The following is a 111,556-nucleotide window of genomic DNA, read 5'->3' on the forward strand; positions in this document are numbered from 1 at the left end:
TCCGCCGGAGGGCGGGCCGGAGCCGGACGGTCCGGGAACCGCGCCGGGCGCGGAGGCGTTCTCCCGGCGACAGGAGTCGGGAAGAGGCCGATGCGGCGGGCGCGGATGTCGCTACCATCGGCCAGCATCGGCGGGCGTCGCCCGACCCCCCAGGCCAGGGAGCGAAACGTGCTGATCACCCACGACACCCGGTGCGCCCTCGACACCGTGGTCGATCTGGTGAACACCGCGCCGGAGGACGGCGCGGCGGCGGAGGGACTGCCCGATGTCCCTGCGCTCGCGGATTTCGTACGAAAGCACGAGATGAGCGACGTCGGCGTGCTGTCGGAGTTCGACCTCTCGGCGGTGCGCAGGGTCCGGGGGCGGTTCGCGGCGATCTTCGCGGCTCCGGACCCCCGCTCCGCCGCCGGGCTGATCAACGAGCTGGTGGCCGCGGCCGGCACCACCCCGCAGCTGACGGACCACGACGGCTACGACTGGCATGTGCACTACTTCGCGCCCGGCGCCTCCGTGGCCGACCATCTCGCCGCCGACTGCGGCATGGCGCTCGCCTTCTTCGTGGTGGCCGGGGAGCAGGAGCGGCTGCGGCGCTGTGAGGCGCCGGACTGCCGGCGTGCCTTCGTGGACCTGTCCCGCAACCGCTCGCGCCGCTACTGCGACAGCCGCACCTGCGGAAACCGGCTGCACGTGGCCGCCTACCGGGCCCGGCGCAAGGAAGCGACCGGCTGACGGCAGCGACAGCGCGGCGCCGGGATTCGCGCGCGCACGAGACGCCTGAACACACCCTGGGCGACGTCGGTCCCGGCGGGTGGCGCCGGGACGGACGTGTACGGCTCACAGCAACAGCAGGTCGTGCAGCGCAGCCATGAGGAGCAGACACCCGATCACCGCAAGGAAGATCATCAGCGGTGGCTGGGATAGGGCGAAGAGGCACCCGCGCGGCTCGTCCTTCGGCGGCGCGGCCTCGCTCTCTGTCGTGTCCAGCATCTCGCGGCAGATCATGGCGCAGGAGGAGGCCTGTACGCGATCACCATGCCATCGATATGCGAGAGTTGCCGGATTCCGCGCCGTCTCGTCCGTCTTGCTTCGGGTTGTGAACGGATCCGGACGCGCTCATGACGCACTGTGTCGTTTCGGTCCGGGGCCGATGTGGCCGCGGACGTGCCGTTATGCCGCCGCACCCGCTATGCGGCTGTCATATGCCGTGCTTCTTGAGGATGGCCTCGATGTCGCTGAAGTCCTCGGTGGCGCCGCCGGCACGCGGGGCGGTGGCGGATCCGGTCGCCGGGCGGGTCCCCGGGCCCAGGGAGGGCGCGGAGGCCGTCGGGGCCACGGCCGCTCCGGTCTCACCGCTCCGGGCCGCTCTGCGCCCGGCCCGGGTGCCGCCGCGCCGGCGCTCGACGGCGCGGGTGCTCGCGAAGAGCAGCCAGGCCGCGCCCAGCACGCCGAAGCCCGCCCAGGCGACGGGACTGAAGGCGGTGTCGGAGACCCAGCCGACGACGCCCGTCATCACCAGGCCGACCGGCACCAGCGAGTAGGCCGCGATGCGGGCCGCCGACAGGAAACGCTTGCGGTAGGCCGTCACCACCGCGATGCCCAGGCCCGCCGCGGACACGGCGGAGCAGACGGTCTCGGCAATCATCCGGTCCTCCTGGCGGCTCGGTCGGGTGGAAGTGGGACACACGAACGCGAAGAAGCGGCATGCGGCGATGGCGCGCTTCGTCCCTTCCATCCTGCCCCGCCCCGTGCCCGCGAAGCCATGCCCCCGGCGGACATCAGGGACATCTCCGGGTCGCCTCCTCCTGGAGTGCCGTACGGTCCCGACGATCCCGTCGAGGCCGTACGGTCCCGATTGGGTCGGCGGGCCCCGGCCTGGAAGACTGGGCGGCATGAGCGACTCCTCCCCCGCACCCGCCGACGTCCCCGTGCTCGATGTCTGGTGCGAGCTGCAGTGCCCCGACTGCCGTACCGCGCTGGACGACGTCCGCGCCCTGCGCGCCCGCTACGGCGACCGGCTGGAGCTGCGGCTGCGGCACTTCCCGCTGGAGAAGCACAAGCACTCCTTCGCCGCCGCCCAGGCCGCCGAGGAGGCCCTGGCACAGGGCCGGGGCTGGCCGTACGTGGAGGCCGTACTGGGGCGGGTCGAGGAGCTGGACCGTCAGGGAGAACCCTTCCTGGTCGAGGTGGCCCGTGAACTCGGGCTGGACGCCGAGGAGTTCGACACGGCCCTGATCGACGGCCGGCACATCCTGATCGTGGACGCCGACCAGGCCGAGGGCAAGGCGATCGGTGTGACCGGCACCCCCACGTATGTCATCGGCGGCGAACGCCTCGACGGCGGCAAGAGCCAGGAGGGCCTGCGCGAGCGCGTCGAGGAGATCGCCGACCGGCTCCTCGCCGAGCGGGACGCCTGACCGCGACAGCAGGGACAGCAGCGGACTTGGAGCGCTACAGCAGGGGCTTGAACAGGGAGCTGGCCGTCGTCTTGTACCCGAGCGACTCGTACAGCCGCTCCGCCGGGGTGTTGCCCGCGTGCACGTTGAGGCCGAGGAGCGCCCGTCCGGCGTCGGCCGCCTGGCGCTCCGCCAGCAGCATGAGCGTACGACCGTGCCCCTTGCCGCGCTGCTCCCCATCGGTCTCGACGTCGAACACGTACGCCTTGTCGTCCTGGAGGGCCACCCACAGAACGCCCACCCGGACCCCTTCGTGCTCCAGGACGCTGAAGAGCATGCCGTCCGTCGCCAGACCGTGCGGCAGCAGCCTCTCATGGTCACGGCGGGACTTGGCGTAGGCCGCGGCCTCGGGGACACCGTGCTGGATCCACATGCGCGCGTACTCCTCGCTCTCGTACGCGTACCACGCGTCGAACTCGTCGGTGGTCATGGGCCGCGCACGATTGCCCGGTGGCAGCTCGGGCGGGGTGGTGCCGAGGCGCTTCTCCATGCCGCGGTTGCGCACGGTGTAGCCGAGGGTGCCGAACAGCCGCAGGGCGATGTCCGCCGAGGCGGGGACGACGGCCTCGATCTGGGTGCAGCCCCAGCCGCGTGCCACCTCCTCGGCGGCGAGCGCGGCCACCGTGGCCCGGCCGCGCCGCCGGTCGGGCTCGGCGATCCACAGCTCGCTGATGCGCGCCACCGAGTCGCCGAGGGAGGAGGACGTGCCGAGGTGGATCTCGCCGACGGGACGGCTGTTCACGCAGACCTGATAGCGGCGGGACCGCGTGCCGTCCGGATGTTGCTGAAGCGGCTCGACCGGCCGCAGGGTCGTGGTCATCACAGGTGTTCTACCCGCGACCGGCCGCCGAGTCAGCCCGTTTTCCCGGGCCTGCGGCAGAAGCCACGGGCCCGGCTCAGGGGTCCAGGTCCTCGCCGGCGTGCTCGTCGAAGATCCGCATCGCCTTGGCGGTCACCGGGCCCGGTGCACCGGGCAGTTCGCGGTCGTCGACGCGGTGCACGGCCTGGATGTCCCGCAGGGTGGAGGTCAGGAAGATCTCGTCGGCCCGCTCCAGGACGTCCAGCGGCAGATCGGTCTCCTTGGCGCCGGTCCACTCGACCGCCAGGGCACGGGTGATGCCGGGCAGACAGCCGGAGGCGACCGGCGGGGTGTGGATCTCGCCGTCCAGGACGACGAAGACGTTGGACCCGGTGCCCTCGCAGAGCTGCCCGACCGTGTTGCCGAACAGCGCCTCGGAGGCGCCGTGTTGGTGGGCGCGGGCCAGGGCGACGACGTTCTCCGCGTACGAGGTGGTCTTCAGGCCGGTCAGGGCGCCGCGTTCGTTGCGCGTCCAGGGGACGGTGATCACGGCGGTGGTGTCCGGACGGCGGGTGGTCGCGCCGAGGGCGACCACGAGGGTCGGGCCGTGCTCGCCGCGGTCGGAGCCGAGCGGGCCGTGGCCGCCGGTATAGGTGATCCGCAGCCGGCCGAGCGGCATCGGGTTGGCCTCCAGGACGGCCGCGCAGGCCTCGCGGATCTCCTCGTGATCGGGGTCGGGCAAGCCGAGGCCCCGGGCCGAGCGGGTCAGCCGGTCCAGGTGCCGGGTGAGCGCGAACACCCTGCCGTCGACCGCCTTCACCGTCTCGAAGATGCCGTCGCCGACGGTCAGCCCGTGGTCGAAGACGGAGACGCGGGCGGACTCCAGGTCCCGCAGCCCGCCGTCCAGCCAGATCCTCATGTGCACACCCCTCCACTCGCCTCGTACGTCCCCGACGCTACCGCGAGCAGCCGGGACGCCTTCAGCTCGGTCTCCCGCCACTCCCCCTCGGGGTCGGATCCCCAGGTGATGCCGGCGCCGGTGCCGAAGCGCAGGACCCCTTCGGCGCGGTCGAGCCAGAAGGTGCGGATGCCGACGGCCAGCTCGCCCGCGCCCCGGTCGGCGTCGACCCAGCCGATGCCGCCGCAGTACGGCCCGCGCGGGGCGGCCTCCAGGGCCTCGATGATCCTGAGGGCGCTCGATTTCGGCGCGCCGGTCACCGAGCCGGGCGGGAAGGCGGCGGCGAGGAGGTCGGGCCAGCCCGACCCGTCGCGCAGTTCGCCGCGGACCGTGGAGACCAGGTGGACCAGGCCGGGGTGCTTCTCCACGGCGCACAGGTCGGGGACGGTCACACTGCCGGTCGCGCACACGCGCCCGATGTCGTTGCGTACCAGGTCCACGATCATCACGTTCTCGGCGTAGTCCTTCTCCAGGAGGTCCGCCTCCGTGCGCCCGGTGCCCTTGATGGGCCCGCTCTCGACGACTCGCCCCTCCCGGCGCAGGAAGAGCTCGGGCGAGGCGGTGGCGATCTCCACGCCGTGCTCCGGCAGCCGGATCGTCCCCGCGTACGGCGCGGGGTTGCCGCGGGCCAGCAGGGCGGTCAGGGCGTCCACGTCGGCGTCGGGGGCCACGGGCGCGCTGAGCACCCGGCAGAGGTTGGCCTGGTAGACCTCGCCGGCGGCTATGTGCTCGCGGATGCGGCGGACGGCCGCCGTGTAGGCGCCGTGGTCCAGGGAGGAGGTCCACTCCCCTGCCGCCGGACCCCGCCAGCCGCCCGGCACCGGCGCGGGCACCGGCTCCGTGCGTACGTCCGCGAAGCGGGCGCAGGTCAGGCGGCCTTCGAAGTCCGCGCAGACGGCCCAGAAGCCGTCCGAGTCCAGGGCGGCCGGATCGCTGGTGACGTCCAGCAGACCGGTGGCGACGCGGTCGCCGAAGCGGGCCAGAGCAGGGAGCCGGGAAGGGTGGTGAGGCACGCGATCGAGTCTAGGTCGGGTGTCCGACGGGTGGCTCCGGGATGTCCCCGAGGCGGCCCTGACCATGTCGTCCATCGGGCGCACCGCAGCACGCTGCGCAAACGCGTTTTTGTACTGGCCCGGGAATCCGCTAGAGTTCAACACGTCGCCGGGACGCGGAAGCGGACCGAAACGACAGGCGGACGTAGCTCAGTTGGTAGAGCGCAACCTTGCCAAGGTTGAGGTCGCGAGTTCGAGCCTCGTCGTCCGCTCGAAGGAAGAAGGGGTCATCCCGATCCCCTACACTCCTGGTGGAGTGGCCGAGAGGCGAGGCAACGGCCTGCAAAGCCGTCTACACGGGTTCAAATCCCGTCTCCACCTCCAAGGACGATTAGCTCAGCGGGAGAGCGCTTCCCTGACACGGAAGAGGTCACTGGTTCAATCCCAGTATCGTCCACTGGATCTCCTCGGAGATCTTGCGGATCTTCTCGAAGATCCTCCCCGCGCGATTAGCTCAGCGGGAGAGCGCTTCCCTGACACGGAAGAGGTCACTGGTTCAATCCCAGTATCGCGCACTGACTGTGACTGCCACGTCACAGCCCGCGGACGATTAGCTCAGCGGGAGAGCGCTTCCCTGACACGGAAGAGGTCACTGGTTCAATCCCAGTATCGTCCACATACCGGAAAGCCCCGGCCGTCTCGTACGGCCGGGGCTTCTTCGACAGGCCCATGAACGGCGCAATGCCGGCGCAGCTCCCCAGCTGCGCCGGCATTTTGTGCCGTCCGCCGCACCCCCGTCCCCACGGGGTTTCCTGGATGGATGTCCCCGCCCGGACCGCTCTTCCGGGCCTGGGGTCGCCGCTCAGCGCCCCAGCATCACACCCACGGACGACGCCTGTGTGGCCACTGTGTCCCAACCGTGGAAGACGATCAGGAGCAGGGCCGCCAGAGGAAGGGCCATGAGCGTCGCCACCAAGGGGTGGCGGCGACCCGTGCGGCGGGGGGCGAACGTGGTGCGTCGCGGTGCCGTGTGGGCCATGGTCCCTCTCCTGACCGATTCGGTTGTCCTCGGAGCGGCGGGTGTCTGACCTCGGGGGACGAGTGCTGCACCCGCCGCTTGTCCTCAAATCTAGGCGCGCGGCCCGCAGCGGTCGTCATGCCTTCGTACCGATTGCCGGGCCTCCCGGAGGATGAGCCTTGACCTGGGACGTACTCCCCTGGGTGGAGACGCCGGTGCGGGTCTCGGGGTCTTCCCGGAGGGGGCGTCCGCCGTATCCGTCATTTCCGGAGCGCCGGGGGCGGAAGACGTGACTTCGATCACTCCGGCGGCGGGCCCGAGGGCTGTCGTGTCCCCCTCACGGTCGTTCCGGTGACCGGTCCTCCGGCCCACCCGCGGTGGCCGTCGGGCGGGTGTGCGGACCTGCGCCACCTGGCCTCATCAGGCGTCAACGTCCGCTCCCCGGCCACTGGTTGATGGCTCAGTGTGCTCAAGGGCACGGCACAGCGAGGGTTGCTGACCGTGTTTCACATCGGGTGGGCGGTCCGCGCAATCCGTTCGGGGCGGAGGGCGCGGCCTCTGCGCGCCGACGGCCGTGGAAACGTAAGCTGTGCCACGTCACAGGGACCGGGCAGCGGGGATGAACATGGCGATGATGCGCCTGAGGCGCGAGGACCCGCGCGTCGTCGGCTCTTTCAGGCTTCACCGACGGCTCGGCGCGGGCGGAATGGGCGTGGTCTACCTCGGCTCCGACAAGAAGGGGCAGCGGGTCGCGCTGAAGGTGATCCGGCCCGATCTGGCGGAGGACCAGGAGTTCCGGTCGCGGTTCGCCCGTGAGGTCTCGGCGGCCCGGCGGATCAGGGGCGGCTGTACGGCCCGGCTGGTCGCCGCGGATCTGGAGGCCGAGCGCCCCTGGTTCGCCACCCAGTACGTACCCGGCCCGTCCCTGCACGACAAGGTCGCCGACGAGGGCCCGCTCGGCGCGGCCGACGCCGCGGCGATCGGTGCGGCCCTGTCCGAGGGCCTGGTCGCGGTGCACGAGGCCGGGGTCGTCCACCGGGACCTGAAGCCCTCCAACATCCTGCTGTCCCCCAAGGGACCGCGGATCATCGACTTCGGCATCGCCTGGGCCACCGGTGCCTCCACCCTCACCCACGTCGGTACGGCGGTCGGCTCCCCCGGCTTCCTCGCGCCCGAGCAGGTGCGCGGCGCGGCCGTCACGCCCGCCACGGACGTCTTCTCCCTCGGCGCGACCCTCGCCTACGCCTCCACCGGCGACTCACCCTTCGGGCACGGCAGTTCCGAGGTGATGCTGTACCGGGTGGTGCACGAGGAACCGCAGCTGCACGGCGTACCGGACGCGCTCGCCCCGCTGGTGCGGGCCTGTCTGGCGAAGGACCCCGACGAGCGGCCCAGCACCCTGCAGCTGTCGCTGCGGCTGAAGGAGATCGCCGCCCGTGAGGCGCAGGGCCTGGACGGCGTCGTACGGCCGCCCGCGCCGCGGGCCGCGGAGGCGGACCGGCCCACGGGACGGCTCGTCGACACCTACCCCGAGCAGCAGCGCACCCAGCGGCGTACCGCTCCGGGCACCCCGCTGCCGCGGGGTGGTGTCCCCTCCCGGGGCGGTGGCGCGCCGGTGCGGGGCGGGGTCCCCTCGCGGGGCGGCAGCGGTGCGCGCGGTACGGGTGCCGGCGCGCGGCCGGGTGCGGCCCGGCCGACGCCGGCTCCGCGCGGCGGCGGCCCGCGCTCGGGCAGTGGGAACCGGCCCGCTCCGCGCGGCGGTTCCGGGCGGCCGGCGCAGCGTACGGCGGGTACGGGGCGGCGGCCGGCCAATCCGCGGCTGCTGCGGCAGCGGCTGTTCGTGTTCGTGGTGGTGACGCTGCTCGTGGCGCTCGGCATCGCGCTGGCCCAGGGCTGCCAGGGCCCGGCGCGCGGACTCGGCGGCGACGGCGGCGTACACCGGCAGGCTCAGACGCTGCACCAGTCGCCGCGCGCCGGGGGCCCGGCGGAGGATCTGTACATGGCGACGCCGGAGCGCGGCTCCGTCGGGTGAGCGGCGCGCGGAGCGGCCGTCAGGATGCCGGGCGGCCGGTGGCGACCGCGTAGAACGCCACCGCCGCGGCCGCGCCCACGTTGAGCGAGTCGACGCCGTGGGACATCGGGATGCGGACCCATTCGTCGGCGGCGACCAGGGCTTGGGTGGAGAGCCCGTCGCCCTCGGCGCCGAGCATCAGGGCGACCCGGTCCATCGTGTGCGGGGCGGCCTCGTCGAGGGTGCGGGCCTTGTCGTCCGGGGTGAGCGCGAGGAGCGTGAAGCCGGCCTCGCGGACCGACTCCAGCCCCTTCGGCCAGGTCTCCAGCCGGGCGTACGGCACCGAGAACACGGCGCCCATGGAGACCTTGACGCTCCGCCGGTACAGCGGGTCGGCACAGTCGGGCGACAGCAGCACCGCGTCCATGCCGAGAGCCGCGGCCGATCTGAAGATCGCGCCGATGTTCGTGTGATCGTTCACCGACTCCATGATCACGACCCGGCGTGCGGAGCGCAGCAGTTCGCCGGCCGTGGGCAGCGGCTTGCGCTGCATGGAGGCGAGGGCGCCGCGGTGCACGTGGTAGCCGGTGACCTGTTCGGCGAGCTCGGGGCGCACGGCGTAGACCGGGGCCGGAAGTTCGTCGATGACGTCGCGCATGACGTCGATCCACTTGGCCGAGAGCAGCATGGAGCGCATCTCGTAGCCCGCTTCCTTGGCCCTGCGGATGACCTTCTCGCCCTCGGCGATGAACAGGCCCTCGGCGGGCTCGCGCTTGCGCCGCAGTTCGACATCGGTCAGACCCGTGTAGTCGGCGAGACGCGGGTCGTCGGGATCCTCGACGGTGATGAGATCGGCCACAGGGTGATACTGCCTTGTCCTGGGTGTGCTGCCAACGGCTGGGAAGGGGTGCGTTACCCCGGGTTACGCGTGATCAAGCCGAGAATGGTCACGCGACGGGCGCCGGGCCGACCTGGACGACCGCGCCGATCACGATGACCGCCGGGGGCTTCACGTCCTCGGTGCGCACGGTCTCGGCGACCGTGGCGAGGGTGGCGTCGACCCGGCGCTGCGCGGCCGTCGTACCTTCCTGGACCAGGGCGACGGGGGTGTCCGGCGACTTGCCGTGCGCGACGAGCGTCTCGGCGATCTTCCCGATCTTGTCGACGCCCATCAGGATCACGAGGGTGCCGGTGAGCTTCGCCAGCGACGGCCAGTCGACCAGGGAGCGCTCGTCGTCGGGAGCCACATGGCCGCTGACGACCGTGAACTCATGGGCGACGCCCCGGTGAGTGACCGGGATGCCGGCCGCGCCGGGCACCGAGATCGAGCTGGAGATGCCGGGGACGACCGTGCACGCGATGCCGGCCTCGGCGAGCGCCTGGACCTCCTCCATGCCCCGCCCGAAGACATACGGGTCGCCACCCTTGAGCCGGACGACCGACTTGCCCTGCTTGGCGTGCTCGATCAGCGCGTTGTTGATGGCCTCCTGGGCCATGTACCGGCCGTACGGGATCTTCGCCGCGTCGATCACCTCGACGTGCGGCGGGAGTTCGGCGAGCAGGTCGCGCGGGCCGAGCCGGTCGGCGATGACGACGTCCGCCTCGGCGAGGAGCCGGCGGCCGCGGACCGTGATCAGGTCGGGGTCGCCGGGGCCGCCGCCGACCAGGGCGACGCCGGGGGTGCGGGTGCGGTGGTGGGGTGCCACCAGGGTGCCGTCGCGCAGGCCTTCCACCACCGCGTCGCGGATGGCCGCGGTGTGGCGGGGGTCGCGGCCGCGCGCGTCCGTGGTGAGGACGGCGACGGTGACGCCCTCGCTGTGCCCGGTCGCCGGGGTCCAGGCGGTGGCCTGGTCGGCGTCGTCGGAGCGGACGCACCAGACGCGGTGGCGCTCCGCTTCGGCGGAGGCGGCGGTGTTGGTCTCGGGGTCGCTGGTGGCGATGAGGGCGTACCAGGCCTCGGCGAGGTCGCCCTCCTGGTAGGGCCGCCTGGCCCAGGTGATCTCCCCCGCGTCCGCCATGGCCTCGACGGAGGGGGTCGCTGCCGGGGACACGAGAACGATGTCCGCGCCGGCCGCGAGGAGGGCGGGGAGGCGGCGCTGGGCCACCTGGCCGCCGCCGAGGACGACCACGCGGCGGCCGGAGAGGCGGAGGCCTACGGGGTAGGCGGGGTGTTCGGCCATGAGGGCGTCCTCCGGTCGCTGTGCGGTGGCGCTGACGTGCGGATTTTACGTTGGCGGGGCTGAGGGCGGGACAGGTGTCCGGTGGCTGGGCACGGAGCCACGGACGTGTGCAACGGGGCTCGGCACCACAGTGCCGAGCCCCGTACGCAGACCACTACTTCTCAGTGACCCCCGCCGAGTCGAACGTCGCCACCTCGTGCATCGCCCGTGCCGTGCTCTGCACCAGCGGCAGGGCCAGCAGGGCGCCCGTGCCCTCGCCGAGGCGGAGGTCGAGGTCGACCAGGGGGCGCAGGCCGAGCTTGTTGAGGGCGGCCACGTGGCCCGGTTCGGCGCTGCGGTGGCCCGCGATGCAGGCCGCCAGGACCTCGGGGGCGATGGCGCGGGCGACCAGGGCCGCGGCGCCGGCGCTGACGCCGTCCAGGATCACCGGCGTACGCAGGGAGGCGCCGCCGAGGAGGAGTCCGACCATGGCCGCGTGCTCGAAGCCGCCGATGGCCGCGAGGACGCCGAGCGGGTCGGCCGGGTCCGGCTGGTGGAATTCCAGGGCGCGGCGGACGACCTCGGTCTTGCGGGCCAGGGTCTCGTCGTTGATGCCGGTGCCCCGGCCCGTCACCTCCGCCGGGTCGGCACCCGTGTAGACGGAGATCAGGGCGGCGGAGGCCGTGGTGTTCGCGATGCCCATCTCGCCGGTGAGCAGCGCCTTGTTGCCGGCGGCCACCAGATCGCGGGCGGTCTCGATGCCCACCTCGATGGCCTGCTTGGCCTCCTCGCGGGTCATCGCGGGGCCCGTGGTCATGTCCGACGTACCGGCCCGGACCTTGCGGGGCAGCAGGCCCGGCGTGGCGGGCAGGTCGGCGGCGACACCGACGTCCACGACGCACACCTCGGCGCCGACCTGGGCGGCGAAGGCGTTGCAGACGGCTCCCCCGCCGAGGAAGTTGGCCACCATCTGGGCGGTGACCTCCTGCGGCCAGGGGGTGACGCCCTGGGCGTGCACGCCGTGGTCGCCCGCGAAGATGGCGACGGCGGCGGGCTCCGGGATCGGCGGCGGGCACTGCCGGGACAGCCCGGACAGCTGCGCGGAGATGATCTCCAGCATGCCGAGCGCGCCGGCCGGCTTGGTCATCCGCTTCTGGCGCTCCCAGGCCTCACCGAGGGCCTTGGCGTCGAGCGGACGGATCTGTGCGACGGTCTCGGCAAGCAGGTCGTGGGGTTCCTCTCCGGGCAGGGCGCGGCGGCCGTACGTCTCCTCGTGCACCACCCAGGACAGCGGGCGTCGCTTGGACCAGCCGGCCTGCATCAGCTCGGGCTCGTCCGGGAACTCGTCGACGTACCCGACACACAGGTACGCGACGACCTCCAGGTGCTCGGGCAGGCCGAGCGCGCGGACCATCTCCCGCTCGTCGAAGAAGCTGACCCAGCCGACGCCGAGGCCTTCGGCGCGGGCGGCGAGCCAGAGGTTCTCCACCGCGAGCGCCGAGGAGTAGGGCGCCATCTGCGGCTGGGTGTAGCGGCCGAGGGTGTGGCGGCCGCCGCGGGTGGGATCGGCGGTGACGACGATGTTGACCGGGGTGTCGAGGATGGCCTCGATCTTCAGTTCCTTGAACTGCTTGGCCCGGCCCTTCGGCAGCGACTTGGCGTACGCCTCGCGCTGCTGCATCGCCAGTTCGTGCATCGTCCGCCGGGTTTCGGCGGAGCGGATGACGACGAAGTCCCAGGGCTGCGAGTGGCCCACGGAGGGCGCCGTGTGGGCCGCCTCCAGGACGCGCAGCAGCACCTCGTGCGGGATGGGGTCGCTGCGGAAGCCGTTACGGATGTCGCGGCGCTCGCGCATGACCTTCAGGACGGCCTCGCGCTCGGCGTCGGCGTAGGCGGGCGCGGCCGGGCCGGTGGACTGTCGGGCTTCCGCCACAGCGGCCGTGCTCCCCTCGTCCTGCTCTTCCTGGTCGGCGGCCCTGGTCTGCAGGTCCTCCGCGTGCTGTACGACGTCGGCGGCCTGCTCGCCCTCACGCGGCGCGGGCACCGCGGCCACCGGCGCTTGCGTCTCCTCCACGGGGAGGACCAGCGGCTGCGGCGGGGTCGGCGCCAGATGCGGGGCGGTGGGCACCTGCCCCTCGACGGGCACGAACTGCCCGAGCGGCTGCTCCGGCTGGGGCTCCAGCGGCACATGGGAGGGCAGCGGCTCGCCCTGCCCGGCCTCGGCGGCGGCCTGCTGCTCAGCGGCATCGCCGGCAGGGACGGCCGGCGGCGGGGTGGCGTCGGTGGGCTGCGTCTGCGGGCCCGCGGGGGCGCCTTCGGGGGCGGCGGTCGGCTCCGGCTGAGTCTGCGGCACGGCGGCGGCCTGGGCCTCCGGGGTGCCCGGCAAGGCTTCGGCGATGGGCGCGACGGGCTCAGCCAGCTGGGGGCCCTGGGCAAGATGAAGGTGCGGCTCAGGGGTGGCGACGGTCTCGACGACAGCCGGGGCGGGGACGGCCTCCTGCGCCGGGGCGACGGCGGGGGCCTCGGCCTCGGCCACCTCCGGCGCGGGGGCCGGGGCAACGGCCTCGGGCAGCGCCGGCGCCTCGGGCAGGGCGGCCGGCTCGGGAGCCGGTACGGCTTCTGCGGCGGGTGCGGGCTGAGCTGCGGCCGGCTGAGCCTCCACGACGGCGGCCTCCACGACGCCGGACTGCGCGTCCACAACGGCGGCCTGCGGCTCCGCGGTCGCGGGGGTGGGCGGGGCGGGCTGCTGTCCCGGGGCGGCGGGCTCCGCGAGAACCGCGACGGCCTCCGGAGCAGCCTCCGCGGCGAGGGCCTCGGGAGCGGTCTGGGCAGCGTCCGGCGCCTGCGGTGCGGGAGCGGCGGCCACGGTCCGCTCGGCGTCGTCCACCGTGACGGCGCCCTCGGCGACCGGGGCAGCCTGGTCCGCGTCGGCGGCGACCGGCACGGTCTGCGGCTGCGGCTGCGGCACGCTCTCGCCCTGGCCCGGGTCGGCCGCCTCGGACGGCTGGGCGGACTCGGACGGCTCGGCGACGGCGAGGTCCGCGCCCAGGACGGTCTCCGGAGCCTGAGGCGGCGCGGCCTCGCCCGGCAGCACAGCGGCCTGCGCTTCCTCGACGGCGACGGCAGCCGGTTCGGCGGGGCTCGCCTGGGCCTGCTGACCGGGGGCCGCCGCGTCCGCCTCCTCCACGACGACCGGCGCGCCCTCAGCGACGGCAGGCGTGTCCTCGGACACGGCCGGCCCGGCCTCCGCTTCCGTCACCGCCGGGGTCTCGGCCACGGGCGCCCCGTCACCGGCGGCACCGCCGACGGCGACCGCACCCGCGAGCGGCTGCTCGACGGGCTGCTCTGCGACCGCACCCTCGACAGGCTGCTCGGTGGGCGCGCCCTGGCCGTCCCCGGCAGCGGGCTGAGGGACGCCCGCCGCGTCGTCCGCGCCTTCCACGCCCTGCTCGGCGGCGAACGGCGCAGCCGCGACGCCCTCGGGACCCGCCCCTGTAGCCGCGTACACCCCGTCGTGGCCGTGCACGGGCTGTACACCGTCGTGGCCGTGCACCACCTGGGCGGCGGTGCCCGGTGCCGGTACGGCCGCCTGGTGCGCGAGCCGGGCGACGGCGGCCTGGGCCGCGCCGGACGGGTCGGCCTGGGCGGTGACCTGCGCGGGGACCAGGGCCTCCGCGGGCGCCGGGGCGTCCGCAGGGACCGCGATGCCCGCCGCGGCCGCGGCCGGGTCAACCGTTTCGGCAGCCTGTGCCTGTGCATCCGCCTCGGCCACCGCGACGGCCGGGGCCGGCGTGGGCGCCGTACCCCAGGGGGCCGCGTTCTGCGGAGCCATGTCGTGCAGCGGCTGGGCGTCGAGGTACTCGGGGCCGGCCGGCGCCGGAGCGGGCTGGCGCACCGGTGCGCCGGCCGGGCCGCGGTCGGCGAGGGAGCGGACCGGGCTGGCGGAGGCGTCCGGGATCGGCGGGCCGAGGTGCAGCGGGCGGCGCGGCGGCTGCGGCGCGGCCGAAGCGTCCTGCGGGGCGGAGAGGATGGGGGACGGCGGCACGGACGCCGGGGCCGGGTTCGGCAGGCGGACGCCGCTGAGGTCGACGGAGCCGCTGTCACGGCCGGCCGTCTCGTGCGGGCCCGGCTCGTGGACGGCCTCGACGACCGGTTCCGGGGCGGGCGGCGGTACTTCGTTGCCCCATGCGCCCTGGGCGCCCGGCAGCAGCAGGTCTTCGTCCTCGGCGGGTGCCTCGGAGAGGTAGGTGTACGCACCGTGCGCGGCAACGCCCGGCTGCTCCACCATGCCTGCGCTCTCCGGCTGCCCCTCGCCCGGGACCTGGCCGGTGTCGGTCATGCGTACCCCTCGCCCATCGGTTAGTGCTCTCCTACGACCAGCTCACCCGGAACGGCGCACCGACCGCCCCCGCAGTGAAGAACGAGCGTCCGTGCCCAGCGGCACGAACGACCCGCCTGAAAAGGCGACAAAGCCATTCAGTGGCATTGTCCCGGCCGTTGCGCCATCGCGACAGCATGATCCGCGACAGCCCGCTGTGGACTGCGCCACGTTGCGCGTCCTCCGGTTCCGCAGTACCACACCCACCCCAAAACGGGCGCGCTTTCCGGACATTGGCGAACGAACTTCCGGGCCGCCCGGTGCGGTACAACGATCGGCCAGCCTACCGCGCGCAGTACGACAACAGGATCACGGGTTGCGATCCCGGAGGCCCACCCGTCTCCCGACCACCACCCCTCAACGAGGCGCTTCGCGCCGCAGCAGTTCTCCTGTGAGCAGGAACGCGACACTCCGCTCGGTCTCCGTCCAGGCGCGGGTGTCGAGGGCGACGGACTGGAGCAGGGCGCACTCGACCCGGTAGCCGTGTTCGGTCAGATCCCGGCCGACGCGTTCGGCCGCGTCGCGGGTCGCGGCGTGCGTGACGATGCGCTGGGGGCGCCGGTCGGCGACCGCCGAGACGACGGCCGCGCCTCCCCCGCCGACCCGTACGACGTCCGGTTCCGGCAGGTTCTCCAGCACGTGCGGGGCGCTGCCGTGCACCACCTGGAGCTGGACGCCGAACCGGCGTGCGGCCGCCTCGGTGCGGGCGCAGGCCCCGGGGTCGCGGTCGACGGCGATGACGGCGGCTCCGGCGCGCGCGGCCTCGGCGGCGAACGCGCCGGAGCCGCAGCCGATGTCCCAGACGAGGTCCCCGACCCGGGGCCCCAGCCGGGCGAGTTGGGCGGCCCGCAGCAGCTCCGTCTCCCCCTCGCCGAGCCTGCCGCCGGGTCCGCCGCCGTAGGACTCGTCGGGCTGTACCCAGCCGCGGGGACCGGCTCCGGGATCGCGGCCGGCGATCCAGCCGCCGCTCTCCCCCGCGCCGGCCGGGCCGACGGGTCCCCCGATGACGATGACGACGTTGGGGTCGCGCCAGGTGTGGTCGGCCGCCTTGTCGGAGGTGACGACGCTGACCTGTTCGCGTTCGGTGCCGAGTTCCTCGCAGATGACGAAGGTGCGGTGGACGCCGTCGAGCAGCAGGCCGAGTTCGGCGGGTCCGGCGCCGGGCGAGGTGAGGACGGCGACCTTGGTGTGGGCGCGGCAGACGTTCACGGCGCGGCGCAGGGTGCGCCGGTGGGCGACGACCACCTGGGCGTCGTCCCAGGGCATGCCGGCACGGGCGAAGGCGGCGGCGACGGAGGAGACGGCGGGGACGACCTCGACCTCCAGGCCGTACTCGGGGGCGCGCAGGGTGCGGACGACGCCGAAGAAGCCTGGGTCGCCGTCGGCGAACACGACGGCGGTGCCGCGGTGGGCGGCGATACGGCGGGCGGCGAGCGCGACGCTGCCGAGACGGACGCGTTCGGCACCGGACGGGACCTCGGGCAGGGCCAGATGGTGGGCCGCGCCCGCCACGAGCGTGGCGGCGCCGAGGGCGGCGCGTGCCGCGGCGGTCAGCGGCGAGCCGTCCCAGCCGATCACCGTGACCCGGTCGGCCATCGTCGTCTCTCTCCAGGTCTGCGCAGGTAGTCAGGGGGAAGGGGCCCTTGGGCGGGCTCCGTGAGCGTACCCGGTGAGGCGCGGAGGATCAGTTCCAGTCCGAGTACGACGTGAAACCACCCGTGTCGGCCAGCTGCTCGCTGACCCCCGCCAGGTCCTCCGGCAGCAGGCTCCACACGATGACGTCGGTGCGGACGTCCGTCCACGTGCCGTCGTCGGTCCTGCTGCGCGCTATCCAGGCGCCCCGCAGGACGCCCTCGCTGATACAGCCGATCTTCTGGGCGACCTGCTGGGAGGCGGCGTTGTCGGCGGCGGTGCGCAGCTCCAGGCGTTCGAACTTCTGGTCGTGGAACAGCCATTGCGCGGTGGCCAGGGCGGCCTCGGAGGCATAGCCTTCGCCGCGCGCCCAGGGGGCGATGACGTAGGCGATCTCCGTCGAGCGCACCCGCCAGTCGGTGTTGCGCAGATGGACGGTGCCGACCAGGCGCTGGGTGAGGAACTCGTCGACGGCGAACACGATGCCGCGGCCCGCTTCGCGCTCGGCGGGGGCCTGTGCGGTGATCCAGGCCCGGGCGTCGGCCTCGGTGTATGGCTGGGGGACGGAGGTCCAGGCGGTGACCAGCTCGTCGTTCATCATCTCGGCGAAGGCCTCGATGTCCGACTCCTCGAAGGGGCGCAGTACCAACCGCTCCGTGCTGAGGGAGACGTTGGGAAAGGTGCCACTCATGCGCCGCTCCGTAACTTCGGAAAAACCTTCAGGTCCTGCTGAACTGCCCAGCATGCAGCATGAAACCACTGAACCGCACGACGGGGTCCACACCCGGTGAGGGAGTGGACCCCGTGCGTCGCGAAACGCCGTATACGTGCCGTCAGCCCTTGCGTGAGCCCTTCCGCCGGCTCAGAAGGACGGGATGACGGAGCCCTGGTACTTGTCCTCGATGAACTTCTTCACCTCGGGCGAGACGAGCAGCTTGGCGAGCTTCTCGACCCGCGGGTCCTTCTCGTTGCCCTTCTTCACGGCGAGGAAGTTGCCGTAGGGGTTGTTCTTCGCGGACTCCAGGACGAGGGCGTCCTTGGCGGGCTTCAGGCCGGCGGGGATGGCGTAGTTGCCGTTGACGACGGCGGCGTCCACGTCGTCCAGGGAGCGCGGGGTCTGGGCCGCCTCGACCTCCTTGAACTGGAGGTGCTTGGGGTTGTCGGCGATGTCCTGGGGGGTGGCCTCGTTGCCGACGCCGGACTTGAGGGTGATGAGCCCGTTGTCGGCGAGCAGCTTGAGGGCTCGGCCCTCGTTGACGGCGTCGTTCGGGACGGCGATGGTCGCACCGCTCTTCAGGGCGTCGGCCTTCTTGACCTTGTGGGAGTAGAGGCCGAGCGGCTCCAGGTGCACCGTGACGACGGGCACGATGTGGGTGCCGCGCTTCTTGTTGAAGTCGTCCAGGTACGGCTGGTTCTGGAAGTAGTTGGCGTCCACCGAGCCGTCCTCGGTCGCCGTGTTCGGCGTGATGTAGTCCGTGAACTCCTTGACCTGCAGATCGAGGCCCGCCTTCTTCGCCAGGTTGTCCTTGACGAAGTTGAGGATCTCGGCGTGCGGGGTCGGGCTCGCGGCGACGACCAGCGGGCCGCTGTAGTCGTGGGAGGAGCTGGAGGAGCTGCCGGAGCCGCAGGCGGACAGCCCGAAGGTGAGGGCTCCGGCGGCGAGGACGGCGGTGGTGAGCTTGGCGGTGTTACGCACGAAAAGTGCCTTTCCTTATGGGTGGTGCGACCCCGTGTACTGGGTGAACGGGGGGACTGAGGGGGTGTCAGGCGACCTTGCCGACGTCTGCGGCGGCCGGCTCCTTGGCCTTGAGCAGGCGGAGCTTGGGTGCCGGGCCGGAGCGGGCGCCGCGGCTGTGCAGGGAGCGGGCCGCGAGGTCGCCGGCGAACTGGATGAGGGAGATGGCGACGGCGAGGATCGCGACGGTGATCCACATCATCTGGGTCTCGAAGCGCTGGTAGCCGTAGCGGACGGCGAGGTCGCCGAGGCCGCCGCCGCCGACCGTGCCGGCCATGGCGGAGTAGCCGATGAGGGCGATGACCGTGGTGGTGGTGCTGGCGATCAGCGAGGGCAGGGCCTCGGGGACGAGGACCTTGCGGACGATGGTCCAGGTGTTGCCGCCCATGGACTGCACGGCCTCGACGAGACCGTTGTCCACTTCGCGGACGGCCGTCTCGACGAGCCGGGCGAAGAACGGGATGCCGCCGATGGCGAGCGGCACGATCGCGGCGGTCGTACCGATCGTCGTCCCGGTGACCCAGCGTGTGAAGGTCATCAGCGCGACCATCAGGATGATGAACGGCATGGAGCGGCCGACGTTCACGATCTGGCCGATCACCTTGTTCAGGACGACGTTCTGCACCAGGCCGCCCCGGTCCGTGAGGACGAGGAGGATGCCGAGCGGAAGGCCGACGGCGACGGCGATCAGGGTGGACCAGACCACCATCGTGAGCGTGTCGGTACAGGCCTGCGACAGCAGCGGCTGCATCTCGGACCAGGTCACTTGGCACCATCCTTCACCAGCAGGGGCGCCTCGCCCTCGTGGCCGACGACATCGATCTGGAGGCCCTGTTCGCGCAGGAAGCCGATCGGCACCACGTTGTCCTCGTAGCGGCCGGGCAGTTCGATGCGCATCCGGCCGATCTGGAGGCCGCCGACGGTGTCGATGGCGGCGCCGAGGATCGAGATGTCGATGTTGTAGGTGCGGGCGAGCTGCGAGATGACCGGCTGGGTGGCGGCCTCGCCGTGGAAGGTGACGTCGAGGACGGTCCGGTCGGCGCCGGTGCGCTCGCCGCTCACCGGGAACAGCGCGGCGGCAAGCGTGGAGCCCGGGGTGGCCAGCAGTTCGCTGACGGCGCCGTGCTCCACGATCCGGCCCCGCTCCATGAGGGCGGCGGAGTCGCAGATCGACTTCACGACGTCCATCTCGTGGGTGATGAGCAGAACGGTCAGGCCCAGCTGCCGGTTCAGGTCGCGCAGCAGCTGGAGGATGGAGCGGGTGGTCTCCGGATCGAGGGCGCTGGTGGCCTCGTCGGAGAGCAGCACCTTGGGGTCGCCGGCCAGGGCGCGGGCGATGCCGACGCGCTGCTTCTGGCCGCCGGAGAGCTGGGCGGGGTAGGCCTTGGCCTTGTCGGCGAGGCCGACCAGGTCGAGCAGTTCGAGCGCCTTGCGGGAGCGCTCCTTGCCGGACCTGCCGAGGATTTCGAGCGGCAGCTCGATGTTGTCCTGCACGGTGCGCGAGGACAGCAGGTTGAAGTGCTGGAAGACCATGCCGATGCGGCTGCGCGCCCGGCGCAGTTCCTTGCCGGCGCGCGGGCCGCGGCCGGCCAGGGCGGTGAGGTCCTGTCCGGCGACGGTCACGGTGCCGGAGGTGGGGCGCTCCAGCAGGTTGACGCAGCGGATGAGGGAGGACTTGCCGGCGCCGGACTGGCCGATGACGCCGTAGACCTCGCCTTCGCGGACGTGGAGATCGACGCCGTCGAGGGCGGTGACCTCACGGCCGCGGGAGCGGTAGACCTTGGTCAGGCCCGAGGTGGTGATCACAGGATTTCCGTCACTGTCGAGTGCGCGGGCGTGGGTGTGCCCGGGCACGGGTGCATGCGGTTCAGGCATGGAGAGAAGGTGCGCGCCTCCGTACGGACTGCGGCGCACGGAAGACATGCCACGGCTCTCGCTTCGGGGCGCGAGGCTCAGCTGATGCGGGGGCCCTCTAGAAGGCGCACATTCGACACATCAGGCGACACATACAACGAGCACCGGGCGTCATGGTCGCCTCGGTCGCAAGGGTGCGGCAGCTCGTCGTGGTCATGCGAGCAGTAAATCAGACGTACGGTCCTGACCGGTCGCCGCTGTCCGGATAGTGGACAGCGGCGGACAGCCCGGGAGACGGCCTCAGTCGCGGACGGAGATCTCCACGCCCGCGTCGGTGACCAGTACCGACAAGGCCGACAGGTCCCTCACCACCAGGTCGGCGTCCAGCTCCTCGGCCCGGTGGGTTGTGGCCAACGCCACGGTGGTCATCCCGGCGGCGCGGCCCGCCCGGAGTCCGGCCGGGGCGTCCTCGAAGACGACACAGCGGGCCGGGTCGACGCCGAGCAGCCGGGCGGCGAGGAGATAGGGCTCGGGGTCGGGCTTGCCGCGCGTGATGTCGTCGGCGCAGACCAGCGTCTTGGGCAGGATGCCGACCGCGTCGAGGCGGGCCTCGGCCAGCCGCCGGGTGGCGGAGGTGACGACGGCCCAGCACTCCGCCGGCAGACCCGCCAGGAATTCGCTCGTGCCGGGCAGGAGCCGTACGCCCCCGTTCGGCACGTCCTCGACCTCCAGTTGCTCGACCCGGGCGACCGCCTCCGGTACGACGGCGGCGGGCAGCAGGTCGGCGACGATCTCGACGGCGGGCCGCCCGTGCAGCGCCACGCGCCCGAACTCCTCGGCCGTGATCCCGTACTCCGCGGCCCATCGGGCCCAGCAGCGCTCGACGGAGGCGAGGGAGGAGACGAGGGTGCCGTCGTTGTCGAAGAGGAGGGCCTGTGCGTGGATCGTCATGCCCAGAACCCTACGGTGTGGTCTAGACCCTATGGCGTACGGCGGGGTCGGCGGCCGGGGCCCGTTTCGGGCGTAATAAGGTCTCCGCATGCTCAATGCCCTGACGCTGGTGACCGGGATCGCCGCGCTGCTGCTCGCCGCGTGGTGCGGCTGGGCCGCGTACCGGGACCAGCCGACCAAGGACTGGCACTTCATCGGCATGGCCGTGGTGTCGCTCCTGGCCGTGATCCAGCTGGTGATCGGGATCGTGCAGCTGGCGCGGGGCGAGAAGCCGGCTCAGGGTACGACGATCTTCGTGGCGTATCTGCTGGGGGCGTTCGCGTGTGTTCCAGCGGCGGGGATGATGTCGCTGGCCGAGCGGACCCGCTGGGGTTCGGTGACCGCGGCCGCCGGCGGTGTGGTGCTGGCCGTGCTGGAGGTGCGGCTCTATGACATCTGGGGAGGCTGACGTGACGGCGGCGGAGGAGAAGCCGGCCCGGCTGATCAGCGGGCCGGGCATGCTGCTCGTCTGGTTCTACGGCGTGATGGTGGTCGGCGCGGTGTCGCGCTCGGCGTTCCAGATCGCGACGGAGTTCGACCGGGCGCCGCTCGCGTACACGCTGTCGGCCGTGGCCGGCGTCGTGTACGGGTTCATCACGTACACGCTGATCCGGGGCGGGGAGACGGCCCGGCGGGCAGCGCAGGTCTGCTGTGCGGCCGAGCTGGTCGGTGTCCTGACCGTCGGTACGTGGACTCTGGTGGGCTCTTCCGCGTTTCCCGATGCGACCGTGTGGTCGGACTACGGGATGGGCTACATCTTCATCCCGGTTCTGCTACCGCTTTCCGCCATGTACTGGCTGCGGAAGGCGCCTGCTCACAGGGGTGCCTGAGGAGCGCGGGCGGCCGCGGGTGGTTTGTGGTCACTCGCGCCGTTCCCCGCGCCCCTTCGGGGCGCACTGCCCTCACGCTGTTTGCGCGTACGTCCCCGCCTGCTTCTCCAGGATGATCAGCTCCACCCCGTCCGCACCCTTGGAGCGGCCCACCGTCTCGTAGCCGGAGCGGCGGTAGAGGCGGAGGTTGCCCTCGCTGCGGTGGCCGGTGGACAGGCGGAACTTGGTGGCGCCCCGCTCCTCCACCAGCGCCGCTTCGGCCGCGCGCAGCAGCCGCGCGCCGATGCCGTGGCCCTGGAGGCGCGGGTGGACGCAGAGCTTGCCGATGGCGGCGGCGCCGTCCTCGGTGACCTTGCCGCGTACGGAGCCGACGACCTCTTCCCCGAGCCGGGCGACGAAGACACAGTCGGAGGCGACTTCCTGGCGCACGGAGTCCAGGGTTTGGACCAGCGGGTCGATGCGGTAATTGCCGTACAGCGCCGCCTCGCCCTGGAAGCACAGGTACTGGAGCCTGAAGATCTGCTCCGCGTCCTGCTCGGTCGCCACCGAGATGGTCACGCTCATGCCCATGTGCGCACGCCTCCCGCTCACCTGATCACCTGTCGTTCTCACTCCTATCCCCGCGCTTCGCGCGCCGCAACCTCCGGTGTGAGCAAACGCCTTAGACATCCCAGACATCTGGAGCGTTCCGGGCCAAGACTGCCCTGTGAGATACCCAACTCCCCCGCGATCTCCCGGTATGTGAGGTCTTTCGGGGAGAGCAGGGCCTCGATGAGCCGGGGGCAGCGGCCGGGCAGCCGGCGCACGGCCTCACGCAGGGCGTGATGGCGGGCGGCGGTGAGGACGAGCTGCTCGGGGCCGGGCCGGGTGTCGTCGGCGAGCTCGCTGCCGTACGGGCGTTCGAGGCGGGTGGTGCGGCGGCTGCGGCGGGCCTCGGCGCGGACGGCCTTGCGCAGCCAGCCCTCGGGGTCGAGCGGCGGTCCGTCGCGCTCCAGCCGCTCCAGCAGCCGGAGCCAGACGGCCTGCTCCAGGTCGCCCGGCTCGCTCCCGGCGGCATATGCCTCGGCCGAGGCCTCCGCGGTGAGCAGCGGATGCAGGGCGGCTACCAAGTCGTGCGTCATATGCGGAACGACGCGCCGCCCCGGACGCAGGTTTCCGGGGCGGCGCAGAGTCAGCACGAACGAGGTGCGACCGGGCGAACGGTTGACGACGGCTCAGCCGGCCAGGAAGTCGGCGCGGGCGAGGACACCGGTGTCGGCGTTGTCCGTGAAGACGCCGTCGATGCCGGTCGCGAAGTACGTCTTGAACGCGCCGAAGGGGTCGCCGTAGCCGTCGGCCGCGGTGCCCTTGCGGTGGTCGGCCGGCAGGAAGGGGTTCTCGTTGCGCATGGTGTACGGGGTGAGGATCAGGCCCACCTTGTGCGCGTCGGCGACCAGGGTGGTCGGCTTGGTGAGGTTGCCGTTCGCGTCCTTCGGGATGATCAGGTCCAGCGTCGGGCCGATGCCCTGCGCATAGCCGGCGATCTCCCGGAGGCCCTTGGGCGTGATCAGGTCGGCGACCGTGCGCGGGTCGCCCGCCTCGACGAAGTCGTAGGGGCGGCTGTCCGCCGAGGAGAGCAGCACGACGAGCGGGTTGTCGACCAGCTGGTTGAGCTTCTGGATGCTGCTGGGCTCGAAGGACTGCAGGATGACCGGTGCGTTACGGCCGTCCTTGCCGTACTTGGCGAGCAGCTTCGCCACCCGCTCCTCCAGGCCGAGGCCGAGTTTGCGGAAGTAGGTGGGGTGCTTGGTCTCGGGGTAGATCCAGACCTGCTTGCCGCGCTTGCGGGTCTGCTCGTCCTGCCACTTCAGGACCTCTTCGAACGTGGGGATCTCCCAGCGTCCGTTGTAGAGGGTGTTGTGCGGCCGGTTGGCCGGGATGCGCTCGACGGCACGCAGCGTCTTCAGCTCGGCGAGCGTGAAGTCCTCGGTGAACCAGCCGGTGGTCGGCACGCCGTCGAGCACCTTGGTGGTCTTGCGGCCGGCGAACTCGGGATGGGAGGCGACGTCCGTGGTGCCGCCGATCTCCGGCTCGTGCCGGCAGACGAGGTGGCCGTCCTTGGTGGGCACCAGGTCACCGGCCTCGACCACGTCGGCGCCCAGGTCCAGGGCCAGGTTGTACGAGCCGAAGGTGTGCTCGGGACGGTAGCCGCTGGCACCCCGGTGGCCGATGATCGCCGGCTTCGGCAGGCTCTTCAGCCCCCGCTCCGCGGGCTTGGCCGTCCGGGCCTGTGCCGCGCCGGCCGTACCCGGCAGCCCGAGGACCGCTCCACCGGCGCCGAACACCGCCGCGCCGAGGAGCGCCCGCCGTCCGGCACCCTGTCCCGTGCCCTGATTCCGCTCGTTCGCCTGGTCGCTGACCATCAGCGTCTCCTGCCGTCCACGTTCGCGTCTTTGAAGTCGGGGCGATCGTAGGGTCGTGCACATGACCGAAGGGAGACCTGAGCCGGAACACCGGGGTGACGCCATGTGTCCTGTGCGGTGTCCGGCCGAGGGCGGGACCTGCGGGTAAACCCGTGTCAACAGTTCGTAAGACCTGGGTGAACCGGACGTACCCGATGTGCGTTCGGCCGGGGACCGCGAGTAATGTCCTCACCTGCACAGACTCATAACGCCCCTCGACATCGGAGGACCCGTTGTCCCGCTTCGCGCTCATCAAGGCAGTGCTCGGACCGATCATGCGCCTGATGTTCCGCCCACAGGTGGAGGGCGTGGAGAACATTCCCGGGGACGGGCCGGTGATCCTGGCGGGCAATCACCTCACGTTCATCGACTCGATCGTGCTGCCGGTGGTCACCAAGCGGCAGGTGCACTTCATCGGCAAGGACGAGTACGTCACGGGCAAGTCCCTCAAGGGCCGGCTGATGGCGTGGTTCTTCACCGGCGTCGGCATGATCCCGGTGGACCGCGACGGCGGCCACGGCGGCGTCGCCGCACTGATGACCGGGCGCCGGGTGCTGGAGGAGGGCAAGATCTTCGGGATCTACCCCGAGGGCACCCGCTCGCCCGACGGCCGGCTGTACCGGGGGCGCACCGGTATCGCGCGGCTGACGCTGATGACCGGTGCGCCGGTGGTTCCCTTCGCCATGATCGGCACGGACAAGTTGCAGCCGGGGGGTTCCGGGATTCCGCGGCCGGGCAAGGTGACGGTTCGTTTCGGTGAGGCGATGGAGTTCTCGCGGTACGACGGGATGGACCGGGACCGGTACGTGCTGCGGGCGGTGACCGACTCGGTGATGGCCGAGGTCATGCGGTTGGGCGGGCAGGAGTACGTGGACATGTACGCCACGAAGGCCAAGGCGGCCTAGCGCCGTCGGCAGTTCGGCCGGTTTTCGGGCGCGGGTCTGTGGTCGCTTTTCGCGCCCGTGCGGCGGAGCCGCATATCGGATACAGCCCCGCGCCCCTGGGCATCTCACCTCACCCGGCGCTTTCCAGGTTCTGTCCCTTCAGCAAGAACCATGCCGTTGCCGCCGTCCCCAGCAGGACCGCCGCTCCTGCGCCCGAGGCCAGGTGGAGGCCGTGGACGAAGGATTCCCGGGCCGCTTCCAGCACCTGGTCGGCTGTGTGCGGAGGCATTTTCGTCGCTGCCTCCACCGCCGCGCCCAATGACTCGTGGGCCTGGGGCGGGGTGCCCGCCGGGCCGGTGAAGTCGCGGTAGACGCCCGTCACGATCGAGCCCAGCAGGGCGATGCCCAGGGCCGCGCCCAGTTCGTACGCCGTCTCGGAGACCGCCGAGGCGGCGCCCGCCTGTTCCTTGGGCACGCTGGAGAGGATCACGTCGGCCGTCACCGTGAAGGAGAAGCCGGCGCCGATGCCCACGACCAGCAGTGCGGCGCCGAGGACCGGGTAACCCGTCGACGTGCCCAGGGTGGTGAGCACGGCCAGGGCGAGGCCCACCGCGGCGAGGCCGCCGGAGACCACGGCCCGGACCGAGAAGCGGCGGGCGGCGCCGCCCGCGATCAGGCCGGCCACCACCGCGCCGACGGCGGCGGGCAGTTCGGCGAGGCCCGCCTCGAACGGACGCCTGCCCTGGACGAGTTGCAGGTACTGGGAGAGGAAGAACACCAGGCCGGACATGCCGAGCACGGTCAGCAGGTCGGCGAGGACCGCCCCGCTGAAGCCGCGGTGCCGGAACAGCCGCATGTCCAGCAGCGGGGCCGGCATGGTGAGCTGGCGGTGGACGAAACCGTAGAGCGCGGCCGCGCCCAGCAGGCCCGCGGCGAGCGGGGGCCAGGTGACGCCGTGCGTGGCCAGCTCCTTGACCGCGTACACCACGCCGATCATGCCGACCAGCGACAGCAGGACGCTGGCCAGGTCCCAGGGGCCGGGGTTCGGATTCCGGGACTCGGGCAGCGTGCGGATGCCGACGAGGACCAGGACCGCCATCACCGGCAGGTTGATGAGGAAGACCGAGCCCCACCAGAAGTGTTCGAGCAGGAAGCCGCCCGCGATGGGGCCGACGGCCGTCCCCGCGGAGGCGGTCGCACCCCAGATGCCCACGGCGAGGCTGCGCTCGCGCGGGTCGTGGAAGAGGTTGCGGATCAGGGCGAGAGTGGCGGGCATCAGGGTCGCGCCCGCGACACCGAGCAGCGCCCGCGCGAGGATCATCAGCTCCGGGGTGGTGGCATAGGCGTTGAGCACCGATATCGCGCCGAACGCCGTGGCTCCGCCGAGCAGGATCCGCTTGCGGCCGATACGGTCGCCGAGGCTGCCCATGGAGACGAGCAGACCGGCGATGACGAAGGAGTAGACGTCGCCGATCCACAGGAGCTGGGTACCGGAGGGGTTGAGGTCTTCGCTGATGTAGGGGGTCGCCAGGCCGAGGACGGTGGCGTCGACGGCCACCAGCAGCACGGCCAGGACGAGGACGCAGAGCGCGAGCCAGCGGCCCGGTCGCTGCTCCGCCTCCGCCGCGCGGGCCGGCTGCAGGGTGCTGGTCATGGTTCCTCTCTTCGTACGGCGCCGCCGAGCAGCAGCTCGGCGACCATGGTCGGGAAGTCCCGGGCGGCCACGCGGCCGTCCAGGGTGGCCCAGGCGCACGAGGCGATCAGGCCGTACAGCGCCTCGGTGAGCCAGACCGGGGTGAGGTCGATGCGGAATTCGCCCGCTTGCTGTCCACGCAGGAACACCGCGCCCATCCGGGCGTCCAGGCTCTGCCAGCCGTCGTTCTGGCGGTCGCCCTCCCACAGCTGACTCTCGCCGTAGAGGAAGGCGAGCAGCCCGGCGGCGGGCTGGATCTCACGCACCAGCCGTCGTACGGCCTCGCTCGCGGGCCCTTCGTCCAGCCGGGCGCGGTCCACAGCCGCCTCGCACTCCGCGATGCCGAGCGCCTCCAGCGCCCGGACGAGCGCGTCGCGCCCGGCGAAGTGCCGGTGGAGCGTGGCCCGGCTGATCCCGGCGGCCTTGGCGACCTCGTCCATGGTCGCGGTGGATTTACGGGTCAGCAGGGCGGCTGCGCTGCGCAGCACGTGGTCACGATCCAGGGCCATGAGACAAGAATAGACCATGTGAGACAATCTTGTCTCACTCTGGGCGTACGTGACTCACGGCTGCCGGTCGTCTCAGGCGCGCGTCAGTGCCAGGGCAGCTCCCCGCGCCGCTCCCAGTAGGCGCGCGGGTCCTCGGCGAGTGTGGCGAGGCGGGTCAGCTGGTCCACGTCGAGGTCGACGGCGGGGGCGTGCAGATTGGAGAGGAGCTGCGGGACGGTCGCGGCGCCGGAGAGGACCACACCCACCCAGGGCTGGCGCAGGATCCAGGCGAGGGCCACGGCGTCACAGCCGAGGGAGGTCTCCTCGGCGACGGCCGTCAGCATCTCCGGCGCATGCGGCGCGGCGAGCCGGCCGTTGGCCATGCCCTCCTTGACGATCACGGTGAGCCCGGCGTCGTGCGCCTCGGCGAGGGCGGGTGCGGCTGAGGTCTCCAGCGCGTTGTACGTCGACTGGACGGTACGGAAGAGGCGCTCGCCGTCGGCGGTGATCTCCAGGGCAGCCCGGATCGTGTCGGCCTGGGCCGGGCCGCTGGTGGAGAAGCCGATGGTCAGTCCCTGGGCGGCGGCCTCGGCGAGCCGTGCGTGCAGGTCCTTGTCGGTGAGGGCCGGGCTGTCCGGGGTCACCGAGTGGATCTGGTAGAGGTCGAGCCGGTCGCCGAGCAGCGCGTCGGTCTCGGCGCGCTGGCGGTCGTACGTCGCCAGGCTGTGGTCCTTGACCTCGTGCGTCTCGGCCTGTGCCGACCAGCCGGCGGTGTAGGCGTAGCCCCACTTGCTGCCGACGACCACGTCGCCGGCATCGGGGTGGGCGTTCAGCCAGTCGGCGAGGAACTCCTCGGAGCGGCCGTAGGAGCGGGCCACGTCGAAGTAGCGGACGCCCTGGGCGTAGGCGGCGTCGAGGAGTTCGAAGGTACGGGCGCGCAGGGCCTCGACACTGCGGTTCTCTCCGAGGTCTTCTTCACGGCCGAGGTTGATGTAGCCGGGGCGGCCGACGGCGGCGAGACCGAGGCCGATGTGGCAGGTCGGCGTCGTGGCGTGCGCGAGACGGGCGAAGGGCATCGCGGGCTCCGTTCGGTCGGCTGACTGCGACCAACGTAACCCGCGATGCCCTCACGTCACTTCTTTGCGTCCGCCCACTGATGCTGCGCCGCCACGTCCGCCTTGACCTCGGCCAGCTGGACCGCGACCGCGCTCGGCGCCGTACCGCCGCGCCCGTTGCGGGACGCGAGGGCGCCCGGGACGTTGAGGACGGACCGCACCTCGGGCGTGAGATGCGCCGAGATCTTCGCGAACTGCTCGTCCGTCAGGTCGTCCAGTTCCTTGCCCTCGGCCTCGGCGACCTTGACGCACTCCCCCGCGACCTCGTGCGCCACGCGGAACGGCACACCCTGCTTGACCAGCCACTCGGCGATGTCGGTGGCGAGGGAGAAGCCGGCCGGGGCCAGTTCCTCCATGCGCGCGCGGTTGACCGTGAGGGTGGCGATCATGCCGGTGAAGGCGGGCAGCAGCACCTCCAGCTGGTCGCAGGAGTCGAAGACCGGCTCCTTGTCCTCCTGGAGGTCACGGTTGTACGCGAGCGGCAGGGCCTTGAGGGTCGCCATCAGGCCGGTCAGGTTGCCGATCAGGCGGCCGCTCTTGCCGCGCGCCAGCTCCGCGATGTCCGGGTTCTTCTTCTGCGGCATGATCGACGAGCCCGTGGAGAACGCGTCGTGCAGGGTCACGAAGGAGAACTCCTTCGTGTTCCAGATGATGATCTCCTCGGCGATCCGGGAGAGGTTCACGCCGATCATCGCGGTGATGAAGGCGAACTCGGCGACGAAGTCACGGGAGGCCGTGCCGTCGATGGAGTTGCCGACGCTGCCGTGCTCGAAGCCGAGGTCCTGCGCGACCGCCTCCGGGTCGAGGCCGAGGGAGGAGCCGGCCAGGGCGCCGGACCCGTACGGCGACACCGCCGTGCGCTCGTCCCACTGGCGCAGCCGCTCCGCGTCCCGGGAGAGGGACTGCACGTGGGCGAGGACATGGTGGGCGAAGAGGACCGGCTGGGCGTGCTGGAGGTGGGTGCGGCCGGGCATCGCGACGTCCGAGTGGGCCTCGGCGAGGCCGATCAGGGCGTCCTGGAGGTCGGCGATGAGGCCGCCGATCGTCCGGGCGTGATCCCTTAGGTACATCCGGAAGAGGGTCGCCACCTGGTCGTTCCTCGACCGGCCGGCGCGCAGCTTGCCGCCGAGGTCCGGGCCGAGGCGCTCCAGCAGGCCGCGCTCCAGGGCGGTGTGCACGTCCTCGTCGGCGATGGTGCCGACGAACGCGCCGGAGGCCACGTCGGCCTCCAGCTGGTCCAGCCCGGCGATCATGCGCCGCAGCTCGTCCTCGGTGAGGAGGCCGGCCTTGTGCAGCACGCGCGCGTGGGCACGCGAACCGGCGATGTCGTAGGGCGCGAGCCGCCAGTCGAAGTGGACGGACGCGGACAGCTTCGCCAGGGCCTCGGCGGGACCGTCGGCGAAACGGCCGCCCCAGAGCCGTACGTCACCGCTGTTGCTGCTCACTTGCGCTGCTCCTAGAGAGGGTGGGTCGGTGGTGCGAGGTCTGCGTCAGGTTATGCCCGCAGATCACGCCGGGCGGCGATCTTCGAGGACAGGCTGTGGATGTCGATGAAGCCCTTGGCCGCGGCCTGGTCGAAGGTGTCGCCGGTGTCGTAGGTGGCGAGGTTGAAGTCGTACAGGGACGACTGCGAGCGCCGGCCGGTGACGACCGCGCGGCCGGCGTGCAGGGTCATCCGGATGTCGCCGTTGACGTGCTGGTCGGCCTCGGCGATGAAGCCGTCCAGCGCGCGCTTGAGCGGGGAGAACCACTGGCCGTCGTAGACCAGTTCGCCCCAGCGCTGCTCCACCTGCCGCTTGTAGCGGGCGAGTTCGCGCTCGACGGTGACGTTCTCCAGCTCCTGGTGGGCGGTGATCAGGGCGATCGCGCCCGGCGCCTCGTACACCTCGCGGGACTTGATGCCGACGAGGCGGTCCTCGACCATGTCGATCCGGCCGATGCCCTGGGCGCCGGCTCGTTCGTTGAGCTGCTGGATCGCCTGCAGCACGGTGACCGGCTCGCCGTCGATCGCGACCGGCATGCCCGCCTCGAAGGTGATGATCACCTCGTCGGCCTCGCGGGGCTGCGCCGGGTCGGCGGTGTACTCGTAGATGTCCTCGATCGGGGCGTTCCAGATGTCCTCAAGGAAGCCCGTCTCCACCGCGCGCCCGAAGACGTTCTGGTCGATGGAGTACGGGGACTTCTTGGTGGTGGCGATCGGGAGCTGCTTGGCCTCGCAGAAGGCGATCGCCTTGTCCCGGGTCATCGCGTAGTCGCGGACCGGGGCGATGCACTTCAGGTCGGGGGCGAGGGCGACGATGCCGGCCTCGAAGCGGACCTGGTCGTTGCCCTTGCCGGTGCAGCCGTGGGCGACGGTCGTGGCGCCGTGCTTGTGCGCGGCGGCGACCAGGTGCTTGACGATCACCGGCCGGGAGAGGGCGGAGACCAGCGGGTAGCGGTCCATGTAGAGGGCGTTGGCCTTGATCGCCGGAAGGCAGTACTCGTCGGCGAACTCGTCCTTGGCGTCGGCCACTTCGGCCTCGACGGCCCCACAGGCGAGGGCACGCTTGCGGATGACGTCCAGGTCCTCGCCGCCCTGGCCGACGTCCACCGCTACGGCGATGACCTCGGCGCCCGTCTCCTCGGCGATCCAGCCGATGGCGACGGAGGTGTCCAGACCGCCCGAATAGGCGAGTACGACGCGCTCGGTCATGGTTTCTCCTCACACTGCAATCCCGATGTGCATGAGTATGCAGAGGTCTGCATGATTCGTCAATTCTCGGGAGTCTTGAACAACGGCAATCGCTTTCCCGTACTCCTCGCTGAACGCAGGCGCCGCGTCTCACCGCTGAACCCACTCCTGACCCAAGTGAGGCATCCGCATGTCCAGGGCTCTTCCGAAGTACAACAAGCGTCGTGTGGCCTTCATCGGCGGCGCTGCCGCCGTGGTGCTGTCCGGCGCCGTGATCGCCAGTTCCGCCCTCGCCAACACGCCCGACAAGAGCGACGGCACGACGAACGCCCGCACACTGGCGGCGAGCCCCGGCACGATCACCTGCCCGGACGTCGCCTCCAAGCTGCCGGCCGTACCGGCGTCCGCGCAGGCCGAGGTCACCCGCAACCTCACCCTGCTCCAGACCCAGATCCAGGAAGCCAACACCCGCCTGCAGAACACCGTCGGCCAGGGCGGACCCAACTTCGTCAACAACGCCATCCTCGGCCCCCTCAAGGACAAGCGGATCTCCACCATCGACCGCATCGCCATCGCCATCGGCCGCAAGGGCACCAAGCCCACCGGCCTCGACTCCCTGGCCGCCTGCACCCTGAACGCGAGCGGCACGAAGGCCGGGGGCACGAACGCGGGAGGCGCGAACGCCGGGGGAGCGAACGCGGGCAACGCCAACGCGGGCGGCGCGAAGGCCGGTGGCGGCACCGCGTCGAACGGCACGGCGGGACAGCAGTCGGGCGGGGCGGCGGCGAGCGGGAACACCGGGGTCGGGACGATCAGCTGCCCGGACGTCGCCTCCAAGCTCCCGGCCGTACCGGCGTCCGCGCAGGCCGAGGTCACCCGCAACCTCACCCTGCTCCAGACCCAGATCCAGGAAGCCAACACCCGCCTGCAGAACACCGTCGGCCAGGGCGGACCCAACTTCGTCAACAACGCCATCCTCGGCCCCCTCAAGGACAAGCGGATCTCCACCATCGACCGCATCGCCATCGCCATCGGCCGCAAGGGCACCAAGCCCACCGGCCTCGACTCCCTGGCCGCCTGCACCCTCACGAAGTGAGGTAGCAGGCAGCTCGGGCCGCCCCGACGAGCGCCGGCCGGGGCGGCCCCGGTGTCCGTCCGCCGGACTCCCGACAATTCCTTAGACAAGCGAAGGAGTTACGTCGATAATCGATTGACATGGGAAAGACGTATGAACGCATCGACGGCAGACTCCGCACGTTCATCGAGGAGCAGCCCCTGTTCTTCACCGCGACCGCCCCGCTCTCCGGCGACGGCACGGTCAACCTCTCCCCCAAGGGTCTGAAGGGTTCCTTCGCCGTCCTCGACGAACTGACCGTGGCCTACCTGGACTTCGCCGGGTCCAACGCCGAGACCATCGCGCATCTGCGGGAGAACGGGCGGATCACCCTGATGTGGTGCGCCTTCCAGGGCCCGCCGAACATCGTGCGGGTCCACGGCCGGGGCGAGCCGGTCTTCCGTGACGACCCGCGCTTCAAGGAGCTGCTCGCGCACTTCCCGGGCATCGACCCGACCCCGCACGGACTGCGCTCGATCATCGTCGTCCACGCGGAGCTGGTCCGGGACACCTGCGGGTACGCCGTCCCCTTCATGGCCTACGAGGACGACCGTGACCTGCACGCCAAGCGCTTCGCCCGCGAGGACGACGCCTCGCTGAGCACGTACTTCGAGAAGAAGGAGCACGTGGCGACGAGCCTGGACGGACTACCCGGGCTGCCGTTGCCGCTGCCCCCGTCTACCGTCTGAGGCATGCGCCCCGGTGTCGCCCTCGCCCTCGTCTCCGCGTCCTCGCTCACCCTGCTCGGCTCCGCGCCGGGCCCCGGGGCCGTACCGCTGCCCGCGCGGATGGCGGACACGGGCGGCGGCCGCCAGCTGATCACCGCTCAGGCGCCCCGCCCGGACTCGACGTCGGGGACGGTCACCTGGTGGGACCTGCGGGACGGACAGTGGGTGCAGGCGGGTTCGGCACGGGCGCGGTTCGGGGCGAACGGCCTGGTGGAGGGGGCCACACGCACGCAGGGGACGAACACGACACCGACCGGTCTCTACGGCCTTCCCTTCGGCTTCGGGATCAAGCCGGCGCCGGGCGGGACACGCGTCGCGTACCGGGCGGTGAAGGACGGTTCCTGGTGGTGCCAGGACAACGACTCCACGTCGTACAACCGGTGGGTCGAGCCCTTGCCGGGCGACTGCCGGGCGTCCGAGTCCGAGCACCTGGCCTCTTACGCGGACCAGTATGCGTACGGGCTGGTCATCGGGTTCAACTACGAGCAGCCTGTGCGCGGGCGCGGCGCCGGCATCTTTCTGCACGTCAACGGGCGTGCGGCTACGGCTGGTTGTGTGTCGGTTCCGGAGGAGGCCATGGTGCGGATTCTTCGGTGGGCCGAGCCCGAGAAGGCTCCGCATGTCGCCATTGGGACCGCTGACGGAGTTACAGCGCTTTCCCGGTACTGAGCTGCTGTGCGCCCAGGCGGCGGATCCGCATATCGATACAGCCTCGCGCCCCTCAGCTCGGCAGACTGACCCGGAACGTCGTAGACCCCGGCCGGCTCTCCAGCCCCACACTTCCCCCGTGCGCCTCGACCACCGCCGCCACGATCGACAGCCCCAGTCCCGCTCCACCGCCGGAGGCATCCGCGCGGCGGCGGTGGTCGGCCCTGGTGAAGCGTTCGAAGACGCCCGGCTGGACCTCCTCGGGGACGCCGGGGCCGTCGTCGTGGACCGAGAGGACGGCCGAGTCCGGGGCGGTTTCCAGGGTCACCGTCACCTTGGTGCCAACAGGTGTGTGCAAACGCGCGTTGGCCAACAGGTTGGCCAGCACCTGATGGAGGCGATGGGCGTCGCCGGGGACCGTGACCGGGTCCTCGGGGAGGTCCATGGACCAACGGTGGTCCGGGCCGGCGGCCCGCGCGTCCGTGACCGTGTCCAGGACCAGATGCGTGAGGTCCACGGGCTGCCGCTCCAGCGGGCGGCCCGCGTCCAGGCGGGCCAGCAGGAGCAGGTCGTCCACCATCTCGCCCATACGGGAGGACTCGGCCTTGATGCGCTCCAGGGCGCGGGTGACCTCGGGCGGCACCGGGCCGGGGTGCAGGAGGGCCAGTTCGGCGTGGCCGCGGACCGAGGCGACCGGGGTGCGCAGCTCATGGCTGGCGTCGGCGGCGAAGCGGCGCAGCCGCTCCTCGCCGGCGTGCCGCTTGGTCAGGGCGTCCTCGACGTGCCGGAGCATGCGGTTGAACGCCGCCGCCACTTGGCCGACCTCGCTGCGCGGGTCACTGGCCGGGGCGCGCGGCGGCAGCGCCACCTCGCCGCTGGCCAGGGGCAGCTCGCTGACCCGGGTGGCGGTCGCGGCGACCCGGCTCAGCGGGCGCAGCGACCAGCGGACCCACAATGCGCCGGCCACGCCGGCGGCGGTCAGGGCCAGGCCGAAGACGACCACCGCGACCAGTTCGAGCCGTTTCACGGCGGCCCGTACCGGCTCCGTGGGCAGGCCGGTCACCAGCACGTCGCCGTCCTTGCCGCGCCACGCCATCAGGCGGTAGTCGTGCAGGTGGTGCGACAGGCACATGGTGTGGCCCCGGCCGTCCACCGGCAGCCTGGCCAGGGTCGCCCGGTCGGCGGCGCTCAGGGTGACGTCGAGGCCCTGCCGGTCGCTGGCGGGCACCACCGCCACACTGGTGACCTTGCCGTTCAGCAGGCGGGCGCCGAACGTTCCGGCGGCCTGGCGGCGGGTGTCGCCGTGCTCGTCGCCGTCCCGGTCGGAGGGCTTGTACGTGCCGTGCTCCAGGCTCTGCGGGAAGGCCGGCCCGGCCTGCTGCAACTGCTGGTCGAGCCGACTGGTAAGGAAGCCGTTCAGCTCGACGACGGCAGCCACGCCGACCGCGGCGCAGCTGATCGCGAGGAGCACGACGAGTCCGGCGATGAGCCGGGCACGCAGGGTGCGGGGCCGGGGCACCCGGGTCAGGCGGGCGCGCGGGCCGAAGCGGCTCACTTGGTCACCGGTTTCAGCACGTAGCCCGCCCCGCGCACCGTGTGGATCATGGGTTCGCGGCCCGCGTCGACCTTCTTGCGCAGGTAGGAGATGTAGAGCTCGACCACATGGGCCCGGCCACCGAAGTCGTAGGACCAGACCCGGTCGAGGATCTGCGCCTTGCTGAGCACGCGGCGCGGATTGCGCATGAGGAAGCGAAGGAGTTCGAACTCGGTCGGCGACAGCTCGACCAGCTCGCCCGCCCGGGTCACCTCGCGGGCCTCCTCGTCCATCACCAGATCACCGACGACCAGCCGCGGCCCGTCCTCCAGCTGGCGGGCCATGCCCGCGCGGCGCAGCAGGCCGCGCAGCCGGGCGACGACCTCCTCCAGGCTGAAGGGCTTGGTGACGTAGTCGTCACCGCCCGCGGTGATGCCGGCGATCCGGTCCTCCACGGCGTCCCGTGCCGTGAGGAAGAGCACACAGACGTCGGGCTTCACCGCGTGCAGCCGGCGCAGCACGTCGAAGCCGTCGGTGTCGGGGAGCATCACATCGAGCACGACAGCGTCCGGCAGCAGCTCGCGCGCGGTGCTGAGGGCCGAGGCGCCGTCGCCGGCCGCACGCACCTCCCAGCCCTCGTAGCGCAGGGCGCCGGTGAGCACCTCCGCGAGGTCGGGGTCGTCGTCGACGACGAGGACGCGCAGCGAGGTGCCGTCGGGGCGGGTGAGGGCCGGGCGGCCGGAGCGGGTGGTGTTCATCGCGCTTACCAGCATCACCCCTGTCTGCGGGTGCGCGGTGCCGTCCGCCCTCTGAGTTTTCTGTGAGTGCGCTCACCGTTCGCCGTCCCTCCCCTCCCTTCTGCTCCCTTCTGCTCCCTCGCGCACCCGTCCCGCTGAACACCGGATGAGAAACCCCTCTGAGTCCGCTGTGGAAACCCCTGGTCAGGGGCTTGCTCAGAGGTGGCTCAGAGATTCGCCCGGCACAGTTGCCCGGCATGACGGACGAAAGGGTGTTGATTCCATGACCACGGTCGAGACACGGCGGACGGCCGCGCCGGGGCCCGTGACCGCCCGGCGCTCCCCGGCGGGGCCCGTGCTGGCCGCGGTGTGGGCCGGGGCGGCGGGCGCGGTGGCCCTGTGGTGGGCCGACACCGGTTCCGTGGTCGGCACGGCCGGCTGGCTGACCGGCGCCGGGCGGATCGCCGGGCTGCTGTGCGGGTACGCCTGTGCGGTGCTGGTCGGCCTGATGGCGCGGGTGCCACTGCTGGAGAACCGGGTCGGCTCGGACCGGGTGGCCCGCTGGCACGCGATGGCCGGCCGGTACACGATCTGCCTGCTCGTGGCGCACATCGTGCTGATCCTCACCGGGTACGCCGCCCAGGACCACGCCTCGCTCTGGCACGAGACGGTCACCGTCGTCCTGGACTACCCGGACATGCTCAAGACGACCGCCGGCACGGTGATCCTGTTCGCGGTCGGCATCACCTCGGCGCGGGCCGTGCGCCGCCGGACGAGCCACGAGTTCTGGTACTACGTCCATCTGCTCACGTACGCGGCCGTCTTCCTGGCCTTCTTCCATCAGCTGTCCCTGGGGAACGAGTTCAACGGCAAGCCGGTCGCGACCGCGGTCTGGTACGCGCTGTACCTGGGCGTCGCGGCTCTGGTGCTGTGGTTCCGGATCCTCGCTCCGGTCCGGCTCAACCGGCGCCATCAACTGCGGGTGGACTCGGTCCACTTGGAGGCACCGGGTGTGTACTCGGTCGTCGTACGCGGGCGGCGGCTGGACGAACTCGGCGCGAGGCCGGGGCAGTTCCTCCGCTGGCGGTTCCTCGGCGCGGGCATGAGCTGGACGTCGACGCCGTACTCCCTGTCGGCGCCGCCGCGCCCGGACCTGCTGCGCATCACGGTCAAGGCGCTCGGCGACCACAGCGCGGCCGTCGCCCTGCTGCGGCCCGGCACCCGGGTGTGGGCGGAGGGGCCGTACGGCTCCCTGACCGCCGACCGGGCCACCAGCCACCACTCGCTGCTGATCGCGGCCGGAGTCGGGGTGACCCCGCTGCGGGCGCTGTTCGAGACGCTGCCCGGCGAGGTCACCCTGCTGTACCGGGCGCGCGGCACGGAGGACCTGGCGCTCGGCGGTGAGCTGGAGGCGATCGCGCAGTGGCGCGGCGGGCGGGTGCTGTACGCGCTGAACGGGCCGGGCGGGGAGCGCCCCGACATCTCGGCCGCGTCGCTGCGCGCGACCTTCCCCGGCCTGGCCGGCCATGACGTCTACATCTGCGGGCCGCACGGCTTCGCGCAGGACGTCTACGAGGCGCTGCGGGCGGCCGGGGTGCCGGACCGCCGTATCCACCACGAGTCGTTCGAGCTGTGAGGCAGGACCTGTGCACGCGTTGAAGAAGAACCGTCCGCTCCGCCGCATCATGCTGGCCAGTGCCGCCACCGTCACCGGGATCGTGCTGCTGCTGTCGCTGAAGCCGCACACGAGCCCCACGCTGGTCACGGCGAACGCCAACTCCCCTGCGGTGTCCAGCAGTTCGTCCCCGTCGAGTGGAGCGAGTCCGTCGACCGGATCCGGCGGATCCACCGGGTCGGGCGGCTCCACCGGCTCCACCACCGTCACCAGGACCGTCACCGGCGACACCGTGCAGACCCGCTGGGGTCCGGTCCAGGTGCGGGTGACGATCCAGGGCGGGAAGATCACGGACGTGACGGCCCTGCAGTACCCGCAGGACAATCCGCGCGACCAGGAGATCAACAGCTACGCGCTCCCCCAGCTGCGGCGCGAGGCGCTTGCGGCGCAGAGCGCACAGATCGACATGGTCTCGGGCGCCTCGTACACCAGCACCGGCTACAAGCAGTCCCTGCAGTCCGCGCTGGACTCGGCGGGCCGCTGAACACCGGGCTGAACACCGGGCGCGTGCGGCACGTATCTGTGGGCCAAGGGCCGAGTCCCCCGAGTCCCCACGGAGGAACCGTGACCACCACCCTTGCGGGCGGCCGTGCCGCCCGCCGGCAGACGATGCGCCGCATCCGCCCACGCCGCTCCCCGGCCGTCCCGCTGCTGCTCGCTGTCTGGGCCGGCGCGGCGGCGGTGCTGTGGCTGTGGTGGCAGAACACGCCGTCCATCGCCGACGACAACAGCAGGATCCTGAACGCGGGCCGCATCACCGGCCTGCTCGCCGGCTATCTGATGGCGCTGGTCGTGCTCCAGATGGCGCGCGTGCCGGCGCTGGAGCGGCGGGTCGGCTCGGACCGGGTGACCCGCTGGCACGCGATGAGCGGCCGCTACACCCTCTGCCTGATCGTCGCGCACGTCTTCCTCACCATGTGGGGGTACGCGCTCCAGGCCGGCAAGTCGCTGAGCTACGTCGTCCAGCAGACCGTCGACTCCGTCGATCAGCTGCCCGACATGGGCAAGGCGGCCATCGGCATGGGCCTGTTCGTGCTCATCGGACTGACGTCGGTCGGCCCGGTGCGCCGCAGGATGCCGTACGACACCTGGTACCACGTGCATCTCCTGACGTACGCGGCGGTGTTCCTGACGTTCTGGCACCAGATCACCACCGGCAACGACTTCGCGGTCCAGCCGATGGCCAAGACCTTCTGGTACGGCCTGTACGGCACCGTCACCGCGCTGGTGATCTGGTACCGCGTGTTCACCCCGATCCGGCTGAACCTCCGGCACCGGATGTACGTCGAGGCCGTCATCGAGGAGACCCCGGGCATCGTGTCGGTGCTGATCGGCGGGCGCAGGCTGCACCGGATGGGCGCGGAGGCGGGCCAGTTCTTCCGCTGGCGCTTCCTCGCCCCGGGCATGCGCTTCAGCTCACACCCGTACTCCCTGTCGGCCGCGCCCCGCCCGGACATGCTGCGGATCACCGTGAAAGCGATCGGCGACCACAGCGCCCGGCTGCGCGAGCTGGCACCCGGCACCCGGGTGTGGGCCGAGGGCCCGTACGGGGCGATGACCGCGCAGCGGCGCAGCCGGGGCAAGGTGCTGCTGGTCGCGGGCGGGGTCGGGATCACGCCGATGCGGGCGCTGTTCGAGACGCTGCCCGGCGCGGCCGGCGACATCACCCTCCTCTACCGGGCCAACACCACCCAGGACCTGGCCCTGTGGGACGAGCTGGCGAAGATCGCCGACGAGCGGGGCGCCCGGCTGATGTACGCGGTGAACAGCCCCGACGGCGAGCGGCCGGACATCTCCGCGGAGAACCTCCAGCGGAAGATCCCGGACATCGACCGCCACGACGTCTTCATGTGCGGCCCACCCGGGTTCGCGCAGTCGGTGTACGAGGCACTGCGCGGCGCGGGGGTCCCCGCCCGCCGCATCCACCATGAGTCGTTCGAGATGTGAGCGGGAGTCAGGGAAAGATGAGGAAGAGCCACCCGATTCGGCGGGTCGTACTGGCGACCGCCGCGACCGTGTCCGGTGTCGTCCTGATGCTGTCGCTGAAGCCGGCGTCCGACCCGGCGGCGGCCGCGGCGGGCACGGCTCCGCAGCAGACCGCGGCCGGGCAGGAGGCACCGCAGGGCGGGACCGTGCCGGCCGGCGCGGCCACCGGCACGGTGACCGGGGACGCCACGCAGACGCAGTACGGGACGGTGCAGGTACGGCTGACCGTCGCGGGCGGCAGGGTCACCAAGGCGGAGGCCGTCCAGGCGCCCAAGGGCGGACTCAGCGACCAGAAGACGGCGATGGCCGTCCCCAAGCTCAACCAGGAGGCCGTCGCGGCGCAGAGCGCGCAGATCGACGCGGTGTCCGGGGCGACGTACACGAGCAACGGGTACAAGAAGTCGCTCCAGTCGGCGCTGGACCAGATGAAGAAGTCCGCGCCCTCCGCGCCGTCCGGATCATCCAGGCCATCTGGATCGTCCAAGGCATCCGGCTCATCCGGTACGGGCGGCTCTTCGGGTGCCGCACAGGCCCGTACCGCCACGGTCACCGGGAAGGTGGCGCAGACCCAGTACGGCCCGGTGCAGGTGCGGATCACGGTGAGCGGTGGCAGGATCACGCAGGCGTCGGCGGTGCAGGCGCCCCAGGGCGGGCTGAGCGACCAGAAGACGGCGATGGCCGTGCCGAAGCTGAACCAGGAGGCGGTCGTGGCCGGGAACGCGAACATCGACGCGGTGTCGGGAGCGACCTACACCAGCACCGGCTACAAGCAGTCGCTCCAGTCGGCGCTGGACCAGGCCGGTGGCTGAGGCGATGGCCGGGCCGGCCGAGGCTCCCGCCGCGGTGCGTCACGCGGAGGAGGTCATGGGGACGGTCTTCTCCTTCGACGTCCGCGGCGGGGAACCACACGCGGTCCGCGCGGCCCTTGAGGAGGCGGTCGCGGGCCTGCACCGGGTGGACGCGCTGTTCTCCACCTACCGGGAGGACAGCGAGGTCTCGCGGCTGGCGCGGGGCGAACTGACCGTCGCGGACTGTTCCCCCGAGATGGCCGAGGTACTGGACCTCGCGGCCGAGGCGGAGCAGCTGAGCGAGGGCTGGTTCAGCCCGCGCTACCAGGGCTCCCTGGACCCCACCGGCATCGTCAAGGGCTGGTCCGCCGAGCGGGCGGCGCGGCTGCTGGCGGAGGTGGACGGGGTGTGCGGGGTCAGTGTGAACGGCGGCGGTGACGTCCAGTTGCTGGGCGCGCCGGAGCCACAGCGCCCCTGGCGGGTCGGGGTCGCCGACCCCCTGCGTCCCGGCGGGCTGGCGGCGGTGATCTCGACGGCGGGGGTGGCGGAGCTGTCGGTGGCGACGTCCGGCACGGCCGAGCGGGGCGCTCACATCGTGGATCCGCGCACGGGGCGGCCGGCGGTGACGGATCTGGTGGCGGTGACGGTCGTAGGGCCCAAGCTGACCTGGTCGGACTGCTGGGCCACGGCGGCCTTCGCGATGGGTTCCCGGGCGGGGCTGGCCTGGCTGGAGTCGCTGCCGGACGTGGAGGGCCTGCTGATCACCGCCGGCGACGAGGTGCGGTGCACCGGGGGGCTGGCGGCGCGGCTGGGCTGATTCCGGGATTCGTCCAGAAATTCCTTCCGGAACGCCATCCAACTCGGCCCCTGGGACGTAACTCCTATATCGGATGTTTCGGGAGGAACCAGATGGCGATCTTCAGCAAGCTCATGCCTGCTCTCCACCATGACGACCACAACGACCACCGCAGGAGGGACTTCAGTTCGGGGCACGACAACGACCACGGGGACATGCACCACAACCATCGCCGTGACCACCACCACCGTCGGACCGGTCACCGGAGGTGACCTCGGATGCGGGCTGAGCGGGCCGGGGGTCGAGGGATCCGGTCCGCTCACGCCGTCGTGCCGCCCGCGCCCGCCGCGCCGCCGCGCGAGGTGTTCCGGAGGTTCTGGCCGTACACCCGCGGCGGCCGGCGCTGGCTCGTGCCCCTCGTCGTCCTCGGTGCGGCCGGCCCCGCCGTCGAGGCGGCCGAACTCTGGCTCTTCAAGAGCGTCGTCGACGAGGTGCTGGTCCCCCGGCGGCTGGGCCCCTTTCTGTGGATCGCGCCGGCCTATCTGGGGCTCGTCGTCTGTTCCGGAGTTCTCGGCTTCGCCGACGACATGACCTCCGCCTGGGTCGGTGAACGCTTCCTGCTCGCACTGCGCTCCGACGTCTTCCGGCACGTCCAGGGGCTGTCGCTCGGCTTCTTCGAACGCCGGCGGCTCGGGGACGTGCTCTCCCGGGTCACCGGCGATGTCGACGCGGTCGAGACGTTCCTGCTCTCGGGGGTGGCCGACGTCCTCTACTACGTGATCCAGCTGGGCGTCTTCCTCGGCCTGCTGTTCTATCTCCGCTGGGACCTCACCCTGCTCGCCCTGGTCATCGTGCCGCTGTTCTGGGGTGCCGCCCGGCATTTCTCCCGGCGGATCAAGGAGGCCTCGCGGGAGCGCAGGAGGCGCAGCGGCTCGCTCAGCGCGATCGCCGAGGAGTCGCTGGGCAACGCGGCGCTGGTGCAGGCCTACAACCGGCAGGGCTGGGAGGCGCGCCGGTTCGACCGGGAGAACCTCGGCAGGTTCCGGTCGGTACTGGACTCGGCGCGGCTGCACGCGGTGTACCGGCCGGTGGTCGAGCTGATCGAGGTGAGCGGAGGCCTCGCGGTGATGGGGCTCGGTACCTGGAAGCTGACGCAGGGGCAGCTCACCCTGGGCGGGCTGCTGGTGTTCCTGGCGCTGATCGGCAAGCTCTACGGCCCCGTCCACGGTCTGTCCCAGCTCGGCACCACCTTCTACGCGGCCTCCGCCTCGGCCGAGCGGATCATCGAGCTGCTCGACGAACGGCCCCAGGTCGGGCAGGCGCCGGGGGCCCGCCGGCTGGGCCGGGCACGGGGTGCGCTGGAGTTCGACGGGGTGTGGTTCCGCTATCCCGGCACGGTGTCCTGGGCGCTGTCGGACGTGTCGTTCCGGGTGGCCCCGGGCGAGACGCTGGCGCTGGTCGGGGCCAGCGGGGCCGGCAAGTCGACGGTCGCCAAGCTCCAGTTGCGCTTCTACGACCCCGACCGGGGAGCGGTCCGGCTCGACGGGACCGATCTGCGGGAGCTGCCGCTGTTCGACGTCCGCGAGAACGTGGCGGTGGTGCTCCAGGAGACGCTCGTCTTCCACGGCACCGTACGGGAGAACATCGCCTACGGCCGGCCGGGGGCGAGCGAGGCGGACATCGTCGCGGCGGCGCGCGCCGCGGACGCCCACGAGTTCATCGAGCGGCTCCCGGAGGGCTACGACACCCTGGTCGGCCAGCGCGGCCGCACCCTGTCCGGCGGGCAGTGCCAGCGCCTGGCGATCGCCCGCGCGATGATCAGGGACACGCCCGTGCTGCTGCTGGACGAACCGACCACCGGGCTCGATGTGCGGTCGGGCCGGCGGATCATGGAGCCGCTGCGCCGGCTCATGGCCGGGCGGACGACCGTGGTCATCTCGCACAACCTGCTGACCGTCCGCGACGCCTCGCGGATCGTGGTGCTCGACCACGGCCGGATCGTGGAACACGGCGCTCACGACGACCTGCTGCGCAGCCAGGGGCCGTACGCCCGGCTGCACCGGCTCAGCGCGGGCACGGTGCTGTCATGAGCGGCCGCGCGGCACACGGCGATGGCCCCGCGCCCCTCGTCCCGGGCACGAAGCCGGCGCCGGGGTACGAGATCCTCGGGCATCTGACCCGCACCGGCTGGCTCGACGTGTACGACGCGTGGAGCGAGGAACGGGCCTGCCGGTGCGTGCTCAAGACCGTGCGGCCGGACCTGCGGGGCGAGCAGCGGCTGGGCGAGCGGCTGCTGCGGGAGGGCCGGTGGCTGCGGGAGTTCAGCCATCCGCACCTGGTCCGAGGGTACGAGACCGTCGAGTCGCCCGAGCCGCTCGTCGTCCTGGAGACGCTGACCGGCGAGACCCTGTCCCACCTCGTGGCCCGGATGCGGCGGCGGCCGGCTGCCGCCGATGTGGCGCTGCTCGGCGTGCAGTTGTGCTCCGCGGTCCACTATCTGCACGGCCGGGGTCTGCTGCACCTGGACCTCAAGCCGTCCAACGTGGTGGTGGAGCGCGGTCATGCCAAGGTGCTGGACCTGAGCGTCGCCCGGCCACCCGGACCGGCGCCCGCCGGCGTGGGCACGTTCTGCTACCTGTCTCCGGAGCAGGCCCGCGGCGGTCCGCTCACGGCCGCCGCCGACGTGTGGGGCGTCGGCATCACGTTGTACGAGGTCGCGTGCGGTGACGTGCCGTTCGACTGCGGCGGGACCGTGGACGAGTCCGAGGACGACGGCGCGGATGTGGCGGACGGCCGGTATCCGCAGGCCGAGGAGGCGGCTGTGCCGATCGCGTACCGGCGGCGGCTGCCGCGCGCCCTCGCCGCGGCCGTCGACGCTTGTCTGCGGGCCGACCCGGCGGCCCGGCCCACGGTCGCGGAGCTGGCCGAGACCCTGGAGGCGACTGTGCCCCGGCACCCGTGACGCGGACCGGCCCGCTTCACGCCTCGGACTCCACGACCTGGCCCATGTGCAGTTGGGCCGTGGCGAGGACCGTGCCGTCGGCCATCGTCAGCCGGGCACCGGAGACGGTCGAGAGGTCGCCGGGTACGGGCACGCCCCACCCGCCGTGTCCGCCGGCCAGGGGGAAGTCGCCGACGCGCGTGGTCGTGCCGTCGGCGTGCTGGAGGAGACAGGTGACCTTGCCGGTGTACGAGCCGTGCGGGCCGGTGAGATCGACGGACACGAAGATCCAGCCGGGGCTGCCGGGGTGGGCGTAGACCTCGCCGACGGGGCCCCCGCCGCCCGTGGTGGGCATCATGTTCCCGACCAGCATGGGTTCGGACTCGGCGGCGGGCCCGGACGAGGCGACGACGTCCTCGACGGCGGTGCCGATCGCCCAGCCCGCGAATCCGACGGCGACGGTGAGCGCCGTGGCGACGGCCGCGAGCCGCAGCCGGGCCCGGCGGGCGCGCCCGCGCAGGCCCCGGGAGGCGCGGCCGGCGGCGGCCGTGGGGCTCTCGTGCGCCGAGACCTGCTCGGCCAGCCTGCGTGCCACCCGGGTCTCGAAGCCGGGCGGTGGCTCGCGGTCCGGGAGCAGGCCGATCAGCCGGTCGCCGACCTGGGTCAGCTGGCTGACGTACTCCCGGCAGTCCGCGCACCGGTCCAGATGGGCGACCGCCTCGGCGCGCTCCCGGCCGGGCAGCACGCCCAGCGCCAGCTCGGCGCCGATCTCCCGCAGCTTGTCGCAGTTCGCGTCACTGGACATGGTCGCCTCGCTTCGGAGCCGCGAGTGTGGTGCGCAGTTTCGTCATGGCGGCCCGGATCCGCGTCTTGGCCGTGCCGAGCGGGATCCGCTCCGCGTCGGCGATCTGCTGGGCGGTCATTCCGTAGACGCCCGCCATCACCAGGGCCCGCGCCTGTTCCCGGGGCAGCCGTCCCACGGCGGCCCGCAGCTGGGAGGAGGTCTCGTCGGCCAGCGCCCACTGCTCGGGGGTCTCGGTGACGGCGCCGATGAGGGCGTCGAGGTCCTCCGGTGCCATCGGCTCGGTCCGCCGCGCCCGGACGGCGTCGACGGCGAGGTTGTGCGCGATGCTCGTCAGCCAGGTGGCGACCGAGCCGCGGCGCGAGTCGTAGATCTGCGCATGACGCCACGCCCGCTCGAACGTCAACTGGGCGACGTCCTCAGCGAGTTGCTCGTCCCCGGTGACGGCCATGGCAACCCCGAAGACCCGGTGCTGGAATCTGCGTACGAAGACGACCGCGAGGTCCGGATCACCGGTGGCGAGCCCGGACAGCAGCGCCTCGTCCGGGAGGCGGCCCACGGGGGACCGGAAACCCGACACACCCCTGTATACGGTCGACGGCCGCCAGGGGATTGCCCGCCCGCCTGCCCGCCCGTCGCGGAAGATCACATTCCCATTCTCCGCCGACGGGTGGGGTGCCGCATGCGGGCTCAGTGCCCGTTCTGCGCCAGTCGCAGCATGTGGTCCGCCAGCGCCTGACCGCCGGTCGGATTCCGGCTGATCAGCATCAGGGTGTCGTCACCGGCGATCGTGCCCAGGATGTCGTGCAGCTCGGCCTGGTCGATGGCCGAGGCCAGGAACTGGGCCGCACCCGGCGGGGTGCGCAGGACCACGAGGTTGGCCGAGGCCTCCGCGGAGATCAGCAGCTCCTGGGACAGGCGCCGCATCCGCTCCTCCTTCGCCGACTCCCCCAGCGGAGCGCGCGGCGTACGGAAACCGCCCTCGCTCGGCACCGCGTAGATCAGGTCGCCGTCGGTGTTGCGGATCTTCACCGCGTTCAGCTCGTCGAGGTCCCGGGAGAGCGTCGCCTGGGTGACGCTCAGCCCGTCGTCGGCGAGCAGCTTGGCCAGCTGGCTCTGCGACCGCACCGGCTGCCGGTTGAGGATGTCCACGATCCGGCGGTGCCGTGCGGTGCGGGTCTGCGGTACGGCGGGCCCGGCACCCGCCGCCTGCTCGTGGTCCTGCGCCTCGCTCATCGTCGTCTCATTCTCCGGATCGTCCGTCCCCGTCGATCGGGTTCGCTGCGTCGAGGATGCCGGGCAGCGCCTGGAGCAGCGCACCCACCTCGTCGTCGCGGAGATTCAGCGGCGGCATGAGCCGTACGACGTCGGGGGCGGGCGCGTTCACCAGGAACCCGGCCTCCTGGGCCGCCTGCTGCACCTGCGGTGCGCGCGGCCCGGTGAGCACGATACCCAGCAGCAGACCGGCACCCCGAACATAATCGATCAACGGGTGGCCCAGCGCCTCGATTCCCTCGCGCAGGGCGGCGCTCTGCCGCTTGACGTTCTCCAGCAGGCCCTGGTCGGCGATGGTGTCGAGAACGGCGAGCCCGGCGGCGCAGGCGACGGGGTTGCCACCGAAGGTCGTGCCGTGGTGCCCGGGGTGGAGGAGTTCGGCGGCCCGGCCGAAGGCCACCGTGGCGCCGAGCGGCAGTCCGCCGCCGAGCTGCTTGGCCAGGGTGACGACGTCGGGCAGCACGCCCTCGTGGGCCTGGTACTCGAACCAGGTGCCGGTGCGCCCGATGCCGGTCTGCACCTCGTCGAGGACCAGCAGGGCACCGGTCGCGGCCGTGATCGCGCGCGCGGCCTTCAGATAGCCGGCCGGGGGTACGACCACCCCGTTCTCGCCCTGGATCGGCTCGATGATCACCAGAGCCGTCTCCTCGGTGACCGCGGCCGCGAGCGCCTGCGCGTCCCCGTACGGAACGTGGGTGACGTCATCCGGCAGCGGGCGGAACGGGTCCTGCTTGCCGGGCTGGCCGGTGAGCGCGAGGGCGCCCATCGTGCGGCCGTGGAAGCCGCCGGTCGTGGCGACCATGTGGGTCCGCCCGGTCAGCCGGCCGATCTTGAACGCGGCCTCGTTGGCCTCGGCGCCGGAGTTGCAGAAGAAGACCCTGCCCTCGCGGCCGAAGAGCGTCAGCAGCCGCTCGGCGAGCGCCACCGTGGGTTCGGCCATGAAGAAGTTGGAGATGTGGCCGAGCGAGGCGATCTGCCGGCTCACCGCCGCCACGATCGCCGGGTGGGCGTGACCGAGGGCGTTGGTGGCGATGCCGCCGACGAAGTCGAGGTACTCCCGGCCCTCGGCGTCCCAGACCTTCAGGCCCTCGCCGCGCACGAGGGGCAGCCGCGGGGTGCCGTAGTTGTTCATGAGGGCGCCCTGCCAGCGCGCCGTCAGCTCGCCGTTGCCCGTGTTGCCCGTCATGACTGTTCCCCCTCGGCTCCGTCGGGCACGACCATCGTGCCGATGCCCTCGTCGGTGAAGATCTCCAGCAGGATCGAGTGCTGGACCCGGCCGTCGATGACGCGGGCGGTCGTGACACCGTTGCGTACGGCGTGCAGGCAGCCCTCCATCTTCGGCACCATGCCGGAGCTCAACTCCGGCAGCAGCTTCTCCAGTTGGGAAGCGGTGAGGCGGCTGATCACCTCGTCGGAGTTCGGCCAGTCCTCGTAGAGTCCCTCGACGTCGGTGAGGACCATGAGGGTCTCGGCGCCCAGAGCAGCAGCGAGTGCCGCAGCCGCCGTATCAGCATTGACGTTGTAGACATGTCCGTCGTCCTGCGAGCGGGCGATCGAGGACACGACCGGGATACGGCCGTCCGCCAGGAGCGCCTCGATCGCGCCGGTGTCGATGTCGGTGATCTCGCCGACCCGGCCGATGTCGACCCGTTCGCCGTCGATCTCCGGGGTGTGCTTGGTGGCGGTGATGGTGTGGGCGTCCTCGCCGGTCAGGCCGACGGCGAGCGGGCCGTGCTGGTTGAGCAGGCCGACCAGTTCGCGCTGCACCTGGCCGGCGAGCACCATCCGTACGACGTCCATGGCGTCCTCGGTGGTGACGCGCAGGCCCGCCTTGAACTCGCTGACGATGCCGTGCCGGTCGAGGGCGGCGCTGATCTGCGGGCCGCCGCCGTGCACGACGACCGGCTTGAGCCCGGCGTGGTGCAGGAACACGACGTCCTGCGCGAACGCGGCCTTCAGGTCCTCGTCGATCATGGCGTTTCCGCCGAACTTGATGACGACCGTCTTGCCGTTGTGCTTGACCAGCCAGGGCAGCGCCTCGATGAGGATCTGGGCCTTGGGGAGCGCGGTGTGTTTACGCGTGGTGCTCATGAGGAGTAGGCGCTGTTCTCGTGGACGTAGTCGGCGGTCAGGTCGTTGGTCCAGATCGTCGCGGTCTCGGCGCCCGCGGCGAGGTCGGCGACGATGTGCACCTCGCGGTAGCGCATGTCGACCTTCTCGCGGTCCTCGCCGACGGAGCCGTTCTTGCACACCCAGACGCCGTTGATGGCGACATTGAGCTGGTCCGGCTCGAAGGCGGCGCTCGTGGTGCCGATCGCGGAGAGGACCCGGCCCCAGTTGGGGTCCTCGCCGTGGATCGCGCACTTGAGGAGGTTGTTGCGGGCGATGGAGCGGCCCACCTCGACGGCGTCCGCCTCGCTGGCCGCGTTGATCACCTCGACCTTGATGTCCTTGCTGGCACCTTCGGCGTCGCCGATGAGCTGCCGGCCGAGGTCCGCGCACACCGTCTCCACGGCGGCGGCGAACTCCTCGTACCCGGGGGTGATGCCGGAGGAGCCGGAGGCGAGCAGCAGGACGGTGTCGTTGGTGGACATGCAGCCGTCGGAGTCGACCCGGTCGAAGGTGACCTTGGTGGCGGAGCGCAGGGCCCGGTCCAGGGTCGCGCTGTCGAGGTCGGCGTCGGTGGTGAGGACGACCAGCATGGTGGCGAGGCCGGGCGCGAGCATGCCGGCGCCCTTGGCCATGCCGCCGACGGTCCAGCCGTCCTTGGTGACGACCGAGGTCTTGTGGACGGTGTCGGTGGTCTTGATGGCGATGGCGGCCTTCTCACCGCCGTGCTCGGAGAGCTGGGCCGCGGCCGTCTCGACGCCGGGGAGCAGCTTGTCCATGGGGAGCAGGACACCGATGAGTCCGGTGGAGCAGACGGCGACCTCGATGGCGCCCCGGCCGAGCGCCTCGGCCACCTTCTCGGCGGTGGCGTGGGTGTCCTGGAAGCCCTTGGGGCCCGTACAGGCGTTGGCGCCGCCGGAGTTGAGGACGACCGCGGAGACCTGGCCGCTCTTGAGCACCTGCTCGGACCACTGCACCGGCGCGGCCTTCACGCGGTTGGAGGTGAAGACGCCCGCGGCGGCACGGCGGGGCCCCTCGTTGACCACGAGGGCCAGGTCCGGGTTGCCGTTCTCCTTGATCCCGGCGGCGACACCGGCCGCCGTGAATCCCTTCGCTGCCGTCACGCTCACGGCGCAACTCCGATCGTCGTCAGCCCCGTGGACTCGTCGAGACCCAGGGCGATGTTCATGCTCTGGACGGCACCGCCCGCGGTGCCCTTGGTGAGGTTGTCGATGGCGCTGATCGCGATGATGCGGTCCACCTCCGCGTCGTACGCGACCTGCACCTGAACGGCGTTGGAACCGTAGACGGACGCCGTCGCGGGCCACTGGCCCTCGGGGAGCAGGTGGACGAACGGCTCGTCGGCGTAGGCCTTCTCGTACGCGGCCCGCAGGGACTCCGCCGTGACGCCGGGCCTGGCCGAGGCGCTGCACGTGGCGAGGATGCCGCGGGGCATCGGGGCCAGCGTCGGCGTGAAGGAGACCCGCACGGTTTCGGCGGCCACCCCGCTGAGGTTCTGGATCATCTCGGGGGTGTGCCGGTGGCCGCCGCCGACGCCGTAGGGCGACATGGAGCCCATGACCTCGCTGCCGAGCAGGTGCGGCTTGGGCGCCTTGCCCGCGCCGGAGGTGCCGGACGCGGCGACGATCACCGCCTCGGGCTCGGCGAGTCCGGCCGCGTAGGCCGGGTACAGGGCGAGGGAGACGGCGGTGGGGTAGCAACCGGGCACCGCGATGCGCTTGGACCCCTCCAGCGCGGCGCGGGCACCCGGCAGTTCGGGCAGGCCGTAGGGCCAGGTGCCGGCGTGCGCGGAGCCGTAGAACCGCTCCCAGTCGGCCGGGTTCCTCAGCCGGAAGTCGGCACCCATGTCGATCACGAGAACGTCGGGGCCGAGCTGCTCGGCGACGGCGGCGGACTGCCCGTGCGGCAGCGCCAGGAAGACCACGTCGTGCCCGGCGAGCGCCTCGGGCGTGGTCTCGTCCAGCACCCGGTCGGCCAGCGGCAGCAGATGCGGCTGGAGCGCGCCGAGCCGCTGGCCGGCGTTCGAGTTCCCGGTCAGCGCACCGATCTCGACCTCGGGGTGTGCGAGGAGCAGGCGCAGGACTTCGCCGCCCGCGTATCCGCTCGCTCCGGCCACCGCCGCACGTACCGCCATGTCATCCTCCTCTTGATGGCATGACTATACGTATCGCCGCAGTTTTATGCAACGCCCGCCCCGTCCGCGGTGGCTGCCCGCACACCGGCGGACGCGGCCCTGGGCCCGCCGCCGGTGCCAGGTCCCGCACGCGGGCGGCCGGCGATCAGGAAATCGGTCGGGCGCTTCAGGGAATAGCGACCCGGTCGCGCCGCGCGGAAATGACTTCAAAGAATTTCAAGGAATTTCAAGGAATGAGGTCTTTCGTACGTTCCCCTTCGGTCGCCGTCACCAGGAAATCCGGGCGAGGTGTGCGCCGGCGGCGAACGCCGGGAATGACGGTGAGCAGGACGAGGGTAACCAGTGAGACCGCCCCGACAGCCGTGCCCAGCCGCAGGCCAGGTGGGTGGAAGGTGCAGGTGAGGCTGGTCGACGTACCGTCCAGGGGGACGGCGACGAGCCCGTGGTGGTTCAGCGCGGGCCGGGCCGGGCCGTCGCCCGTGGCGCACCGCCAGCCGGCGATCCGGGGCGCGGCGAGCACCGCGATCCCCTTGCTGTGGGCGGGGAGCACGGCTCGGACCGTGCCGTCGGAGACGGTCACCTCGGTGGCTCCCGTGGCCGTCAGCCGGGCGGCGGCCGTACTCAGCCGGGCGGTGTCCAGGCAGCCGACGGCACCGGTGGAGATGCTGCTGGGGCGGTTCGGGGTCAGCTGGATGCGGACCTGTCCGGAGGCGGGGGTGCGGCCGAGCGGTGCCATGGGGGCGCGGTTGCGCGGGTACGACGAATCGAACCGGGCCGCGGCCCCGGAGAACCGCGCCGTGCCCGAGAAGTAGGGCACCCAGAGGTGCACCTGGGTCCCGGCCGGGCAGCGGGCCGTGACCGTCGCCCGGGTCCGGGCGCTTCCGGTGCCGACCTGGCCGTCCGCGACCGGCCTGCCGGTGTCGTCGTACACGGTGACGCGGGGCACGGTGTAGACGCGGGTGCCGAGCAGCAGTTCCTGGTTGCGGTACGGCGACGGCCCGAAGGGCGCCGGGTCGGCCGCGGGCCGTACGGTCACCAGGGGCGGCACGGCCCGCCGGGTGACGGTCGACGGGCCGTCGTCCGCCGGCCGGTGGGTCCGGTACGGGTCCGGCGGGTTGTGGACCCGGGCGCCGACGGAGAACACGACGTCGGTGACGGCGTTGTCCAGGCTCTGCAGACTGCGCCCGCCCGAGGTCCAGCCGCCGCCGAGCGCGGTGAGGGTGCGGTAGAGGACGTCCGAGGTGAAGCTGCTGTAGTACTGGGCACCCTGACCGCCCACGAGCAGCGGATCGTTGGCGACGGTCTGCTCGCGGCCGGGGTCGGTGCGGTACCGGGGCCAGCCGTCGGCACCGGCGATCGCCGCCGCCTGCCGGTCCTGCCGCTGCCCCCAGGGCGCGTAGTCGTCCAGCAGTTCCAGCCGCAGCTTCGTGGTGTCCGCGGAGGTGACGGCCGCCTCCCCCGCCTGCGTGCCCAGCAGGATGACGACGGCCAGGCCGGCGAGCCGGGTGCGCGGCCCGGCGCGGTACAGGAGGGCGAGTCCGCCCAGGGTGCCTGCGACGGCGAGCAGCAGCACCGGCCAGGTCGCCGGGCGGACCAGCGTGCTGCGGCTGGCGACGGCGGTGATCGCCGCGAGCAGCGCGGTCGCGGCGCCGAGGGCGCGCCAGTCGGGCGGGCCGTACGCCAGGGCGTGCCAGGCGGCGATGACCAGCAGCCCGCACAGCACGAAGGTCTGCCGGTAGGAGCTGCCCTGCGGGACGGCGAAGGCGTGCCAGGCCAGGCTGGTGGGGGCCCACTGGAGCGACAGGGTGACCGCGAGCACCAGGGCCGTCCAGCCCGCGCGGACCCGGCCGGGGACCGCGCGGTGGAAAGGCAGCGCGAGGGCGAGGACGAGGGCGGTGATGCCGACGTAGAGGCCCGGGGTGCCGAAGCCGTACGTCGTCGGCAGCAGCCGGGCGAGCAGATCGTCGGCCGGCGCCCGCGTGAACTGCCGGAAGTGGCCGGGAGAGGCGTGCTTGGTGCCCAGGTAGATGACGATGGCGAGCGGGGCGGCCAGGCCCATGCCGAGGACGGCGGTGAGAACGGCACGGCCGGCCGTGGCGAGGGCCTCGCGGCGGGAGGGGCGGGCGAGCAGCAGGCGCAGCAGCAGGAACAGGCCGGCGCCGAGGGTGGCCATGTAGGCGGTGTAGAAGTTGGCGATCCAGGCGAGGGCGACGAGGAGCACACCGGCCGCACGGCGGCGCCGCCCGAGGGTCCACTCGCCGACCAGGCACAGCAGCGGCAGGGCGATCAGGCCGTCGAGCCACATCAGGTTGTAGTCGGCGTCCGCCAGGGTCCAGCCGCACAGCGCGTACGACGCCCCGAGCAGACCCGCCGCCCACCAGCGGCCGGGGCGCAGCGTCAGCAGGAGCCAGGCCATGGCGGCCGCGGCGCAGGCGATCTTCAGGACCGTGATGACGTAGACCGCGAGGTCGATCTCGTCCCGGGGGAAGAGGGCGACGAGGAGCGCGAACGGGCTGCCGACATACATGCCGAGGTCGGGCAGGAAGCTGGCGCCGTACCCGGACTGCCAGTTGACGAGGAGGCCGCCGTCGGTGTGGCCGTGCAGCAGGTCCCAGAGGTGGGCGTGGTAGGGCACGTACTGGTTGCCCAGGTCGTTGACGGTGCGGGTGCGGGGGCCGAAGGGGAAGCTGCGGGCGAGGATGCCGGCGGCGCAGTACACCGTGGCCGCGACGGCCGCGGCGAGCAGGGCGGCGGCACGTGCGGGCTTACGGCACCCGTCGGGCGAGGCGGTGCGGTCCATCGAGCGGAAGTCCTCAGCGAATTCTTCGAGATCTCGGAAATTTCGCCGACTTAGACAGGGCGGCTTTATGAATGGTTGTGCCCTCGCCGGAAAAAGTGTCACCGGATCGGACATGGCGAAGATCCAGTGAATTCTGGAGGCCTTGGGGAAACGGCGGATTTCGGCCGGGTGAGATCAGGGTGAATAGCCCTTTCGGGCGGCGTAGGCCCGGGCCGCCCGGACCCGGTTGCCGCACTGGGTGGTGCACCAGCGGCGGGCGCCGTGGGAGCGCAGGAACCAGCGGGCGCAGCCCTGGGCGGCGCACTCGGTGAGCTGGCCGGCGTCGGCGCCGGTGAGCAGGTCGGTGGCGTCCTCGGCGAGCTGGGAGAGCGCGGCGGCGGCCGGATTGCCGGTGTCGGGGACGTCGGCGCGGCGGGGGCCGTCGGCGGTCCAGGCGAGCCGGGGGGTGGCGGGGGCGGCCGCGAGGGCGGTGTTCAGGGTGTCGAGGGCGTCGGCGGCGGGAGGTGTTCCGGCGGCGCGGGCCTCGAACAGGCCGCGCAGCGCCTCGCGGAGACTGCGCAGCCGGCCGGACTGCCTGCCGTTGAGATCGACCCGGTCGGGCAGCAGCTCGTGCCGGACGAGCCACAGATGGGCGGCCTCGGTGTCGTCGAGCAGGTCGACTCGGCCGTGGCTGACGGTGAACCGGGTGTTGACGAGCGCCAGCGCGACGTAGCGGTCCTCGCCGGGGACCGGGAGCTGGTGCAGGTAGACGGGGGCCTCATGATCCACGGTTCTCATGGTAATCCTTGCGATTCTCCATGAGGAGGGCTTAGCGTGCCTCACGGAGAACTTCTGAAAAAACCGTGAGACATGAGAGGTGGACCGCCGTGGCCTTCGACGTGGACGCGCTGCGCAAGGACTTCCCGATCCTGGAGCGGACCCTGGACGGTGGCGTGCCGCTCGTCTACCTGGACTCCGGTGCCACCACGCAGAAACCCCTCCAGGTCCTGGACGCCGAGCGGGATTTCTACCTGACCCGCAACGCGGCCGTGCACCGCGGGGCGCACCAGCTCGCGGGCGAGGCCACGGAAGGCTACGAGCAGGCGCGGGCCACGGTCGCCCGGTTCATCGGGGCCGCCGCCGACGAGGTGGTCTTCACCCGGAACACCACCGAGGGCATCAACCTCGTCGCCTACGCGCTGGGCAACGCCGGCCGGCTCGGTCCGGGCGACCGGATCGTGGTGACGGAGATGGAGCACCACGCGAACCTCGTCCCCTGGCAGCAGCTGGCCGAGCGGACCGGGGCGCGGCTGGACTGGTTCGGCCTCACCGACGAGGGCCGGCTCGATCTGTCCCGGGCCGACGAACTGCTGGACGAGCGCACCAAGGTGCTCGCCCTCACCCACCAGTCCAATGTCCTCGGCACGCTCAACCCGGTGCGCGAACTGGCCGACCGCGCCCATGCGTTCGGCACTCTGGTGGTCGTGGACGGCGCCCAGTCGGTGCCGCACCGCCCTGTCGACGTCACGGACCTGGGCGCGGACTTCCTCGCCTTCTCCGGGCACAAGATGCTCGGCCCGAACGGCGTCGGTGTGCTGTGGGGCCGGGCGGAGCTGCTCGCGGATCTGCCGCCGTTCCTCACCGGCGGCTCGATGATCGAGATCGTGGAGATGGACCGCAGCACCTTCCTGCCGCCGCCCCAGCGCTTCGAGGCGGGCGTGCCGGTGACCTCCCAGGCGGTGGGTCTGGCGGCGGCGGTGGAGTACCTGGAGCGCCTGGGCATGGCGGAGGTGGCGGCGTACGAGGACACGCTCACCGCCCGCGCCCTGGCCCTGCTCGCCGAGGTCCCGGGCGTCCGGATCGTCGGCCCGTCCGGCCTCGCCGACCGGGGCTCGGCCGTCTCCTTCACGGTCGACGGCATCCACCCGCACGACGTCGGCCAGGTGCTGGACGACCGGGGCGTGGCCGTCCGCGTCGGCCACCACTGTGCCCGCCCGATCGTGCGGCGCTACGGCATCCCGGCGACGACCCGGGCGAGCTTCTACGTCTACAACACCCTGGCCGAGGTGGACGCCCTGGTGGAGGGTGTGCGGGCGGCTCAGCGGTACTTCAAGGTCTGATCACACTTGCATTGGAGTGTGCTCCAACTCCTACGGTTGCGGTCATGAGCAACGGACAGAGCACCACCCGTGAAGAGCGCTTCGCCCACGGCTTGGAGGTCCTGCGGAAGGTCGACGGTGAGGCCGGGCAGCGGGTCGTCGACTCGCTCGCGGACATCAGCCCCGAGCTGGGCCACCAGATCGTCACCTGGGCCTTCGGGGAGATCTACGACCGGCCCGGACTCGCCCCGCGCGACCGGCAGCTGGTCACCCTGGGCATGCTCACCGCGCTCGGCGGCTGCGAGGCCCAGCTGGACGTGCATGTGAACGCGGCCCTGAACGTGGGCCTCACGGCGGAGCAGATCACGGAGGCGCTGCTGCACTCCGCCGTGTACTGCGGCATACCGAAGGCGCTGAACGCCACCTTCGCCGCGAAGAAGGTCTTCGCCGAGCGTGGGCTGCTGCCCCTCGGACAGCAGCCCACCCAGGAGACGCCGGCTACGCCTGCTTGATCACCCCTGCTTGATCACCTCTGCTTGATCCTCAGGAAGGTGACCGAGTTCGCCGGGAAGGTGTAGCTGAACCTGTTGGTGACGCCCGTGACGACGGACGTGACCGGGGCGACCGCCGTGGCCGTCTCGCTGTTCACCGCGTCCGGTGCGGCGGCCAGCGTGGTCACCTTCGCCTTGGAGGCGACCTTCAGACCGCCGAGGTCGATCGCCGTACGGGCCGCCGAGGACTGGTCGTTGACCACCTTGACGATCAGCTCACCGGTCTTCGCGTCCCGCGTCACGACCTGGCGGAACGGCTCGGCCGGCTTGTCGTCGGTGAAGCTGCCCCACTGCTGCCCGTCGAGCAGGAGAGTGACCTGGCGGCCGCGCACCTTGATGTCGACGTCGTAGGCGCGGCCGGTCTCGACCGAGCCCGGCTTGGAGAACAGCGTGGACTTGCCGCCGTCCACGGCCTGCTCGACCGCGGTCTGGGTGTTGTTCCAGCCGCCGATGTTCCACCAGTAGTAGGTGCCGGTGTCCTTGACGCCGAAGGCGACGAGGAAGCCCTCCTGGCCGGCCTTCTTGGTGGCCTTCACATGCAGGTCGTAGTCGTGCCAGGCCGGGTCGCCGGCGGAGACCATGGTGTTCTGGGCGGCGGTGTCGGTCTGGACGTACTGCCCGTCCTGGATGCTCCAGCTGCCGGTGCCGGTGTGGGTCCACTTCGAGGCGTCGCCGGAGAAGTCGTCGCTGAGCAGCGTCGAGCCGTCGGCGGCGGTGACCCTCACGTCGTCGTAGGCGGCGCTGGTGTTCCAGGTGGACAGGCCGACCGCGCCGGTGATGGGGCCGCTCACGTTCGGCGTGGTGGTGGCCGTGCTCGGCACCACCCGGTCACCGGCGTTGTTCATGAACAGCTTCTGGACCTCGTAGTTGGCCGAGCCCCAGGAGGCGTGGTTGTTGAACCACACCAGGTCCGGGCGCCACTGCACATAGTCCTCGTTGGCGAACAGCGGGGCGTAGGAGGCGAGTTTGACGACGTCGGCGTTGCGCTCCAGGCCGGTCATGTACGCCGCCTCGGCGAGGCCGTTCTTGAAGGCGTTGCCCTGGGAGGCGTACTCGCCGAGGAAGACCTTCGGACCGCTGCGGTCGTAGGAGTCGTAGCGGTCGTTGTTCTGCAGGAACCACTGCGGGCTCTTGTAGTAGTGCTCGTCGGCCATGTCGACCTTGGCGTCCCGGTTGAGCTTCCAGGCGGTGTCGAAGATCGTGCCGCCGGCGTCGGGGCCGTTGTTGGAGATCACGGTCATGTACGGGTACTTCGCCTGGATGGCCGCGCGGAACTGCTGGAAGTGGGCGAAGAACTCGGTCGGCAGGGGCTCTTCGTTGCCGACCTCGATGTGGGTGAGGTGGAAGGGCTTGGGGTGGCCCATCCGGGCACGCACCTTGCCCCATGTCGAGGTCGCCGGACCGTTGGCGAACTCGATCAGATCGAGGGTGTCCTGGATGTGCCGCTTGAGCAGGGCGTCGTCGTTCGTGGCCTTGTTCTGGCCGCAGCCGGTCACCAGGGCCGGTACGACGGGCAGCGGCATGGCGCCGATGTCCTCGGCGAAGCGGAAGTACTCGTAGTAGCCGAGGCCGTAACTCTGGTTGTAGCCCCAGAAGTTGGCGTTGGTGGCGCGGGTCTCGACCGGGCCGATGGTGTCCTTCCACTGGTAGGCGCGCTTGCGCTGCCAGCCGGAGGCCTCGCTGTAGTCCTGCATGGAGCCGGTGTTGACCAGGCAGCCGCCGGGGAAGCGGACGAAGCCGGGGTGCAGGGCGGCGACCTTCTCGGCGAGGTCCTTGCGCAGGCCGTTGGGCTCGTGCTTGTAGGTGTCGCGGGGGAACAACGACACCATGTCGAGGGCGGCCGCCGCACTGGAGGCCACGGCGAGGCGGCCGTCGTTGCTGGTGCGGGACGCGGTGAAGGTCGCCTTGTACCGGGCCCAGCCGCTCTTCTTCACCTGGATCTGCCGGGCGGCCGCGAGGGCGCCTCCCGCGTCCTGGAGGCTGACGGTGAGTGTGGTGCCGGCGTCAGCACGGGCCCACACCGAGAAGTCGTACGTCTTGCCGTCCTGGACCGCGACACCGGTGTTGTAGCCGGAGTTGGTGACCGACGAACCGGCGCCCAGGGAGAGGTAGTTGCGGTTGCGGTCGTTGAGGCGGCCGGAGTCGTTCACGACCTGCGCGGTGCCCGAGACCGTCCAGGCGGTCAGCGGGGTGTACGACGTGTTGTCGTCGGCGGAGTACTCGAAGGACCGGTTCTGGACCAGTTCGGCGTACAGACCGCCGTCGGCGGCCCGGTTGATGTCCTCGAAGAAGACGCCGTACATGGTCTTGCCGATCGCGGGCCCCTTCGCCTTGGGGTCGACGCTGATCGAGTAGTCGGTGACGCTCGCGTCGGCATGGGCGGGGACGGCGGGAAGACCGGTCGCGGCGAGCAGAACGGCGCTCGCTCCCAGACCGAGTCTCCAGCGGGCGGTGCGTGACATGGATACTCCGCGGCTCTGAGGTGTCCGGACAACAGATTGTTCGAAATATCAGACATTGGTCAGCACTCCGAACGCACGGTAAGAGGAGGGATGTGAGCACGTCAATGGGGCGAACGCGGTGACCCGTAAGCTCGACCCATGGATGTGCAGCCGCGGTACTGGCCCGTCGCCGATGTGCTGGCGTACCTGGCCGGGCGCTGGCGCGTCGAGCGGAGCGTGCGGGATCGGGCGAGCGGCGACGAAGGGCACTTCACGGGAGTGACCGTCTTCAGCGCGCTGGACGACGGCGGCCTGCTGCACGAGGAGTCCGGGGACTTCACCTGGCAGGGCGTGACCCGGCCCGCGACACGAACGCTGCGATTCCTGCCCGGGGCCGTGCCGGGCACGGCGGACGTGCGGTTCGCCGACGGGCGGCCCTTCCACGAGCTGGACCTGAGCACGGGGTGGTACGTCGCCGGCCATCCGTGCGCGGCCGACTTCTACCGCGGCGTGTTCACCGTGCGGGACGCCGACCACTGGCGCACCGTGTGGGGGGTCGGCGGCCCGGCGAAGGATCTGCTGCTGACCACCGACTATGTGCGCGAGGGCTGAGCGGGGACGCCGTCGAAGCGGAGGTTCCAGCGGCCCGCGCGGCCGGTGACGGTGGTCGTGGACAGCGGGCGCACGTCGATGTTCCAGTAGCTCGCCGGCGGCGCCTTCAGCGCGTAGACCAGAGCCGCGCGGACCACGGCGGGCTCGGCGACGGCGACGATCCGGCCGCCGTCCCCGACCGGCCGGGTGTCCAGCCAGCCGCCCACCCGGGAGATGAAGGCCAGCAGGGACTCGCCACCGTGCGGAGTGCCGCACGGATCGGCGAGCCAGGCGTCCACCGCGTCCGGCTCACGGGCCATCGCCTCGCCCAGGGTCAGCCCGCGCCAGCGGCCCATGTCGCAGTCACGCAGGGCGAGCTGGACCAGCGGGGCGTACCCCAGGGCGTCGCCGGTGGCCCGGCTGCGCGGGGTCGGCGAGCAGTAGCGCAGCTCGGCGGCGGCCAGCGGCAGCAGCTCACCGGCCGCACGCTGCACCGCGTCCCAGCCGCCCTGGTCCAGCGGCCGGTCGTCCTCGAACCGCTCCGCGAGCAGCGGGGTGCTGCGCGCGGCGGCGACGAACGTCACCCTCAGTGGCATGCGGTGATGGTGAGCCGAGGGAGAGCACAGGTCAAGGGGTGTTACCTGCGAGTTACGGCGGATATGTGGGCGCTCACCCGAAAGTTCTTCACGGGAAGAGGTGGATCATCCACTGCTCGGGACGCTCCAGCGGCTGGAAGCCGGCCTTCTCGTACACCCCGTGCGCGTCGTGCGTGGCGAGCAGGATGCGGCGCAGGCCGTACGGCTTCAGGTGGTCGCGGATGCGGCCGACGAACGCCGTGCCGACGCCCTTGCCGCGCACCGACGGGTCGACGTACACATCGGCGAGCCACGCGAACAGCGCCTCGTCGGTGACCACGCGCGCGTACGCCACCTGCGCCCCCGAGGCCCGCTCGTACACCCCGAAGTTCAGCGAGGACGCCATCGCCCGCTCATGCTTCTCGCGCGGCCGGCCGATCGCCCAGTAGGCGTCGGTCGACAGCCAGGTGTGGACGCGGTCGACGTCGACGCGGGCGGTGTCGGCGGAGAACTCGTAGCCGTCGGGGAGTTCGGGCGTATCGCTCATCGGCCGATGATCGCAGAAGTGTCCGTGCCACCTGGCATCCTTTTTCCCCATGAACGGGATCACGACCGCCGCCGACTACGGCTGGCTCAAGGAGCGGTACCAAGGCCTCCTGGAGGCCTACTGCCTCACACTGGTGGAGAACATCACGCCCGATCAGCTGCTGCGGGAGCTTCGGGCGGAACCCGAGGGCGGGTGACCGGGGTGGCGGAGCTGGCCGAGCCGTCGTACGACGCCTGGGACGAGTACGAGGACGAGAAACTGCTCGTCGGCGTCGCGGCCGTCGGCGACTGGACGCTGATGGTCGAGTACAACGGGTACGTCGGCAACCGCTCGGAACTGATGGATCCCGTCTGCCGGGGCCGTACGGTGGTCTCCCACTTCCGGAACGTCAACGCGGTGGACGGTTTCTCCTGGTCGCAGGACGGCGTGATACGTCTCGGCTTCGAGCCGCTGTTCCCCGCTCAGCGCCATGGCAGCGACCCTGACGCCTGCCTCACCGAGATGCGGGAGGCCGGCTTCAACCTGCGTTCCGACGAGGAGCGGGACTTCGCCGGGCACACCGAGGCCGCCTTCGCGCTCGCCGAGCGGATCACCGGGGTGCGGCTGACCCCGGAGCTGTTCGAGGAGCTGGAGATCACCTGCGGCCTGGTGACCCTTCCCTAGAACACCTCCTCGCACGCCGCCCGCAGCCGCCGTACGCCCTCCGCGATCTCCCCGGTCCCGGCGACCGCCGCGAAGCTCAACCGCAGGTGGGCCGCGGGAGGTTCGGCGCTGAAGTAGGGACGGCCGGGGGTGATGGCGACGCCCGCGCGCAGGGCGGCGGCGGTGAGGGCCGCGTCGTCGGTGCCGTCGGGCAGGCGCACCCAGAGGTGGTAGCCGCCGGACGGGACGTGGGGCAGGGCGAGTTCGGGCAGGTGCCGGGCGAGCCCGGCCGTCATGGCGTCGCGCCGCTCCTTCAACTCGGCCGAGAGCGCCCGCAGATGGCGGGGCCAGGCCGGGGAGCCGACCAGTTCCAGGGCCGCCTCCTGCAGCGGCCGGGGCACGAAGAAGCTGTCCACGACCTGGATGGCGCGCAGCCGTTCCAGCACCGGCCCGTGCGCGGCCAGGGCGCTCACCCGGAAGCTGGGCGAGGTCGCCTTGGTCAGCGAGCCCACGTGCACGACGACGCCGTCGGGGTCGTCGGCGGCCAGCGGGCGGGGCAGGGGGCCGGAGTCGGCGTGCACGAGGCGCCGGACGAAGTCGTCCTCGACGACGAACGCGCCGGCCTCGCGGGCGATGCGCAGCACCTCGGCCCGCCGGTCCGGGGCGAGGACGGCGCCGGTCGGGTTCTGGAACAGGGGCTGGCAGACGAACACCCGGGCGCCGCTGGCCCGGAAGGCGTCGGCGAGCAGGCCGGGCCGTACGCCGTCGGGGTCCACGGGCACCGGCACCGGGCGCAGCCCGGCCGCGCGGGCGAGGGCCAGCATGCCGGGGTAGGTCGGTGACTCCACGAGCACGGGGGCGCCGGGCGGGGCGAGCGCGCGCAGGGCGGTGGCCAGGGCGGACTGCCCGCCGGCCGCGATCAGCACCTCGGCCGCCGTGACGGCACCGCCGATCCCCCGCGCGAACCACTCGCGCAGCTCGGGCAGCCCCTCCAGCGGCGGCCTGCCCCAGGCGCCGGGCCGCCGTCCGGCCCGGGCCAGGGCGGCCGCCATGGCCCGCTCGGGCTGGAGGGAGGGATGCAGATAGCCGCCGCTGAACTCCAGCACCCCGGGCGGCGGGGTGGCCAGCGAGACCGTGACTCCGGAGGCGTCCACCGTGCGCGGTACGAGCTCGGCGGCGCCGTCGGCGCTCAGTGCGACCTCCTGCCAGGAGGTGTCCCCGGCCGGCGGCTCCGTGGCCCGCGGCCGGGCGCGGAAGGCACCGGCGCCGGGCCGGGTGACCACCAGCCCCTCGGCGGCCAGCTGGGCCAGCGCCCGCGAGACGGTCACCGGGCTCACCCGGAACCGCTCGACCAAAGCGCGGCTCGACGGGAGCTTTCCACCGGGAGAGTAGCGGTCCAGATCCCGTCGGAGCCGTTCCGCCAGTTCACTCACACTGCTACGCTCGTACATGACGACACAGAGTAGCGCTACTGCCCCGAGCTCGATAGCGGTCACCGTCCCGCGCGAGCGGCGTGACCTCGGTACGGCCCTCGCCTTCCTCGGCGTCGCCTCCTTCTCCCTGACGTTCCCGGCCACCGCCTGGGGACTGGAGGGGTTCGGACCGTGGTCGCTGGTGGCCGCGCGCTGCGTCCTCGCGGCGCTGGTCGCGGGCGGCTGTCTGCTCGCTCTGAAGGTCCCGCTGCCGGAGCGACGGCATCTGCCGGGGCTCGCGGTCGTGGCGGCCGGCGTGGTGCTGGGCTTCCCGATGCTGACCACGCTCGCCCTGCAGACCTCCACCACCGCGCACGCCGCCGTCGTGGTGGGGCTCCTGCCGCTGACCACCGCGGTGCTGTCGGCCGTGCGCATGGGCAGCCGCCCCACGCGCCGGTTCTGGCTGGCCGCGCTCGCCGGGGCCGCGGCCGTGGTCGCCTTCACCCTCACCCAGAGCGGCGGCGCACTGACGGCCGCCGACGGCTACCTCTTCGCGGCCCTTCTGGTGTGCGCCGCCGGATACACCGAGGGCGGCCGGCTGGCCCGGGTGATGCCGGGCTGGCAGGTCATCGGCTGGGCGCTGGTGCTGTGCACGCCGCTGACCGTCCCGGCCGCCGCGGTGGCGCTGTCCTCCGAGCCCGTCCAGCTCACCTGGCACGGGATCGCCGGTCTGCTGTGGGTGGCGCTGGGCTCGCAGTTCCTCGGCCTGGTCGTCTGGTACCGAGGGATGGCGGCCATCGGCATCCCTCGGGCCAGCCAGTTGCAGTTGGCTCAGCCGCTGCTCACACTGGTGTGGTCGGCGCTGCTGCTGGGCGAGCACCTCACGGCGGCCGCTCCCCTGACTGCCGTCGCCGTCCTCGTGTGCATCGCCGTCACACAGCGGTCGTGATCGTGAGGAGGGCCTGCGAGATGCGCGCATCCAAGGGCGACCACCTGATTCAGCACGGCAGGGTGGTCGGTCAGCACGACCAGGAATCAGAAGTGGTCGAAGTACTCGGTCCCGAGGGCAACCCGCCCTACCGCGTCCAGTTCCAGGACGGACACCAGGCGATCCTGTCCCCCGGACCCGACTGCCAGGTCAAGCACAAGGAAGAACGACAGCGCTAGTGCCGCGGCAGGCAACGTTTGCCCGTCAAGGAGCGGCGTCCGGTGCGTGCTCTCGGCGTGCGGGCCGGAAGCCCTCGTACTGGACGTACTTGGGCTTTCGGCCGGTGTGCCGCAACAGGCAACGTTCGCCCCGTCGCGACGCCCTGCACGCTCCCCCAGAGGGGGGTACCCCCACTACTGGCTCACCGCGGTGGCTTCGCCGGTCGCTCGTAGTGATCAGCGACCACGCGTGCCATCGCACCGATCGGATCGGCCGCCACGTCCTTGGCCGCGAAGAAGACGTGCCCGCGCACCTGCGGGTACCGCGCGGCGAGCGTGAGGTGCCGGGACAGCTCGACGGGGTCCTGCCAGGCTGCCGGCTGCCCGGCGGCCCCCGCCTTGTACAGGGCTTCGCCGATGTACAGGTGTGTCCCGGTGCCCTGCGCGACCGAGGCCCACCAGTCGGCCAGCTTCGCGTAGTCGGCGGCGGCGAAGCCGATGTGCCAGTAGATCTGCGGGACGACGTAGTCGATCCAGTGCTCGCGGACCCAGCGCCGGGTGTCCGCGTACAGGTCGTCGTAGGTCTGCGCACCCGCCTGGGTGTCCGAGCCGCGCGGGTCGGTCGAGGCGTTGCGCCATACCCCGAAGGGGCTGATCCCGAACCGGGTGCCGGGCCGGGTCCGCCTGATGCCGTCGGCCATCTCCTCGACGAGCCTGTTGATGTTGTCCCGCCGCCAGTCGGCCCGGCTGCCGAAGGCGCCGCCGTAGCGGTCGTAGGCGTCATCGTCGTCGAAGGTCTGCCCGGCGACCGGGTAGGGGTAGAAGTAGTCGTCGAAGTGGACGGCGTCGACCGGGTACCGCGCGACCGCGTCGAGCATGGCCCGCTGGACGAAGGCGCGGACCTCGGGCAGGCCGGGGTTGTAGTAGAGCCTGCCGCCGTACGGCACCACCCAGTCGGGGTGCTTGCGGGCCGGGTGCGAGGGGGCCAGCCGGCCGGGGTCGGTGTGGTTCGCGATCCGGTACGGGTTGAACCAGGCGTGCAGCTCCAGGCCCCGGGCGTGGGCCTCGCGCACGGCGGTGCCCAGCGGGTCCCAGCCCGGGTCCTTGCCCTGGGTGCCGGTGAGGTACTCGGACCAGGGCTCGTACGGGGACGGCCACAGGGCGTCGGCGGTGGGCCGTACCTGGAACAACACCGTGTTCAGCCGGTCCCGGACCGCCTTGTCGAGATGGACGATCAGCTCCGCGCGCTGGTCGGCGGCCGGCAGGCCGGGCTGTGACGGCCAGTCCCGGCCCGCGACCGTGGCGAGCCACACCCCCCGCATCTCGGCGCCCGGCCCGGACCGGTGACCGGGCCCCTCCGGCTCCGGCTCCGGCTCGGCACGCGGTACGGCCCTCGCGCCGGGCGCCGTGACCAGGGACGACAGCGCCGCCAGCGTGAAGGCCCGCCGTGCCAAGTGCCCCATCCGTACACCCCCATACGCTCCGGATCCGCTCCGTGACGGATCGTTCCGCGCTCCAGGATGCCCCTCCCCGCGCGATCGATCATCGATACTTGGCGGTAACGTGCACGATCGGAGCAGGCGCCGAAACCCGGAGGTCCTGCGAATGCCGTAGATCAGCGAAGGGGTCGATGTGACGGGCATCCCAGCGGGAGACATTGCGCGCGTCGGAGTCGTGGGCTGCGGCCAGATGGGTGCGGGCATCGCCGAGGTGTGCGCCCGCGCCGGACTGGACGTGAAGGTCGCCGAGACCACCGGCGAGGCCCTGGAGATCGGCCGCACTCGGCTGTACAACTCCCTGGCCAAGGCCGCCCAGCGCGGCAAGATCACCGAGGAGGAGCGGGACGCCACGCAGGCGCGGCTCAGCTTCACCACGGACCTCGGCGAGTTCGCCGACCGCGACCTGGTGATCGAGGCCGTGGTGGAGAGCGAGCCGGTGAAGACGGAGATCTTCCAGGTGCTCGACCAGGTGGTGACCCGCCCGGACGCGATCCTCGCCTCCAACACCTCCTCGATCCCGCTGGTGAAGCTGGCGGTCGCCACCTCCCGCCCGGACCACGTCGTCGGCATCCACTTCTTCAACCCGGCCCCGGTGCAGCAGCTGGTCGAGCTGATCCCGGCGCTGACCACCTCCGAGGGCACCCTCAGCCGCGCCCAGCTCTTCGCCGAGAAGGTGCTCGGCAAGCACGCCATCCGTGCCCAGGACCGCTCCGGCTTCGTGGTCAACGCGCTGCTCGTGCCCTACCTGCTCTCCGCGATCCGGATGTTCGAGTCGGGCATCGCCAGCCGCGAGGACATCGACAACGGCATGGAGATGGGCTGCGCCCACCCGATGGGCCCGCTGAAGCTGTCCGACCTGATCGGCCTGGACACCATCGTCTCCATCGCGAACAGCATGTACGCCGAGTACAAGGAGCCCCTGTACGCCGCTCCCCCGCTGCTCCAGCGCATGGTCGAGGCGGGCCGGCTGGGCCGGAAGACCGGGTCGGGGTTCTACACGTACGGCTGATTACTGTCTGCGACACCTGCGGGCCCGGCACCGGAACTCGGTGCCGGGCCCATCTGTTTCACTCCCCGTGTGCGCGCCGGGCACGCATATGCCCGTCGCACACGCTCCCCGTGCGCCCACCAGGCGAGTTGACTCTTCATGCCCATGCAACGGATGTGGAGGACCACATTCGGCCACAGAGAGGAATGAAAACGTGACCACCGATTCCGATCATTCCGTGGTCCAGGAGGAACTCGCAGAGTTACGTCGCCGCCTCGACGTCGCCTACGCCCGGGTCGAGGGAGGTCTGGCTCTGCTCAGCCACCGCGCCAAGGAGACCGCCAAGGAAGTGGACGAGCTGAACTCCCGGATGATCTCCCTGGAACACGCGCGCTGGCCACTGCCCTCGCTCGCCGCCCTCACAGCCCTCGGAGCCCTCGTCGTGACGGTCTGGCAGGCACTGGCCCGCTAGGGCCTGAGGTGGTGCAACAGCAGTAACGCGGCCGCCATGTTGGCGGCCGGGACCTCCCCACGGGCGATCAGATCCGGCACGAGTTTGAGCGGTACCCATTCCCGCCGGTCCGACTCGAAGTCGTCCACGGGATGTCCGACGTACTCGCCCCGGTCGGACCAGTAGATGTGGTGCCGGGCGTCGGAGAGGCCGTTGGACGGCTCCACGGTCATGAGGTGGTGCAGGGGCCCCGGCCGCCAGCCGGTCTCCTCCTCCAGTTCCCGGGCGGCCGCCACGGCGATGTCCTCGCCGTCCTCGACGACACCCGCGGGCAGTTCCCAGCCCCAGCTGTCGGTGATGAAGCGGTGCCGCCACAGCAGCAGCACCTCGCCCGCCTCGTTGACGACCGTGGCCGCGGCCACGGGCCGCAGCCGGATCAGGAAGTGGTCCAGATGCCGGCCGTCCGGCAGCTCGACATCAGCGAGATTGACGCTGAACCAGCGATTTGCGTACACAGTTTGTTCGTTCTGTTTCGTCCACTGCACGGTTCTGCCACCTTCCGCCGAGTAAGTGGCAATATCGCAGCAGGGACGGAGTACCCACAGAGGGCCTGCACCGGGCCTACAGCGGTACGCGCAGTGCCCCGTCGATGAGTTCCGCGGCCTCGGCGGTACCGGCCGAGCCGCAACTCACCAGGTGCTCGCGTACCGCGCGGAGTCTGTCGCGCAGCCGCTGGGACTCCATTCCGCGGGCCTGCTCGGCCATCTGCACGGCGGTCGCCACCGCCTTGTCGGCCTGTCCCTGGCGCAGTTCGATCGTGCAGAGCATGGCGAGCCGGTGCACCCGCCCCCGGTCGTGGGCGGGGTTGTCGACGGCCGCCGCCGCGTGCTCCCCGGCGGCGGCGATCTCACCGAGGCTGAGCAGCGCCTCGGCCACCTGCACATTGACCAGGCCCGGCTGCACATAGCCGGTCTCGTCGGGCTCGTAGCCGCGCCGGATCCGCTCGGCGGCCGTCTCCGCGCGCCGGATGCACGCCAGCGCGCTGCCGGCGTCGCCGAGATGGGCGTACGCCTTGGCCTGCATCGCGTACAGGTCGGAGGCGAGCGCCGGCGTGATGTGCCGGCCGGCGGCCCGCAGCGCGGCCTCCGCGAAGGCGACGGCCTGCCGGTACTCCCGCATGAACAGCGACTGGTTGACCAGCAGCGCTATCACATAGGCGCCGAGTCCCCGGTCCCCACTGGCCTTTGCGAGCCTGAGCGCCTGGTGGAAGTAGCGCTGCGCGAGTCCGTGCGCGTCGGAGTCATAGGCGCAGATACCGGCGACGGCGACCAACCCGCCGGTCGCCCGGTGCAGTTGACGCCCGGTCGCATCGGTGTAGCCGCCCCGCAGCAGCGGCGCCGCCTCGGCGTTGAGGAAGCCGACGATCCGGGTGCGGGTCGCGATACCGCCGGCCTTGCGGTACATCTGCTCGTAGTGCGCCCGCGCGGCGCGCAGCATCTCGATGTCGGCCGTGGTCACCCGGTGCCGGCCGCCGCGTGACACGTCCACGTCCTCGGGCGGGTTCTCCCACTCCCACACCGGCATGACCGCCGGGGTCCCGGTGACGGCGGGGGCGCCCAGCACATGCGGCCGCTGCTGTTCGTCCGAGCGCCACAGGGCGGTGGCCCGCTCCACGAAGCCCGACAGCGACCCGGCGTGCGCGGTGCTCGGCTCGCCGGGTACGCCGAGACCGATGTCGTCGAGCGTGACAGGACGATGGAGGCGGTTGGCGAGCACCTCACAGATCAGGTCGGGCACCTGACCGCGTGGCCGCTGGCCCTTCAACCACCGTGCCACGGCGGTGTGTTCGTACCGGAGGGCGAGACCGCGTCTCCGGCCGGCCTGGTTGACATGGGCGGCGAGACCGGCGTGCGAGATGCCCGCCTCGTCCAGGATCGCGTCGAGCAGAGTGTTGGGCTGCATGGAATGCCCCCCGAGTGGCCTGGTGCGGTCAGCGTAGTGGCTCCGCCTTCACACGGGGTGTGAACGGAACACCTGCATCCGCACTGTGCACGCGGTGTTGCTCAGCGTGTTCTGCCGGTTGACTGGGGTCCCGGCCAAGCTTCCGGCTCCCCCTCGAAAAGCGGCGGCTTGGCCGGGGTGAGCAGCTTGCCCCTCGCTCGTTCGTTCCGCAGGACGAGCAGTGCCACGTCGTCCGTCGGACTGCCCGCCGTGTGGTGCAGGAGAGCCGAGAACAGGGCGCGCAGGAGCGACTGCGGCGAGACCGACTGATCGCCCACGGCCTCCCTGAGCGCCGTCGGCAGGGAGAAGAAGCGGCCCTTGGCGTCCCTGGCCTCCTCGGCGCCGTCCGTGAAAAGGACGAGGGAGTCGCCGGGGAAGAGCCGGCCACAGGCGTGGGCTTCCAGTTCCGTGGGCAAGGGGAAGGGGCCCAGCGGCGGGAGCGGGTCGACGCGGCTGAGCGGCTCCACACGCGTGCCGCTGATCCGGTACGGCCAGGGATGACCGCAGTTGAAGGCGTGCAGCTCGCCGTCGGGGCCGATCTCCAGGAGCAGGACGGTGACGAACTCCTCCGCGACCGGATGTTCGGTGCGGGCCCGCTCGCTCAGATGGCGGGCGAGGGCGCGGTCCAGCCGGCGGAGCACACGGCCGAGTTCGGGCTCGTCGTGAGCCGCCTCACGGAAGCTGCCGAGGACGGCGGCGACGGTGCCGAGGGCGGACAGACCGTGCCCTCGTACGTCGCCCATGACCACGCGCACCCCGTGCTCGGTGGCGATCGCCTCGTACAGGTCCCCGCCGACGCAGGCGCCCCGGTCCGCGGACAGCTGGGCGGCGGCGACGTGCAGCCCGTCGAGACGCGGCGGCAGCGGACGCAGTACGACGCTCTGCGCGGCCCGCGCCACCCGGCGGGCCTGCCGCAGCTCATGCAGCAGGGCGCGCCGGACATGGAATATGAGCCCGGTGCCGACGGCGAAGAAGACGGCGCTGGTGACGATGCGCGCCCCGAGCCCGGCCTGCTGGGCCAGCGGACAGCCGAACTTGTACCCGACCGCGACGCCGCCCCAGACCATGGGCAGTACGGCGCCCCGCGCGGTGGGTGCCCGTGCCTTGATACGGATCATGCCTCTGGTCCCCCATGGAGTCCCTGACCGAGCAGACGGACCGACCCCGAAAGGCCGGTCCGATTCTGTCGAGGGCACGGTCCGGGAGGACCAGATCGGCTCCGATTCCCACTCAAATGAGTGAGCCGACCCTGGCCGACTCGCATTTATGCAGCTGGCAGAGGGGTACAGCGCCCCCAAAGGGGCGTGGGGCTGTGCTCGATGTGCGGCTCCGCCGCGTGGGCGCGAGCGACCACGACGAACCCGCAGCCGCCGAACAAGCACAGCTCCCCGCCCCGTAGGCGAACTAGCCCCGCAGAACCGCACCCGTGCGCTCGCCCGCGAGGGCAACCGCGGCATCCCGGGCAGCAGACGCCTCATCCACGGTCAACGTACGGTCCCCGGCCCGGAAGCGGAGCGCATACGCCAGCGACTTCCGGCCTTCGCCCAACTGCTCCGCGTTCTCATACACGTCGAACAGCCGGATGGACTCAAGCAGCTCACCCGCACCCTCCCGCAGCGCCGCCTCGACCTCCGCGGCCGGGACGGGCAGGTCGACCACGAGGGCGACATCCTGCGTGGCGACCGGGAACGTGGAGATGCCCGGCGCCTGCGGGACACCGTCGCCGACGGCCTCCAGCGCGTCCAGGTCGAGTTCCATCGCGCAGGTGCGCTCCGGCAGCCCCAGGGCCTTCAGCACGCGCGGGTGCAGCTCGCCCGCGTGGCCCACGACCCGCTCCGCACCGTCGGCGACGATGAGCAGCTCGGCACAGCGGCCGGGGTGCCACGGGCCGTACTGGCCCTTGCGCACGACCAGCTCGGCACCGGCCTCACGGGCGACGGCACGCGCCGCCTCCACCGCGTCGGCCCAGTCCGCCGGACGGCCCTTGCCCCACCAGCCGGCCTGCTCGCGGGCCCCGCTCAGCACCGCGGCCACGTGCCGCGGCTGCTCGGGCAGCACCGCGTTGAGGGCGGCGATCTCCTCGTCGGTCGGACGCCGGTCGACGGGCAGGTGCGTGGCGACACCCTGCTCCTCGCGCGGGTGGAAGACCAGACCCGTCTCGAACAGCGCCAGGTCGTGGCTGCCCCGGCCGGCGTTGCGCCGCAGCGCGCCGAGCAGGCCCGGCAGCAGCGTCGTACGGAGCGCGGGCTCCTCGTCGCTCAGCGGGTTGACGAGCTTGACGACGCGGCGGGCCGGGTCGTCGGCCGCCAGGCCGAGCTGGTCGAAGACCTGCTCGCCGACGAACGGGTAGTTCGGTGCCTCGACGTAACCCGCGCCGGCCAGTACCCGGCCGACCCGGCGGTGCAGGCGCTGGCGGTGGGTCAGGCCGCGGCCCGAGGGGAGCTTGGGCAGCGTGGAGGGCAGGTTCTCGTAGCCCTCCAGGCGGATGACCTCCTCGGCGAGGTCGTTCGGGTCGACCAGGTCGGGCCGCCAGGACGGGACGGTGACGATCAGCTCGTCCTGCCCGTAGACGTCGCAGCCGACCTGCTGGAGACGGCGTACGACGGTCTCGCGGCCGTAGTCGACGCCCGCGACCTTGTCCGGGTGGTTCGCCGGGATGCTGATGGTGTGCGGGGCCGAGGGCGCGATGATCTCGGTGACGCCGGCCTCCGCCGTACCGCCGGCAAGGAGGACCAGCAGGTCCACCGTGCGCTGTGCGGCGGCCGCGGCGGCCTGCGGGTCGACGCCGCGCTCGAAGCGGCGGGACGCCTCGGACAGCAGCTTCTGCCGGCGGGACGTGCGGGCGATCGCGACGGCGTCGAAGTGCGCCGCCTCGATGACCACGTCGGTGGTGCCGTTCACGCCGTTCTCGGTGACCTCGTGGTCGGCGATCTCGGTGTTGGCACCGCCCATGACGCCCGCGAGGCCGATGGGGCCGCGGTCGTCGGTGATGACAAGGTCCTCGGCGTGCAGCTTCCGCTCGACACCGTCGAGCGTGACGAGCTTCTCGCCCTCCTGGGCGCGGCGCACGCCGATGGTGCCCTGGACCAGGGACCGGTCGTAGGCGTGCAGCGGCTGGCCCAGCTCCATCATCACGTAGTTCGTGACGTCGACGGCGAGGGAGATCGGGCGCATGCCGACCTTCTGCAGCCGGCGCTGGAGCCAGATCGGGGAGCGGGCCTCGGGGCGCAGGCCGGTGACCGTGCGCGCGGTGAAGCGGTCGCAGCCGAACGGGTCGGTGACCTGGACCGGGTAGCCGTAGGCGTTCGGCGCCGGTACGTCGATCAGGGCCGGGTCGCGCAGCGGCAGGCCGTAGGCGATGGCGGCCTCGCGGGCGACGCCGCGGATGGACAGGCAGTCGCCGCGGTTGGCGGTGACGGCGATGTCCAGGACCTCGTCGACCAGCTCCAGCAGCTCGATGGCGTCCTTGCCGACCTCGGTCTCCGGCGGCAGCACGATGATGCCGTGGGTGCCGTCGTCGCCCATGCCCAGCTCGTCGGTGGAGCAGATCATGCCGTGGGACGTCTTGCCGTAGGTCTGGCGGGCGGCGATGGAGAAGCCGCCGGGGAGGGTGGCGCCGGGGAGGACCACGACGACCTTGTCACCGACCTGGAAGTTGCGGGCGCCGCAGACGATCTCCTGGGGCTCGCCGGTGCCGTTGGCCTGGCCGACGTCGACGGTGCAGAAGCGGATCGGCTTCTTGAAGCCCTCCAGCTCCTCGATGGTCAGCACCTGGCCGACGACCAGCGGGCCCTTGAGGTCGGCGCCGAGCTGCTCGACGGTCTCGACCTCCAGGCCGGCCGAGACGAGCTTCTCCTGGACGTCGCGGCCGGTTTCCGTCGCCGGCAGGTCGACGTACTCCCGCAGCCAAGAAAGCGGGACCCGCATCAGATCTCCATCCCGAACGGCCGGGTGAACCGGACGTCACCCTCGACCATGTCTCGCATGTCTTCGACGTTGTGGCGGAACATCAGCATCCGCTCGATGCCGAACCCGAAGGCGAAGCCGCTGTACTTCTCCGGGTCGACGCCGCAGGCGGTGAGCACCCGCGGGTTGACCATGCCGCAGCCGCCGAGCTCGATCCAGCCCTCGCTGGAGCAGGTGCGGCAGGGCCGGTCGGGGTTGCCGACGGACTCGCCCTTGCAGACGTAGCAGAGCATGTCCATCTCGGCGCTCGGCTCGGTGAAGGGGAAGAAGTTCGGCCGCAGCCGGGTCTTCATGCCCTCGCCGAACAGCGACTGGACCATGTGGTCCAGGGTGCCCTTGAGGTCCGCCATGGTCAGGCCCTCGTCCACGGCGAGCAGCTCGACCTGGTGGAAGACGGGCGTGTGCGTGGCGTCCAGCTCGTCGGTGCGGTACACGCGGCCGGGGCAGATCACGTAGACCGGCAGCTCGCGGTCGAGCAGCGAGCGGATCTGGACCGGCGAGGTGTGGGTGCGCAGCACGACACCGGACTCCGTACCGCCGTCGGGGCCCTGCACGAAGAAGGTGTCCTGCTCGCCGCGGGCCGGGTGGTCCGGGCCGATGTTCAGGGCGTCGAAGTTGAACCACTCGGCCTCGACCTGCGGGCCCTCGGCGACCTCGTAGCCCATGGCCACGAAGATGTCCTCGATGCGCTCCGAGAGCGTGGTCAGCGGGTGCCGGGCGCCGGCCGGGACGCGGTCGTACGGCAGCGTGACGTCGACCGACTCCTCGACCAGGACGCGGGCGTCGCGCTCGGCCTCCAGCTCGGTCTGGCGACCGGCGAGGGCCTTGTTGACGGCGCCGCGGGCCATGCCGACGCGCTTGCCGGCCTCGGCCTTGGCGTGCGGGGGCAGGGCGCCGATCTCGCGGTTGGCGAGGGCCAGCGGGGAGGCCGGGCCGGTGTGGGCGACCTTGGCCTCGTGGAGCGCGTCGAGGGAGTCCGCGGCGGCGAAGGCGGCGAGCGCCTCGTCCCGCATGCGCTCGATCTCTTCCGGTTTCAACGTCTCGACCTCGACAGGGTCGTACGACTTATTGGGTGCCGACATCTCTTCCCGTGCTTCCGATTGGCTGGCGGATGGTCCCCGTCACCGACTCGCGAGGGCCGCGTGAAGGACACAAAGGTGCCAAAGGCCGAGTCTAACGGGGTGGAGGTGTACGAAGAGCCCGTGGGCCGCTCCGGCTCTCGTCAAGCGAGATACGCCGGGGCCGCCACGGGCAACGTAAATCGGAACTCGGCGCCGCCGACGGGGGCGCGGCCGACCGTGATGGTGCCGCCGTGGGCTTCGACGATGCCCTTGACGATGTACAGCCCGAGGCCCGTGCCACCGCGCTTGCTGCCCCGCCAGAAGCGGGTGAAGACGCGGTTCATGGATTCCTCCGGGATGCCGGGACCCTCGTCGCTCACCGTGACCGATGTGCCGGTGTCCTCGCCGTCGCGCGGGGATGCGCAGGGCGTGACGTCAATGGTGACGGTTCCCTCGCCGTGCCGCACGGCATTTTCGATGAGGTTGCTCAGCACCTGGTCGACCTTGTCGGGGTCGGCCCACAGGGCGGGCAGTGGCTGTTCGATGCGCAGCAGGAAGCGGTCGGCGGGCTGGCCCGCGGCGACGTAGGCCTGGATGTGCCGGGAGACGGCGGCCCCGATGTCGACGGGCTGGCGGCGCACCTCCAGGCGTCCGCTGTCGATCCGGGAGATGTCGAGCAGCTCGGCGATGAGCCGGGTGACCCGGTCGGCGTCGGCGTCGACGGTCTCCAGCATCAGCCGTTTCTGGTCGTCGGTGAAGCGCTCCCACTTGGCGAGCAGCGTGGCCGTGAAGCCCTTCACGGAGGTCAGCGGGGAGCGCAGCTCGTGGGCGACGGTGGCGATCAGCTCAGCGTGGCTGCGCTCGGTGCGGCGGCGGGCCTCGGTGTCGCGCAGGGACACGACGACACGCTGGACGGGCCCGAGAGGTTCGGCGCGAACGTACCGGGCGGAGACGAGCACCTCCCGCCCGCCGGGCAGCAGCAGATTCCGCTCGGGCTGCCGCACCCGGATGGCGAGCCCGCCGTAGGGATCGGTGAGCTGCCACCACCGGCGCCCCTCCAGATCCTCCAAGGGCAGCGCCTTCTCCAGCGGCTGCCCGAGGGCGTCGGCAGGGGGTACGGCGGTGATACGGCCGGCGGCGGCGTTGAAGCGGACGACCCGCCCGTGCTCATCGGCGATGACGAGGCCGTCGGGCAGCTCGTCGGGATCGAGGCCCGCACAGTCGCCGTGCCGGGGCGTGGGGGTGCGCCGCGCGTCCCGCCCCTCCGGTCCCCCCGGCGCGGTCCTTGTGCCGCCCACACTCATCCCCGTACCCCACCTCTCCGACGGCGCAGGGCCCCGAGGTCGTCACCCTACTAGCTCTCGGTGACGGAGCGGCACCCTCCGGAGGCGCGCTGTGCACGGGCCGACGCGTAGAGACATACGGCAGCGGCGGTGGCCAGGTTCAGACTCTCGGCCTTTCCGTGGATGGGGACGCGTACGACGGCGTCGGCGAGGGCGCGGGTCTCCTCGGGCAGGCCCCAGGCCTCGTTCCCGAACACCCAGGCGGTGGGTCCGCCCATGCTCCCCTTGTCCAGCTCCTCGTCGAGGTCACGGTCGCCGGCCCCGTCGGCGGCGAGGATGCGCACCCCTGCGTCCTTCAGCCCCTGCACGGCCCGCTCGACGGGCACGCCGACGGCGACGGGCAGATGGAAGTGGGAGCCGACGGAGGCGCGTACGGCCTTGGGGTTGTACAGGTCGACGGAGGCGTCGGTGAGGACGACCGCCTCGGCGCCGGCGGCGTCGGCGCACCGCAGCACGGTCCCGGCGTTCCCGGGATCCCGCACATGGGCGAGCACGGCGACCAGTTTCGGCCGGGCGGCGAGGATGTCCTCGAAGGAGGTGTCCAGGAACCGGCACACCCCGACCAGCCCCTGCGGGGTCACGGTGGTGGAGATGTCGGCGATGACGTCCTCGGCGGCCAGATGCACCCGGGCACCGGCGCTCCGGGCGGCCCCGACGATGTCGGCGTACCGCTCCGCGGCCTCGACGGTGGCGAACAGCTCGACGAGGGTGGGGGTGCCGTCCACCCGATGCCCGGCCGCCTCCCGGACGGCCTGCGGCCCCTCCGCGAGAAACAGCCGGTCCTTACCCCGGAAGTTCCGCTTGGCCAGCCGTCGGGCGGCACTTACCCGGGCGGACCGGGGAGAGATGAGCTCAGGAGAGACGGGGGGCATCCTTGTACCTTCGGAAACTTGTGGCGCACCCCGAAGGGGCGCGGGCCGTGTCGATATGCGGCTCCGCCGCGTGGGCGCGATCAACCACGACGCACCCGCAGCCGAACGATTCGCGCTGCACGCCCCAACAACAGGACCCGCAAGCCATACAGCCTGCGGGTCCTTCAGTGAACGTCGGCTAAAGCCGGCGCAGCGTCACGCGGCCTTGGGCGCGTTGACGTCGCTCGGCAGCGCCTTCTGCGCGACCTCGACGAGCGCCGCGAAGGCGTTCGCGTCGTTGACGGCCAGCTCGGCCAGGATCTTGCGGTCGACCTCGACGTTCGCGGCCTTCAGACCCTGGATGAAGCGGTTGTAGGTGATGCCGTTGGCGCGGGCAGCGGCGTTGATGCGCTGGATCCACAGCTGACGGAAGTCGCCCTTGCGCTTCTTGCGGTCGTTGTAGTTGTAGACCAGCGAGTGGGTGACCTGCTCCTTGGCCTTGCGGTACAGACGCGACCGCTGACCGCGGTAGCCGGAGGCCTGTTCGAGGATCGCCCGGCGCTTCTTGTGGGCGTTGACTGCCCGCTTGACGCGTGCCACTTGTTAACTCCTTGTAGCGGGGCCGTGGTGGTACTCACACGACCCGGAAACGGCTGGGTCCCGGTGTTGGCGTACGGCGCTCAGGGGTTGGCGAGCGCCGGGTACGTCACTTGCCGAGAAGCTTCTTGATCTTCGCGGCGTCGCCCGGGGCCATCTCGGCGTTGCCGGTGAGGCGACGCGTGACGCGGGACGACTTGTGCTCAAGCAGGTGGCGCTTGCCGGCGCGCTCGCGGAGCACCTTGCCGGAGCCGGTGACCTTGAAGCGCTTGCTGGCACCGCTGTGCGACTTGTTCTTCGGCATAGCGCCGTTATCTCCTCGTCGGTGGCGCTCCGGTGCCCGGTCGTGAAACCGGGCACGGTGGAGCGTCGCTCTACTTTCGGTTACATCCTCGGGGACATGGTGTCCCCCGGGATCACGCCTCGGCGGGCTCCTCGGCGGACGCCTCAGCCTCGGCAGGGTTCTGCGAACGACCGGGGTGGGCCTTCGCCTCCGCCTTGCGGGCTTCCTGCGCCTGACGGGCCTCGGCCATGGCCTCGGTCTTCTTCTTGTGCGGACCGAGGACCATGATCATGTTGCGGCCGTCCTGCTTCGGGTTCGACTCGACGAAACCGAGGTCCTGGACGTCCTCCGCGAGCCGCTGCAGCAGTCGGTAGCCCAGCTCGGGCCGGGACTGCTCGCGACCACGGAACATGATCGTGATCTTGACCTTGTCGCCCTGCTTGAGGAACCGGACGACGTGACCCTTCTTGGTGTCATAGTCGTGCGGGTCGATCTTCGGCCGGAGCTTCATCTCCTTGATGACCGTGTGCGCCTGGTTCTTGCGCGCCTCACGGGCCTTCATGGCCGACTCGTACTTGAACTTCCCGTAGTCCATGAGCTTGCACACGGGCGGACGGGCGTTCGCCGCGACCTCGACCAGGTCCAGGTCGTACTCCTGCGCAAGCTCCAGTGCCTTCGCCAGCGGGACGATGCCCACCTGCTCGCCACTGGGACCGACAAGTCGCACCTCGGGAACGCGAATCCGGTCGTTGATGCGGGGCTCGGCGCTGATGGATCCTCCTCGGTAGCACCACACGGTTGTCTGGCGGACAGCCGCGTATGTCTCTTTTCGTAAGACCTAACCGCGCCGAAGCAACAAAAATGCCCCGGACGATCACAGGCGGGGCTCCAAACGCACTACCGGAGCACCGCCGCGATGCCGCGGGGCGCACTTCGGGCGGCTCTCCATCGTCCGTACGGAACGATGGCGGCCGCCTGACCGGGGTGACCCGCCGTCCCGGAGGACGGTCAGGTGGGAGATCGGAGCCTCCACTTGTGGGCCGGACGCTCTGGTGTTGGCAGGGCATGTCCAGCCGGTCGTCCACCAGGTTAGCAGGATCGCTTGACAGGGCCTAATCGGGAACCCGTGATCCCCGTCATCAGCGACCGCTTATCGTGTGGGGCATGAGTGAGACCCCTCCTGAGAATCCCGACTTCGACGCGATGACCCGCGATATCGCCGAGGTTCCCGCCGTCGAGGTGATCGTGACGGTCGCCGTCAACCTGATGAGCGCCGCCGCCGTGAAGCTGGGGCTGAGCGAGGAGGGCGAGAAGTACAAGGACCTGGACGAGGCCCGCAAGCTGATCACCGGTCTCGCCGGTCTGCTGGACGCGAGCGCGACCGAGATCAGCTCCTTCCACGCGGCCCCGCTGCGCGACGGCCTGAAGTCGCTCCAGCTGGCCTTCCGCGAGGCGTCGATCGTCCCGGACGAGCCGGGCCAGGGACCGGGCGAGAAGTACACGGGCCCCATCTACGGCTAGTCGATCACCGTACGTACAAGGGCTCGCCCGGAGGCGTGGTCCCGGCCGGCAGCAGTGCCAGGTCGAGGCCGCGCACCAGGCGGGCCCTCAGTGTTTCGTCGGCGGCGAGGCGTTCGGCGACCGCGCGGGCGGCCTGGGCGGGCGCGGCGGCCGGGTCGAGGACGAGGGCGAGGGTGCCGTCGGCCTGTCCGGGGCCGAGGTGGGCGCGCAGCACGGCGGGCTCCGCCGCCACGGCCGTACGTACCGCTTCCCGCACGGCCGGGTCGGCCAGCGGGTCCGTGCTGGTGCGGCCCTCGGCGAGGGCGAGCAGTGCGGGTCCGGTCAGCTCGAAGGGCACCGGTCCGGCGAGGTCCAGCACGAGCGTGTCGGTCTTCTCGTGCGCGGCGGCCTGCAGCGCCTGGTGCAGGGGTACGGCGACGGGGCGGGCCGCGGGGTCCCAGCGGGCGAGCGAGTCGGTGGAGGTGAAGGCGGGCAGCGCGGTGCGCTCGCCGGCCTTCAGGGTGGGTACGGCCATGTCGCTGGTCTTCTCGCGGCGCAAGCCGTTCTCGTCCTCCTCGACCTCGCCGAGCACGGCGACGACCGGGACGAGCAGGCGGGCGCCCTTCAGGGCCTCCAGGACGGGGCCGAGCGCGCCGTGGTCCTCGGCCCAGGCGGCGAGCGCGGCGCTCAGCCGGGGGTCGGCGGAGCCGTCGTCGTCGGAGAAGCCGGGGTCGGGAATGTTCTTGTTCGCCACGGTCACCGACCCTATCGGGGCGAGACCCACCGGCCGCCTTGGGGGCGAGCGCCGGGCCTGCACGGGAATCTCAGGAATCGCTGACCTTCGTCTCACCTGCGTCCGACGGGGCGCACAGTCCGCGCGCCGAGCTTCGCGGCATGGAGTCCTCCGGAGCCCGCCGGGGCCGTCGCAGGCGCCCGTCCCGGCGGCGTCCGCTGCTGCGCACCGTGCTGGCTGTGGTCGCCGTCGCCGGGGTGACGGCCGGGGGCACGGTCTATGTCAAGGCGCGGGCGCACGCGGGGGCCGCGGCCGTATCGTCGGCGGCGACGCCCGCGGCCTCCCCCTCGGCCGGGGCGAGCGAGGAGGCGACCGTGACGAAGGCGGCGGTGGACCGGGACGCGCTGCTGAGCGAGGCGATGGCGGCGGTGAGCGTGCCGTCGGGCGCCGAGGTGTCGGCGGCCGTGCTGGCGGTGGGCTCCGGGGAGAGCGCCGGGTACGGCGAGGCGGCCTTCGACACGGCGAGCATCGTCAAGGTCGACATCCTGGCCGCGCTGCTGCTCCAGGCGCAGGACGCGGGCCGGCAACTGACGGCGACGGAGCAGGCGTACGCCACGAAGACGATCGAGAACAGCGACAACGCCTCCGCGACGCAGCTGTGGCACACGATCGGGCGCGCGGTCGGCCTGGACGCGGCCAACAAGCGCTTCGGGCTGACGTCGACCTCCGGCGGCGACGGCGAGCTGTGGGGGCTGACCCAGACCACGGCCGCCGACCAACTGGTGCTGCTCCAGCAGGTGTTCGGGGACGATGACACGCAGCTGAGTGCTGCCTCCCGGGCGTACGTCCAGGGCCTGATGGGGTCGGTCGAGACGGATCAGCAGTGGGGGGTGTCGGCCGCCGGTGACGCCGGCTCCTGGGCGCTGAAGAACGGTTGGCTGGCGCGCAGTACGACGAACCTGTGGGTCGTGAACAGCATCGGGCGGGTCACGGTGGACGGCACCGGCTATCTGGTGGCGGTGCTGTCGAAGGGCACCGGGACCCAGGCGGAGGGCATCGCGCTGGTGGAGGCGGCGGCGAAGGCGGCGGTGTCGGCGTTCACCGGCGAGTGATCTTCCTTCCGGGGTCAAGTGCCCTGGGATTCAAGGCACTTGACGCCCGAACGGAAGGTGATCTCCAGCTGCGCGGCCGGCCGGACACCGGGTATCTGCTGCGGGGCGCCTCGCCGCGCCACCCGGAGATCGAGTACATCGCCGGTCGGCGGCCCGGACGCCTCAGGCGCCTGCGTCCGTGCGCTGCCTGCGCCCACGCCACAGCACCACGCCCGCCACCAGCAGCACCCCGCCGGTGCCGCCGGCCAGGGGGCCCGCCCAGTCGGCGGTCGAGGAGGTGGCCTTGGGGGCGTCCGGGCCGGTGCCGAAGTACTTCTTGCCGTACGACGCCACGCGCAGGCTCTCCGGGCGGATCCGGCCGGCCGCCTGCAGTGCCGCCGCCGGGTCGATCATGCCGTAGCCGCGGGAGTCGTCCCGGCCGCCGACCGGTGCGTCCCGGGCGGTGTCCTCCAGGAGCTTCTTGATCTGGGCCGGGGTCAGACCCGGGTGGGCGGCCTTGATCAGGGCGGCCGCGCCGGAGACGAAGGCGGAGGCGGCCGACGTGCCCCAGCCCTCGTAGTACTTGTGGTCGGGGTCGGCGATGACCACGTCGACGCCGGGCGCGCTGACCGCGGCGTACCAGCGGCGGGTGGAGAAGGAGGCGCGGGTGCCGTAGCGGTCGACGGCGGTGGCGGCGATGACGCCGGGGTAGGCGGCCGGGTAGGAGATGTGGTCGCCCTTCTCACCGCCGTTGCCCGCGGAGGCGACGACGACCACACCCTTCTTCAGGGCGTACTGCACGGCCTCGTCCTCGCTCGGCTCGGGGTGCGCGGAGTTCGAGTCGTCGCCGAGGGAGAGGTTGATGACGTCGGCGCCGTGGTCGGCGGCCCAGCGGATGCCGTCGGCGAGGGCGTTGCCCCGGATCGTACGGGCCTTGGTGCGGGCGGGGTCGCCGTCCTCCAGGATCACCCGGACGGGCAGGATCTTCGCCTCGGGGGCGACGCCCATGACGCCGGCGGAGTTGCCCGGTCCGTGTCCGTGCCCGGCGATGATGCCGGCCATGGCGGTGCCGTGCCGGGCCCAGGTGCGCTCGCCCTGCCGGGCGCCGAAGCCGATCATGTCCTGGCCGGGCAGGACGTTGCCGGCGAGGTCGGGATGGCCGGCCTCGACGCCGGTGTCCAGGACGGCGACGGTGACGCCCCGGCCCTTGGTGGTCTGCCAGGCCTCGTCCAGGTGCAGGGCGTCGAGGCCCCACTGCTGGGCGCGGATGCCGTCGGCGTGGGCGGCGGCGGACGGCAGCAGGGTGAGGGCGCCGGCGAGCAGCAGGCTCACCGCGGCTCCGGCGGGAGCCGGGCGCCGGTGGCCGCTTATCGATCGCCTCGATCGCCTCGATCCGGTCATGAGGGTTTCTCCGTGGCCGTGCCGATGTGCTGGCGCAGGCGCCGTGCGACGCGGTCGGCCAGGCCCTGGGCCTCGTTGCCGAGGCCCGCCTGAGCGGGTGCGGTGGTGGCGCTGGGGCTGGCGGCGTCGGCGGCGGGCTGGGGCTCGTCGACGGTGCGGCCGTCGGCCCAGCCGGAGACGGCGTAGGCGACGACCGGGGCGTCGGTGAGGACGGAGACGGTCCAGGAGGCGCGCTGCTTGTCGCCGAAACCGGCCGCGAGGGTGCCCTCGGCGGCGTACGGCCGGGGCATCAGGTCGGTGCGGCGGTCCAGTCCCTCGGTGCGGAAGCGGGCGGCGAGCGCGGACATGGCGGCGGGGTCGGCGTTCGTGAACAGCAGGCCGACGGTGGTGACGTAGCTCTGGGTGGCGTCGGTGTAGGTGGCGCGCAACAGCCGCTGACAGCCGAGCGGGGTGAGGACCTTCTCCAGCAGCGGGTCGAAGGCGTGGGCGCAGCCGCTGTCCGGGGCCACGGCGATCCTCGTCCAGGTGCGGTCGGCGCCGCCGGGTCCGGCGCCGGTGCCCGCGACGGTGGGCGGGAACAGCTGGTCGACGGGCACGCTGTGCCAGAGCGTGGCGGCGGTGGTGAAGTGGTCCACGGCCGCGGTGTCCCCGCCGTCGCCGGTGAGCCAACTCCCGGTCACGGCGCCGCCGATGAGGCCGAGGCCGAGCACGAGGCAGGCGGCAGCGGCGGCGGTGCGGGGGCCCACCCGGTGCCGGGCGGGCTCCGCGAAGGTCTCGGGCTGCCCGAACGAGACGACGGGCCGCGCGGCCGCGCCGGCGCTCCAGGACAGCGCCGGGTCCGGACCGGCGGAGGGTGCGGGCGGGGTCGGGCCGACGGGGTGGGCGGGTGCCAGCGGACTCCAGGCGCGGGCCGAGGAGGCGGATGAGGAGGCGGGTACGGAACCGGTACGCGACTCGGCGCCGACTCCGGCGGACTCGGGAGTGGCACCGGGGCGCTGGGATTCGCGGGCCCCGGGAATCGGCCGGAGCCGGGCCGTGGTCTCCACGGCAGGTACCGGACGAAGCCGGGCGGTCGTCTCGGCGGGGGTCTCCGCGGGGCCTCCCGGCCGCCGTGACTCCTGCCCGGGCCGCGCCGCGGGACGTGCGGCGGAACCACCCGGACCGGAACCGTCGCGCCGCCCCGTCCGCCCCGCACGCGGCGGCGCGTCGGGGAACCGAGCCGAGGCAGGCGGCGGAGGCGGGCTCACCGCCTCGACCCCCTCAGGCACGACAGGCTTCGCCCCACCACCCCGGCCATCACGCGCCCCCTCCCCACCGGCCGGCCGGCCGGCACGCGGGGTGAAGACGGACGGCTCGTCATCAGGGTCATCGAACAGATCGGTGTCCGCCAGGTGCGTGGGGGCAGTGCCGACGGAACCATCGGGCGCGGTGCCGGCGGGGTGGCTCGGAGCGGTGCGGGCCTGGCGGCCGGGGGTGGCATCGGCGGAGTCGGCGGGCGCGGTGCCGGCGGGGTGGCGCGGAGCAGTGTCGGCCAGGCGGCCGGGCGCGGTGACGACGGAACCGCCGGGCACGGCGGAGGGGCGTGTCGGGGGCTGCGGGCGTACCGGACTCGACGGGTGGGCTGTGGTGGACGACGGCGTAGGGGTTGGCGGCACAGCCGGGTAGGGCGGCGCAGACGCACTCGCCGGGGACGACGGACCCGGCGAGGACGACGGGCGCGGCGGCACAGGCGGACGCGACGGACCAGGCAGCCCCGACCGCCCCGACGGCCCCGACACGCTCGGCGGAGACATCGGGCGCGGCGGCGCAGCCGGACTCTCGGGACTCGACGGCCCCGGCGCGTGCGACGGACGCGGGGCGGTCGGACTCGACGGGTGCACCGGAGCCGACGGACCCGGCGAAGTCGATGACCGCGGCGGAGTCGACTGCCCCTGCAAAGGAGCCGGGCCCTGCCCAGTAGCCGAACCCTGCCCAGTAGCCGGACCCTGCGCAGCAGACGGGCGCTGCGAAGTAGACGAGCGCTGCGAAGAAGACGCATCGTGTGCGGCGGACGGAGACGGTGGAGAAGACGGGCGTGGTGGGATCGGGGCGTGGCGGGCTTCCGTGCTCATGCACCCCCCGTTTCCTCGTGCCCGGGCCGTCGTCGCGTACGTGGGCCGCCGTGCTGCTCGGCCGCGCCCGGTGCGCAAAGCTCCGTCCGGGCACGCATACCCGTACGGCCGGACCGGCATCCCGGTTCAGGTGAAGCGGGCGGGCGCGTTCCGTCGTACGTGCGCGTCACTCTACGGGTTGTCCGTCGGAGAATCAGAACCAGTCCGCGCGGCCGGGGCATCTGCCCGGAACGTCCCCCTACCCTGCGGTAATTCTGTCTGGCAGGCTTCCGTCATGACTGCGCTCGCCGCTGACCGGGCCCGTTACGACCGGGCCACCGCCCATCTCGACGCCCCCCTCGCGATCGTGGACCTGGACGCCTTCGACGCCAACGCGGAGGATCTGGTCCGCCGGGCCGCCGGGAAGCCGGTCCGGGTCGCCAGCAAGTCGGTTCGCTGCCGGGCCCTGCTGGAACGGGTCCTGGCCAAGGACGGCTTCCAGGGCATCATGTCGTTCACCCTGGCCGAGTCGCTGTGGCTCGCGCGGTCCGGATTCGACGACATTCTGCTGGCGTATCCGTCCGCCGACCGGTCCGGCTTCGCGGAGCTGGCCGCCGATCCCAAGCTCGCCGGCGCGGTCACCGTGATGGTGGACGACGTCGCCCAGCTCGACCTCATCGACGCGGCCCGTGAGGGTGGACGTGAAGTCGTCCGTGTCTGCCTGGAGTTGGACACCGCGCTGAAGCTGCTCGGCGGCCGGGTGCGGGTCGGGGCCCGGCGCTCCCCGCTGCACTCCCCCGCCCAACTCGCCGACGTGGCACGCTCGGTGGCCCGGCGGCCGGGTTTCCGGCTGGTGGGGATCATGGGGTACGAGGGGCACATCGCGGGGGTCGGGGACGCGGTCGCCGGGCGGCCGCTGCGGTCCCGGGCGGTCCGGCTCATGCAGGCGGCGGCCCGCCGGGAGCTGGCCGAGCGGCGGTCGGCCGCGGTGCGCGCGGTGCGGGCCGTCGTCCCCGACCTGGAGTTCGTCAACGGCGGCGGCACGGGCAGTGTGCAGCACACCGCGGCCGAGGGGGCGGTGACGGAGATCGCGGCCGGTTCGGGGCTGTATGTACCGCGGCTGTTCGACAACTACACGTCCTTCACCGGGCGGCCCGCGGCCCTCTTCGCCCAGCCCGTCGTACGGCGCCCGGGGGTCGGGGTCGTCACGGTGCTCGGCGGCGGGTATCCGGCCTCCGGTGCCGCCGGTCCCGACCGGCTGCCGGTGCCGTATCTGCCGCAGGGCCTGGCGTACGACCCGCAGGAGGGCCCGGGTGAGGTGCAGACCCCGCTGCTCGGCTCGCCCGCCGACGACCTCCTCATCGGTGACAAGGTGTGGTTCCGGCACGCCAAGGCGGGCGAGCTGTGCGAGCGGTTCGAGGCCCTGCACCTGATCGAGGGGGACACGGTCACCGCGACCGTGCCCACCTACCGGGGTGAGGGGCAGACCTTCCTCTGACCGGCCGGCCTACAGGGGCGTGACGTACGCGCCCGCGATTCCCCCGTCCACCAGGAAGTCGGAGGCGTTGACGAAGGAGGAGTCGTCGCTGGCCAGGAAGGCGACGGCGGCGGCGATCTCCTCGGCCTCGGCGAACCGGCCGACCGGGATGTGCACCAGGCGGCGGGCGGCCCGCTCGGGGTCCTTGGCGAACAGCTCCTGCAGGAGAGGGGTGTTGACCGGGCCGGGGCACAGGGCGTTGACCCTGATCCCCTCCCGGGCGAACTGCACGCCCAGCTCGCGGGACATGGCGAGCACGCCGCCCTTGGAGGCGGTGTACGAGATCTGGCTCGTGGCCGCGCCCATCCTCGCCACGAAGGACGCGGTGTTGATGATGGAGCCCTTGCCCTGGCGGCGCATGTAGGGGATCACGGCCTTGCAGCACAGGTACACGGAGGTGAGGTTGACCTCCTGCACCCGCTTCCAGGCCTCCAGGCCGGTCTCCAGGATGGAGTCGTCGTCCGGCGGGGAGATGCCCGCGTTGTTGAAGGCGATGTCGACGCTGCCGTAGGTGTCGTGCGCCGTCTTGAACAGCGCTTCGACCTGCTCGGGGTCGGTGACGTCGACCTTCACGAAGAGTCCGCCGACCTCGTCGGCGACGGCCTTGCCGCGGGCCTCGTCGACGTCCGCGCAGACGACGTGGGCACCCTCGGAGGCGAGCCGGCGGGCGGTGGCGAGGCCGATGCCGCTGCCGGCTCCGGTGACGACGGCGGTGCGGCCGGCCAGGCGGCGGCAGATGATGTCTTCGGTCACTGTGCGGGGCCCTCCGTGCTGATGAAGACGTTCTTGGTCTCGGTGAAGGCGGTCAGGGCGTCGGGGCCGAGTTCACGGCCGAGGCCGGACTGCTTGAAGCCGCCGAACGGGGTCCAGTAGCGGACGCTGGAGTGGGAGTTGACGGACAGGTTGCCGGCCCGGACGGCCTGGGACACGCGCAGGGCGCGGCCGAGGTCCCGGGTCCAGATCGAGCCGGACAGGCCGTAGGGGGTGGCGCCCGCGAGGCGGATCGCGTCGGCCTCGTCGGTGAAGGGGAGGAGGACGGCGACCGGGCCGAAGATCTCCTCGCACGCCGCCGCGCTGTCGTGCCGCTCCCCGGTCAGGACCGTCGGCGGGAACCAGAAGCCGGGGCCGTCGGGGGCGCTGCCGCGCAGGGCGGGGGCGTCGTCGGGGACGTACGACCGTACGCGCTCCAGCTGCTGACGGGAGATCAACGGGCCCATCTGGGTCTTCTCGTCAGCGGGGTCGCCCACGACCACGGCGGCCAGTGCGTCGGCGAGGAAGTCCCGGGCCTCCTCCAGCACCGTCTCCTGGACCAGGACGCGGGTGCGGGCGCAGCAGTCCTGGCCGGAGTTGTCCAGGAAGGAGAACGGGTCGAGGGCGGTCTTCAGGTCGGCGTCGGCGAAGACGACGTTGGGGCTCTTGCCGCCGAGTTCCAGGGTGACCGGCTTCACGAGCTTCGCGCAGCGCTCCATGACCTCGCGGCCGGTGCGGGTGGAGCCGGTGAACACGATCTTGGCGACGTCCGGGTGGTCCACCAGGGCACGGCCGGCGGTGTGGCCGTGGCCGGGGAGGACCTGGAAGACATGCTCGGGCAGCCCTGCCTCCAGGGCGAGTTCGGCGAGGCGCAGAGCCGTCAGCGGGGTGGTCTCGGCGGGCTTGAGGACCACCGCGTTGCCGGCCGCGAGCGCCGGGAAGGAGCCCCAGGCGGCGATGGGCATCGGGAAGTTCCAGGGGGCGATCACGCCGACCACGCCGAGGGGTTCCTGGAAGGTGACGTCCCAGCCGCCCGGGACCGGGATCTGCTTGCCGAGGAGGCGTTCGGCGCCGCCCGCCGCGTACAGCAGCAGGTCACGGGCGTTGCCGGCCTCCCAGCGGGCGTTGCCGACGGTGTGGCCCGCCTCGCGGACCTCCAGCCGGGCCAGTTCCTCGATGTGGGCGTCGACGGTGTCGGCGAAGCGGCGCAGCAGCCGGGCCCGGTCGGCGGGGGCGAGGGCGGCCCACCGGGTCTGGGCGCGTACGGCGCGTACGACGGCGGCGGCCACGTCCTCCTCGCTCGCGGCGGGGACGGTGGCGACGACCTCTTCCGTGGCGGGGTTGAGGACCTTCAACTCGTCTGAGTCGGACACGAATCGACCTTTCACAGGCTGGTTCACAGGCGTTCGAAGGAGCGGCGCAGCTCCCAGTCGGTGACCGCGGCGTCGAAGGCCTCCAGCTCGACGCGCGCCATGTTGCGGTAGTGGGCCACGACCTCGTCGCCGAAGGCGGCCTTGGCGACGGGGCTGTTCTCCCACAACTCGGCGGCCTCGCGCAGGGTGGTCGGGACGTGCTCGAAGTCCGCGGTGTAGGCGTTGCCGGGGCAGGGTTCGGGGAGTTCCAGCTTCTGCTCGATGCCGTACAGGCCGGCCGCGACGAGACCGGCGACCGCGAGGTACGGGTTGACGTCGCCGCCGGGCAGGCGGTTCTCGAAGCGCAGGGAGCGGCCGTGGCCGACCACGCGCAGCGCACAGGTGCGGTTGTCGTGGCCCCAGGCGACGGCGGTGGGCGCGAAGGAGCCGGGCTGGAACCGCTTGTAGGAGTTGATGTTGGGGGCGTAGAGGAGGGAGAAGTCGCGCAGGGCGGCGAGCTGTCCGGCGAGGAAGTGCCGCATGACGTCGGACATGCCGTCGCCGTCGGCCATGGCGTTGTTGCCGTCGGCGTCGGCGAGCGAGAGGTGGATGTGGCAGGAGTTGCCCTCGCGCTCGTTGTACTTGGCCATGAAGGTGATCGAGACGCCCTCCTGGGCGGCGATCTCCTTGGCGCCCGTCTTGTACAGGGCGTGCTGGTCACAGGTGACGAGGGCCTCGTCGTAGCGGAAGGCGATCTCGTGCTGGCCGGGGTTGCACTCGCCCTTGGCGGACTCGACGGTGAGGCCGGCGCCGGCCATGTCGTTGCGCAGCCGGCGCAGCAGGGGCTCGATGCGGCCGGTGCCGAGGATGGAGTAGTCGATGTTGTACTGGTTGGCGGGCGTGAGTCCTTTGTAGCCCGCGTCCCAGGCCGCCTCGTAGCTGTCCTTGAAGACGATGAACTCCAGCTCGGTGCCGACCTGGGCGGTGTAGCCGAGCTCGGCGAGCCGCTCCAGCTGGCGGCGCAGGATCTGGCGGGGCGCGGCGACGACCGGGGTGCCGTCGTTCCAGGCGAGGTCGGCGACGAGCAGGGCGGTGCCGGGGTGCCAGGGGATACGGCGCAGGGTGCCGAGGTCGGGGTGCATGGCGAAGTCGCCGTAGCCGCGCTCCCAGGAGGACATCGCGTAGCCGTCGACGGTGTTCATCTCGGTGTCGACGGCGAGGAGGTAGTTGCAGCCCTCGGTGCCGTGGTGCAGGACCTCGTCGAGGAAGAAGCGGGCGGCGAACCGCTTGCCCTGGAGGCGCCCTTGCATGTCGGGGAAGGCCAGGACGACAGTGTCGATCTCACCGCTCGCGACAAGGGCGTGCAGTTCCTCGACGCCGAGCGGGGGTGTGCGGTCTGCCACGGGAGAGCCTCCTTCGGCGCCTTCGCGCTTTTTCGGCCGAGCCGGGAGCCATAAGGTATTACTCAGAACCATTGCTTGGGAAGGGGATACGGCCGGATGTCCCGGGAGAGTGACACTCAGGGGGTCGGTGACCGGCTCGCTCCGGTGCTGCGGCCGGTGCGTGCGGGCAACGGCTTCGAGGAGGCGCTGGAGCAGATCCTCCAGGTCGTGCGGCTCGGTCTGGTGCGGGGCGGGGAGCGGCTGCCGGCCGAGCGGGAGCTGGCGGAGCGGCTCGGCATCAGCCGGGTGACGCTGCGCGAGGTGCTGAAGGTGCTCCAGGACCAGGGGCTGGTGGAGGCGCGGCGCGGGCGGTACGGCGGAACGTTCGTGCTGCCGCGCGCGGACGCCGGCGGCGAGGACGAGCTGCGGCGGCGGATCGCCGAGGTGGACATCGAGGACGTGCTGCGCTTCCGCGAGGTGCTGGAGGTGGGCGCGGCCGGGCTGTGCGCGGCGCACGGGCTCGACGACGAGCAGGCGGGCCGGCTGCGCGAGGCGCTGGCCCGCACCCACGACGCCCCGCTCGCCGACTACCGGCGCCTGGACACGCTGTTGCACCTGACGCTGGCCGAGCTGTGCGGCTCGCCCTCCCTGACGGCGCAGTACGCGGCGGTCCGGGCCACGGTCAACGACCTGCTCGACTGCATCCCGCTGCTGGTGCGAAATCTGGAGCACTCCCAGCGGCAGCACACCGCGCTGGTGGAGGCCGTGCTGGACGGGGACGCGGACGGGGCGCGGGAGATGATGCGCGAGCACTGCGCGGGTACGGCGGCCCTGCTGCGGGGCTTCCTCGCCTGAGCGCGCTCTTGTAAAGGTATGGATATGAACCTTTGAATTCCGGGGAGGGTGGCATGACGACCGTTCGACCACTGATCGGCATCAGCACGTATCTGGAGTCCGGCACGCGCTGGGGCGTGTGGGAGCTGGACGCGGCGCTGCTGCCGGTCGGCTATCCACGACTGGTGCAGCGGGCCGGCGGACTGGCCGCGATGCTGCCGCCGGACGCGCCCGAGCGCGCGGCGCAGACGGTGGCCCGGCTGGACGGGCTGGTCGTCGCCGGCGGCCCGGACGTGGACCCGGCCCGGTACGGCGCCGAGCGCGAGCCCCGCACGGGTCCGCCCGCGCCGGACCGGGACGCCTGGGAGCTGGCGCTGATCGACGCGGCGCTGACGGCCGGGGTGCCGCTGCTGGGGATCTGCCGGGGCATGCAGCTGCTGAACGTCGCCCTCGGCGGCACGCTCGTCCAGCATCTCGACGGGCACGCGGAGGTGGTCGGGGTCTTCGGCCGCCATCCGGTCAAGCCGGTGCCGGGCACGCGGTACGCGGGCATCGTCCCGGAGGAGACCGCCGTACCGGCCTACCACCACCAGGCGGTCGACCGCCTCGGCCGGGGCCTGGTCCCCTCAGCGTACGCGTCGGACGGCACGGTCGAGGCGGTGGAACTGCCGCCGGCCGAGGGGTGGGTGCTCGGCGTGCAGTGGCATCCGGAGATGGGTGAGGACCTGCGGGTGATGCGGGCCCTCGTCGCTGCCGCGGGCTGAGCCGGGGCACTGCCCCGGGCCGGGCGGAGCGGCCCCGGCGCCGTGTCACAGCCGCTGTCGGAGCCAGGCCAGCGCCGCGTCTCCCTGGGCGCGCTGGAAGGGGCGCAGGGTGGGCAGGCCGGGCGGGGCCGGGTCCAGGGAGCTGCGCAGGAAGTAGCCGGTGAGGGCGGCCAGCGTGGCGGTCACCGCGTCCGGGTCGGCGTCCCGGCCCAGGGGGTGGCTGGTGAACACCTGCTCGGGGTCGGGTCCGCCCTGCGCCCGCACGCAGGGCAGCATGACGAGCAGGTCGAACCAGGGCGCGGCCCGCAGCGCGTGCGGCCAGTCCACGAAGACGACCCCGCCGTCGGCCGTGAGCAGGACGTTGTCCGCGCGCAGGTCGGCGTGGGCCAGCGTGTCCCCCGCGGCATCCTCGGGCCAGCGGGCCTCCAGGGCGGCGAGATCGGCCAGGTGGTCGGCGGTCCACGCGCCGAGCCGGTCGCGTACGTCGCCGGCCTCGCCGTCGAGGAGCCGGCGCCAGCCGCTGAAGCTCTCCGCCAGATCCTCGGCGACGGGCGGAACGTCGAGCGGGCACGGGGTGCCGGTGCGGGCGAGCACGGTCACGGCGTCGAGCACCCGGCGCAGCTCGTCGGGCTGCCAGGGCACATGGGGCTGGCGTCCGGCCACTTCCTCGAAGACCAGCGCCACCCAGGTGCCGTCGTCGTACGTCCCCAGCAGCCGGGGTGCGGGGACGGTGACCGGGAGCGCGGCGGCGTTGCGTGCCTCCCGGCGATGCAGGCCGGGGCTGTGCGGGTTGGCCTCGGCGCTCACCGCCTTGACGAACCCGGTGCCGCCCGCCGCGGTGCGCACGCGCGCGGCGACGCCGGGTGAGAAGCCGCCGCGCTGTGTCTGCCACCGCACGACCGGCGCACCGAGCGTCTCGCCCACGGCGTGCCGGACGGCGGGCGGGAGCGCTTCCCAGGGCGTGCGGACGCCTGCGGCGGGCGGGGCGGTGTGGGTCATGCGGGCCATGGTGCCGGGGTGGCGGGGTGGCCGGCGAGCGGATTTTCAGGGGGTTGCCATGCCCGTCACCCCCGCGTCAGCGACAACAACTCCCGTGCGGGCCCCGCCGGTCGATGCCCGGTGGGCCACACCGCCCTCAGATCGCGCCGCAGCGAAACACCCTCCACCGGGATGCTGACCAGCCGCCGCATCGCCAGTTCCTCCCCCACCGCCAGCTCGCTGAGGACGGAGGGGCCCGCTCCGCTGACCGCTGATGCCTTGACCGCTGTGGTCGAGGACAGTTCGATCAGGGGGCGGGCGAGGCCGCCGAGGGCCGCGTCCAGGACCTGGCGGGTACCGGAGCCGCGCTCGCGCAGGATCAGCGGGGTGGCCGCCAGCTCCTGCGCCGTGAGGGGGCGCCGGCGGCGGGCCCAGGGGTGGCCGGGGGCCGTGACGACGATCAGGCGGTCGCGGGCGATGACCGTGGAGTCCAGGCCGGTCGGCACGTTCAGGCCTTCCACGAAGCCGAGGTCCGCCTCGCCGGACAGCAGCAGTTCCGCAACCTTTGTCGAGTTGCCGGCGAGCAGGGACACCGCCGTGTCGGGTCGCTCGGCGTGCAGTGCGAGGAGCCAGCCGGGCAGCAGATACTCGGCGATGGTCATGCTCGCCGCGACCCTGAGGCGTGAGTCCCGCCGGTCCCGCAGCGCCCGCGCCCCCGCGTCGAAGGCGGCCGCCGCCTCCACCACCCGGCGCGCCCAGTCCGTCACCAGCGCCCCGGCGTCGGTGAGCCGGGAACCGCGCGGCGAGCGGTCGACCAGGGCCACCCCCAGCTGCCGTTCCATCGAGCGGATCCGGCTGCTGGCGGCGGGCTGGGTGATGCCGACCTCGCGTGCGGCCGCGCCGAGGCTCCCCAGCCGCGCCACCGCCAGCAGCAGCTCCAGTGCGGCCAGATCCGGCACCCGGTGCGCCAGGGATGCCGTGCGCTCGTACTGCCCCTCCACCTCACTCATAAGACCAGCTTATGCCCTGATAGAAACGAACTCCCTGGTCAGCCCCTGATCCTGGCGGGATCGTCAGGGCATGGTCATCGCAGCCCATCCCGCCCCCTCCCCCGCCCCCTCCCTCCGGCGCGCCGCCCGGGTACGGCACCTCGGTCCGAACTGGTACGCCGCAGTCATGGGCACCGCCATCGTCGGCTCGGCCGGTGTCGCGCTGCCCGGACACGGGGCGGTGCCGAGCGGTGTGCTCGCCGGGGTCTGGGCGCTGTCCCTGATCGCGCTGACGGCGCTGCTCACCGCCCGCACCCTGCACTGGGTCCACCACCGCGACCAGGCCCGTGCCCACCTCCTCGACCCGGCCATGGCGCCCTTCTACGGCTGTCTGTCCATGGCCCTGCTGGCGGTCGGAGCCGGTGCCATGACCGCCGGGCTGCCCCTGCTCGGCACGGGGACGGCGGTCGCGCTGGACACCGTGCTGTTCAGCGCCGGTACGGCGGTCGGGCTCACGGCCACCGTGGCCGTGCCGTACCTGATGGCCGTACGCCACCGCGCCGAGCCGGTGGCGGCGACCCCGGTGTGGCTGCTGCCGCTGGTCGCGCCGATGGTGTCGGCCGCGCTCGGTCCGCTGCTCGTGCCGCATCTGCCGGCGGGGCAGCCCCGCGAGACCTTGCTGCTGGCCTGCTTCGCGATGTTCGGACTGAGCCTGATCATGACGCTGCTGATGCTGGCGCTCGTCTTCGCCCGGCTGGTCACCCGCGGTCCGCTGCCGCTCGCGCTCACCCCGACCCTGTTCCTGGTCCTGGGCCCGCTCGGGCAGTCCACGACCGCGCTCGCCAAGATCGCGGACGCGGCTCCCGGCGTCGTACCGGCCCCGTACGACCGCGGTCTCGGTGTCCTCGCCGTGCTCTACGGGGTGCCGGTGATGGGTTTCGCGCTGCTGTGGCTGGCGCTCTCCGTCGCGCATGTGGTGCGGGCCCGGCGTCATGGAATGGGCTTCGCGATGACGTGGTGGGCGTTCACCTTCCCCGTGGGCACGTGTGTCACCGGCGCCGCGGCCCTCGCCCGGCACACGGGCCTCGGGTGCTACGACGCGCTGGCCGTCGCGCTGTACACCGTCCTGGTCGGCGCGTGGCTGGCGGCCGCCACCGGGACCGTACGCGGCCTGCTCAGCGGCGAGCTGCTCGCAGGGCCTCGCCCAGCGCCCTCGGCGCTTCGGTGAGCGAGGGGCCGTACCACGTCAGGTGCCGTCCGCTGACCAGCGCGCAGGGCAGCCCGGGGAAGGCCTCGGGGCCGTCGTCGGCGGTGAAGCGGTAGGGCTCGTCGGGCAGGACGACCAGGTCCGGGGCCGCCGCGCGCAGCTCCTCCAGGGGGATGCGGGGGTAGCGGTCGGGGTGGCCGGCGAAGACGTGGTCCACGCCGAGGCGGGCCAGCACGTCACCCGCGAAGGTGTCCCGGCCGAGCACCATCCAGGGCCGGCGCCAGATCGGTACGACCGCCCTCGTGCGGGCCGTCGGCTCCGGCAGGGCCGCCCAGGCCGCCTCCGCCTGCGCCAGCCAGCCCGGCCGCTCCGGCGCCCCGCACGCCCCGAGCACCCGCGCCAGCTCGGCGAAGGCCTGCGGCACGCCGCGCACCTCGGTGACCAGCACGTCGAGGCCCGCCGCGCGGAGGGCGTCGAGGTCGGGCGCGCGGTTCTCCTCCTCGTTGGCGATCACCAGGTCGGGGGCGAGGGCGAGGATGCGGTCGAGCCCGGGATTCTTCGTACCGCCGATCCGGGTGATCTCCAGGTCGGCCGGATGGGCGCACCAGTCGGTGGCGCCGACGAGGGCGCCGGGGAGGGTGCAGGCGACGGCTTCGGTGAGGGACGGGACGAGGGAGACGACCCTCTTCAACGAGACCTGTCCTGAACTGCCTCGATGTGCTCCGCCACCGCCACCACGACCACCCGGGTGTCCGGCACCGTCGCCCGCCAGCGATGCCGTACCCCACCGGTCAGATACAGGGTGTCGCCGCGGCCGAGGCGGTACGCGCGGCCCTCGGCCTCGATCTCCACCGCGCCGTCGGCGACGTACATCAACTCGTCGTTGCGGTGCTGGAACTCACGGCCGGCCTCGTGGTCGCCGGTGAACTCGGAGGCGTGCAGCTGATGGTGGCCGCGGACCAGGGAGCGGGTGCGCGGCTCGCCGCCGCCCTCGGCGCACGGGTCGGCACGGACGACGTCCACGCTGGCGGCCGGATCGGCGGCGGCGAGGAGCTCCACGGCCGTGGTGCACAGGGCGTCGGCCAGCTTCTCCAGGGACGCGCGGCTGGGGCGGGCCCGGTCGTTCTCGACCTGGCTGAGGAAGGGCACGGACAGGCCGCTGCGCTCGGCCACGACGGCGAGGGTCAGTTCCAGCGTGCGGCGGCGCCGGCGGACGGCCGCGCCCACCCGCACGGGCTGTTGCTCTTTGTGGTCGCCCATCGCTCCGGCTCCCTCCCTCGCTCGTCGTGCCTCGGTCGCTCCTGATGACTTCTCTGCACCCTACGCATGTTCGGCAAACCGTTTCACGCGCCTGCCACATCCCTGTCATGTCCCCGTGTCCCCACCCTCACGGTTCACGCCAGTATGCCGGGGTCGGGGAGCAGGTGGGAGGGGTGTCCGGGTCGGCCGCGAAGATGCCGACCACCTGGGCCGGGAACGCCGGTTCGGACCAAGGGAGATCACGTTCCGTGATTGGCCGGATCCTTGTCGTACGCGGATACGCGACAACGAGGTCGCCGAGCGGGGTGGGTGTCGGTGCCGTGCGGCATGATGCGAGCGTGACCGGACGACTCATGCTGCTCGACACCGCATCGCTGTACTTCCGCGCCTACTTCGGCGTCCCGGACTCCGTGAAGGCTCCCGACGGCACGCCGGTGAACGCCGTGCGCGGGCTGCTGGACTTCATCGACCGGCTGGTCAAGGACCACCGGCCGGAGCAGTTGGTGGCCTGCATGGACGCCGACTGGCGCCCGCAGTGGCGGGTGGACCTCATCCCGACGTACAAGGCGCACCGGGTCGCAGAGGAGCACGAGGTGGGGCCGGACGAGGAGGAGGTGCCGGACACTCTGGCCCCGCAGGTGCCGGTCATCGAGGACGTGCTGGACGCCATCGGGATCGCCCGGGTCGGGGTGGCGGAGTACGAGGCGGACGATGTGATCGGCACGTTCACCGCGCGGGCCCAGGGCCCGGTGGACATCGTCACCGGCGACCGCGATCTGTATCAGCTGGTGGACGACGCGCGCGGGATCCGGGTGCTGTACCCGCTGAAGGGCGTCGGCACCCTCCAGCTGACGGACGAGGCGGTGCTGCGCGAGAAGTACGGCGTCGACGGCCGGGGGTACGCGGATCTGGCACTGCTGCGCGGCGACCCGAGCGACGGCCTGCCGGGCGTGGCCGGGATCGGCGAGAAGACGGCCGCCAAGCTGCTCGCCGAGTTCGGTGATCTGGACGGGATCATGACGGCGCTGGACGACCCGCGGGCGAAGCTCACGCCGTCGCAGCGCAAGCGACTGGACGAGGCCCGGCCGTATGTGGCGGTCGCGCCGAAGGTGGTGCGGGTGGCCGCGGACGTGCCGCTGCCGGACGTCGACACGGCGCTGCCGCACGCCCCGCGCGACCCGGAGGCGCTGGAGCGGCTGGCCGGGCGCTGGGGGCTCGGCGGCTCGCTGCAACGGCTGCTGACCACGCTGGCCGCCTGACCCCGACCGGAATATTCCGGCAAAGCACGCCCACCGCGGCCCCGGAAGAGAGGTGTTGCACCGGAGCGAGGTGCTAACTTAGGTAAACCTAACCACTTCGCAGGAGGTCCGTGATGGCAGAGCGCCCGGGACGCAAGCCGCGCAAGACCCGTACCGCCCAGGTGGTGCGCACCGAGCGGCTGACCCCGCACATGCAGCGTGTGGTGCTCGGCGGCGAGGGCCTGGCCGACTTCGCGGCAAACACCTGCACCGACCACTATGTGAAGCTGCTGTTCGGCCCGGCGGGCGTGACCTATCCGGAGCCCTTCGACCTGGAGCGGATCCGCGAGGAGTTCCCCCGGGAGCAGTGGCCGGTGACCCGGACGTACACCGTGCGCGCCTGGGACCCCGAGCATCTGGAGATGACGCTGGACTTCGTCGTCCACGGCGACGAGGGTCTGGCCGGCCCGTGGGCCGCCCGGGTGCGGCCCGGCGAGACCGTGCGCTTCATGGGCCCCGGCGGCGCCTACGCCCCCGACGCGGAGGCCGACTGGCATCTGCTCGCCGGTGACGAGAGCGCGCTGCCCGCCATCGCCCGTGCCCTGGAGACGCTGCCCGCGGGGGCTGTGGCGCACGCCTTCGTGGAGGTGTCCGGGCCCGAGGAGGAGCAGAAGATCGACTCCGACGCGGCGGTCGTCTGGCTGCACCGCGGGGACCGGCCGGTCGGCGAGGCCCTGCTGGCGGCCGTACGGGGGCTGGAGTTCCCCGAGGGCCGGGTGCACGCGTTCGTGCACGGCGAGGCGGGCTTCGTGAAGGAGCTGCGCCGGCTGCTGCGGGTCGAGAAGCAGATCCCGCGCGAGGACCTGTCGATCTCCGGGTACTGGCGCCTGGGCCACAACGAGGACGGCTGGCAGGCCTCCAAGCGCGAGTGGAACGCCCGTATCGAGGCCGAGCAGGAGGACGGCGCGGCGGCTGCCTGAACGCCCCGCACCCTCAGGGTGCCGTCTCGTTGATCCTGCCGAACGGGACGTGGACGCTGGGCGTGGTCCGGGACGTGCTCTCCAGGTGGGTCACCTGGTCGTCGAAGAAGAGGTGCGGCCGGAGCACCGCCATGACCGCGCCCTTGTCTATGCCGCCGAGGAAGAAGGCGTCGTTGACCCGCACACCCCACTGCTTGAGGCTGTTCACGGCCCGCTCGTGGGCCGGGGCGTTGCGCGCGGTCACGATGGAGACGTGCACCCGGACCACGTAGTCCGGGTCGGCCTCGCGCCGTTCGGCCTCCCGGCGCTGGATCCGGTTCACCCCGGCGAGGAAGTCGCGCAGCGGCCCGGGGTCGTGCGGGGTCGCCGCGTTGCGGGCCTCGTGGGCGCGGAACTCCTCCAGGCCGCCGGACTGGTACACCCGCTCGGCGGCGTCACCGGCGAGCACCCCGTCGAAGTCGAACGCGATCCGCAGCTCCGGATCGGCGGGGTCGTCGGCATACGCCGAACCGAGCACATGCCCGGCCGGCAGGCCCGCGGCGACCGCCTCGCGCACGTCGGCGCCGTTCGCGGACAGGAACAGGGACATGTTCAGCGCCGTGACGAACGCGTACGGCGCTCTGCCCTGCATGAACACGGCCCGGCTGATGGGCAGTTCATGGGCCTGGATCGACCGCATGACCCGAAGGCCCGTGTCGGGGTCGTTGCGGGAGAGGATGATGACCTCGACGAGCGGATCGCCCGGCTCGCCGAGGTCGTTCAGCGACAGCAGCCTGCGGAGGAACGCGAACGCCACTCCGGGCCGCAGCGTGTCGTCCAGATGCGCTTCCTGGTAGGCCCGGTAGGCCTCCTCGCCCTGTTCCCGGAAGACGGCGTCCGACTCCCGCAGATCGAACAGAGCGCTGGAGGCGACACCGACGACGAGTCGGCCCGCGAGGTCGTAGGGCGGCATGCCCTCCATCTTCACACCGTCCGGCCCCTCGGACGTCCGGTCAGTCGCCTCGCACGCGTGCGTGCAGATGCACGTCGTGCCAGCCGTCGGGATGGAGCAGGGCACTGCGCTTGATGCCCTCCGGGGCGAAGCCGACCTTCCCGGCCACCCGGCAGGAGGCCTGGTTGGCGGTGGCGTGCGAGAGCTCCAGGCGGTGCAGGCCGACCTCCTCGAACGCCCACCGGGACAGGGCGGTGGTGGCCCGTACGGCGACACCCCGGCCGCGCGCCCGTGCCACCGTCCAGTAGGCGACCTCGGCGACGCCGTCACCGAGCACGATGTCGCGCAGCGCGACCCGGCCCAGCAGTTCATCGCCGTCCGCGGCCACGACGGCCCACTGGGCCTGCCGCTCGCCCCGCCATTCCTGCTGCCACTGGCCGATCCAGCCGGCGGCCTCCTCCTCTGAGTCGCAGGACCTGATGTGCCACTGATGCATCAACGGGTCCTGGAAGGCCGCGTGCACGGCGGGCGCGTCCTGCGGCTGCCAGGGGCGCAGCAGAAGGCCGTCACCGGTGGGAAGGGTGGGCTGGGGGGTGCGGGCGAGGGTTCCGGCCGGCACGACCGGTCGCGTGAGGTAGGGCATGATCCACATCCTGACGGCCGCTCGGCCGTCGGCCCACCCCTTTTCCCGGCGTCCCGCCGGCCTGGCACCTCGTACCCTTGACCTCGATGAGACGCCGTACCCCGCCCCCGCCCGCCCCGCTCCCCCAGCGCGACGGGGTGGATCCCGTACGGGTCCGGCTGCCCCGCGACGGGGCGTGGGCCACCGTCCGGGAGCATCTGGTGGAGCGGCTCACGGGGGCCGGGCCCGGGACGGTCGAGGGCATGTTCGCCGCCGGGCTGATCGTCGGCGCCGACGGGCGGGCGGTGGCGCCGGACGCGCCGTACGAGCCGGGCATGTACGTGTGGTTCCACCGCGAGCTGCCCCCCGAGGTGCCGGTGCCGTTCCCGGTGGAGGTGGTGTACCGGGACGCGCACATCGTCGTGGCCGACAAGCCGCACTTCCTCGCCACGACACCGCGCGGCGGGCATGTCACCGAGACCGCGCTGGCCCGGCTGCGCCGCGAGCTGGACCTCCCGGCCCTGAGCGCCGCGCACCGCCTGGACCGGCTGACGGCGGGGCTCGTGCTGTTCACCGTACGGCCCGAGGAGCGCGGCGCGTACCAGAACCTGTTCCGGGACCGGCGGGTACGCAAGGAGTACGAGGCCGTCGCGCCGTACGACCCCGCGCTGACCCTGCCCCGCACCGTGCGCAGCCGGATCGTGAAGGAGCGCGGGGTGCTGGCGGCCCGCGAGGTCGAGGGCGAGCCGAACGCCGAGACCTATGTGGAACTGGCCGGGCACCGGGGCGGGCTGGCCCGGTACCGGCTGGTGCCGGCGACCGGGCAGACCCATCAGCTCCGGGTGCACCTGAATGCGCTCGGCATACCCATCCTCGGCGATCCCCTGTACCCGGTGGTGACCGCCCCGGTACCGGCCGACGACTTCCGGCAACCGCTCCAACTGCTCGCGCGACGACTGGAGTTCACGGACCCGGTCACGAGGGTGGAGCACAGGTTCGTCAGTGGGCGTGAGCTCCGAAGCGCCCCGAAGGGGCGCGAGGCTGTGTCGCTCATGCGGCTACCGCCGCGATGGGGGGTCCCCCCGGGTTCGAGCGAAGCCGAGAACGTGGGGGAGCGAGCAGCACCGATGAACCCGCATCCGCCGGACGGACCCTGAGCGGCACCCCGGAACGCGCTACTCCTCCCCCCGCCACCACCGCATCAACCGCCGCCAAACCCCCCGCCCCCGAACCGGGTCAGGCGCCGCAGGCATCGGCACCGGCATGGGCGGCACTGCGGGCCGGGGTTCGGCCGCCGGAGTCGGGTCCGAACGCCGAGCACCAGTCGGCCAACCGGACTGCTGAACCGCCGGAGCCCCATGGTGCGGTGCGATGTCGACGTCCTGCTGCGGCTTCGGCTCGAAGCGCACCGGCAGCGACACCAGATGCCGGGAGGCGATGGAGGAGCGCCAGCGCAGGTCCTCCTCCGGGCAGTCGAGCTGGACGTCGGGCAGTCGCATCAGCAGCGCGTCGACACCGACGTCGGCGATGGCACGGCCGATGTCCTGGCCGGGGCACTCGTGCGGGCCGCCGCCGAAGGCGAGATGCGAGCGGTTGCCCTGCATGCTCGCCGACAGGTCGGGGCGGATCCGCGGGTCGAGGTTGCCCGGCGCGGGCGCGAAGAGCAGCCCGTCGCCCTTGCGGATGCGCTGCCCGCCCAGCTCGGTGTCCTGCTTGGCGTAGTAGGCGAAGACGGTGCTGAACGGCGGCTCGTCCCACAGGGACTGCTCGATCGCCTCCGGCACGGTCATCTGGCCGCCGCTGAGCTGGGCGCGGAAGCCCGGCTCGGTGAGGACCATGCGCAGCGCGTTGGCGAGGAGATTCGCGGTGGCCTCGTAGGCCGCGAAGAGAACGAGCCGCAGGTGTTCGCGGACCTCGTCGTCGGTGAGCCCGGCCGGGTGGGTGACGAGGTGACTGGTGAAGTCATCCTCGGGCCGGGCGCGGCGCCGGGTGGTGAGCCGGCTCAGCGCCTCCATCACATAGGTGTGGCTCTGGATGGCGGTCTCGGTGCCCTTGAGGGCGTCCCGGGCGGCCTGGACCATCCGGTCGTCGTACTCCTCGGGCATGCCGAGGATCTGGCACATGACGGCCATCGGCAGATGCTCGGCGAACTGGGAGACCAGATCGGCCCGGCCCCGTTCGCAGAACCGGTTGACCAGGCTCTGGGTGTAGCGGCCGATGTGCCGGCGCATGCTGCGGTGGTCGATGGTGTCCATGGCCGCGGTGACCGCCGCGCGCAGCCGCTGGTGCTCGTCGCCCTCGGCGTGCGAGCAGATCGGCTGCCAGGCGATGTGCGGCATGAGCGGGTGGTCGGGCTTGACGGTGCCGTCCAGCAGCGGGGTCCAGATCCGGCTGTCGCGGGTGTACACGGAGGAGCTGCGGACCATGTGGATGTTCTCGGCGTGCCCGAGGACCACCCACATGGGCACGTCGTCGTGGAGCAACGCGGGGGCCACGGAGCCGTGTTCCTCCCGCAGACGCTCGTAGAGGTCGCCCAGGTCCTCGGCATCGGGGCCGTAGAGCCGGCGCACTCCGCCGGGGCCGAGGCCGTGCGCGGGGCAGCCCGGCGGCGGGCCGGAGAGAGCGTCGGTGTCGGTGTCGGTCAGGGATCGGGGTTCAGACGTCACGGTGTCGCTCCGGAACGAAAAGATGCGGGGGTCGGTCGGTACGGGTCAGGTGCGGGCGCCGGACAGGGCGATGGAGTGCAGGAAGCGCATCAGGGTCAGCAGCACGTCCTTGCTGGACGCCCGGCGCCGTACGTCGCACTCGACGATCGGGATCTCCGGGGTCAGGTCCAGCGCGGTGCGCAGTTCCTCGACCGGGTAACGGGGCGCGTCCGGGAAGGTGTTGACGGCGACGACGAAGGGCACACCGCGCTCCTCCAGCCGGCCCATGACGTCGAAGCTGACCTCCAGCCGCCGGGTGTCGACGAGGACGACCGCGCCGAGCGCGCCTTCGAACAGGCCGTTCCACAGGAACCAGAAGCGTTCCTGGCCGGGGGTGCCGAACAGATAGAGCACCAGCTTGTCGGTGATGCTGATGCGGCCGAAGTCCATGGCCACGGTGGTGGCCGTCTTCGATTCGGAGCCGTAGTTGTCGTCCACGCCGATACCGGCCTGGGTCATGGTCTCCTCGGTGGTCAGCGGCCTGATGTCGCTGACGGAGCCGACCATGGTGGTCTTGCCGACACCGAAGCCGCCCACGATCACGATCTTGACCGCGGACTGCGCCGTCTGCGGCAGATGATCCTCCGTGCGCGGTCCGGGGATCGTGTCAGAGCCGTTGAAGTCCATGCATCACCGCTTCGAGGAGTGAACGGTCGGGGAGCGCCTGGCGGACGATCGGGGCGCGCGCCTGCACCAGTCCCGTCGTGATCATGTCGGTGATCAGTACGGTCATCGCGCTGAACGGCAGGCTCAGATAGGCCGACAGCTCGGCGACGGACAGGGGGGCGGCACACAGTCGCAGCACCGCCGAGTGCTCCGGCGAGGCGTCCGGCTGGGGTGCGGAGCGCGCCACGATTAACGTCACGAGGTCGAGTTCGGCGCGTGCGCCGTCCTTGGATTCGGCGAAGGCGTAGAGCCGTTCGGGGTTCTTGGGCTCGGCCTGGCCGTCCGCTGTCTTGGGCGCGGACGGCTTCGGCAGCGAGGGGGGCGGCGGGAGCGGCTGGCGCCGTTTGCGTCGTGGAGGAGTCATACGGTCTGCCCGTTCCGCCGGGGCGGACTGGTGAGGTGGGCACCGATCCGCACGACGAGGTCGCGCATCATGCCGCTCATCCGGCCGGGCTCGCAGGTCACGTCGGCCAGTACGGCGAGGAAGGCGTTGTCACCGGCGTTCATCAGGTAGAAGTAGCCGCCGTCGATCTCGAAGACGACGACCTGCATGTCACCGGCGCCCGGGAGCTCCTGGATGATGGCGCCGGCCAGGCTCTGCACGCCCGCGCAGGCGGCGGCCACCCGGTCGGCGGCGTCGGGGTCGCCGCCGTAGCGGGCGATGCGCAGTCCGTCGGCGGAGAGGACCACGATCATCTCGATGCCCGGCACGCCGTCGTTGAGTTGCTTGAGCATCCAGTCGATGTTGCCGCGCTGCTGGATCACTTGAGGTCCCCCTCGTCGTAGGCCTCGGTGGCGCCCTCGACGGGCTCGTCCGGGTAGTCTTTGAGCAGGTGCACGTACTTTTCCGGGTGCCTTGTGAAGTCGGTCAGTTCGGGCCCGGTGGCGCCCTCGGGCATGCCCTCGCGCAGGCCGTTCCAGAAGTCCTCGATCCCCTGGCCGATCGGCCGTTCCCGGAGCTTCTTGATCTCGGGGTCCAGCTCGGGCTCCGGTTCCGGCTTGTGCTGCGACCAGATTGTCGGCCTGCCCTCGCGCTCGGCGCGCTCGATCTCGGCCTGCTCCGCGTAGCGCTGGCTGAGCGGGGTCTTCACCTTGCTGCGGCGCTGCGGCAGACCGCCTGCCGTCCACTCGGTGACGATGGGGACGTCGTCCTCCATGGAGATGCCGGCGGGGATCTTGGGGCTGGTGGGGCGGCGCCTCTTGGGGCGGCGCTTCGGGCCCTCCACGGCGCCTAGTTCCTTCATGGGGATGCCGGTGGCGCCGATGCCGTGGGCGGCGCCCACGCCGGGCTCGGTGGTCGTCATGACGCGCGGCACGATGAGGATCGCGCGGACACCGCCGTACGCGGAGGCCCGCAGCGAGACCTCCATGTCGAACATCTTGCACAGGCGGCCCACGACAGCGAGGCCGAGGCGCGGGTTCTCGCCCAGGTTGTGGGCGTCGTCGCCGTTCTTGGCGTCCTCGATCATCCGCTCGACGCGGGCACGGGACTCCTCGTTGAGGCTGACGCCGGCGTCCTCGATCTCGATGACGATGCCGGTCTGCACCTCGGTGGCGGTGACGTGCACCTTGGTCGTGGGCGGCGAGTAGCGGGTGGCGTTGTCGAGGAGTTCGGCGGCGGCGTGGATGACCGGCTCGACCGCCGTGCCCTTGATGTTGATGTTGACGATGGAGTTCAGCTGGATGCGGCGGTACTCCAGGATGCGCGACATGGCGCCGCGCAGCGTGCTGTAGAGGGAGACCGGCAGGGGCCACTGGCGGCCCGGCCGGCCGCCGCCGAGGACGGAGATGGTGTCGGCGAGGCGGCCGATCAGCGAGGTGCCGTGGTCGATGCGCAGCAGGTCGTCGAAGACCTCGGGGCTGCGGCCGTGGTCCTCCTCCATCTCCCGGAGTTCCTTGGCCTGCTGGTGGACGATGGCCTGGACGCGGCGGGCGATGGTCACGAAGGAGCGCTCGGTGGCGTCACGCATCGAGATCTCACGGTCGGCGCCGCGCAGCGCGACATGGAACAGCTCGCGGTAGATGTCGGGCAGGGCCCGCAGTTCGGGATCGGCGTCGTAGACGTCGATCAGGACGTCCCTGATGTACTGGCCGGCGCGCAGTCGCAGCAGACCGGTGGGGATGATGTCCGTGGCGAACTTGTGGATCAGCTCGTCCTGGGCGGCGATCCGGTGTTCCAGATACGCGGCGTGACGGGCGTGCTCGGCCTGTTCCTCGCGGAGCCTGCGGCCGCGGCGGGCGGCCTCTCCGCCCATGGCGAGGACCAGGAGCAGGGCCAGGGCCCCGACCGCGCCGACGACGATCCGGGCGGAGGCCGGCGCCAGGGCGATGGCCCCGCCGGTCGCGGCTGCCATCAATATGGCCGGCGGCAACAGCACGCGCGCATAGGGACGTTCACGGCGACCGGGAGGCTTCTGAACACTCACCATGGATGCCTTCTGAGACGAATCGGCTGGGTGTCGGGGGTGCTTGTGGGGGGAAGGTTCATAGAACTGTCGGGATCTATCGCACGTTTGGGAACAGGCGCACGAATTCACCTCAACTCGGTGCGCCGCGGGCGAGCTTAGTCCGACCAGATCATCGCCGTGTCATATTCGGCAAGCACCTGAAATCGCCCCCGCAACAGGAGTACGCTCGACCCCATTTACACGCTGGGCTTCCGTTCGAACACATTACGTAGTCGCATGCGGGCATGCGAAAGCAACTCACCGTAATGAGTGAAGGGGCCGCGGATGCGACCCCTTCAGGCGACCCCTTCAGACAGCGGGCGGGACGGGTTCAGCCCACGGACGAGTAGGCGACGACACCCCGCAGCACCTGATCCACGGCCTTACGGGCGGCCTTGGCCACGGTCGAGCCCTCCACAGGAGCCGCCGCGGAGATCTGCCCCAGCACGTCGATCACCTGTTTGCACCACCGCACGAAGTCGCCGGCCGGCATCTCCGCCTCGCGCAGCACCTCGTCGAGCCCCTTCCCGGAGGCCCACATGTACGCGGCCCAGGCGAAGCCGAGATCCGGCTCGCGCTGGCCGACGCCCTCGGTCTGGCTGATCCGGAACTCCTCCTCCAGACCGTCGAGCCGGCCCCAGATCCGGACCATCTCGCCCAGCGCCGCCTTCGCCTTGCCGGAGGGCAGCTTGGGGGCGAGCGCGTCGTCGCCGACCCGGGCCTCGTACACCAACGCCGAGACGCACGCGGCGAGTTCGGCCGGGCCGAGACCCTCCCAGACACCCTCGCGCAGGCACTCGCTGGCCAGCAGGTCGAGTTCGCCGTACAGCCGGGCGAGCCGCTTGCCGTGCTCGGTGACCTCGTCGCCGCGCAGATAGTCCAGCTCGGTCAGCAGGGCCACGATCCGGTCGAAGGTCCGCGCGATGGTGTTCGTACGTCCCTCGATCCGCCGTTCCAGCTGCGAGGTGTCACGCAGCAGCCGGTGGTACCGCTCGGCCCAACGGGCGTGGTCCTCACGGTCGTTGCAGCCGTGGCAGGGGTGCGCGCGGATCGCTGTGCGCAGCCGGGCGATCTCGCGGTCGTCGGCGGCCTGCGAGCGCTTCTTGCGGGCCCGCTCCGGCGGGATGTGTCCGGCCTTGGTGCGCAGCGCGGAGGCGAGGTCCCGGCGCGACTGCGGCGAGCGCGGGTTGAAGCTCTTCGGGATCCGCATCCGGTCCAGCGCCTCGACCGGCACCGGGAAGTCCATCGACGCCAGCCGCTTGACCTGCCGTTCGGCGGTCAGCACCAGCGGGCGTGGGCCGTCGTGGTGGTCGAAGCCGCGGTGCCCGGTGGCGCGGCCGGCCGGCAGACCCGGGTCCAGCACGAGCGCCAGGCCGGCGTACTTGCCCGTGGGTACGTGGATGACGTCGCCCGGCTTGAGCTTCTCCAGCGCACTGGCGGCCTCGGCACGGCGCTGGTTGACGCCCTGCCGGGCCAGCTCGGTCTCGCGGTCCTTCAGCTCACGACGCAGCCGCGCGTACTCCTCGAAGTCGCCGAGGTGGCAGGTCATCGACTCCTTGTAGCCCGCGAGCCCCTCTTCGTTGCGCTGCACCTGGCGGGAGATCCCGACGACCGACTTGTCGGCCTGGAACTGCGCGAAGGAGGTCTCCAGCAGCTCGCGCGAGCGGTGCCGGCCGAACTGCTCCACCAGGTTGACCGCCATGTTGTACGACGGCTTGAAGCTGGAACGCAGCGGGTACGTACGCGTGCCCGCGAGGCCGGCCAGGTGCTCGGGGCTCATCCCGCGCTGCCACAGCACGACGGCGTGGCCCTCGATGTCGATCCCACGGCGGCCGGCGCGCCCGGTGAGCTGGGTGTACTCGCCCGGGGTGATGTCGGCGTGCTGCTCGCCGTTCCACTTGACGAGCTTCTCCAGCACCACCGAGCGGGCGGGCATGTTGATGCCGAGGGCGAGGGTCTCGGTCGCGAACACGGCCTTGACCAGGCCGCGCACGAACAGCTCCTCGACGACCTCCTTGAAGGTCGGCAGCATGCCCGCGTGGTGCGCGGCGATGCCCCGCTCCAGGCCCTCCAGCCACTCGTAGTACCCGAGGACGTGCAGGTCCTCCGTCGGGATGGAGGCGGTGCGCTCCTCGACCAGGGCACGGACCCGCTCCCGGGCCTCCTCGTCGTTGAGCCGCAGACCCGCGTACAGGCACTGCTGGACGGCGGCCTCGCAGGCGGCGCGGCTGAAGATGAAGGTGATGGCCGGAAGCAGCCCCTCGGAGTCCAGCCGCTCGATGACCTCGGGGCGGCCCGGCGTCCACACCCGCGAGCGCTGTCTGCGCTCCCGCTCCCGGTCGGCCTCACGCATCGCCCGGCCGCGGCGGCGGTCCTGGTACGACGGTCTGGTGGCCTCCATGCGGGCCAGGCGGGCCAGGTCGGGGTTGACGGCCTTCTTGTGGCCCTCGCCCTCCTCGAACAGGTCGTACATCCGGCGCCCGGCGAGCACGTGCTGGAACAGCGGCACGGGCCGGTGCTCGGAGACGATCACCTCGGTGTCGCCGCGGACGGTGTCCAGCCAGTCACCGAACTCCTCGGCGTTGGACACGGTCGCGGACAGTGACACCAGGGTCACCGACTCAGGGAGGTGGATGATCACCTCTTCCCAGACGGCGCCGCGGAAGCGGTCGGAGAGGTAGTGCACCTCGTCCATGACCACGTAGCCGAGGCCGAGCAGGGTCTGGGAGCCGGCGTACAGCATGTTCCGCAGGACCTCGGTGGTCATCACGACCACCGGGGCGTCCGAGTTGATGCTGTTGTCGCCGGTGAGAAGGCCGACCATGCCGTCCCCGTAGCGGCGGCACAGATCGGCGTACTTCTGGTTCGACAGCGCCTTGATGGGTGTCGTGTAGAAGCACTTCTTGCCCTGCCGGAGGGCGAGGTGGACGGCGAACTCGCCCACGATCGTCTTGCCCGAGCCGGTGGGGGCGGCCACCAGCACGCCCTTCCCCGCCTCAAGCGCCTCGCAGGCCTCGATCTGGAAGGGGTCGAGGCCGAAGTCGTACATCTCGCGGAAGGACGCGAGCGCGGTGGCCTGCTCGGCTGCCCGCCTGCGGGCTGCCGCGTACCGCTCGGCCGGTGAGAGGTCCTCTGTCATCGTGCTTTCGAGCGTACCGGGCCCCACTGACAACCGGACGATCATTATCCCGATCGTGTGCTCCGTGACACCACGACACCGACACCACGACGCCGGCACGACGCTGCCCCCGTCCGGCCGGACGGGGGCAGCGTGCGCGATGCGTTGAGGACGGGGGCGGGATCAGGTCACGTCGTCGTAGCCGTTGACCCGGTCCGTGCCCGGCAGCTCGGGAGCGCCACTGGCGCTCACGGCCTCCACGTCGCCGATCTCTTCCGGTGTGAGGTCGAGCTGGGAGGCTTCGTCGTCCCCGGGGCCGGCGGCCTCCCGACGCGCCCTGCGCCGGTCGTTGAACATCGAGATCCCGACCGCGATGAAGTAGAGGACCCAGATCGGTGCGGCCAGCGCCAGCATCGTCAGCGGGTCCGTGCTGGGCGTGGCGACGGCCGCGAACACCGTGATGCCGACGATCATGCCGCGCCACCAGCCGAGCATCCGCCGGCCGGTCAGGATGCCCGTGAGGTTGAGCATGACGAGCAGCAGCGGCATCTCGAAGGCGAGGCCGAAGACCACCACCATGCGTGTGACCAGGTTGAGCAGATCGTCCAGCGGAAGCAGGTTGTCCACCCCGGAGGGCGTGAAGTCGATGAGGACCTTCGCCGTGGTGGGCAGCACGTTGTAGGCGAGGTAGCCGCCGCCGAGGAAGAGGGGGAAGCCGAAGCCGACGAACGCGTAGGCGTACTTCTTCTCGTGACGGTGCAGGCCCGGCGCGACGAACGCCCACAGTTGGTAGAGCCAGACCGGGGCGGCCATCACGATGCCGGCCATGAGGGACACCTTCAGCGCGAGCGTGAAGGGCGCCAGCAGACCGTTGATCGTGATCCGGGCGCACGTCTGGTGTTGCTTCGACTTCGCCAGTTCCTCGAAGGACTGCGAACACCCCACCGAGTGCAGCACCGGCTTGGTGAGGAGATTGATGATGTCCTTGTAGAAGAAGGCGGCCACGACCGTGACAACCAAGATCGCCAGGACACCCTTGGCGAGCCGGTTGCGCAGCTCACGCAAGTGATCCGCGAGAGGCATCCGCCCCTCGGGATCCGTCTCCTTCTTGCGGGCAGACTTGAGCAACCCACATCCTCATCTCGTGCAGCGGACCGGATGCACCGGTCCTCGCGTCAGCGCTGGGTGGTCGTGTCCGTCGGCTCGTTGACCGGCCGGGAGCTGGTCACGTCGCCGGGCGCGGCCTGGATCGTGCGCTGAGCCGGGGACTGCTCCTCGGCGGGCTGGGCGGAGGCGGTGGACTGCTTGCCGTCGTCCTTCATCGCCTTGGCCTCGCTCTTCAGGATGCGCGCGGACTTGCCGAGCGAGCGAGCCATGTCCGGAAGCTTCTTGGAACCGAACACGAGGACGATCACGAGAACCAGGAGCACCAGGTGCCACGGCTCAAGTGCGTTGCGGAACATAAGTCTTCACCTTCTCACTGAGGCGGGCGGCTGGGCATGTCCGACGGGTCGGACAAGTGTCTGACCATCGTGCTGGCAGCGATCGTAACGCCCAGGGGTGAACGTAGAACAATCCCCGTGCGTACTCCCGCTCTCTGCGGACCGCGCCTCGTTTCCGGGCCGCGACCAGCAGCGTACCTGGCCGGACCGGCAAGGTGACAGGTCGAAGTGACCCAAAGCGCACGGCCTGCGGTGATCAGAGCGCATCGACAGCACGGGCCGTGCTGACGGCCGCCCGCTCCAGATCCTCCGCCGCCCTGTTGATACGGCGCGCGGAATCGGCGACCTGCTGCCCGAGGCGCCGCGCCTCCAGGAAGACCCGGACGGCGAGCACCCCCAGGACAGCGAGACCCAGGAAACCCACGGCTACCGCGAACATCGGCCAGAACATGACGTCGAGACTAGACGGTGGAGTGCAGGCGCAGCGTCCTGACCCCACCGCCGGTGAGCAGCTCGACGATCCGCTCCCCGGCGGGCTTGCGGACGGCGGCACCGCAGTCGGGGCAGGTGAAGGAGTAGAACGTCGTACGGCTGGACGCGCCGATGGCGAGGCGCAGTGCGCTCGCGGCCAGCTCGAAGCGGCCTCGGCAGTCCGGGCAGCCCGCTTTGAACATCACGGGGACGACTCTCCTCATCCCCGCGAAGGCGGTCGCCACCGTCATCTCACCCGCACGCTCGCTCACAGGCCTCGCTCCTCCTTGTGGTCGTTCGCCAAGCACGCCGCTGGATGTGCCGCACGTCGGACACGGCCCCGCGCCCCTCTGGAGCGCCTCACCGACCGGAGCTTGCCGGCTGCCCCGTGTCGTACGCCGCCAAGGCCTCGGCCGCCGCCGTCCGAGCACTTTCGGCCAGCTCCGGCGGGGAGACGATCCGGCCGTCGGCGCCGAGGCGCAGGGCCAGTCGGCGCAGGGAGGCCGGGTCGGGGGTGCGCAGAGTGATACGCAGGCCGCCGTCGGGAAGCTCATCGGCGCTGTCGTGCGGGTAGTACTCGGCGACCCAGCGGCCGCCGGGGCCCACCTCGACCACGACCTCCGGGTCCTCGGCGGCCGGCTGCACCAGGGCCTCGGAGAGGTCCCGCAGCTCTATCTCGGGCGGCGCGGACGGCTCGTCCAGGATTCTGATCTCGGCCACCCGGTCGAGCCGGAAGGTGCGCCGTGCCTCGGAGCGGCGGCACCAGGCCTCGACATAGGTGTGTCCCACGCTGACCAGGCGGATGGGATCGATCTCGCGCTCGGTGACCTCGTCGCGGGCCGGGGAGTAGTAGCGGATCCACAGCCGGCGGCGCTCGGAGATGGCCCGGTCGACGTCGGCGAAGACACCGCCCTCGGACTCGAAGGTCACCGACAGCCGGGCGCTGGCCCCGGCGGCCTCGCCGGCCGCGGCCTCCACCTTGGCGGTGGCGCGCAGCAGGGCCTGGCGGTCGCTCTCGCGCAGGCCGGGCAGGGTGGAGACCGCGCGGGCGGCCACGAGCAGCGCGGTGGCCTCGTCGGCGGCGAGCCGGAGCGGCTCGGCGGCCTCCTCGCCGAGCGCGGCCGGGTTGTGCCACCAGATGCGCTCGCCGTCGGTGTCGATGTCCAGCAGGTCGCCGCCGCGGAAGCTGGTGCCGCACATGGGCAGCAGATCGAGGTCGGCGACCAGCTCGTCCTCGGTGATGCCGAAGGCGCGGGCGACGTCCGCGATCCGGGCGCCGGGGCGCTCCCTGAGATACGTGACCAGGGAGAGCATCCGCCGGGTCTGGTCGATGGCGTTCACGGGCCTGACCGGTTTGCCTGCCATGGTGGTACTCCCCCCTCAGCCCTTGGCCACGGCGCGCAGCCGGTCCACCACGTCCGCGCGCAGCTCGGCCGGCTCCAGGACCACCACGTCCGGTCCGAACTCGACCAGCCAGGCGTCCAGGCCGTGCCCGTACGGAATCTCCAACTCGTCCCAGCCGTCGCCGAGTTCCCGGACGCTGATGGCCTTCGCCCGAAGGGGGTAACCGGAGCCGGAGCGCAGCCGGATCAGCGCCGAGCGGTCGGTGATCTCCCCGGCCCAGCTCGCCACGGTCTCGCGCACGGTGACGACGTCCGGCACGGGGGCGGTGAAGCCGGTGCCGCGCGAGCGGACCCGGCCGGTGATCCGGGAGAGCCGGAAGACGCGCTCGGCGCCCCGGTCACGGTCGAATCCGGCCAGATACCAGTGCCCGCGCCAGCACTCCAGGGCCCAGGGCTCCACGTGCCGGGGCTCGGGGCGGGCGGCGGAGGCCTTGCGGTACTCGAAGACGACCGGGCGTCGGTCGCGGCAGGCCAGCATCAGGGGCTCGAAGGCGGTCTCGTGGACCGGGATGCGCGGTTCCAGGGCGCCGTGCGCCTCGTAGGGGTCGACGTCCTCGGGCAGTCCGGCGGCGCGCAGCTTCTGCAGGGCGCCGCTGGCGGCACCGGCGAGGCGGGCCTGCTGCCACACCTTGGCGGCGAGTCCGAGCGCCGCGGCCTCCTCGGCGTCCAGGGTGATGGGCGGCAGGCGGTTGCTGTCGCGGCGGGCGAGATAGCCGACCTCGCCGTCGAGGTTCTCCACGGTCTCGATGACCAGGCCCAGCTCGCGCAGGTCGTCCTTGTCCCGCTCGAACATGCGGTTGAAGGAGTCGTCGCTGCCCGCCCCACCGGTCTGCGGCCTGGCGGCCTCGACGTATGCCTCGATGGAGTCCCGCAGCTCACGCTTGCTGAGCGGCCGCCGTGCCCCGAGCAGGCACAGCGCGAGGTTCATCAGCCGCTCGGCCTTGGCAATGGCCATCGACGCCCTTCGCCTCCCCTTTTCATGCTTCCGACCGATGACCGTACCGCTCCTCGGTGCGGTGGCAAAAGCGAGGGCCCATGCCCGGGCAGGCATGGGCCCCGAGTGATCGGATCCGATCAGACGGCGATGAGGTCCACCACGAAGATCAGCGTCTCGCCGGGCTTGATCGCCGGGGTCGGGCTCTGGTCGCCGTAGGCGAGGTGGGCGGGGATGGTCAGCTGGCGGCGGCCGCCGACCTTCATGCCCTGGACGCCCTGGTCCCAGCCCTTGATGACGCGGCCCCCGCCGAGCGGGAAGCGGAACGGGGTGCCCCGGTTCCAGCTGGCGTCGAACTCCTCGCCGGTGCTGTAGGAGACGCCCACGTAGTGCACGGTGACGGTCTGGCCCGCCTGCGCGACCTCGCCGTCGCCCTCCCAGATGTCCTTGATCTCAAGGTCGGCCGGGGCCGGGCCCTCCGGGAAGTCGATCTCGGGCTTGTCGATGCTCACGTCAAAA

General features: G+C 71.9%; 106 protein-coding genes, 5 tRNA genes and 1 pseudogene. 38 read left to right on the forward strand and 74 right to left on the reverse strand.

Features of this window, described 5'->3' with window-relative positions; genetic code table 11:
• Positions 1-168 precede the first annotated feature (168 nt).
• Entirely contained in the window at positions 169-729 is a 561-nt protein-coding gene (locus tag LE548_RS19575; protein WP_225098186.1) for a CGNR zinc finger domain-containing protein, read from the forward strand.
• Positions 730-834: 105 nt separating this feature from the next.
• Here the strand turns inward: LE548_RS19575 and LE548_RS19580 are convergent, their stop codons facing one another.
• Together LE548_RS19580 and LE548_RS19585 are read right to left on the reverse strand one after the other, a co-directional pair.
• Entirely contained in the window at positions 835-987 is a 153-nt protein-coding gene (locus LE548_RS19580; protein WP_167361970.1) for a hypothetical protein, read from the reverse strand.
• A gap of 208 nt (positions 988-1,195) precedes the next feature.
• A complete protein-coding gene (locus LE548_RS19585) occupies positions 1,196-1,642 on the reverse strand; it encodes a hypothetical protein (RefSeq protein WP_225098187.1) in 447 nt (148 codons plus the stop codon).
• 247 nt (positions 1,643-1,889) lie between these two features.
• Here LE548_RS19585 and LE548_RS19590 point away from each other — a divergent pair, with 247 nt between their 5' ends.
• Positions 1,890-2,414: a DsbA family protein gene (locus tag LE548_RS19590; protein ID WP_225098188.1), complete on the forward strand. Its 525-nt coding sequence runs from the start codon at positions 1,890-1,892 to the stop codon at positions 2,412-2,414.
• Positions 2,415-2,448: 34 nt separating this feature from the next.
• Here LE548_RS19590 and LE548_RS19595 read toward each other — a convergent pair whose 3' ends face one another.
• The 3 genes from LE548_RS19595 to LE548_RS19605 all read right to left on the reverse strand — a co-directional run bounded on the left by LE548_RS19595 (position 2,449) and on the right by LE548_RS19605 (position 5,289).
• On the reverse strand, positions 2,449-3,273 hold the full coding sequence (locus LE548_RS19595; protein WP_225098189.1) for a GNAT family N-acetyltransferase: 825 nt from the start codon (positions 3,271-3,273) through the stop codon (positions 2,449-2,451).
• 76 nt (positions 3,274-3,349) lie between these two features.
• Positions 3,350-4,171, reverse strand: a complete 822-nt coding sequence (locus LE548_RS19600) for an aminotransferase class IV (protein ID WP_225098190.1) — start codon at positions 4,169-4,171, stop codon at positions 3,350-3,352.
• Positions 4,168-5,289, reverse strand: a complete 1,122-nt coding sequence (locus tag LE548_RS19605; RefSeq protein WP_263636327.1) for a chorismate-binding protein — start codon at positions 5,287-5,289, stop codon at positions 4,168-4,170. Before LE548_RS19605 ends, LE548_RS19600 begins: the two co-directional genes overlap by 4 nt.
• Positions 5,290-5,401: 112 nt before the next feature.
• Between LE548_RS19605 and LE548_RS19610 the strand changes: the two genes are divergently transcribed.
• From LE548_RS19610 to LE548_RS19630, 5 genes are all read left to right on the forward strand, one after another.
• Positions 5,402-5,474, forward strand: a tRNA-Gly gene (locus LE548_RS19610).
• Positions 5,475-5,512: 38 nt separating this feature from the next.
• A tRNA-Cys gene (locus LE548_RS19615) sits at positions 5,513-5,586 on the forward strand.
• Between the two features lies 1 nt (position 5,587).
• Positions 5,588-5,659: transfer RNA gene (locus tag LE548_RS19620), tRNA-Val, on the forward strand.
• 46 nt (positions 5,660-5,705) lie between these two features.
• Positions 5,706-5,777: transfer RNA gene (locus LE548_RS19625), tRNA-Val, on the forward strand.
• 29 nt (positions 5,778-5,806) lie between these two features.
• Positions 5,807-5,878: transfer RNA gene (locus LE548_RS19630), tRNA-Val, on the forward strand.
• A 186-nt stretch (positions 5,879-6,064) separates the two neighbouring features.
• On the opposite strand, the gene LE548_RS19635 is transcribed toward LE548_RS19630, so the two are convergent.
• Positions 6,065-6,241 carry a hypothetical protein gene (locus LE548_RS19635; RefSeq protein ID WP_225098192.1) on the reverse strand — a complete coding sequence of 59 codons (177 nt, stop codon included), beginning with the start codon at positions 6,239-6,241 and terminating at the stop codon, positions 6,065-6,067.
• 598 nt (positions 6,242-6,839) lie between these two features.
• On the opposite strand from LE548_RS19635, the gene LE548_RS19640 reads away from it, so the two are divergent.
• The gene (locus LE548_RS19640) at positions 6,840-8,252 is read left to right on the forward strand and encodes a serine/threonine-protein kinase (protein ID WP_225098193.1); all 1,413 of its coding nucleotides are present in this window, start codon (positions 6,840-6,842) and stop codon (positions 8,250-8,252) included.
• A gap of 19 nt (positions 8,253-8,271) precedes the next feature.
• Here the strand turns inward: LE548_RS19640 and LE548_RS19645 are convergent, their stop codons facing one another.
• The 9 genes from LE548_RS19645 to LE548_RS19685 form a co-directional block, all read right to left on the reverse strand.
• On the reverse strand, positions 8,272-9,090 hold the full coding sequence (locus LE548_RS19645; RefSeq protein ID WP_225098194.1) for an RNA methyltransferase: 819 nt from the start codon (positions 9,088-9,090) through the stop codon (positions 8,272-8,274).
• Between the two features lie 88 nt (positions 9,091-9,178).
• On the reverse strand, positions 9,179-10,411 hold the full coding sequence (cobA, locus tag LE548_RS19650) for a uroporphyrinogen-III C-methyltransferase (protein WP_225098195.1): 1,233 nt from the start codon (positions 10,409-10,411) through the stop codon (positions 9,179-9,181).
• 154 nt (positions 10,412-10,565) lie between these two features.
• Complete coding sequence (cobT, locus tag LE548_RS19655) at positions 10,566-14,729, reverse strand: nicotinate-nucleotide--dimethylbenzimidazole phosphoribosyltransferase (protein WP_225098196.1); 4,164 nt, start codon at positions 14,727-14,729, stop codon at positions 10,566-10,568.
• 396 nt (positions 14,730-15,125) lie between these two features.
• The gene (gene cbiE, locus LE548_RS19660) at positions 15,126-16,364 is read right to left on the reverse strand and encodes a precorrin-6y C5,15-methyltransferase (decarboxylating) subunit CbiE (RefSeq protein ID WP_225098197.1); all 1,239 of its coding nucleotides are present in this window, start codon (positions 16,362-16,364) and stop codon (positions 15,126-15,128) included.
• 88 nt (positions 16,365-16,452) lie between these two features.
• Positions 16,453-17,091 carry a GNAT family N-acetyltransferase gene (locus LE548_RS19665; RefSeq protein WP_225098198.1) on the reverse strand — a complete coding sequence of 213 codons (639 nt, stop codon included), beginning with the start codon at positions 17,089-17,091 and terminating at the stop codon, positions 16,453-16,455.
• 171 nt (positions 17,092-17,262) lie between these two features.
• Positions 17,263-18,096 (reverse strand): MetQ/NlpA family ABC transporter substrate-binding protein, encoded by an 834-nt coding sequence (locus LE548_RS19670; protein ID WP_225098199.1) that lies wholly within the window; start codon positions 18,094-18,096, stop codon positions 17,263-17,265.
• A 67-nt stretch (positions 18,097-18,163) separates the two neighbouring features.
• Positions 18,164-18,901: a methionine ABC transporter permease gene (locus LE548_RS19675; RefSeq protein WP_225098200.1), complete on the reverse strand. Its 738-nt coding sequence runs from the start codon at positions 18,899-18,901 to the stop codon at positions 18,164-18,166.
• A complete protein-coding gene (locus tag LE548_RS19680) occupies positions 18,898-19,941 on the reverse strand; it encodes a methionine ABC transporter ATP-binding protein (RefSeq protein ID WP_225098436.1) in 1,044 nt (347 codons plus the stop codon). The genes LE548_RS19675 and LE548_RS19680 overlap by 4 nt, the downstream gene beginning before the upstream one ends.
• 348 nt (positions 19,942-20,289) lie before the next feature.
• Entirely contained in the window at positions 20,290-20,940 is a 651-nt protein-coding gene (locus LE548_RS19685; protein ID WP_225098201.1) for an HAD family hydrolase, read from the reverse strand.
• A gap of 88 nt (positions 20,941-21,028) precedes the next feature.
• Between LE548_RS19685 and LE548_RS19690 the strand changes: the two genes are divergently transcribed.
• Complete coding sequence (locus LE548_RS19690) at positions 21,029-21,388, forward strand: hypothetical protein (RefSeq protein ID WP_225098202.1); 360 nt, start codon at positions 21,029-21,031, stop codon at positions 21,386-21,388.
• A complete protein-coding gene (locus LE548_RS19695) occupies positions 21,369-21,809 on the forward strand; it encodes a hypothetical protein (RefSeq protein ID WP_263636307.1) in 441 nt (146 codons plus the stop codon). Before LE548_RS19690 ends, LE548_RS19695 begins: the two co-directional genes overlap by 20 nt.
• 72 nt (positions 21,810-21,881) lie before the next feature.
• Here the strand turns inward: LE548_RS19695 and LE548_RS19700 are convergent, their stop codons facing one another.
• From LE548_RS19700 to LE548_RS19710, 3 genes are all read right to left on the reverse strand, one after another.
• Complete coding sequence (locus LE548_RS19700; protein ID WP_225098438.1) at positions 21,882-22,379, reverse strand: GNAT family N-acetyltransferase; 498 nt, start codon at positions 22,377-22,379, stop codon at positions 21,882-21,884.
• 44 nt (positions 22,380-22,423) lie between these two features.
• Positions 22,424-22,930, reverse strand: a complete 507-nt coding sequence (locus LE548_RS19705; RefSeq protein ID WP_225098203.1) for a sigma-70 family RNA polymerase sigma factor — start codon at positions 22,928-22,930, stop codon at positions 22,424-22,426.
• Between the two features lie 93 nt (positions 22,931-23,023).
• Entirely contained in the window at positions 23,024-24,211 is a 1,188-nt protein-coding gene (locus LE548_RS19710) for a glycerophosphodiester phosphodiesterase (protein WP_225098204.1), read from the reverse strand.
• 272 nt (positions 24,212-24,483) lie between these two features.
• Here LE548_RS19710 and LE548_RS19715 point away from each other — a divergent pair, with 272 nt between their 5' ends.
• Positions 24,484-25,155: a lysophospholipid acyltransferase family protein gene (locus tag LE548_RS19715; protein ID WP_308030284.1), complete on the forward strand. Its 672-nt coding sequence runs from the start codon at positions 24,484-24,486 to the stop codon at positions 25,153-25,155.
• A 109-nt stretch (positions 25,156-25,264) separates the two neighbouring features.
• On the opposite strand, the gene LE548_RS19720 is transcribed toward LE548_RS19715, so the two are convergent.
• The 5 genes from LE548_RS19720 to LE548_RS19740 form a co-directional block, all read right to left on the reverse strand.
• The gene (locus tag LE548_RS19720) at positions 25,265-26,788 is read right to left on the reverse strand and encodes an MFS transporter (protein WP_225098206.1); all 1,524 of its coding nucleotides are present in this window, start codon (positions 26,786-26,788) and stop codon (positions 25,265-25,267) included.
• The gene (locus LE548_RS19725) at positions 26,785-27,336 is read right to left on the reverse strand and encodes a TetR/AcrR family transcriptional regulator (protein ID WP_225098207.1); all 552 of its coding nucleotides are present in this window, start codon (positions 27,334-27,336) and stop codon (positions 26,785-26,787) included. Before LE548_RS19725 ends, LE548_RS19720 begins: the two co-directional genes overlap by 4 nt.
• A gap of 83 nt (positions 27,337-27,419) precedes the next feature.
• Positions 27,420-28,391, reverse strand: a complete 972-nt coding sequence (locus LE548_RS19730; RefSeq protein WP_225098208.1) for an aldo/keto reductase — start codon at positions 28,389-28,391, stop codon at positions 27,420-27,422.
• Between the two features lie 56 nt (positions 28,392-28,447).
• On the reverse strand, positions 28,448-29,875 hold the full coding sequence (gene argH, locus LE548_RS19735; RefSeq protein WP_225098209.1) for an argininosuccinate lyase: 1,428 nt from the start codon (positions 29,873-29,875) through the stop codon (positions 28,448-28,450).
• Positions 29,876-29,925: 50 nt separating this feature from the next.
• Complete coding sequence (locus LE548_RS19740; protein WP_225098210.1) at positions 29,926-31,122, reverse strand: argininosuccinate synthase; 1,197 nt, start codon at positions 31,120-31,122, stop codon at positions 29,926-29,928.
• 169 nt (positions 31,123-31,291) lie between these two features.
• Here LE548_RS19740 and LE548_RS19745 point away from each other — a divergent pair, with 169 nt between their 5' ends.
• The 3 genes from LE548_RS19745 to LE548_RS19755 all read left to right on the forward strand — a co-directional run bounded on the left by LE548_RS19745 (position 31,292) and on the right by LE548_RS19755 (position 33,612).
• Positions 31,292-32,197, forward strand: coding sequence for a hypothetical protein (locus tag LE548_RS19745; protein WP_225098211.1), 906 nt, complete (start codon positions 31,292-31,294; stop codon positions 32,195-32,197).
• Between the two features lie 119 nt (positions 32,198-32,316).
• Positions 32,317-32,904, forward strand: a complete 588-nt coding sequence (locus LE548_RS19750) for a pyridoxamine 5'-phosphate oxidase family protein (RefSeq protein WP_225098212.1) — start codon at positions 32,317-32,319, stop codon at positions 32,902-32,904.
• 3 nt (positions 32,905-32,907) lie between these two features.
• A complete protein-coding gene (locus LE548_RS19755) occupies positions 32,908-33,612 on the forward strand; it encodes a L,D-transpeptidase (protein ID WP_225098213.1) in 705 nt (234 codons plus the stop codon).
• A 52-nt stretch (positions 33,613-33,664) separates the two neighbouring features.
• Here LE548_RS19755 and LE548_RS19760 read toward each other — a convergent pair whose 3' ends face one another.
• The gene (locus LE548_RS19760; protein ID WP_225098214.1) at positions 33,665-35,146 is read right to left on the reverse strand and encodes a cell wall metabolism sensor histidine kinase WalK; all 1,482 of its coding nucleotides are present in this window, start codon (positions 35,144-35,146) and stop codon (positions 33,665-33,667) included.
• The gene (locus LE548_RS19765) at positions 35,143-35,883 is read right to left on the reverse strand and encodes a response regulator transcription factor (RefSeq protein WP_225098215.1); all 741 of its coding nucleotides are present in this window, start codon (positions 35,881-35,883) and stop codon (positions 35,143-35,145) included. Before LE548_RS19765 ends, LE548_RS19760 begins: the two co-directional genes overlap by 4 nt.
• Before the next feature lie 262 nt (positions 35,884-36,145).
• Between LE548_RS19765 and LE548_RS19770 the strand changes: the two genes are divergently transcribed.
• The 7 genes from LE548_RS19770 (at position 36,146) to LE548_RS19800 (ending at position 44,069) form a co-directional block, all read left to right on the forward strand.
• Positions 36,146-37,498, forward strand: a complete 1,353-nt coding sequence (locus LE548_RS19770) for a ferric reductase-like transmembrane domain-containing protein (protein ID WP_225098216.1) — start codon at positions 36,146-36,148, stop codon at positions 37,496-37,498.
• A gap of 10 nt (positions 37,499-37,508) precedes the next feature.
• Positions 37,509-38,021 (forward strand): FMN-binding protein, encoded by a 513-nt coding sequence (locus tag LE548_RS19775; RefSeq protein ID WP_225098217.1) that lies wholly within the window; start codon positions 37,509-37,511, stop codon positions 38,019-38,021.
• Positions 38,022-38,101: 80 nt separating this feature from the next.
• A complete protein-coding gene (locus LE548_RS19780; RefSeq protein WP_225098218.1) occupies positions 38,102-39,484 on the forward strand; it encodes a ferric reductase-like transmembrane domain-containing protein in 1,383 nt (460 codons plus the stop codon).
• A gap of 17 nt (positions 39,485-39,501) precedes the next feature.
• Positions 39,502-40,332, forward strand: a complete 831-nt coding sequence (locus LE548_RS19785) for an FMN-binding protein (protein ID WP_225098219.1) — start codon at positions 39,502-39,504, stop codon at positions 40,330-40,332.
• A 4-nt stretch (positions 40,333-40,336) separates the two neighbouring features.
• Entirely contained in the window at positions 40,337-41,128 is a 792-nt protein-coding gene (locus LE548_RS19790; protein ID WP_225098439.1) for an FAD:protein FMN transferase, read from the forward strand.
• Positions 41,129-41,385: 257 nt separating this feature from the next.
• The gene (locus tag LE548_RS19795; protein ID WP_225098220.1) at positions 41,386-43,197 is read left to right on the forward strand and encodes an ABC transporter ATP-binding protein; all 1,812 of its coding nucleotides are present in this window, start codon (positions 41,386-41,388) and stop codon (positions 43,195-43,197) included.
• Entirely contained in the window at positions 43,194-44,069 is an 876-nt protein-coding gene (locus LE548_RS19800; protein WP_225098221.1) for a serine/threonine-protein kinase, read from the forward strand. The genes LE548_RS19795 and LE548_RS19800 overlap by 4 nt, the downstream gene beginning before the upstream one ends.
• Positions 44,070-44,085: 16 nt before the next feature.
• Here LE548_RS19800 and LE548_RS19805 read toward each other — a convergent pair whose 3' ends face one another.
• From LE548_RS19805 to LE548_RS19845, 9 genes are all read right to left on the reverse strand, one after another.
• Positions 44,086-44,853 (reverse strand): hypothetical protein, encoded by a 768-nt coding sequence (locus tag LE548_RS19805; protein ID WP_225098222.1) that lies wholly within the window; start codon positions 44,851-44,853, stop codon positions 44,086-44,088.
• Positions 44,843-45,430, reverse strand: coding sequence for an RNA polymerase sigma factor (locus tag LE548_RS19810; protein WP_225098223.1), 588 nt, complete (start codon positions 45,428-45,430; stop codon positions 44,843-44,845). Before LE548_RS19810 ends, LE548_RS19805 begins: the two co-directional genes overlap by 11 nt.
• 110 nt (positions 45,431-45,540) lie before the next feature.
• Positions 45,541-46,086, reverse strand: a complete 546-nt coding sequence (locus LE548_RS19815; protein WP_225098224.1) for an arginine repressor — start codon at positions 46,084-46,086, stop codon at positions 45,541-45,543.
• Between the two features lie 7 nt (positions 46,087-46,093).
• Positions 46,094-47,311 (reverse strand): acetylornithine transaminase, encoded by a 1,218-nt coding sequence (locus LE548_RS19820; protein WP_225098225.1) that lies wholly within the window; start codon positions 47,309-47,311, stop codon positions 46,094-46,096.
• Entirely contained in the window at positions 47,308-48,216 is a 909-nt protein-coding gene (gene argB, locus LE548_RS19825; RefSeq protein WP_225098226.1) for an acetylglutamate kinase, read from the reverse strand. The genes LE548_RS19820 and argB overlap by 4 nt, the downstream gene beginning before the upstream one ends.
• Positions 48,213-49,364, reverse strand: coding sequence for a bifunctional glutamate N-acetyltransferase/amino-acid acetyltransferase ArgJ (argJ, locus tag LE548_RS19830; RefSeq protein WP_225098227.1), 1,152 nt, complete (start codon positions 49,362-49,364; stop codon positions 48,213-48,215). Before argJ ends, argB begins: the two co-directional genes overlap by 4 nt.
• Positions 49,361-50,389, reverse strand: a complete 1,029-nt coding sequence (argC, locus tag LE548_RS19835) for an N-acetyl-gamma-glutamyl-phosphate reductase (RefSeq protein WP_225098228.1) — start codon at positions 50,387-50,389, stop codon at positions 49,361-49,363. Before argC ends, argJ begins: the two co-directional genes overlap by 4 nt.
• Before the next feature lie 226 nt (positions 50,390-50,615).
• On the reverse strand, positions 50,616-53,189 hold the full coding sequence (locus tag LE548_RS19840; RefSeq protein ID WP_225098229.1) for a YfhO family protein: 2,574 nt from the start codon (positions 53,187-53,189) through the stop codon (positions 50,616-50,618).
• A gap of 174 nt (positions 53,190-53,363) precedes the next feature.
• Positions 53,364-53,966 carry an ABATE domain-containing protein gene (locus LE548_RS19845; protein WP_225098230.1) on the reverse strand — a complete coding sequence of 201 codons (603 nt, stop codon included), beginning with the start codon at positions 53,964-53,966 and terminating at the stop codon, positions 53,364-53,366.
• An 89-nt stretch (positions 53,967-54,055) separates the two neighbouring features.
• Between LE548_RS19845 and LE548_RS19850 the strand changes: the two genes are divergently transcribed.
• Both LE548_RS19850 and LE548_RS19855 read left to right on the forward strand, forming a co-directional pair.
• Positions 54,056-55,288 carry a cysteine desulfurase gene (locus tag LE548_RS19850; protein WP_225098231.1) on the forward strand — a complete coding sequence of 411 codons (1,233 nt, stop codon included), beginning with the start codon at positions 54,056-54,058 and terminating at the stop codon, positions 55,286-55,288.
• A 44-nt stretch (positions 55,289-55,332) separates the two neighbouring features.
• Positions 55,333-55,779, forward strand: coding sequence for a carboxymuconolactone decarboxylase family protein (locus LE548_RS19855; RefSeq protein ID WP_225098232.1), 447 nt, complete (start codon positions 55,333-55,335; stop codon positions 55,777-55,779).
• A 14-nt stretch (positions 55,780-55,793) separates the two neighbouring features.
• Here the strand turns inward: LE548_RS19855 and LE548_RS19860 are convergent, their stop codons facing one another.
• Complete coding sequence (locus tag LE548_RS19860; protein ID WP_225098233.1) at positions 55,794-58,280, reverse strand: alpha-L-arabinofuranosidase C-terminal domain-containing protein; 2,487 nt, start codon at positions 58,278-58,280, stop codon at positions 55,794-55,796.
• Between the two features lie 138 nt (positions 58,281-58,418).
• On the opposite strand from LE548_RS19860, the gene LE548_RS19865 reads away from it, so the two are divergent.
• A complete protein-coding gene (locus LE548_RS19865; RefSeq protein WP_225098234.1) occupies positions 58,419-58,871 on the forward strand; it encodes a DUF6314 family protein in 453 nt (150 codons plus the stop codon).
• Here the strand turns inward: LE548_RS19865 and LE548_RS19870 are convergent.
• Positions 58,853-59,446: a histidine phosphatase family protein gene (locus LE548_RS19870; RefSeq protein WP_225098235.1), complete on the reverse strand. Its 594-nt coding sequence runs from the start codon at positions 59,444-59,446 to the stop codon at positions 58,853-58,855. The two genes, LE548_RS19865 and LE548_RS19870, sit on opposite strands and share 19 nt — an antisense overlap.
• 88 nt (positions 59,447-59,534) lie before the next feature.
• Positions 59,535-59,972, reverse strand: a complete 438-nt coding sequence (locus tag LE548_RS19875) for a GNAT family N-acetyltransferase (protein ID WP_225098236.1) — start codon at positions 59,970-59,972, stop codon at positions 59,535-59,537.
• Between the two features lie 49 nt (positions 59,973-60,021).
• On the opposite strand from LE548_RS19875, the pseudogene LE548_RS19880 reads away from it, so the two are divergent.
• A pseudogene (locus LE548_RS19880) lies at positions 60,022-60,635 on the forward strand (DUF6461 domain-containing protein).
• On the opposite strand, the gene LE548_RS19885 reads toward LE548_RS19880, so the two are convergent.
• Complete coding sequence (locus LE548_RS19885; protein ID WP_225098237.1) at positions 60,632-62,065, reverse strand: PLP-dependent aminotransferase family protein; 1,434 nt, start codon at positions 62,063-62,065, stop codon at positions 60,632-60,634. The pseudogene LE548_RS19880 and the gene LE548_RS19885 sit on opposite strands and share 4 nt — an antisense overlap.
• Here LE548_RS19885 and LE548_RS19890 point away from each other — a divergent pair.
• Together LE548_RS19890 and LE548_RS19895 are read left to right on the forward strand one after the other, a co-directional pair.
• Complete coding sequence (locus LE548_RS19890) at positions 62,064-62,975, forward strand: DMT family transporter (RefSeq protein WP_225098238.1); 912 nt, start codon at positions 62,064-62,066, stop codon at positions 62,973-62,975. The two genes, LE548_RS19885 and LE548_RS19890, sit on opposite strands and share 2 nt — an antisense overlap.
• A gap of 20 nt (positions 62,976-62,995) precedes the next feature.
• Entirely contained in the window at positions 62,996-63,193 is a 198-nt protein-coding gene (locus LE548_RS19895; RefSeq protein ID WP_225098239.1) for a DUF1918 domain-containing protein, read from the forward strand.
• 182 nt (positions 63,194-63,375) lie between these two features.
• Here the strand turns inward: LE548_RS19895 and LE548_RS19900 are convergent, their stop codons facing one another.
• Entirely contained in the window at positions 63,376-64,635 is a 1,260-nt protein-coding gene (locus tag LE548_RS19900) for a glycoside hydrolase family 10 protein (protein WP_225098240.1), read from the reverse strand.
• A gap of 169 nt (positions 64,636-64,804) precedes the next feature.
• Between LE548_RS19900 and LE548_RS19905 the strand changes: the two genes are divergently transcribed.
• Entirely contained in the window at positions 64,805-65,680 is an 876-nt protein-coding gene (locus tag LE548_RS19905) for a 3-hydroxybutyryl-CoA dehydrogenase (RefSeq protein ID WP_225098241.1), read from the forward strand.
• Positions 65,681-65,873: 193 nt separating this feature from the next.
• Positions 65,874-66,131 (forward strand): hypothetical protein, encoded by a 258-nt coding sequence (locus LE548_RS19910; protein WP_225098242.1) that lies wholly within the window; start codon positions 65,874-65,876, stop codon positions 66,129-66,131.
• Here LE548_RS19910 and LE548_RS19915 read toward each other — a convergent pair.
• The 10 genes from LE548_RS19915 to infC all read right to left on the reverse strand — a co-directional run bounded on the left by LE548_RS19915 (position 66,128) and on the right by infC (position 77,008).
• Positions 66,128-66,655 (reverse strand): NUDIX hydrolase, encoded by a 528-nt coding sequence (locus LE548_RS19915; RefSeq protein WP_225098243.1) that lies wholly within the window; start codon positions 66,653-66,655, stop codon positions 66,128-66,130. The genes LE548_RS19910 and LE548_RS19915 overlap by 4 nt on opposite strands.
• Before the next feature lie 76 nt (positions 66,656-66,731).
• Complete coding sequence (locus LE548_RS19920) at positions 66,732-68,072, reverse strand: transcriptional regulator (protein ID WP_225098244.1); 1,341 nt, start codon at positions 68,070-68,072, stop codon at positions 66,732-66,734.
• A 101-nt stretch (positions 68,073-68,173) separates the two neighbouring features.
• A complete protein-coding gene (locus LE548_RS19925; protein ID WP_225098245.1) occupies positions 68,174-69,229 on the reverse strand; it encodes a PP2C family protein-serine/threonine phosphatase in 1,056 nt (351 codons plus the stop codon).
• Positions 69,230-69,515: 286 nt separating this feature from the next.
• Positions 69,516-72,038 (reverse strand): phenylalanine--tRNA ligase subunit beta, encoded by a 2,523-nt coding sequence (pheT, locus tag LE548_RS19930; RefSeq protein ID WP_225098246.1) that lies wholly within the window; start codon positions 72,036-72,038, stop codon positions 69,516-69,518.
• Positions 72,038-73,159 (reverse strand): phenylalanine--tRNA ligase subunit alpha, encoded by a 1,122-nt coding sequence (pheS, locus tag LE548_RS19935; RefSeq protein ID WP_225098247.1) that lies wholly within the window; start codon positions 73,157-73,159, stop codon positions 72,038-72,040. Before pheS ends, pheT begins: the two co-directional genes overlap by 1 nt.
• Before the next feature lie 140 nt (positions 73,160-73,299).
• Positions 73,300-74,442, reverse strand: a complete 1,143-nt coding sequence (locus tag LE548_RS19940; protein WP_225098248.1) for an ATP-binding protein — start codon at positions 74,440-74,442, stop codon at positions 73,300-73,302.
• Between the two features lie 50 nt (positions 74,443-74,492).
• Positions 74,493-75,353 (reverse strand): RNA methyltransferase, encoded by an 861-nt coding sequence (locus tag LE548_RS19945; RefSeq protein WP_225098249.1) that lies wholly within the window; start codon positions 75,351-75,353, stop codon positions 74,493-74,495.
• Between the two features lie 195 nt (positions 75,354-75,548).
• Positions 75,549-75,932, reverse strand: coding sequence for a 50S ribosomal protein L20 (gene rplT, locus LE548_RS19950; protein WP_006141703.1), 384 nt, complete (start codon positions 75,930-75,932; stop codon positions 75,549-75,551).
• 106 nt (positions 75,933-76,038) lie between these two features.
• Positions 76,039-76,233: a 50S ribosomal protein L35 gene (rpmI, locus tag LE548_RS19955; RefSeq protein ID WP_004933563.1), complete on the reverse strand. Its 195-nt coding sequence runs from the start codon at positions 76,231-76,233 to the stop codon at positions 76,039-76,041.
• Positions 76,234-76,345: 112 nt separating this feature from the next.
• Positions 76,346-77,008 (reverse strand): translation initiation factor IF-3, encoded by a 663-nt coding sequence (gene infC / locus LE548_RS19960; RefSeq protein ID WP_225098250.1) that lies wholly within the window; start codon positions 77,006-77,008, stop codon positions 76,346-76,348.
• Between the two features lie 368 nt (positions 77,009-77,376).
• Here infC and LE548_RS19965 point away from each other — a divergent pair, with 368 nt between their 5' ends.
• Complete coding sequence (locus tag LE548_RS19965) at positions 77,377-77,733, forward strand: DUF1844 domain-containing protein (RefSeq protein ID WP_225098251.1); 357 nt, start codon at positions 77,377-77,379, stop codon at positions 77,731-77,733.
• A 4-nt stretch (positions 77,734-77,737) separates the two neighbouring features.
• On the opposite strand, the gene LE548_RS19970 is transcribed toward LE548_RS19965, so the two are convergent.
• The gene (locus tag LE548_RS19970; protein WP_225098252.1) at positions 77,738-78,466 is read right to left on the reverse strand and encodes an SseB family protein; all 729 of its coding nucleotides are present in this window, start codon (positions 78,464-78,466) and stop codon (positions 77,738-77,740) included.
• A gap of 140 nt (positions 78,467-78,606) precedes the next feature.
• On the opposite strand from LE548_RS19970, the gene LE548_RS19975 reads away from it, so the two are divergent.
• Positions 78,607-79,557, forward strand: coding sequence for a class A beta-lactamase-related serine hydrolase (locus LE548_RS19975; protein WP_225098253.1), 951 nt, complete (start codon positions 78,607-78,609; stop codon positions 79,555-79,557).
• A 162-nt stretch (positions 79,558-79,719) separates the two neighbouring features.
• Here LE548_RS19975 and mycP read toward each other — a convergent pair whose 3' ends face one another.
• Both mycP and LE548_RS19985 read right to left on the reverse strand, forming a co-directional pair.
• Positions 79,720-80,937, reverse strand: coding sequence for a type VII secretion-associated serine protease mycosin (gene mycP, locus LE548_RS19980; RefSeq protein ID WP_225098254.1), 1,218 nt, complete (start codon positions 80,935-80,937; stop codon positions 79,720-79,722).
• On the reverse strand, positions 80,934-81,983 hold the full coding sequence (locus LE548_RS19985; protein ID WP_225098255.1) for a hypothetical protein: 1,050 nt from the start codon (positions 81,981-81,983) through the stop codon (positions 80,934-80,936). The genes mycP and LE548_RS19985 overlap by 4 nt, the downstream gene beginning before the upstream one ends.
• Positions 81,984-83,322: 1,339 nt before the next feature.
• Between LE548_RS19985 and LE548_RS19990 the strand changes: the two genes are divergently transcribed.
• Complete coding sequence (locus LE548_RS19990) at positions 83,323-84,525, forward strand: amino acid deaminase/aldolase (protein ID WP_225098256.1); 1,203 nt, start codon at positions 83,323-83,325, stop codon at positions 84,523-84,525.
• Between the two features lie 9 nt (positions 84,526-84,534).
• Here the strand turns inward: LE548_RS19990 and LE548_RS19995 are convergent, their stop codons facing one another.
• From LE548_RS19995 to LE548_RS20005, 3 genes are read right to left on the reverse strand one after another with little or no spacing between them, the layout of a single operon-like run.
• Positions 84,535-85,317: a 3-oxoacyl-ACP reductase gene (locus tag LE548_RS19995; protein ID WP_225098257.1), complete on the reverse strand. Its 783-nt coding sequence runs from the start codon at positions 85,315-85,317 to the stop codon at positions 84,535-84,537.
• The gene (locus tag LE548_RS20000) at positions 85,314-86,687 is read right to left on the reverse strand and encodes an aldehyde dehydrogenase (RefSeq protein ID WP_225098258.1); all 1,374 of its coding nucleotides are present in this window, start codon (positions 86,685-86,687) and stop codon (positions 85,314-85,316) included. Before LE548_RS20000 ends, LE548_RS19995 begins: the two co-directional genes overlap by 4 nt.
• Positions 86,688-86,710: 23 nt before the next feature.
• Positions 86,711-88,069: a glutamine synthetase family protein gene (locus LE548_RS20005; protein ID WP_225098259.1), complete on the reverse strand. Its 1,359-nt coding sequence runs from the start codon at positions 88,067-88,069 to the stop codon at positions 86,711-86,713.
• A 96-nt stretch (positions 88,070-88,165) separates the two neighbouring features.
• On the opposite strand from LE548_RS20005, the gene LE548_RS20010 reads away from it, so the two are divergent.
• Positions 88,166-88,903 carry a FadR/GntR family transcriptional regulator gene (locus tag LE548_RS20010; RefSeq protein WP_225098260.1) on the forward strand — a complete coding sequence of 246 codons (738 nt, stop codon included), beginning with the start codon at positions 88,166-88,168 and terminating at the stop codon, positions 88,901-88,903.
• 53 nt (positions 88,904-88,956) lie between these two features.
• On the forward strand, positions 88,957-89,646 hold the full coding sequence (locus LE548_RS20015) for a gamma-glutamyl-gamma-aminobutyrate hydrolase family protein (RefSeq protein ID WP_225098261.1): 690 nt from the start codon (positions 88,957-88,959) through the stop codon (positions 89,644-89,646).
• Between the two features lie 45 nt (positions 89,647-89,691).
• Here LE548_RS20015 and LE548_RS20020 read toward each other — a convergent pair whose 3' ends face one another.
• Complete coding sequence (locus LE548_RS20020) at positions 89,692-90,645, reverse strand: aminoglycoside phosphotransferase family protein (RefSeq protein ID WP_225098262.1); 954 nt, start codon at positions 90,643-90,645, stop codon at positions 89,692-89,694.
• A 65-nt stretch (positions 90,646-90,710) separates the two neighbouring features.
• Positions 90,711-91,634 (reverse strand): LysR family transcriptional regulator, encoded by a 924-nt coding sequence (locus LE548_RS20025; RefSeq protein ID WP_225098263.1) that lies wholly within the window; start codon positions 91,632-91,634, stop codon positions 90,711-90,713.
• A 70-nt stretch (positions 91,635-91,704) separates the two neighbouring features.
• Here LE548_RS20025 and LE548_RS20030 point away from each other — a divergent pair, with 70 nt between their 5' ends.
• Entirely contained in the window at positions 91,705-92,841 is a 1,137-nt protein-coding gene (locus LE548_RS20030; RefSeq protein WP_225098264.1) for a TDT family transporter, read from the forward strand.
• On the opposite strand, the gene LE548_RS20035 is transcribed toward LE548_RS20030, so the two are convergent.
• Both LE548_RS20035 and LE548_RS20040 read right to left on the reverse strand, forming a co-directional pair.
• A complete protein-coding gene (locus LE548_RS20035) occupies positions 92,789-93,511 on the reverse strand; it encodes a helical backbone metal receptor (RefSeq protein WP_225098265.1) in 723 nt (240 codons plus the stop codon). The two genes, LE548_RS20030 and LE548_RS20035, sit on opposite strands and share 53 nt — an antisense overlap.
• The gene (locus LE548_RS20040) at positions 93,508-94,080 is read right to left on the reverse strand and encodes a helix-turn-helix domain-containing protein (protein ID WP_225098266.1); all 573 of its coding nucleotides are present in this window, start codon (positions 94,078-94,080) and stop codon (positions 93,508-93,510) included. The genes LE548_RS20035 and LE548_RS20040 overlap by 4 nt, the downstream gene beginning before the upstream one ends.
• A gap of 338 nt (positions 94,081-94,418) precedes the next feature.
• On the opposite strand from LE548_RS20040, the gene LE548_RS20045 reads away from it, so the two are divergent.
• On the forward strand, positions 94,419-95,339 hold the full coding sequence (locus tag LE548_RS20045; protein ID WP_374116140.1) for a 5'-3' exonuclease H3TH domain-containing protein: 921 nt from the start codon (positions 94,419-94,421) through the stop codon (positions 95,337-95,339).
• Between the two features lie 113 nt (positions 95,340-95,452).
• On the forward strand, positions 95,453-96,298 hold the full coding sequence (locus LE548_RS20050; protein WP_225098267.1) for a siderophore-interacting protein: 846 nt from the start codon (positions 95,453-95,455) through the stop codon (positions 96,296-96,298).
• A 13-nt stretch (positions 96,299-96,311) separates the two neighbouring features.
• Here the strand turns inward: LE548_RS20050 and LE548_RS20055 are convergent, their stop codons facing one another.
• On the reverse strand, positions 96,312-97,250 hold the full coding sequence (locus tag LE548_RS20055) for a 5'-nucleotidase (protein WP_225098441.1): 939 nt from the start codon (positions 97,248-97,250) through the stop codon (positions 96,312-96,314).
• A gap of 40 nt (positions 97,251-97,290) precedes the next feature.
• Positions 97,291-97,872, reverse strand: a complete 582-nt coding sequence (locus tag LE548_RS20060) for a GNAT family N-acetyltransferase (RefSeq protein ID WP_225098268.1) — start codon at positions 97,870-97,872, stop codon at positions 97,291-97,293.
• An 86-nt stretch (positions 97,873-97,958) separates the two neighbouring features.
• On the opposite strand from LE548_RS20060, the gene LE548_RS20065 reads away from it, so the two are divergent.
• Entirely contained in the window at positions 97,959-99,008 is a 1,050-nt protein-coding gene (locus LE548_RS20065; RefSeq protein WP_225098269.1) for a pseudouridine synthase, read from the forward strand.
• A gap of 18 nt (positions 99,009-99,026) precedes the next feature.
• On the opposite strand, the gene LE548_RS20070 is transcribed toward LE548_RS20065, so the two are convergent.
• The 13 genes from LE548_RS20070 to LE548_RS20130 all read right to left on the reverse strand — a co-directional run bounded on the left by LE548_RS20070 (position 99,027) and on the right by LE548_RS20130 (position 111,549).
• On the reverse strand, positions 99,027-100,517 hold the full coding sequence (locus tag LE548_RS20070; RefSeq protein ID WP_225098270.1) for a cytochrome P450: 1,491 nt from the start codon (positions 100,515-100,517) through the stop codon (positions 99,027-99,029).
• Between the two features lie 45 nt (positions 100,518-100,562).
• Positions 100,563-101,183, reverse strand: a complete 621-nt coding sequence (locus tag LE548_RS20075) for an ATP/GTP-binding protein (protein WP_225098271.1) — start codon at positions 101,181-101,183, stop codon at positions 100,563-100,565.
• Positions 101,164-101,586, reverse strand: coding sequence for a DUF742 domain-containing protein (locus tag LE548_RS20080; protein ID WP_225098272.1), 423 nt, complete (start codon positions 101,584-101,586; stop codon positions 101,164-101,166). The genes LE548_RS20075 and LE548_RS20080 overlap by 20 nt, the downstream gene beginning before the upstream one ends.
• Entirely contained in the window at positions 101,583-101,987 is a 405-nt protein-coding gene (locus tag LE548_RS20085; RefSeq protein WP_067134384.1) for a roadblock/LC7 domain-containing protein, read from the reverse strand. The genes LE548_RS20080 and LE548_RS20085 overlap by 4 nt, the downstream gene beginning before the upstream one ends.
• Entirely contained in the window at positions 101,984-103,651 is a 1,668-nt protein-coding gene (locus LE548_RS20090; protein ID WP_225098273.1) for an ATP-binding protein, read from the reverse strand. The genes LE548_RS20085 and LE548_RS20090 overlap by 4 nt, the downstream gene beginning before the upstream one ends.
• A gap of 349 nt (positions 103,652-104,000) precedes the next feature.
• Entirely contained in the window at positions 104,001-106,853 is a 2,853-nt protein-coding gene (locus LE548_RS20095; RefSeq protein ID WP_225098274.1) for an RNA helicase, read from the reverse strand.
• 117 nt (positions 106,854-106,970) lie between these two features.
• On the reverse strand, positions 106,971-107,915 hold the full coding sequence (gene tatC / locus LE548_RS20100) for a twin-arginine translocase subunit TatC (protein ID WP_225098275.1): 945 nt from the start codon (positions 107,913-107,915) through the stop codon (positions 106,971-106,973).
• Between the two features lie 47 nt (positions 107,916-107,962).
• Positions 107,963-108,250, reverse strand: coding sequence for a Sec-independent protein translocase subunit TatA (gene tatA / locus LE548_RS20105; RefSeq protein ID WP_225098276.1), 288 nt, complete (start codon positions 108,248-108,250; stop codon positions 107,963-107,965).
• Between the two features lie 235 nt (positions 108,251-108,485).
• Entirely contained in the window at positions 108,486-108,680 is a 195-nt protein-coding gene (locus LE548_RS20110; RefSeq protein ID WP_225098277.1) for a hypothetical protein, read from the reverse strand.
• 10 nt (positions 108,681-108,690) lie between these two features.
• Positions 108,691-108,951 carry a hypothetical protein gene (locus tag LE548_RS20115; protein ID WP_225098442.1) on the reverse strand — a complete coding sequence of 87 codons (261 nt, stop codon included), beginning with the start codon at positions 108,949-108,951 and terminating at the stop codon, positions 108,691-108,693.
• Positions 108,952-109,060: 109 nt separating this feature from the next.
• Positions 109,061-110,065, reverse strand: a complete 1,005-nt coding sequence (locus tag LE548_RS20120) for a YafY family protein (RefSeq protein ID WP_225098278.1) — start codon at positions 110,063-110,065, stop codon at positions 109,061-109,063.
• 15 nt (positions 110,066-110,080) lie between these two features.
• A complete protein-coding gene (locus LE548_RS20125; RefSeq protein ID WP_225098279.1) occupies positions 110,081-111,058 on the reverse strand; it encodes a YafY family protein in 978 nt (325 codons plus the stop codon).
• Positions 111,059-111,177: 119 nt separating this feature from the next.
• Complete coding sequence (locus LE548_RS20130; RefSeq protein WP_225098280.1) at positions 111,178-111,549, reverse strand: FKBP-type peptidyl-prolyl cis-trans isomerase; 372 nt, start codon at positions 111,547-111,549, stop codon at positions 111,178-111,180.
• Positions 111,550-111,556 lie beyond the last annotated feature (7 nt).

The sequence above is a fragment of the Streptomyces sp. CoH27 genome, assembly GCF_020181035.1.
In the GTDB taxonomy this organism is placed as follows: Bacteria; Actinomycetota; Actinomycetes; order Streptomycetales; family Streptomycetaceae; genus Streptomyces; species Streptomyces camelliae.

Bases quoted from the DNA above. Each gene is read 5' to 3' on its own strand.
- LE548_RS19580 (WP_167361970.1), bottom strand. From the start codon at position 987: ATGCTGGACACGACAGAGAGCGAGGCCGCGCCGCCGAAGGACGAGCCG.
- LE548_RS19585 (WP_225098187.1), bottom strand. From the start codon at position 1,642: ATGATTGCCGAGACCGTCTGCTCCGCCGTGTCCGCGGCGGGCCTGGGC.
- LE548_RS19590 (WP_225098188.1), top strand. From the start codon at position 1,890: ATGAGCGACTCCTCCCCCGCACCCGCCGACGTCCCCGTGCTCGATGTC.
- LE548_RS19595 (WP_225098189.1), bottom strand. From the start codon at position 3,273: ATGACCACGACCCTGCGGCCGGTCGAGCCGCTTCAGCAACATCCGGAC.
- LE548_RS19600 (WP_225098190.1), bottom strand. From the start codon at position 4,171: ATGAGGATCTGGCTGGACGGCGGGCTGCGGGACCTGGAGTCCGCCCGC.
- LE548_RS19605 (WP_263636327.1), bottom strand. From the start codon at position 5,289: ATGGTCAGGGCCGCCTCGGGGACATCCCGGAGCCACCCGTCGGACACC.
- LE548_RS19635 (WP_225098192.1), bottom strand. From the start codon at position 6,241: ATGGCCCACACGGCACCGCGACGCACCACGTTCGCCCCCCGCCGCACG.
- LE548_RS19640 (WP_225098193.1), top strand. From the start codon at position 6,840: ATGAACATGGCGATGATGCGCCTGAGGCGCGAGGACCCGCGCGTCGTC.
- cobA (WP_225098195.1), bottom strand. From the start codon at position 10,411: ATGGCCGAACACCCCGCCTACCCCGTAGGCCTCCGCCTCTCCGGCCGC.
- cobT (WP_225098196.1), bottom strand. From the start codon at position 14,729: ATGACCGACACCGGCCAGGTCCCGGGCGAGGGGCAGCCGGAGAGCGCA.
- cbiE (WP_225098197.1), bottom strand. From the start codon at position 16,364: ATGGCCGACCGGGTCACGGTGATCGGCTGGGACGGCTCGCCGCTGACC.
- LE548_RS19665 (WP_225098198.1), bottom strand. From the start codon at position 17,091: ATGAGTGGCACCTTTCCCAACGTCTCCCTCAGCACGGAGCGGTTGGTA.
- LE548_RS19685 (WP_225098201.1), bottom strand. From the start codon at position 20,940: ATGACGATCCACGCACAGGCCCTCCTCTTCGACAACGACGGCACCCTC.
- LE548_RS19690 (WP_225098202.1), top strand. From the start codon at position 21,029: ATGCTCAATGCCCTGACGCTGGTGACCGGGATCGCCGCGCTGCTGCTC.
- LE548_RS19695 (WP_263636307.1), top strand. From the start codon at position 21,369: ATGACATCTGGGGAGGCTGACGTGACGGCGGCGGAGGAGAAGCCGGCC.
- LE548_RS19700 (WP_225098438.1), bottom strand. From the start codon at position 22,379: ATGGGCATGAGCGTGACCATCTCGGTGGCGACCGAGCAGGACGCGGAG.
- LE548_RS19705 (WP_225098203.1), bottom strand. From the start codon at position 22,930: ATGACGCACGACTTGGTAGCCGCCCTGCATCCGCTGCTCACCGCGGAG.
- LE548_RS19710 (WP_225098204.1), bottom strand. From the start codon at position 24,211: ATGGTCAGCGACCAGGCGAACGAGCGGAATCAGGGCACGGGACAGGGT.
- LE548_RS19720 (WP_225098206.1), bottom strand. From the start codon at position 26,788: ATGACCAGCACCCTGCAGCCGGCCCGCGCGGCGGAGGCGGAGCAGCGA.
- LE548_RS19725 (WP_225098207.1), bottom strand. From the start codon at position 27,336: ATGGCCCTGGATCGTGACCACGTGCTGCGCAGCGCAGCCGCCCTGCTG.
- LE548_RS19730 (WP_225098208.1), bottom strand. From the start codon at position 28,391: ATGCCCTTCGCCCGTCTCGCGCACGCCACGACGCCGACCTGCCACATC.
- LE548_RS19740 (WP_225098210.1), bottom strand. From the start codon at position 31,122: ATGACCGAGCGCGTCGTACTCGCCTATTCGGGCGGTCTGGACACCTCC.
- LE548_RS19745 (WP_225098211.1), top strand. From the start codon at position 31,292: ATGTCCAGGGCTCTTCCGAAGTACAACAAGCGTCGTGTGGCCTTCATC.
- LE548_RS19750 (WP_225098212.1), top strand. From the start codon at position 32,317: ATGGGAAAGACGTATGAACGCATCGACGGCAGACTCCGCACGTTCATC.
- LE548_RS19755 (WP_225098213.1), top strand. From the start codon at position 32,908: ATGCGCCCCGGTGTCGCCCTCGCCCTCGTCTCCGCGTCCTCGCTCACC.
- LE548_RS19765 (WP_225098215.1), bottom strand. From the start codon at position 35,883: ATGAACACCACCCGCTCCGGCCGCCCGGCCCTCACCCGCCCCGACGGC.
- LE548_RS19770 (WP_225098216.1), top strand. From the start codon at position 36,146: ATGACCACGGTCGAGACACGGCGGACGGCCGCGCCGGGGCCCGTGACC.
- LE548_RS19785 (WP_225098219.1), top strand. From the start codon at position 39,502: ATGAGGAAGAGCCACCCGATTCGGCGGGTCGTACTGGCGACCGCCGCG.
- LE548_RS19790 (WP_225098439.1), top strand. From the start codon at position 40,337: ATGGCCGGGCCGGCCGAGGCTCCCGCCGCGGTGCGTCACGCGGAGGAG.
- LE548_RS19795 (WP_225098220.1), top strand. From the start codon at position 41,386: ATGCGGGCTGAGCGGGCCGGGGGTCGAGGGATCCGGTCCGCTCACGCC.
- LE548_RS19800 (WP_225098221.1), top strand. From the start codon at position 43,194: ATGAGCGGCCGCGCGGCACACGGCGATGGCCCCGCGCCCCTCGTCCCG.
- LE548_RS19805 (WP_225098222.1), bottom strand. From the start codon at position 44,853: ATGTCCAGTGACGCGAACTGCGACAAGCTGCGGGAGATCGGCGCCGAG.
- LE548_RS19815 (WP_225098224.1), bottom strand. From the start codon at position 46,086: ATGAGCGAGGCGCAGGACCACGAGCAGGCGGCGGGTGCCGGGCCCGCC.
- LE548_RS19820 (WP_225098225.1), bottom strand. From the start codon at position 47,311: ATGACGGGCAACACGGGCAACGGCGAGCTGACGGCGCGCTGGCAGGGC.
- argB (WP_225098226.1), bottom strand. From the start codon at position 48,216: ATGAGCACCACGCGTAAACACACCGCGCTCCCCAAGGCCCAGATCCTC.
- argC (WP_225098228.1), bottom strand. From the start codon at position 50,389: ATGGCGGTACGTGCGGCGGTGGCCGGAGCGAGCGGATACGCGGGCGGC.
- LE548_RS19840 (WP_225098229.1), bottom strand. From the start codon at position 53,189: ATGGACCGCACCGCCTCGCCCGACGGGTGCCGTAAGCCCGCACGTGCC.
- LE548_RS19845 (WP_225098230.1), bottom strand. From the start codon at position 53,966: ATGAGAACCGTGGATCATGAGGCCCCCGTCTACCTGCACCAGCTCCCG.
- LE548_RS19855 (WP_225098232.1), top strand. From the start codon at position 55,333: ATGAGCAACGGACAGAGCACCACCCGTGAAGAGCGCTTCGCCCACGGC.
- LE548_RS19860 (WP_225098233.1), bottom strand. From the start codon at position 58,280: ATGTCACGCACCGCCCGCTGGAGACTCGGTCTGGGAGCGAGCGCCGTT.
- LE548_RS19865 (WP_225098234.1), top strand. From the start codon at position 58,419: ATGGATGTGCAGCCGCGGTACTGGCCCGTCGCCGATGTGCTGGCGTAC.
- LE548_RS19870 (WP_225098235.1), bottom strand. From the start codon at position 59,446: ATGCCACTGAGGGTGACGTTCGTCGCCGCCGCGCGCAGCACCCCGCTG.
- LE548_RS19875 (WP_225098236.1), bottom strand. From the start codon at position 59,972: ATGAGCGATACGCCCGAACTCCCCGACGGCTACGAGTTCTCCGCCGAC.
- LE548_RS19890 (WP_225098238.1), top strand. From the start codon at position 62,064: ATGACGACACAGAGTAGCGCTACTGCCCCGAGCTCGATAGCGGTCACC.
- LE548_RS19885 (WP_225098237.1), bottom strand. From the start codon at position 62,065: ATGTACGAGCGTAGCAGTGTGAGTGAACTGGCGGAACGGCTCCGACGG.
- LE548_RS19895 (WP_225098239.1), top strand. From the start codon at position 62,996: ATGCGCGCATCCAAGGGCGACCACCTGATTCAGCACGGCAGGGTGGTC.
- LE548_RS19900 (WP_225098240.1), bottom strand. From the start codon at position 64,635: ATGGGGCACTTGGCACGGCGGGCCTTCACGCTGGCGGCGCTGTCGTCC.
- LE548_RS19920 (WP_225098244.1), bottom strand. From the start codon at position 68,072: ATGCAGCCCAACACTCTGCTCGACGCGATCCTGGACGAGGCGGGCATC.
- LE548_RS19925 (WP_225098245.1), bottom strand. From the start codon at position 69,229: ATGATCCGTATCAAGGCACGGGCACCCACCGCGCGGGGCGCCGTACTG.
- pheT (WP_225098246.1), bottom strand. From the start codon at position 72,038: ATGCGGGTCCCGCTTTCTTGGCTGCGGGAGTACGTCGACCTGCCGGCG.
- pheS (WP_225098247.1), bottom strand. From the start codon at position 73,159: ATGTCGGCACCCAATAAGTCGTACGACCCTGTCGAGGTCGAGACGTTG.
- LE548_RS19940 (WP_225098248.1), bottom strand. From the start codon at position 74,442: ATGAGTGTGGGCGGCACAAGGACCGCGCCGGGGGGACCGGAGGGGCGG.
- LE548_RS19945 (WP_225098249.1), bottom strand. From the start codon at position 75,353: ATGCCCCCCGTCTCTCCTGAGCTCATCTCTCCCCGGTCCGCCCGGGTA.
- rpmI (WP_004933563.1), bottom strand. From the start codon at position 76,233: ATGCCGAAGAACAAGTCGCACAGCGGTGCCAGCAAGCGCTTCAAGGTC.
- LE548_RS19965 (WP_225098251.1), top strand. From the start codon at position 77,377: ATGAGTGAGACCCCTCCTGAGAATCCCGACTTCGACGCGATGACCCGC.
- LE548_RS19975 (WP_225098253.1), top strand. From the start codon at position 78,607: ATGGAGTCCTCCGGAGCCCGCCGGGGCCGTCGCAGGCGCCCGTCCCGG.
- mycP (WP_225098254.1), bottom strand. From the start codon at position 80,937: ATGACCGGATCGAGGCGATCGAGGCGATCGATAAGCGGCCACCGGCGC.
- LE548_RS19990 (WP_225098256.1), top strand. From the start codon at position 83,323: ATGACTGCGCTCGCCGCTGACCGGGCCCGTTACGACCGGGCCACCGCC.
- LE548_RS20010 (WP_225098260.1), top strand. From the start codon at position 88,166: ATGTCCCGGGAGAGTGACACTCAGGGGGTCGGTGACCGGCTCGCTCCG.
- LE548_RS20015 (WP_225098261.1), top strand. From the start codon at position 88,957: ATGACGACCGTTCGACCACTGATCGGCATCAGCACGTATCTGGAGTCC.
- LE548_RS20020 (WP_225098262.1), bottom strand. From the start codon at position 90,645: ATGACCCACACCGCCCCGCCCGCCGCAGGCGTCCGCACGCCCTGGGAA.
- LE548_RS20025 (WP_225098263.1), bottom strand. From the start codon at position 91,634: ATGAGTGAGGTGGAGGGGCAGTACGAGCGCACGGCATCCCTGGCGCAC.
- LE548_RS20030 (WP_225098264.1), top strand. From the start codon at position 91,705: ATGGTCATCGCAGCCCATCCCGCCCCCTCCCCCGCCCCCTCCCTCCGG.
- LE548_RS20040 (WP_225098266.1), bottom strand. From the start codon at position 94,080: ATGGGCGACCACAAAGAGCAACAGCCCGTGCGGGTGGGCGCGGCCGTC.
- LE548_RS20050 (WP_225098267.1), top strand. From the start codon at position 95,453: ATGGCAGAGCGCCCGGGACGCAAGCCGCGCAAGACCCGTACCGCCCAG.
- LE548_RS20055 (WP_225098441.1), bottom strand. From the start codon at position 97,250: ATGCCGCCCTACGACCTCGCGGGCCGACTCGTCGTCGGTGTCGCCTCC.
- LE548_RS20060 (WP_225098268.1), bottom strand. From the start codon at position 97,872: ATGCCCTACCTCACGCGACCGGTCGTGCCGGCCGGAACCCTCGCCCGC.
- LE548_RS20065 (WP_225098269.1), top strand. From the start codon at position 97,959: ATGAGACGCCGTACCCCGCCCCCGCCCGCCCCGCTCCCCCAGCGCGAC.
- LE548_RS20075 (WP_225098271.1), bottom strand. From the start codon at position 101,183: ATGGACTTCAACGGCTCTGACACGATCCCCGGACCGCGCACGGAGGAT.
- LE548_RS20080 (WP_225098272.1), bottom strand. From the start codon at position 101,586: ATGACTCCTCCACGACGCAAACGGCGCCAGCCGCTCCCGCCGCCCCCC.
- LE548_RS20090 (WP_225098273.1), bottom strand. From the start codon at position 103,651: ATGGTGAGTGTTCAGAAGCCTCCCGGTCGCCGTGAACGTCCCTATGCG.
- LE548_RS20095 (WP_225098274.1), bottom strand. From the start codon at position 106,853: ATGATCGTCCGGTTGTCAGTGGGGCCCGGTACGCTCGAAAGCACGATG.
- tatA (WP_225098276.1), bottom strand. From the start codon at position 108,250: ATGTTCCGCAACGCACTTGAGCCGTGGCACCTGGTGCTCCTGGTTCTC.
- LE548_RS20110 (WP_225098277.1), bottom strand. From the start codon at position 108,680: ATGTTCTGGCCGATGTTCGCGGTAGCCGTGGGTTTCCTGGGTCTCGCT.
- LE548_RS20115 (WP_225098442.1), bottom strand. From the start codon at position 108,951: ATGACGGTGGCGACCGCCTTCGCGGGGATGAGGAGAGTCGTCCCCGTG.
- LE548_RS20120 (WP_225098278.1), bottom strand. From the start codon at position 110,065: ATGGCAGGCAAACCGGTCAGGCCCGTGAACGCCATCGACCAGACCCGG.
- LE548_RS20125 (WP_225098279.1), bottom strand. From the start codon at position 111,058: ATGGCCATTGCCAAGGCCGAGCGGCTGATGAACCTCGCGCTGTGCCTG.